Here is a 113,133-nt window from a genome sequence, read left to right as displayed (position 1 = left end):
CGTCGCCGAGGCGATGGCGGCCACCGGTGCCGACGTCAGCGTCATCTTCGTACCGCCGCAGTTCACCCGGGGCGCCGTGGTCGAGGCGATCGACGCCGGCATCCCGCTCGCCGTGGTGATCACCGAGGGCGTACCGGTGCACGACACCGCCGCGTTCTGGGCGTACAACGTGGCGCAGGGGGAGCGGACCCGGATCATCGGGCCGAACTGCCCCGGCATCGCCTCGCCGGGCGCCTCCAACGCCGGCATCATCCCGGCCGACATCACCGGTGCGGGCCGGATCGGCCTGGTCAGCAAGAGCGGCACCCTGACCTACCAGATGATGTACGAGCTGCGCGACATCGGCTTCTCCACCTGCGTCGGCATCGGCGGCGACCCGATCATCGGCACCACCCACATCGACGCGCTCGCGGCGTTCCAGGCCGACCCCGAGACCGACGCGATCGTGATGATCGGTGAGATCGGCGGTGACGCCGAGGAGCGGGCGGCCGAGTTCATCAAGGCCAACGTCACCAAGCCGGTGGTCGGCTACATCGCCGGCTTCACCGCGCCGCCCGGCAAGACGATGGGGCACGCCGGGGCCATCATCTCCGGCTCGGCCGGTACCGCCGACGCGAAGAAGGCCGCCCTGGAGGCGGTCGGGGTCAAGGTCGGCAAGACGCCGAGCGAGACCGCGCGACTGATGCGCGAGCTGATGTCCGGCGGCTGAGCCGTCGACGGATTCTCACCGGGGTGGTCGGCCTGTGCCGGCCACCCCGTTCCGTACCCCGCACGACCGGGCTTCCGGCGGGGACAAAGCGGATATCGCGCCGGCCTCGCCCATCCGTACGGTGGTGTCGCGAACCGGCCGACCCGCCGCCGTGCCAGAGTAGGCGCTGATGCCACCACCCACCGTTCCCGACCGGCCGGAGTCGCCGGAGACCGAGCCGGCCGAGCCGGCCGCTGCCGCGAGGCCGGCGGACGGCCGGGAGTCGCGCCGGGGCCGGCCGGCCGGGGAGCCACCGGCCGGGCCGCACCGGGTGCCCCGGCCGAGGCCGGGCGGGGCGGCACGGCGCGGCCGGGCCCCGCTGGCGGTCGCGGCGGCGGTCGCCGCCGGCTGGGCGGCGCTGGTCGGCTACCTGCCGGTCGCCGTGGTGCTCGGGGTGGCCCGGTTCGCCGAGGGCGGCGGCGAGGTCGTCGGCGCCGCCCGGCTGGGGCTGGCCGGCTGGCTGCTCGGGCACGGCGTGCCACTACAGACCGACGCCGGGGCGTTCGGCCTGCCGCCGCTCGCCCTGGCCATGCTGGCCGCCTGGCGGCTGAACCGGGCCGGGGTGCACGTCAGCCGGGCCGTCCGGGTCCGGGAACGGCCGAGCACGGGCCGGGCACTCGCCGTCGCGGTGGCGGTCGGCATCGGGTACGGCGTCATCGGCGGGCTCGCCGCGCTGCTGCTCGGCGGCGCCGGGCCGACCGCCGACCCCGTACGCGCCGTGCTGACGCTGGCCGGCTTCGGCACCCTCGCCGCGTTCTTCGGCGCGGCCCGGGCCAGCGGGGTGCTGGCGGCGGTGGCCCGGCGTACTCCGCTGGTGCTCCGGGACGGGCTGCGTACCGGGGTGGTCGCCGCCATGCTGCTGCTCGGGGCCGGTGCCGGGGTGGCCGGACTGGCGGTGGCCACCGGCGGCGGGGAGGCCGGCGACATGATCGGCGCCTACCGCACCGGTGTGCTGGGCCAGGCGGGCATCACCCTGGTCAGTCTCGGCTACGCGCCGAACGCCGCGGTCTGGGCGGCCAGCTATCTGCTCGGGCCGGGCTTCGCGATCGGCACCGACACGGTGGTCCGGACCTCCGAGGTCTCCATCGGAGCGCTGCCGGCCGTACCCCTGCTGGCCGGGCTGCCGCAGGGTCCGCTCGGCGGGGTCGGCGGCGTCGTGCTGGCCGTACCGGTGCTGGCCGGCATGGCCGCGGGCTGGCTGCTCGCCCGCCGCCGGATGCGTTCGGCGGCCGAACGGAACGTGGCACCGCCCGGCTGGGGCGCGCTGCTGGGCGCGGCGGCGGTCGGCGGCCCGGTCGCCGGGGTGGTACTCGGGGTGGCGGCGCTGCTCTCCGGCGGCCCGCTCGGCGGCGGCCGGCTCGCGGAGGTGGGGCCGGCGCACTGGCAGGTTGCCGCCGGGGCGACCGTCGTGGTGCTGGTCGGCACCCTGATCGGCGCCGCCGCGACCCGGGCCCTCGCCCGGGGCTGAGCCGCCGGCCGCGCCGGCCGGAACGCGCTCGGGGCGCCCCGAGAACTCCGGGGCGCCCCGATGTGGCTGTCACGACTCGCGGACCGTCACCTCTCCGGACGGCCGCGTGCCGCCCGGCCGGTGGTCACGGCGTGTAGCTGAAGCCGTTGACGTTCAGCACGACCGCCAGGATCACGTTGACCACCCCGAGGAGCAGGCCGACGGCGCCGCAGATGAGGCCGGCCAGCGCCTGACCCCCGTTGCTGGCCTCACCCCGGCTGGCCTTGCCCCGGCCGAGGAAGCCGAGCACGACACCGGCGATGCCGGCGATGATGCCCAGCGCGGCACAGCACGCCGCCGGAATCGAGATGATGCCGACGATCATCGCGATCAGGCCGAGGGTGTTGTTCTGCCCGCCGCCCGGCGCGTATCCGCCGGTCTGGTAACCGGGTGCCGCGCCGTAGGGCTGGCCCGGCATCGGCTGCTGACCGTACGGGTCCTGGTACGGCTGCTGCGCGTCCTGGTACTGCGGCTGTCCGTACGGCTGGCCCGAGGTCGGCTGTCCGTACGGCTGGCCCGAGGTCGGTTGCCCGTACGGCTGGCCCGAGGTCGGCTGCGGTGGCTGCGCGTACGGATCCTGGTGCTGCGGTGCGTTCGGATCCGACGGCTGCTGCCCGTACGGGTCCTGACCTGGGTAGCCGGGCTGCATGACAAGACTCCTTCGACAGGTCTTTCAGACTAGATGCTCGACGCCGAGTTGGCGCTGATGATGAAACTGATGACGCAGCAGATCAGCGAGACCGCCCAGAGGCAGATGCCGATGATCAGGGCCAGCTTCGACCACTTGCGGGACTCGGCGGCGGCGGCCTGGGCCGCCTGGTAGTTGCCCTGCTGGAGCAGGGGGTTCACCTTCGAGGCGTTCATGATGGCCGGGATGGCCAGCGGCCAGAACAGGAAGATCGCGACGATGGACATCGTCATGTTGTTGTTGATCTCTTGCGGCGGGTGTGAGGGGTAACCGGGTTGCATGTGTGTTGGGCTCCTTGGCCTGCACTCAGCGCATGTATGAAATTACCGAGGGGGTATCTCCGGGGACAGGTCACTGCCCCGAGCGTCCGGCAGCGTACCTAATCAACGCCACTTTGGTGGCCCGCTCGCCGCCCGACATGCCGATCGTGATCGACACCGCGCTCTCCGGTGACGCCGCGCGGGTCGCGCCGCCGGGGAGTCGGCCTGACCTGCCCGGTAGGGTGCTGGGGTGACTGAGCCCGTGTCGGCAGCCCGCGTCGTCGTCCTCGTCTCCGGCTCCGGGAGCAACCTCCAGGCCCTCCTCGACGCCTGCGCGGACCCGGCGTACGGCGTCCGGGTGGTCGCCGTCGGCGCGGACCGGGACGGCATCGCCGGGCTCGACCGGGCCGCCTCGGCCGGGGTACCCACCTTCGTCGATCCGGTCCGGGCGTATCCGACGCGCGAGGAGTGGGACCGGGCGCTCACCGCACACGTCGCCGAGTACGAACCCGACCTGGTCGTCTCGGCCGGCTTCCTCAAGCTGGTCGGCCCGCACTTCCTGGCGGCCTTCGGCGACCGGTACGTCAACACGCACAACTCGCTGCTGCCCGCCTTTCCCGGCATGCACGGCCCGCGCGACGCCCTCGGCTACGGGGTGAAACTCGCCGGGGCCACCCTGTTCTTCGTCGACGCCGGTGTCGACACCGGGCCGATCATCGCCCAGGTGGCCGTGCCGGTGCTCGACGACGACGACGAGGAGACCCTCACCGAGCGGATCAAGGTGGCCGAGCGACGGCAGCTCGTCACGCAGGTCGGCCGGCTGCTCCGGGAGGGTTGGACGATCACTGGAAGGAAGGTCACGATCGGAGTGAGCGACACGAGTTCCGGCGCGGACGGCCGGCGGCCGATCAGGCGCGCGCTGCTCAGCGTCTACGACAAGACCGGGCTGGTCGAGCTGGCCCGGGCGCTGCACGACGCCGGAGTCGAGATCGTCTCCACCGGCAGCACGGCGACGACCATCGAGGGGGCCGGGATCCCGGTCACCCCGGTCGAGACGCTGACCGGGTTCCCCGAGGTGCTCGACGGCCGGGTCAAGACGCTGCACCCGAAGGTGCACGCCGGGCTCCTGGCCGACCTGCGGCTGGAACGGCACGCGGCGCAGCTCGGCGAGCTGGGCATCGCCCCGTTCGACCTGCTGGTGTCGAACCTCTACCCGTTCACCGAGACGGTGGCGTCCGGCGCGGACTTCGACGCGTGCGTCGAGCAGATCGACATCGGTGGGCCGGCGATGGTCCGGGCGGCGGCGAAGAACCACGCCTCGGTCGCGGTGGTGACGTCGGTGTCGGCGTACCCGTCGGTGCTGGCCGCCCTGGCCGACGGCGGTTTCAGCGCCGGGCAGCGCCAGCAGCTCGCGGCCCGCGCCTTCGCCGACATCGCCGAGTACGACGTGGCGGTGGCGAACTGGTTCGCGGTGCGGACCGGGCCGGCGGAGCAGGAGTGGCCGACCTTCGCCGGTCAGGTGCTGACCGCGCCGACCCCGCTGCGGTACGGCGAGAACCCGCACCAGGCGGCGGTGCTCTACGTCGACCCGGCCTCCCCGCCCGGGCTGGCCCAGGCCGAGCAGTTGCACGGCAAGGAGATGTCCTACAACAACTACGTCGACGCGGACGCGGCCTGGCGGGCGGTGAACGACTTCGCCGACCGGCCGGCGGTGGCGATCATCAAGCACGCCAACCCGTGCGGCATCGCGATCGGTGCCGACGTGGCGCAGGCGCACCGCCGGGCGCACGCCTGCGACCCGGTCTCCGCGTTCGGCGGGGTGATCGCGGTTAACCGGCCGGTCTCGGTCGAGATGGCGCAGCAGGTCGCCGAGGTCTTCACCGAGGTACTGGTGGCACCCGACTTCGAGCCGGGTGCGGTGGACGTACTCTCCGGCAAGAAGAACATCCGGCTGCTGCGCGCGCCCGCCTGGGCGCCGTACCCGGCGGAGTGGCGCCCGGTCAGCGGGGGCGCGCTGGTGCAGATGGCCGACCGGGTGGACGCGCCCGGTGACGATCCGGCCGGCTGGCGGCTGGTCACCGGGGAGCCGGCCGACGAGTCGACCCTGGCCGATCTCGCCTTCGCCTGGCGGGCCGTCCGGGCGGTGAAGAGCAACGCGATCCTGCTCGCCGCCGAGGGTGCGACCGTCGGGGTCGGGATGGGTCAGGTGAACCGGGTCGACTCGGCGCACCTGGCGGTCTCCCGGGCCGGTGCCGAGCGGGCCCGGGGCGCGGTCGCCGCCTCGGACGCGTTCTTCCCGTTCCCGGACGGGCTCCAGGTGCTGATCGACGCCGGGGTCCGGGCGGTCGTCCAGCCCGGCGGCTCGGTGCGGGACGAGGAGGTCGTCGCGGCGGCGACGGCGGCCGGGATCACCATGTACCTCACCGGCACCCGGCACTTCTTCCACTGACCGCCCCTGACGTGCGGTCAGCCGACCCGCAGCACGAGACTGCCGGTCGCGCCACTGGACCGGCTGGCCCGTACGGTCCAGCAGCCGGCGGCGGGGAAGTTCCATCCGGTGCCCCACTCGTCACCCGGCCTGGTCCAGGTACTGCCGTCGTGTCGGGTCGGGCCCCAGACCGGCTCGACGGTGACCCCGTCCGGGCCGGTGGCCTGGACGCTGAAGCTTCCGGAGCCGGTCATCCGCCAGACGATCTTCTCCTCCCGGCCGCTGTGCAGGCTCGGGCCACCGCGTGGGAACAGCAGGGCCCAGAACGAGTGTCCGGTGTCCGCGACCCCTGGCACCTCGGTCGCCACCCCGGTGGCGGCCGGGCAGGTGGCGCCCGGATCGGCCACGCCCGCCGCGCGGCTTCCCGTCGGGCCGACGGTGGGCGGCGGTTCCGCACCACACCCGGCCAGCGGAACCGCCAGGGCGAGCAGAACCATCGTCACGGGTACGACTCTTCGTGCCATGTAGGGGAGAGGCCGGAAACCATTGTGTGGTTCCCGGCCTCTCCACCGTCGCCGTACCGGTCGGTCCGGCGACGCTCCTCCCGGACAGTGTCCGAACTGGAGACTGTCGAGCTGCCCCGCTTGTGCTCCCGCCGGTGTAGGCGACGCGATGTCGGGATTGTCGCGCCCCGCCTGCGCACCCAGCTCGACAGCCTCCGCCAGAGGTAGGCACGACCAGGCCGACGGCCGCCCGGTCGGAACCAGGGCCCGCCGGCCGGAGCGGGCGGTCAGGAGACGACGTGCTGCTTGAGTTCGGCGAAGTGGCAGGCGGACGGGTGCGGCTCGACGGCACGGAGGACGAGCTGCGGCTCCTGGGTGGCGCAGATCTCCTGCGCCTTCCAGCACCGGGTGCGGAACCGGCAGCCCGAGGGCGGGTTGGCCGGCGACGGCACGTCACCGTCGAGCCGGATGACCTCGCGGTGCGCCCGGGCCTTCGGGTCCGGCACCGGCACCGCCGAGAGCAGCGCCTGGGTGTACGGATGCGTCGGCCGCTCGTAGATCTCGTCCTCGGTACCGATCTCCACGATCTTGCCCAGGTACATCACCGCGACCCGGTCGGCGATGTGCCGCACCACGGACAGGTCGTGCGCGATGAAGATGTAGGAGAGCCCGAGTTCGTCCTGGAGGCTCTCCAGCAGGTTGATCACCTGCGCCTGGATCGAGACGTCCAGCGCCGACACCGGCTCGTCACAGACGATGATCTCCGGCTTGAGCGCCAACGCCCGGGCGATCCCGATCCGCTGCCGCTGCCCGCCCGAGAACTGGTGCGGATAGCGGTTGATGTGCTCCGGGTTCAACCCGACCAGGTCCAGCAGCTCCTGCACCCGCTGCCGGCGGGAAGCGCGCGGCGCCGCGTCCGGGTGGATGTCGAACGGCTCGCCGATGATGTCGCCGACCGTCATCCTCGGGTTCAGCGAGGTGTACGGGTCCTGCATGACCATCTGCACGTTCCGGCGCATCCGGCGCAGTTCCCCGCCGGAGAGCTTGAACAGGTCCCGGCCCTCCAGCATCGCCCGGCCCGAGGTCGGCGTCTCCAGCCGCATCAGCAGCTTGGCCAGGGTCGACTTGCCGCAGCCGGACTCGCCGACGATGCCGAGGGTCTCGCCCCGGTTCAGTTCGAAGCTGACCCCGTCGACCGCCTTGACGGCGCCGATCTGCCGCTTGAAGACGATGCCCTGGGTGATCGGGAAGTGCTTGACGACGTTCTCGACCCGCAGCACGGTCTCGCCGCGCGGCTTGGCCGGGCTGGTCTGCTGGTCAGAGGGTGCCATCGAGGACCTCCTGGGCGAAGTGGCAGGCGCTGGTCCGGCCGTTGCCGAGCGACCGGCTCGTTGGCACGACGTCGACGCACTCCTGTCGGGCGTACGGGCAGCGCGGGTGGAACGGGCATCCACTGGGGATGCGCATCAGGTTGGGCGGCAGCCCCTTGATGGTGGTCAGCCGCTGGCCCTTGAGGTCGAGCCGGGGAATCGACTCCAGCAACCCCTTGGTGTACGGGTGTGCCGGTGCCTCGTACAGCGAGTGCACGTCGGCGTGCTCGACGATCCGGCCGGCGTACATCACGGCGATCCGGTCGGCGACGTCGGCGACCACCCCGAGGTCGTGGGTGATCAGGATCATCGCCATGTTCAGGTCCCGGCGCAGTTCGCCGAGCAGGTCCATGATCTGCGCCTGCACGGTCACGTCCAGCGCGGTGGTGGGCTCGTCGGCGATCAGCACCGCCGGGTCCAGCGCCAGCGACATCGCGATCATGACGCGCTGGCGCATGCCGCCGGAGAACTGGTGCGGGTAGTCCCCGATCCGCTGCTTCGCGGCCGGGATCTTGACCAGTTCCATCAGCTCGATCGCCCGGCGCTTGGCCTGGGCCCGGGACATTCCCTCGCGCAGCCGCAGCATCTCGCCGATCTGCCAGCCGACCGGGAAGACCGGGTTCAGCGCGGAGAGCGCATCCTGGAAGATCATCGAGATCTGCTTGCCGCGTACCTTCCGGCGCTCCTCCTCGCCGAGCTTCAGCAGGTCGGTACCGCGGTAGAGGATCTGGCCGGACGGGATGACCGCCGGCGGCATGTCCAGGATGCCCATGATCGCCTGGGCGGTCACCGACTTGCCGGAGCCCGACTCGCCGAGTACCGCCAGGGTCTCCCCGGCGTCCAGGTGGTACGAGACGCCGTTGATCACCTTGGCGACGCCGTCCCGGGTGCGGAACTCGACGAAGAGGTCCCGTACCTCCAGCAGGTGCCCGCCGTCGTCCCCGGCCGGCCGCCGGTCGCCGAGTCCGCTTCGTTCGTTCAGGTAAACCGTCATGTGGTCACCGCAGCTTCGGGTCGAAGGCGTCGCGGATCGCGTCGCCGAGCATGATGAAGGCCAGTACGGTCAGCGCCAGGAAGGTCGAGGGCACCACCAGCGGGACCGCCGACTCCCGCATGTGCGTCCGCCCGGCGTCGATGTCGATGCCCCAGGAGATGGTCGGGGCCTTCAGGCCGATGCCGAGGAAGGAGAGCGTCGCCTCGGCGGCGATGAACGAGCCGAGTGCGATGGTCAGCACCACGATCACCGGGGCCAGCGAGTTGGGCAGGATGTGTCGCCACATGGTCCGGCCGTTGCCGGCGCCGAGCATCCGGGCCGCCGCCACGTAGTCCTGCTGCTTGGCGCTGATCACCGAAGAGCGGATCACCCGGGCGGCGGTGGTCCAGCCGAGGATCGCGAGTACGAAGATCACCGCGACGATCCGGACGTTCGGGCTGTCGCTGCTGATCCGCTTGAGCATCACGATCGCGGCGAGCAGCAGCGGGATGCCGAGGACCACGTCGATCACCCGGGAGAGCGCCGCGTCGACCCACCGGCCGAAGTAGCCGGCGAGCATGCCGACGGTGATCGCGATCAGCCCGGTGACCAGTGCGGAGAAGGCGCCGACCAGCAGCGACGCCCGGGCACCGAAGACGGCGCGGGCGTAGATGTCGCAGCCCTGGAAGTCGTACCCGAACGGGGCGCCGCCGCCGGGGCCGGCGTGCTGCCGGGCGAGCGTGCAGTCGTGCGGGTCGTTCGCGGTGAAGAGGCCGGGGACGGCCGCCATCGCGGTGACGGCGAGGACCAGTACCAGGGAGATCCAGAAGATCGGGTTGCGGCGCAGGTCGCGCCAGGCGTCGCCGGCCAGGCTGCGCGGCCGGGCGGCCGGGTCGGTCCCGGCCTTGCCGCCGGCCGTCCCGGCCGCGGCGACAGTCTCAAGCTCACTCATGCCTGTTGATCCCTCACTCGTACCGGATGCGGGGGTCGAGGACGGCGTAGAGGACGTCCACCACGAGGTTCGACACCAGATAGACCACGACCAGCACGCTGACCAGGCCGACCACCAGCGGGCCGTCCTCGGTCTTGATGCCGCGGAAGAGGTTGAACCCGACGCCCGGGATGTTGAAGACACCCTCGGTGATGATCGCGCCGCTCATCAGGTTGCCGAGTTCGACGCCGAGGAAGGTGATCACCGGGATCAGCGAGTTCCGGAGTACGTGCACGCTGACGATGCGGCGCACCGGCAGCCCCTTGGCCTTCGCGGTCCGTACGTAGTCGGAGCGCAGGTTCTCGGCGACCGAGGTACGGGTCAGCCGCAGCGCGGTGGCCAGCGACAGGGAGCCGAGCACGATGCCGGGCAGCAGCAGGGCGTAGATGCTGGGATCGGAGCCGGCGGTCGGCGGGAAGAGCGGCAGCTTGACGCCGAGGAAGTACTGGGCGAGCGGCGCCAGCACGATGGTCGGGATGCCGAGCACCAGCAGGGTCAGCGCCAGGGTGGCGTTGTCGAAGATGCCGCCCCGGCGAAGCCCGGCGATGACCCCGGCGGTGACGCCGACCACGATCGCCACCAGCAGTCCGATGATCGCGAGCTTCACCGTGACCGGCCAGGCCTGGGCCAGCATGTCGCCGATCTCCCGGCCGGTGAGCGAGTCACCGAGGTCGCCCCGGAGCAGGTTGCCGACGTAGTCGAAGTAGCGGTAGAAGAACCCACCGACACCGGTCTGGTCGAGGTGGAACTTCTCGGTCAGGTACGCCCGCTGCGCCTCGCTGACCGGGCGCTCACCGGCGAGTGCCTGGATGGGGTCACCCTGTCCGGCGAACATCAGCGCGTAGACGATCAGAGTGGTCCCGAAGAAGGCCAGGACCATCTGAAGCAGGCGCCGCACGATGTAGCGGAACATGCTGCTTACTCTCCGTGGGGATGGCTGGGGCGCGGTGTGCGGGAAACGGTCCGGGCCACCCGAGGAGTTACCGGGTGGCCCGGACCGGCCGTGCGGTCAGCTCAGCTGACGACCTCGATCTTGGTCATGTCGACGACCTGGAAGAGGTCGACCTCGACGTTCTTGACCCGGGTCGAGTGCGCGTAGACGTTCTGGCCGAACCGGAGCGGGATCACCGGCATCTCGGCGGCCAGGATGTCCTCGGCCTGCTGGTACTTCTTGACCGCCTCGTCCGCGGTCGCGGCCGTCGTACCCTCCTGCACCAGCCGGTCGAACTCCGGGTTGCTGTACCCGTAGTAGTTCGACGAGCCGTTGGTGGTGTACAGCGGGCCGAGGTAGTTCTCCATGGACGGGTAGTCCATCAGCCAGCCCAGCCGGATCAGGCCGACCGGCTGCTTGTTGTCGACCTTGGTCAGCAGGTCCGAGAACTTCGGCTCGGCGACACCCACGCACTCCACGCCCAGGTTGGCCTTGAGCTGGTTGCAGGTCGCGTCGACCCAGTCCTTGTGCCCGCCGTCACCGTTGTAGGTGATCTTCAGCTCGCTCGGTCCACCCGCGGCCTGGTAGAGCTCCTTGGCCTTGCCCGGGTTGAACTCGCAGGCCTCGCCGCAGGTGTCGTCGCGGTAGCCGGCGACCACCGGGGAGACGAACGAGCGCGCCGAGATCTGCGACCCCTTGAAGATGGACTTGCTGATCTCGTCCCGGTCGATCGCCATGGAGACGGCCTTGCGGACGTCCGGCTTGCTGAACTCCTCCTCGAACGTGGGGAAGGCCACGAACTGGAAGGAGGAGGCCGGGCTCTGCTTGAACCGGTCACCGAGGTCGGTGGCCGCGGTGCTCAGGTTCTCGGTCGGGACGGTCACGTCCACGTCGAGGTTGTCCGAGAGCACGTCCGCGTACGCGGCGGTGAGCTGCTGGTAGATCCGGAACTCGGCACCGGCGACCTTCGGCTTCTCGCCCGGGTACGCGTCGTAGCGCTCGACCTCGACCTTGGCGTCGTGCTGCCAGGTGCCCTTCATCTTGAAGGGGCCGTTGCCGATCGGGGCGTCCTCGAAGCCGTCCTTGATCACGCCGGGTGCCGAGAAGGCGGCGGCCGGCAGCGGGTAGAACGCGGTGTAGCCGAGCACGGTCTTGAACTCGGTGTACGGCTTGGCCAGCGTCACCGTGAAGGTCAGGTCGTCGACCTTCTTCAGCCCGCTCATCGTGGTCGCCTTCGGCTCCGGCGCCTTCTGCGGGCCGTCGCCGTCCGGGTCCTCGGACTGGAGGTCCTCGTAGCCGGCGATCTTCTCGAAGAAGTAGCTGTTGCCCTGCCCGTTCGGCGCGTAGGCGCCGTAGTTCCAGGCGTTGATGTAGCTGTCCGCGGTCACCTTCTCGCCGTTGTGGAAGGTGTAGCCGTCCTTCAGCTTGATCGTCCAGGTCACGTTGTCGGTCGAGTTCACGGACTCGGCGGCGACCTCGAACGGCTTGTTCTGCTCGTCGTAGTCGACCAGCGGGGTGAACAGGGCGGAGAGCACCTGGTTACCGCTCGACTCGTTGGTGTTGGTCGGGATCAGGTGCTGCGGTTCCGCGATCTGGATCGAAACCGTCGCATTCGGGTCGCTCTCCCCCGAGTCGCCGCCCCCGCCACAGGCCACGAGGCCGAGGGTCGCGGCAAGGGGGAGGGCGGTCCAGGCAGCGAGCCTACGAACCTGCATTGAGCCTCCTCGTCTCCTTACGCTGAGCAGCCGTCCCCACACAGAGGTAACGCTGTGCAACGCTCGGCAAAGGTAGGTCGGAGCAGGACCCCTGGCCAAACTGGATGATTACGAGTCAGTAACACAGCCCCCCGACAGGACTTGCACATATGCCGGGTGAGCTGCTATCGGAAGGCTGGCCCGGCCGATCCGCAGATTCGGTCATCCGGAACTTATCCGGCCCAACGGTACGGGCTGGGCGGTGTGAGCCGGGCAACGCCGCCTCGGAGATTAATCCGTATTCGCCCTGATCGCGTCTTCCATATTGTGGACAACTCCACAAGATCTCACTGAGCGTGACTAAGAACACGGCTACGTATAGTTAGCATCCCGTGCCGGTCGCCCGGCCGAAGGGGCCTTGGCCGAGTGGCCGATCCCGGTACCGACCAGCCGGGTGCCGGGCCGACCCGCCGTACCGCGTGAGACGATCTGGCTGTGACGGCGACCCTTCTCGACGGCAAAGCGACCGCGGCACACATCAAGGACGAACTCCGGGACCGGGTGAAGGCGCTCGCCGATCGGGGCGTCGTGCCGGGGCTGGGCACCGTACTGGTCGGCGAGGATCCCGGCTCCCAGGCGTACGTCAACGGCAAGCACCGGGACTGCGCCGAGGTCGGCATCGCCTCGATCCGCCGCGAGCTGCCGGCCGACGCCACCCAGGAACAGGTCGACGCCACGGTCGCCGAACTCAACGCCGACCCGGCCTGCCACGGCTACATCGTGCAGCTCCCGCTCCCGGCGCAGCTCGACACCCAGCGGGTGCTGGAGATGATCGACCCGGACAAGGACGCCGACGGGCTGCACCCGGTCAACCTCGGCCGGTTGGTGCTCGGCTATCCCGGGCCGCTGCCCTGCACCCCGCGCGGCATCGTCGAGCTGCTGCGCCGGCACGACGTGCCGCTGCGCGGCGCCGAGGTGGCGGTGGTCGGCCGGGGCAACACCGTCGGCCGGCCGCTCGGGCTGCTGCTGACCCGACGCAGCGAGAACGCCACCGTGACGCTCTGCCACACCGGCACCCTCGACCTGGCCGCGCACACCCGGGCCGCCGACATCGTGATCGTGGCGGCCGGCGTGCCGGGACTGCTCACCGCCGACATGGTCCGGCCGGGCGCGGTGGTGGTCGACGTCGGGATCACCCGGGTGATCGGTGCGGACGGCAAGGGCCGCTACACCGGGGACGTCGGTCCGGACGTCGCCGAGGTGGCCGGCAAGCTGGTACCGATGCCGGGCGGGGTCGGCCCGATGACCCGGGCGATGCTGCTGGCCAACGTGGTGGAGCGGGCCGAGGCCGGGCTGGAGTCCGCCGAGCAGGGCTGAGGTCGGCGCCCGGTCCCGCCCGTCCGGCGGATGTGAGCGACGGCAGGCAATTCCGCCCCTGGCCAAAACCGAACACTCCTGACTGATACCGTCCGGAAATAACCAGACGGGTATCAGGGAGTGGGACGACCATGGGCAAAAAGGTCACCGTAGTCGGTGCCGGCTTCTACGGCTCGACGACCGCGCAGCGCCTGGCGGAGTACGACGTCTTCGACACTGTCGTGATCACCGACATCATCGAGGGCAAGCCCGAGGGCATCGCGCTGGACCTCAACCAGTCGCGCCCGGTCGAGGGCTTCGAGACCAAGGTCGTCGGCGTGACGACCGGCAAGGGCGGCGAGGGCTACGAGCAGATCGAGGGCTCCGACGTCGTCGTGATCACCGCCGGGCTGCCCCGCAAGCCGGGCATGAGCCGGATGGACCTGCTGGAGACCAACGCCCGGATCGTCCGCCAGGTCGCCGAGAACGTCGCCAAGTACGCCCCGAACGCCGTGGTCATCGTCGTCTCCAACCCGCTGGACGAGATGACCGCGCTGGCCCAGATCGCCACCCAGTTCCCCAGGAACCGGGTGCTCGGCCAGGCCGGCATGCTCGACACCGCCCGGTTCACCAACTTCGTCGCCGAGGCTCTCGGCGTGAAGGTCGGCTCGGTCCGGACCCTCACCCTCGGCTCGCACGGCGACACGATGGTGCCGGTGCCGTCCCGCAGCACCGTGGACGGCAAGCCGCTGCGCGACGTGATGCCGGCGGAGCAGATCGAGGAGCTGGTGGTACGCACCCGCAACGGCGGAGCCGAGGTGGTCGCGCTGCTCAAGACCGGTTCGGCGTACTACGCGCCGTCGGCCGCCGCCGCCCGGATGGCCCGGGCCGTGGCCACCGACTCCGGCGAGGTCATGCCGGTCTGCGCCTGGGTCGACGGCGAGTTCGGCATCTCCGGGGTCTACCTGGGTGTCGAGGCGGAGATAGGCCGGGAGGGCGTACGCCGGATCGTGGAGACGCCGCTGGACGCCGACGAGATCGAGAGCCTGAAGGCCGCCGCGGAGGCGGTCCGGGCCAAGCAGGCCGACGTCGCCAACATGTGATCGATCAGCACTACGGCGGGGCCCGGCGTGTCCGTACGCCGGGCCCCGCCTGCTTCCTCCCGTTCCGAGCCCGCCGGACCGCCGGTCAGCGCAGCGGGAAGGAGTCCTGGTGCTCGGTCACCTGATAGGTCGGGCCGGTGCTCGCCCGGCTGCGCGCGGCGGCGGTGGCGGCCGGGCCCTCCTGGCTGAGCACCGAGATGCCCGGCTCACCGGCGAGCACGACGAACTCGGCGGCGGTCCGCACCGTGGCGGTGGGCGCCCAGACGGTGTCGACCAGCCGCAACGAGCTGAGCATCCGCTCCGGGGTCACGTCGCAGACCAGGTAGCCGCGCTGGTTGTCGATGTACTTCCAGTGCGGGCTCTCCGCCATGATCGGGTCGTACGTGCGGTGGAAGGCGGCGGTGTCCGGGTTGCCGCCCGAGGTGATCGACGTACCGGTGATCTCGGCGCCGACCACCGGTGAGGCCGGGTCGTCGAAGTCCGGCTTCAGGTCACAGACCCAGGTGCAGTGCCGGTCCCCGGTCAGCACCACCGGGTTGGCCACCTGGCCGGAGCCGAAGAACTCCAGCAGCCGGCGGCGCTGCGCCCGGTAGCCGTCCCAGTTGTCCAGGTCGAAGGTCTGCCCCGGACCGGCCTGCCGGTCGTTGGACGCCCACATCACCTGGTTGGCCAGCAGGTTCCAGCGGCTGCCGGCCGACCGCATCCCGTGCACCAGCCAGCGCTCCTGCTCCGGCCCGGTCATCGACAGCTCCGGGTTCTGCGCGTCGGCGAGGGTGGCCGGCTGGTCGCTGCGGTACTGCCGGGTGTCCAGCACGTGCACGCTGGCCAGGTCGCCGAAGCGGAACCGGCGGTAGAGCCGCAGGTCCAGGCCGCGGGGCAGGGCCGACCGGCGCAGCGGCATGTGCTCGTAGTACGCCTGGAAGGCGGCTCTGCGGCGTTCCCGGAACGCTTCCGGGGTCTGCTGGGCCGGATCCTGCGGGATCTCGTCGGCCCAGTTGTTGTCCAGCTCGTGGTCGTCGAAGGTGACCACCCACGGGAACGCCGCGTGCGCCCGTTGCAGGTCAGGGTCGGTCTTGTACTGCGCGTGCTGGTTGCGGTAGTCGGTCAGCGAGTACGGCTCGTCGGTGCCCTGGTGCACCCGGTACGCCGCCGGATTCGGCCGGTTCTCGTAGATGTAGTCGCCGAGGAACGCCACGAAGGCGAGCTCCTCCTCGGCCAGGTGCTGGTGCGCGGTATACGCCCCGGCCTGGTAGTCCTGGCAGCTCGCGAACGCGAACCGCAGTCGCCGGGGCCGGGCGTGCGCCGCCGGTGCGGTCCGGGTACGGCCGACCGGGGAGTTTTCCCGACCGACCCGGAACCGGTAGTGGTACTCGGCGTCGGCGCGCAGCCCGGAGACCTCCACGTGCACCGAGTGGGCCAGCTCGGTCACGGCGAGCGCGGTGCCCCGGCGACGGATCCGGCGGAACCGCTCGTCCTCGGCGACCTCCCAGTGCACCGGTACCGGCCGGTCCGGCATGCCGCCGCCGAGCAGCGGCTGCGGGGCGAGGCGGGTCCAGAGCACCACGCCGTCCGGCAGCGGGTCACCGGAGGCGACCCCGAGGGTGAAGAGGCCGGTCGGCAGCGGTCCGCCGGCATGGGACGGGATGTGTGCCGCCGCCCCCGTCTGGTCGAGCAGCATCGGTCCGACCACCAGGCCGGCGGTCGCGGCACCGGCCGCCGAGACGAAGCGTCGGCGGTTGAACGGGTACGCAGGAGTCATGCCCTCGATGCTGCGCAGCTGGGGCGAAGCATGCCACCGGTAACAATCGACCTGAAGCAGTACTACAGCGGAACGAAGGGTGTACTCAGGTGCGGGGTGCCGAGCGTGCCGGCCGGCCGGGCGGCCAGCTCGGCGAGGAGCCGCTCCCGGGAGGCGCGGGCGGTGACCGGGTCGTCCTCGTGCGCGTACGGCAGCTCGGGCGCGACCAGTTGCACCGCGTGCACCAGTAGGTCGCCGGTGAGCAGCAGCGCCTGGTCGGAGTGCTCGACCAGCACCGACTGGTGCCCGGGGGTGTGGCCGGGGGTGGCGACGATCCGTACCCCGGGAGCGAGCCGCAGGTCGCCGTCGAGCGCGTCGAGCTGTCCGGCGGCGGTGAGCGGGTCGAGCAGGTAGCCGGCCACCCCGGAGGGGTCGTGTCGGCGGAACGCCGCGATCTCGGCCCGTTGCAGCAGATAGCGGGCGTTGCCGAAGTACGGCGTACCCGGATCTCCGGTGACCGCCCAGCCGACGTGGTCGGTGTGCAGGTGGGTGAGTACCACGGTGTCGACCTGCTCCGGCGCGATGCCGGCGGCGGCGAGTTCGGCCGGCAGCCGGCCGGGGACCGGGGCCCAGCTCCGGGCGGGGGCGTCGGCCGGGCCGATGCCGGCGTCGACCAGGATCACCCGGCCGGCGGCGGGGCCGTCGTCGAAGCGGAGCGCGAAGCAGCGGAACGGCAGTCGCCACTGCCCGTCGGCGGTCACCGCGCCCGGGTCGCGTTCGTCGGCCAGCCGCCAGTGTGCGGCGGTGGCGGTCGGGAACGCCTCGGTGCGGGGCTGGAAGAACAGCCCCTCGGCGTCCGGCAGCGCGACGACGGTGACCGGGCCCACGGAACGGCTGAGCATGGCAGGCAGTGTACGGGCGCCCGGCGCTCTCCAGTACGCTCGTACTGCTAGAGCAGATGTCCCGGAGAGGAGCGTCGCCCGATGGCGAAGATCAAGGTTACGAATCCGGTGGTAGAACTCGACGGCGACGAGATGACCCGGATCATCTGGAAGCAGATCCGCGATCAGCTGATCCTGCCGTACCTCGACGTCGACCTGCACTACTACGACCTGTCGATCCAGTACCGCGACGAGACCGACGACCAGGTGACGGTCGACGCGGCGAACGCGATCAAGCAGCACGGGGTCGGCGTGAAGTGCGCCACCATCACCCCGGACGAGGCCCGGGTGGAGGAGTTCGGCCTCAAGAAGATGTGGCGTTCGCCGAACGGCACCATCCGGAACATCCTCGGCGGCGTGGTCTTCCGCGAGCCGATCATCATGTCCAACGTGCCCCGGCTGGTACCGGGCTGGACCAAGCCGATCATCATCGGCCGGCACGCGCACGGCGACCAGTACAAGGCGACCGACTTCGTGGTGCCGGGGCCGGGCACGGTCACCATCACCTACACCCCGACCGACGGCGGCGCCCCGGTCGAGATGGAGGTGGCGAACTTCCCCGGTGGCGGCGTCACGATGGGGATGTACAACTTCGACGACTCGATCCGGGACTTCGCCCGGGCCTCGTTCCGGTACGGCCTGGACCGTGGCTACCCGGTCTACCTCTCCACCAAGAACACCATCCTCAAGGCGTACGACGGCCGGTTCAAGGACATCTTCGCCGAGGTCTTCGAGGCGGAGTTCAAGTCGGACTTCGACGCCGCCGGGATCACCTACGAGCACCGGCTGATCGACGACATGGTCGCCGCCGCGCTGAAGTGGGAGGGCGGCTTCGTCTGGGCCTGCAAGAACTACGACGGTGACGTGCAGTCCGACACCGTCGCGCAGGGCTTCGGCTCGCTGGGCCTGATGACCTCGGTGCTGATGACCCCGGACGGCCGTACGGTCGAGGCCGAGGCGGCGCACGGCACGGTCACCCGGCACTACCGGCAGTGGCAGAAGGGCGAGAAGACCTCGACCAACCCGATCGCCTCGATCTTCGCCTGGACCCGGGGCCTCGCGCACCGGGGCAAGCTGGACGGCACCCCCGAGGTGAGCCGGTTCGCCGAGGCGCTGGAGCAGGTCTGCGTGGAGACCGTCGAGGGTGGCCAGATGACCAAGGACCTGGCCCTGCTGATCTCCCGGGACGCCCCGTGGCTGACCACCGACGAGTTCATGGCCGCGCTCGACCGGAACCTGGCGAAGAAGCTCGGCGCCTGACGTTCTCGCATCCGGTGGGCGTCGACGACCCGTGGTCCTTCCCACGGCGTCGACGTCCACCGGGCGACCGGCTCGGCGACGTCCAAGAACGGTTGGTTTGTGCCGTTACTGTCCGGGGGGCGCCCTCGTTGGACAGGGTGGACGTGATGCCAGTCGCGTCCAGGAAGACCGGCCCGGTCGAGGCCGCCGCGAGAGGTCCGTACCGGATGGAGCGGTCTTCCCGGCTGTTGCGCACAGCCGGCCGTCCCTTCCCTGCGGGGGGCCCTGTCCCGGGCCCCCCGCGCCCTCGTTCCTGACCGATGTCGAGCCCTTCGCGGCCGGACCAGGGGGTTACTCCTCGATCGGGCCGAGCGTCACCCGCCCGTCCTCGGCCACCTGCCAGCCCGGGTTGTGCGCGACCTCCCAGAGCAGCTCGTTCGGGTCCGAGAAGTAGCCGTGGTATCCGCCGAAGGCGGCGTTCCGGCCGGACTTGACGATCGTGGCGCCGGCGGCGGCAGCCTGCGCGAGTACCCGGTCGACCTCGGCCGGGCTCGCCACGTTGTGCGACAGGGTGAAGCCGGTCGGTGCCGGCAGCAGCGCCCCTGCGGTACCGAGGTCGGCGGCGAACGCCTCCGCCTCGAAGAGCCCGAGCACCACCCCCGGAGCCACCTGGAAGAAGAGGATCTCGTCCGGTACGTCCAGGGTCGGGGTCCAGCCCAGCCCCTCGACGTAGAAGTCCCGGGCCCGGTCGAGATCCCGGGTGGCCACCGTGACGAAGTGCACGCGTTGTTCCATGACCAGTCATTGTCCAGACCGACGCGGACGGTGGTGCCGGTTTGCCGAGCCCGGCGCCGGAGTGCGGCGGTCAGGCCAGTTTCCGGAACTCGGCCAGCCCGCCGTCGAAGAGGAAGTCGGCGGTCTGGGTCAGCACGATCGCGATCAGGTCCCGGTGCGGGTCGGTGAACCAGGCGGTGCCGTAGCCGCCGGTCCAGCCGTAGCCGCCCGGGACCGCGGAGGCCTCGTCCGGGGTGACGGCGACGGAGACGCAGTAACCCCAGCCGTAGCCGTCGAGCACCGGGCCGCCGCTGGCGATCTGCTCCGGCGTCAGATGGTTGGTGGTGATCAGCTCGACCGACTCCTCCGACAGCAGCCGCCGCCCCTGGTGCACTCCTCGGCGCAGCAGCAGGCGGGCGAAGGCCAGATAGTCCGGCGCGGTCGAGACCAATCCGTTCGCGCCGGACGGAAAGACCGGCGGCGTCGCCCACTCGGCCGGACCGGAGACGTCCCGCTCGGCCAGTTCACCGGTCGCGCGGTCTTTCGCGTAGAACCCGGCCAACCGGTCGGTGTGCGCGGCCGGCACGGTGAAACCGGTGTCGACCATGCCCAGCGGCGTGAATATCCGGTCCCGGAGCACCTCCGGCAGCGGTCGGCCGGCGGCCCGGGCGACCAGCATGCCCAGCACGCCGGCGGCGGAATCGTACTGCCACCGCTCGCCCGGCTGGTGCATCAGTGGCAGGGTGCCGAAGCGCCGGAGCCACTCCACCGGCTCGTGTGGGGTGCGCGGATCGGGCGGCCCGATCGCCAGTCCAAGCTCGTCGGTGGCGGTGACGATCGGGTACGCCGGTTGGAAGCTCGGCTCGAAGATCATCCCGTGCCCCATCCGGAAGGTCAGCAGGTCCTCGACGGTGGTCGGACGCGCGGCCGGCACGGTGTCGTCGAGCGGACCGTCGAGCCGGCGGAGCACGCCGCGCCCGGCCAGCTCGGGCAGCAGCCGGTCGACCGGCTCGTCCAGCGCCAGCCGACCCTCCTCGACCAGCATCATGGTGGCGACCGCGAGCACCGGCTTGGTCATCGAGGTGATCCGGAAGATGGTGTCGGCGCGCATCGGGGCGGCGCCGCCGACCGTCAGCGTCCCGATCGGGTCGACCCACACCTGGTCGCCCCGGGCCACCACGGTGACCAGGCCGGGCAGCTCGGCATCGGCGACCCGCGCCGCCATCGCCGCGTGCAGTCTCTCCGGCCCGGTCCAGTCGGTCATGGCGGGAGCCTACGGCCCGGCACCGACAGAGCGGGTCGGGCGCAGGATCAGCCGGCGTCCCGGAGCAGTTGGGCGGCCCGCTCCGGCGCGATGTCGTTGATGAAGACCCCCATCGCCGACTCCGAGCCGGCCAGGTATTTCAGCTTGTCCGCCGCCCGCCGGATGCTGAAGACCTGGAGGTGCAGGTGCGCCAGGGCCGGGTCGGCGTGCACCGGCGCCTGGTGCCAGGCCGAGATGTACGGCAGCGGCCGGTCGAAGAGCCGGTCGAGCCGGCGCAGCAGGTCCAGGTAGAGCGGGCCGAAGGCGTCCCGCTCGGCGTCGTCCAGCGCCGGGATGTCGGGTACCGGGCGGTGCGGCGCGACGTGCACCTCGAACGGCCAGCGGGCCGCGGCCGGCACGTACGCCGTCCAGTGCTCGTTGGCCAGTACCACCCGTTCCCCGGCGGCCCGCTCGGCGGCGAGTACGTCGGCGTAGAGGTTGCGCCCGCCGGTGCGCTCCGCGTGCCGCCCGGCGGCGGCCAGCAGCGCCCGGCTGCGCGGCGGCAGGAACGGGTACGCGTAGATCTGGCCGTGCGGGTGGTGCAGGGTCACCCCGATCTCCACCCCCCGGTTCTCGAAGCAGAAGACCTGCTCCACCCCGGGCAGCCCGCGCAGCGCGGCGGTACGGTCGGCGAGCGCCTCCAGCACGGTACGCACCCGGCTCGGCGGCAGGCTGGCGAAGGACGCGGAGTGGTCGGCGGTGAAGCAGACCACCTCGCACCGCCCCGTCCCCGGCCGCACCGCCGTGTACGGGGTGATCTGGCCGGGCGGGTCGCCGGGCCGGTCGCTGAAGGCCGGGAAGCGGTTCTCGAAGACCACCACGTCGTAGTCGTACGCCGGGATCTCGCTGGATCGTTCCGGAGTGGACGGACACAGTGGGCACTGGTCGGTCGGCGGCAGGAAGATCCGGCCCTGCCGGTGCGCGGCGACCGCGACCCACTCGTCGACCAGCGGGTCGTAGCGGAGCTGCGAGGCGGGCGGCGGCAGCGGCAGGTCCCGTCGGTCCGGCCCCTCCCGGACCGCGTCCGGGTGCTCGTCGAAGTAGATCAGCTCGCGCCCGTCGGCCAGTTTGACCGCCATCCGCCTCACGGTGTCACCTCACAGAGCAGTAGTTCGGCCACCTGCGCCCGGAGGATCTCCCGGGCCGGTTCGGGCAGGCCGGTGTCGGAGACCACGGTGTGCGCCTCGGCCAGCTCGGCGAAGGACGAGATTCCCACCGTCGCCCACTTGGTGGAGTCGGCCAGCACCACCAGCCGGTCGGCCGAGGCCAGCAGCGCCCGGTTGGTCTCCGCCTCCAGCAGGTTCGGGGTGCTGAACCCGGCCCGCTCGCTCATCCCGTGCACGCCGAGGAAGACCAGGTCCAGGTGGAGCGAGCGGATCGTGGCCACCGCCACCGGCCCGACCAGCGCGTCGGACGGGGTGCGTACCCCGCCGGTGAGCACCACCGTCTGGTCCGGCCGGCCGGAGCGGTGCAGGATCTCGGCGACCGGGATCGAGTTGGTGACCACGGTCAGCGCCGGTACCCCGGCCAGCCGGCGGGCGAGTTCGGCGGTGGTCGTACCCGCGGAGAGCGCGACCGCCATCCCGGGGGTGACCAGCCGGGCGGCCTCGGCCGCGATGGCGGCCTTCTCGGGCCGCTGCCGCACCGACTTGACCGCGAAGCCCGGCTCGTCGGTCGAGCCGGGCCGGGCGGTGGTCGCCCCGCCGTGCACCTTGGCCAGCAGGCCGCGTTCGGCGAGCGCCTCCAGGTCGCGCCGGATCGTCATGTCGGAGACGCCGAACTCGCCGGCCAGCTCGGTGACCCGGACCCCGCCGGCGGTGCGGACCCGGTCGAGGATCGCCTCCTGGCGCTGCTGGGCCAGCATCAGGGCGCCCCGGTCGGTTCCGGCTCCGGCCGCTGCGCCAGCACCGCGACGCCGTGTGGCTCGACCGTGGTCGGGCCGGCCCACCGGGTGCCGGTCAGCAGGTCGGTCCCGGCCGCGTCGACCTCCGCCGGCCGGTCGGAGCGGTTGAAGAGGAAGAGGTACGACCGGCCGTCCGGGTGCCGCCGCCGGATCTGCTCCACCCCGGGTACGGCCGGCGCGGCCGCAGCGGCACCGGCCTCGTCGGCGATCCGGGCCAGCAGCCGACCCAGCGCGGTCTGCTCCAGCCGGGTACCGAGATACCAGGCCGCTCCGCCGTCCGCGCTGCGCCGGGTGACCGCCGGACCACCCGCGACCGGCCCGTTGTCGTACCTGACCAGCACCTCCGCGTCCGCCGCGACCAGCGCCTCGGTCCAGACCTCCGCCGAGGTGCCGTCGTCGAGCCGGACGGTGCCGGCGGCGGGGAGCGGGAAGAACTCCTCGACCCGGACGCCGAGCAGCTCGGCGAAGCCGCCCGGCAGGGGTGCCGGGCGGACCCGGTCGCACTCGTCGACCAGCCCGCTGTACGGGCCGACCACCAGGGTGCCGCCGGAGCGGACGTACCCGGTCAGGTTGCCGATCGCGGCGTCGTCCACCAGGTAGAGCGCGGGGGCGAGCACCAGCTTGTACCCGGTCAGGTCGGCGCCCGGCGCGGCCAGGTCGGCGGTGATCCCGGCCCGCCAGAGCGCGCTGTGCCAGCGGCGGATCTCGTCGAAGGCGACCATGTCGGTGCTCGGCTGGTTGGCCGCCTCCTGGGCCCAGACGGAGGAGTAGTCCAGCAGCACCGCGACCTCCGCCTCGGTGCGGGAGCCTTCGATCTCGGCCAGCGCCCGCAGGTGCCGGCCGAGCTGGACCACCTCGCGCCAGATCTTCGAGTCGGTGCCGGCGTGCGGCAGCATCGCCGAGTGCCACTTCTCCGAGCCGGCCCGGCTGGCCCGCCACTGGAAGAAGAGCGCACCCTCCGAGCCCCGGGCCACGTGCGCCAGCGCGTCCTGGCCGAGCTGCCCGGCCGGCTTGGCCAGGTTGCGCGGCTGCCAGTTGACCGCGCTGGTGGAGTGCTCCATCAGCAGCCACGGGCCGCCGGCCAGCGACCGACTCAGGTCGGCGGCGAAGGCGATCTGGGCCGGCGGTTCGAGCGGATGCTCACCGAGCAGGTAGTGGTCGTTGGAGAGCAGCCGGTCCGCTCCGGTCAGCTCCCGACCCCAGGCCCAGTAGTCCAGGTTGACGCAGCTCGCCGTCATCAGGTTGGTGGTGACGGGGATTCCGGGGGAGAGCCGGTGCAGCGTGTCGCGCTCGGCGGTGAAGCAGGCCAGGTGCTCGTCCGAGCTGAACCGCTTGAAGTCCAGCACCTGCGTCGGGTTGGACGAGGTCGGGGTGGCCCGGGGCGGCTGCACCTGCGCCCAGTCGGTGTAGGTCTGCGACCAGAACGCCGTACCCCAGGCGGTGTTGAGGCCGTCGAGGTCGCCGTACCGGGCCTGGAGCCAGCCGCGGAACGCCTCGGCCGAGGTGTCGCAGTAGCAGTGCGCGTTGTGGCAGGCGTACTCGTTGTGCACGTGCCAGACGGCCAGCGCCGGGTGGTTGGCGTAGCGCCGGGCGAGCTGCTCGGTCAGCGCCACGGCGGCCCGCCGGTAGACCGGTGAGCTGGCGCAGATCGCCTGCCGGCTGCCGTACGTCAGCCGCCGGCCGTCCGCGTCCACCGGCAGCGTCTCCGGGTGGGCGTGGGAGAACCAGGGCGGTGGCGAGGCGGTGGCGGTGGCGAGGCAGACCCTGATCCCCCCGGCGTGCAGCATGTCCATGATCCGGTCCAGCCGGTCGAAGTCGTACCGCCCGGCGGCCGGTTCGAGCCAGGCCCAGGCGAAGACGCCGACGGTGACCAGGTTGACCCCGGCCTCGCGCATCAGGGCCACGTCCTGCGGCCAGACCTCCTCGGGCCACTGTTCCGGGTTGTAGTCCCCGCCGTAGCTCAGGCCCTCGACGCCTCGCACCAGACCGCCCACACCGCCTCCAAACGTGCTCGCACGTAATCCAACAGATACGAACACTAGCGCCCGGGTGGTGGAGCTGGGTAGGAGCGGCGCCACGCCGACGGGACGCCTCCGGCCTTGCGGAACCGGGCCCGGGGTGTCAGGCGGGTTGCAGGCGGGACTCGACCCAGCCGGTCTCGGTCAGGTGCGCGAGCAGCAGGTGTACGCACTCCTCCACCGTCAGGTCCGTGGTGTCGAGCACCAGCTCGGCGTCGGTCGGCTCCTCGTACGGGTCGTCGACCCCGGTCATCCCGGTGAGCTGGCCGGCCCGGGCGCGGGCGTACAGGCCCTTGCGGTCGCGCCGCTCGCAGACCGCCAGCGGGGTGGCGACGTGCACCAGCACGAAACCGGCACCGGCCGAGCGGGCCATCTCCCGGGCGATCGCCCGGGCCCGGTGGTACGGCGCGATCGGGCAGCAGATGGCGAGCCCCCGGTGCCGGGCGACCTCGGCGGCGACCCAGCCGATCCGGCGTACGTTCAGATCCCGGTCGGCCCGGCTGAAGCCCAGCCCGGCGGAGAGCTCCCGGCGGACCACGTCACCGTCGAGCAGCGTGATGGTGCGGTCCCCGCTCTCCCGCAGCGCGTCGGCCAACCCCCGGGCGATGGTCGACTTGCCCGAGCCGGAGAGCCCGGTGAAGAAGACCACCAGGCCCCGGTGCCGGCGGGGCGGCCGGGCCCGGGTCAGCTCCTTGGCCACCGTCGGCGGGGTGTGCCACTCCGGCAGCGGAAAGCCCCGGTCGAGCAGGTCCTCGATCTCCTCCTGGCCGAGCGGCAGCCGCCGGTTGCGCGGCGGGATGTCGTCCCGCCACCGCCACTGCCCGTCCCGGTTGTCGTAGGCCAGCTCGCGCGGGACCAGCATCCGCAGCCCGCCGCCGGTGAGCATCTCGGTGGTGGAGAGGACGTGGGTGACCCCGTAGGCCCGGGCCACCCGGGCCCGCAGCAGCGCGTCCCAGATGTCGTCGCCGCGCCGGGCGATCGGCACCGCCACGATGGTGGCCGGAGGCATCCGGTCCCGGGCCCCGAAGATGCTCCGGACCAGCACCTCCGGCGGCAACCCGTCCGGGCTGGTGTTGGCGACCGGGATCAGGATGAGCAGGTGGGCGGCGAGCGTCCGGACCGCGTGGGCGATCTGCGCCAGCTGCGGCCGGTGCAGCGGCCGGTCGGCGATCACCCCGAGCACCCGGCCCGGCGGCAGCAGCTCCCGCACCTCGGCCGGGGGGCGGCGGAGCCGCTGGAACGGGCCGTGCCCGCCGTCGCCGATCCGGCGCACCGGACCGCCGACGCCGAACCAGCCCTGCGTGGTCGGCCAGAGGTCGGCGACCTCCAGCAGCGCGGTCGGCGCCCCCTCGGGGTCGGTGAGGACCAGGCCGCGCTCGACCGGATTGTTCAGGTCGATGCCGCTGACAAGGTCGGCCGGGACCTGGAGGGTCACCGGCACCGGCCAGCCGGAGCCGTCGGCGAGCCGGCCGCGCCGGGCCACCGAGGCCAGATCGGCCCGGCCCATGAAGCCGGTGAGCGGGGCGTACGCTCCGGAGAGCAGCAACTCCAGGTCGGCCAGCTCATACGGGCGCGGCGTGTACGCCGGAGCGTCACGCAGCAACTCATCGGGCAGCACCCACCCGTTGCTCATCCGCACCCCCAACTACCCGGCCGGCCGGCACACAGTTTCGCAGCCGCCCGTCGATCGGTCGAGACCGCCACTCCCGTTTGGACGCCCGGATCGGCGACGCCTGTCGGCAGGTGGCCATCAGGAGGTTACCCAACCGGGCGCGGGGGCTACGAAAGTCTCACCCGGCCCCTAGGGGAGGCGGCTGTCGCCGCCGGGGCGATTCAGGGGTACTTCCAGGGTGGTTTCCTGACCTCCGGTACGTGCCACCGGCCCTACCCTGGCAGCGTGACACTGATCGCGACCCAGTCGCTGACCAAGACGTACGGCAATCGGGTGACCGCGTTGTCCGACCTGACGGTCACCGTCGAGCCGGGCATCGTCGGTCTGGTCGGAGCCAACGGAGCGGGCAAGTCGACCTTTATCAAGATCATGCTCGGCCTGCTGGAGCCGACCGGCGGACAGGCCCGGGTGCTCGGCCTCGATCCGCTGGTGGACGGGCACCAGGTCCGGGCCCGGGTCGGCTACATGCCCGAGCACGACTGCCTGCCGCCGGACCTGTCCGCCGCGGAGTTCGTCACGCACATGGGACGGATGAGCGGGCTGCCCAAGACGACCGCCCGGGAGCGGGCCTCCGAGACGCTGCGGCACGTCGGCCTCTACGAGGAGCGCTACCGCCAGGTCGGTGGCTACTCCACCGGGATGAAACAGCGGGTCAAGCTGGCCCAGGCCCTGGTGCACGACCCCGACCTGCTGCTGCTCGACGAGCCGACCAACGGGCTGGACCCGGCCGGCCGGGACGCCATGCTCGCCCTGATCGAGCGGATCGGCACCGAGTTCGGCATCTCGGTGCTGGTCTGCTCGCACCTGCTCGGCGAGGTCGAGCGGATCTGCGACGCGCTCGTCGCGATCGAGGGCGGCAAGCTGCTCCGGTCGGCACAACTGGCCGACATGACCGCGGTGACCGAGGTGCTCTCGGTGGAGGTGAGCGAGGGCACCGCCGAACTGGCCGCCCGGCTCGCCGCCGCCGGGCTGCCGGTCCGGCAGGACGGCCGGCTGCTGCTGGTCCCGATGCTCGACCCGGGGGCGGCGGCGGCCGGCGCGCAGGCGCGGGACTCGGCACTCGACAGGACGTACGACCTCATCCTGACCGCGGTCGCCGAGCTGGACCTGCCGCTGCACCGGCTCGACCAGCGGCGGCACCGGGTCGTCGAACTCTTCGCCACCGATCCGGCCCGGGTTGCCGAGCCGATCGCCACCGGCACCGCCCTGGAGGGCGCCTGATGACCACGCTCGACGCCCCGCGGACCGACCGTCCGGCCGGGGTCATCCACGACATCGGCTACCAGCGGTACGACGGTCCCCGGCTCGGCCGGCGGCACCTGGTCGGCGCGCTCTACCTGCACAGCCTGCGTACCGCCTTCGGGCTCGGGCGCACCTTCAAGGCGAAGATCTTCCCCTGGCTGATCGTCGGGGTGTTCGGGGTGGTCGCCGCGGTGCTGACCGCCGTACGGGCCCAGATCGGCGAGTCGCCGCTGAGCTACGCCGAGTTCCCCGAGGTGCTCAGCGTGCTGATCATCTTCTTCTGCGCCATCGTCGCCCCGGAACTCGCCTCCCGGGACCTGCACAGCGGGGTGCTGCCGCTCTACTTCGCCCGCCCGCTGCACCGCTCGGACTACGCGCTGGTCAAGCTGGCCGCGCTGATCTCGGCGGCCTTCCTGACCATCGGCGTACCGCTGACGGTGATGTTCGCCGGTGCCGCGTTCATGGTCGACGGCATCGGAGCGGTCTGGGACGAACTCGGCGACTTCCTGCCGGCGCTCGGCTACGTCGCCGTACACGCGATCGTCTATTCCGTGCTGGCGCTGCTGGTCGCCTCCCTGGTCCGGCGCCGGGCCGTCGCGGCCGGGGCGATCGTCGGCGCGTTCCTGCTGACCACCCCGGTGGTCGCGGTGCTGTCGGTGATGCCGTACGAGGCGGCGAACCAGCTCGCCGGGCTGGCCAGCCCGGTCACCCTGGTCGCCGGGATCGGTGACTGGGCGATCGACGCGAGCAGTGACCTCGACGTCGGCCGGTACGGCCCGCTCTACGGCCTGGTCGCCGTCGGGTTCGTCGTCGCCGGCACCCTGCTGCTGCTCGCCCGCTACCGGAAGGTCGCCGCCCGATGAGCATTCTGGAACTGGCCGGGGTCTCCCGCTGGTACGGCAACGTGGTGGCCGTCAACGACGTGTCGATGAACCTCGGGCCCGGAGTCACCGGACTGCTCGGGCCGAACGGCGCGGGCAAGACCACCGTGCTGCACATGATGGCCGGCTTCCTGGCCCCCTCGAAGGGCACGGTGACGCTCGACGGGGAACCCACCTGGGAGAACCCGGAGGTCTACCGCCGGCTCGGCCTGGTCACCGAGCGGGAGTCGGTCTACGACTTCCTCAGCGCGTACGAGTTCGCGCTGGCCAGTGCCCGGTTGCACCGGCTGCCCGAGCCGGAGGCGGCGGCCCGGCGGGCGATCGAATTGGTCGAGCTGACCGACGCGCAGGACCGCCGGATCGGCACGTACTCCAAGGGCATGCGCCAGCGGGCCCGGGTCGCCGCCGCCCTGGTGCACGACCCGCAGGTACTCCTGCTCGACGAGCCGTTCAACGGGATGGACCCGAGGCAGCGGCTGCACATGATGGAGCTGCTGCACTCGCTAGGCGAGCAGGGCCGGACGATTCTGTTCAGCTCGCACATCCTGGAGGAGGTCGAGCAGGTCTCCGGCACCGTCCAGGTGATCGTCTCGGGCCGGCTGGCCGCCTCCGGCGACTTCCGGACCATCCGGCGGCTGATGACGAACCGGCCGCACGTCTTCGCGGTGCAGTCCAGCGACGACCGGCGGCTCGCCGTCGAGCTGATCGGCCAGCCCTCGGTGACCGGGGTGGACCTCAACCGGGACGGGCTGACCGTCCGGGCCGGCGACTACGGCAGCTTCACCCGGGCGCTGCCGAAGATCGCGCTGGCCTCCGGCATCCGGATCCGCCGGCTGCTGCCCTCGGACGAGTCCCTGGAGAGCGTCTTCTCCTACCTGGTGGAGGCGTGAGGGCTGTGAGCGCGAGGAGTGAGCCGGTGTTGCGAGCCCCGCAGTCGCGAACGGAAGGTGCGGCTGTGAGCGCGAGGAGTGAGCCGGTTTTGCGAGCCCCGCAGTCGCGAACGGAAGGTGCGGCTGTGAGCGTGAGGAGTGAGCCGGTGTTGCGAGCCCCGCAACGAGCCCCGCAGTCGCGAACGAAGGAGTGACCATGTCGACTGTTTCCTGGATCACCGCGCGTGGGCTGCTCGGCCGGCGGCGGTTCCTGTTGCTCTTTCCGCTGCCGCTGCTGCTGGTCGGGCTGGCAGTGCTGGCCCGGGCGACCGGCATCGCCCCGACCGAGTGGGGCCAGCCGGTCATCTACGCGCTGGGGCTCGCCGTGGTGCTGCCGGTCACCGCGTTGATCGTCGGCACGGCGGTACTCGGTTCCGAGATCGACGACGGCACGTTGCTGCACATCCTGACCAAGCCGCTGCCCCGGTGGCAGATCGTGCTGCCGAAGCTGGCCGTGGCGACCGGGGTCACCGCGCTGACCGTCGCCATCCCGCTCTACGTCGCCGGGGTACTGGTCGAGTCCGTACGCTTCGGGCTCGGGCTGGCCGCCGCGAGCGCGGTCGGCGCGCTGGCGTACTCGGCGTTCTTCCTGGCCCTGAGCCTGCTGACCCGCCGCCCGGTGCTGCTCGGCCTGGTCTACGTGCTGATCTGGGAGGGCCTGCTCAACAGCATCGTCAGCGGTACCCGGGTGCTGTCGGTGCAGCACTACGTGGTGACCCTGACCGACCGGATCGCGCCGACGGCGCTGCTGGACGGTTCGGTGTCGCTGCCGGTGGCGATCGTGATGAGCGCGGTCTTCACGGTCGGCTTCACCCTGCTGGCCATCCGCCGGCTGGGCAGGTTCAGCGTGGCCGGCGAGACGAGCTGAACCGGTTGAAGGTGGCGGCCCGGCGCTGCGGGCCGCCACTCCAGCCCCGAGGGGTCAGCCGGTGTTGCGCATCCCGGCGGCGATGCCGTTGACGGTGGTGAGCAGGGCCCGTTCCAGCGCCGTACCGTCGCCGGGGGCGCGCCGGCCGCCCGGGGCGGTCGCCACGGCCCGCCCGGCGGCACCCGAGTCGCGGTACTGCCGCAGCAGCGCCACCTGGAGGTGGTGCAGCGGCTCCAGGTAGGTGTCCCGGACGGCGAGGGTGCGTTGCAGCACCGGGGAGTTCTCCAGCAGCGCGGGGGAGGCGGTGATGGCCAGTACCTCCCGCTTGGTCAGCTCGTACTCCGCCTCGATCATCTCGAAGATCGGGTGCAGCGGCTCCGGGACCAGGGTGTCGACGTACCGGCGGGCGATGTTCAGGTCGGTCTTGCTCAGCATCATCTCGACGTTCGACAGGAACGTGCCGAAGAAGTGCCAGGCCCGGTGCATCTCGGCGAGGATGTCGGCCATCCCGGCCTCCCGGGCGGCGGCCAGCCCCGTCCCGACGCCGAACCAGCCGGGGACGATCTGCCGGGTCTGGGTCCAGCCGAAGACCCACGGGATGGCGCGCAGCCCGGACAGCCCGGCCCCGGTGTTCGGCCGTTTCGCCGGCCGGGAGCCGATGTTGAGCGCCCCGAGCAGCTCGGTCGGGGTGGAGGCCCAGAAGTACGCCGGCAGGTCCGGGTTCTCCACCAGCGACCGGTAGCGCCGGTAGGCGGCACCGGAGACCACGTCCATGGTGGCGTCCCAGCGGTCCAGCGCCTCGGCCGGCTGCCGGGGCGTGGTGTGCAGCAGGGTGCTCTGCAACACCGCCGCCAGGGTGAGTTCCAGGTTCTCCCGGGCCAGCGAGGGCAGGGTGTACTTGTCGGAGATGACCTCGCCCTGCTCGGTGACCTTGATCTCGCCGTCCAGCGTGCCGTACGGCTGGGCGAGGATCGCCTCGTGGGTGGGGCCGCCGCCCCGGCCGACCGTACCGCCCCGGCCGTGGAAGAGCCGCAGCCGTACGTTGTGCCGGGCGGCCACGTCCCGCAGTGCCCGCTGGGCCCGGTGGATGGACCACTGCGAGGTGGTGATCCCGGCCTCCTTGTTCGAGTCGGAGTAGCCGAGCATCACCTCCTGCACGTCGCCCCGGGCCGCCACGATCGCCCGGTACGCCGGCAGCGAGAGCATCTCGTCGAGGAGTTCGCCTCCGGCGTCCAGCTCGGCCGGGGTCTCCAGCAGCGGTACGAAGCCGACCCGGGCCCGGCCGGTGTGCACGTCGACCAGCCCGGCCTCCCGGGCCAGCACCACGGCGGCGAGTACGTCGTCGACGCCGAGCGTCATCGAGATGATGTACGACTCGATCACCTCGACGCCGAACCGCTCCTGCACCTCCCGGATGGTGCCGAAGACGTCGAAGGTCTTCCGGGCCGGCTCGGTCAGCGGAGTGTCCATGGTGGAGAGCGGGCGGCGGCCGGCCAGCTCCTCGGCGAGCAGTTTGGTCCGGTCGGCCCGGCTCAGTGACGAATATTCCGGTACCTCGCCGACCTGGGCGTAGAACTGGGAGAGCACGACGTGGTGCGCCTCGGCGTGCTCCCGGATGTCCATCGTCGCCAGGTGCGGCCCGAAGGCGGCGACGGTGCGGATCGCCGAGGCGAGCCGGCCGACGGCGGTGAGCTGGCCGGAGTTGCGGGCCAGCGAGGCGCGCATCAGCTCCAGGTCGGCGAGCAGGTCGGCGGAGCCCCGGTAGTCCCGCCCCGGCACGTGCGCGGTGCCCTGGTTGAGCCGGCGCCGGGTGTTGGCGAGCTTGGCCCGGACGCAGCGCGCCTTGAGCCGGTACGGCTCCTCGGCGTTGACCCGGCGGAACCGGGGGGCCACCTCGGGGAGCGCGTCGAGGTCCTTGGCGAGGCTGGCGCTGAGGTCGAGGCTGACCCCGCGCAGCCGCCGGGAGACCGAGATCTCGTTGATCAGCGCCTCCATCGCCGCCTCGGTCGCCTGGATGCCGTGCTCGTACTGGATCAGCAGCACGTCCCGGGTGACCTGCGGGGTGACGAAGGGGTTGCCGTCGCGGTCGCCGCCGATCCAGGTGCCGAAGGTCAGCGGCCGGGCGGTCGGCGCGGTCTCCACGCCGAGCCCGCGCAGCGTGTCGGCGAGGTCGTCGAGGACCTGCGGCGCCGCCTCGGCGTAGAGGTCGCGCAGGTAGTAGATGGCGTTGCGGGCCTCGTCGGTCGGGTCGGGGCGGTCGAGCCGCAGCTCGTCGGTCTGCCAGAGCAGGTCGAGCAGTTCGGCCAGCCGCCGGCTGGCCGGGCCCTCGTCGCTGGCGCCGTAGAGGATCGCGGCGGCGGCCTCGGCGTCGAGTTCGTCGGCGACGGCGCGCAGCTTGGAGAGGATCGACCGGCGGGCCGCCTCGGTCGGGTGGGCGGTGAAGACCGGCCGGACGGAGAGCCGGCGGGCGACCGAGGCGATCTCCTCGGGCGGCACCCCGCGCTCCCGGATCAGCCGGGCGGCCTGGTCCAGCCAGCCGCCGTGCGCGGCCCGCTGCCGGCGCAGGTCGCGGGAGCGGTGCACCTGTTCGGTGATGTTGGCCAGGTGGAAGTAGGTGGAGAAGGCCCGGGCCAGCTTGGTGCCGGTGGTCACGTCCATCGCGCCGAGCCGCTGGGCGGCGGCCTCCGCGTCGTGCCGGACCAGGGCGCGGACCTCCTCGACCAGGTCGAGCAGGGGCGGGCCCTCCTGGCGGGCGAGGGTCTGGCCGAGGAGCTTGCCGAGCCGGCGGATGTCCGCCCGCAACGCGGCGTCGGGTCCGTCGTGATCATGCTGGTCGGTCACCGTGCGCTCCTTGATCGAGTACGGAGGACAGCGTTGTCCGACACAGTGGATGCTATCGGCGGCCGGTCCCGGAACGCTAACGAGGCTCGTGCCGTACCGGTTGGCCGCAGGTACTGGTAGAGCCTATCCGGTGCCGGCAAAACGTACGTTATGTCGAGTCTCGGGCGTCGGTACCCGTGATCGTTAACTTGCTCACGCCCCGCCCCGGCCGCTGATCGCTGGGCGGTGGCGGCACTGCCGTGGCCGGACCTGGCGAGCAGACCTCCCCGCGCAGACTGTCGAGCTGCCCCGCCCGTGCACCCACCGGCCGGGTGCCCGGGTTCTCGCGGCCCCGACGTCGGCCCGTCCGGAGCAGGAGGCGGTTACTGTGATCCGCCCGGTACGGGAGCGGGCTCCGGGCCGATCCGTGCAGACCGCGTCGTCTGCCCCGTCCGTGCAGACCTCGCCGTCTGCCCCGTCCGTGCACCCAGCTCGACAGTGTGCGCGGGAGGTGGTCTTCCCCCGGGCGAACCGTGGTCGCAGGCGGGCGAGCTGTGGTCGCAGGCGGGCGAGCTAGTGCATGCGGCGTGTCGCGGGCTGGTCGGGGTCATCCCTCCGCGGGCGGACGGCCGGCGGCCCCGGCCGCGCGCTGGATGCCGTCGAGCAGCAGGCGCAGCCCGAACCGGTAGGCGTCGGCCATCGCGTCCGGGGTGTCGACGAAGCCGCCGGCCTCCCAGGTGCGGTTCATCGCCGGATAGCGCGCGACGTCGAAGTGTTCCGCCCAGAACGAGTCCCGGTCCGACCACCACTCGTCGGTCGACTGCCCGGTGGTCCGCTCCAACTGGTCCGCCTCGGCCTGCTGCCGGGCGGCGGCGTCGACGAAGCTGACGATCGCGTTGCCGGCGGCGACCGTCTGCCGGGCCGGCAGGCCGAGGTCGGCCAGGGCGGCGAGCAGGTACTCCTGCTGGGCGAGCAGGCCCGGCCCGAGCGGTGGGCGGACGGTGGAGACCTCCCGGAGCCACGGGTGGCGCTGGTACATCGTCCGGGTCCGGTCGGCGTACAGCTCGATCCGGGCCCGCCAGTCCGTCGGGCGTACGTCGTCCGGGCCGGGGAGGTCGCGCTCGGCCATCACCCCGTCGACCATCAGGTCGATCAGCTCGGCCTTGCCCGGGACGTACGTGTAGAGCGACATCGTGCCGACGCCCAGCTCCTCGGCGACCCGGGCCATCGACATGGTGGCCAGGCCCTCCCGGTCGGCGACCGCGATCGCGGCCTGCCGGATCTGCGGCACGGTCAGCCGGGGCGGGCGGCCCCGGGCGGGTCTGCCGGCGGCTGCCGGGGAGCCGGGCGACGGCTGGGCGGTCCAGAGCAGCGCCAGGGTGCGGTCGGGATCCCCGCCACCGCTGCGCTCCACCGGCATCGTCCGCCTCCTTCCGGGTACGGCCCGATGTTACTTCCCGTACCCGGTACGCGAATGACGGCGCGCCCGACGACCCCGATGGGCGGGTCCCGGTCCGGATCTCCCCCGTAGGAACGCCGGTCGGGGCCGCTCCGTGAGATCCGAACCCGGACCCGCCCAGCACCGGGCTCAGGCCGTCGGCCCGAGCAGGAACCGCCGGACGGCCGAGTCGCCCTCGGGATGGCGGCCCTGGATCGAGTGGCCCATCCCGGCGATCACCACGAGTTCGCCGCGCGGCGTCCGCGCCGCCTGCTCGACCGCCCACTCGACCGGGGTCGAGAGATCACGGTCGCCGTTGAGCAGCAGCACCGGCATGGTCAGGGTGTGCCGGGGCGGCCGGGGGTTCGGCCGGGACACCGGCCAGTGCAGGCAGGTGGAGATCAACGCCTGCTCGGCGGCGGTCTCCCGGGGGAACGGCCAGACGTGGCCGGCCGGGATCTGCCGCACCGCCCGGTCCAGCGCCCTCGCCCGCCGGCCGGGCGGCGCCGTCGAGTCACCCCAGGGCGCCTCGGTCTGGTCGGCGCAGACCGTCGCGGCGTGCAACCCGGCGCTGTACTCGGCGAACGGCGTGGTCTCGCCACCCTGGAGATCGTCGATCGCCGACATCAGCGGCTCCGGGGAACCCTCGGCGGCCATCCGCAGGAAGGGCAGCACCGGATAGAAGGTCTCCCCGGTGAGCTTCGGGTCCACGATGCTGGCGATCACCAGGAAGTCGAAGATGCCGACCGCGTTGCCGTACCGGCGGATCGTCTCGGCGACGTCCGCCGCCGGGTCGGAGCCGCAGGACTGCTCGCGGCAGGCGGTACGGAGTACCCAGGCCACCCGGTGCAGGCTCGGCAGGTACAACCCGTCCAGGGTGTCCTGCGGCACCACCGAGTCCAGCACCATCCGAGCCACCCGGTGCGGGTACGTCAACCCGTACTGCTGGGCGACGAAGGTCCCGTACGAGATGCCGTCGAGGGTCCACCGGTGCACCCCGAGGGCGCGACGCAGCTCCTCCAGGTCCGCCACCGTGTCGGCGGTGGTGTAGAAGTTCCGGGTCCTGCCGAGCAGCTCCGCGCAGCTACGGATCGCCTCCGGCGAGGCCGGGGTGATGTCGGAGGAGCCCACCTCGGCCTGGAGCTGCGGGCAGTCGATCCCGGCCGGGCCGGTACCGCGCTGGTCGATCATCACCAGCCGGTAGTCGTCCATCAGGTAGCGGAACCGGGGTTCCAGCCGGGGTAGCAGGCCCGGCCCGGGCTGCCCCGGCCCGCCGGAGAGCAGCAGCAGGGTGCCCCGGGGCGCGTCGGCGTTCTCCGCCACGGCGACCCGCAGGCGCAGCTCGCCGGGGAAGCGGCCCCGGCGGTCGAGCGGCACGGTCAGCTCGGCGCAGGTGAACCCGGCCGCCTCGGCACACGGGCGCGGGTCGGTCAGCCCCGGACGGTTTCCGAGTGCCGCCGGACCGGAGAGGGGCGGCGCGGCCGCGACGGGCGAGCCGGCGGCGAGTACGGCGAGCAGTCCCAGCAGGGCGGTGCCGGCCCGCCCGAGGAGCAGAGGTCGGTGTCGCATTCGGGGCCTCCTAAGGTCACCTCATGCTGTCGCCGGTGCCGGTCGACCGCCTTGAAGATCCGTGCTCACCTCCGGGCCGGCCCTGACGTGGTGGCCAGGAGCCGCCGGAGCTGGGTCGGGGAGTGTCCGAGCTGCTGCCGCAGGGTGCGGGTCAGGTGGGCCTGGTCGGCGAAGCCGTACTCGGCGGCCAGGCCGCGCAGGCTGGCCACCTCGCCGGCGGCCAGCGCGGTCAGCACGGCCCGGGTCCGCAGCTGGTTGCGGTAGGCGGTCAGGCTCTGCCCGGTGGTCCACTGGAAGACCCGGCTGAGGTGGTGCGGCGAACAGTGGACCTGCCGGGCCAGTTCGGTGAGGCCGAGCGCGTAGCCGCCACCGCTGACCACCTCGCGTACCCGGTCGGTCAGCCGGCGGTGCGCGGCGAGGGTGCCGGGGCGGCGGCGTACCGCCCGGTCCAGCTCCTCCCCGGGCCGGTCCGGGCCGGCGGCGAGCAGGCGGCCGAGCAGCCGGTGCGTCCGTTCGGTCAGCTCGAAGCGGTCGGTGCCGCGCAGCGAGTCCGCGACCAGGGCGCGGTGCTCCAGGTCGAGGTCGGCGCGGAGCCGGCCCTCCCAGCCGGCACCGGTCAGCCACCGTTCGCCGTCCGCCCAGCCGACCAGCAGCTCCGGGTCGACCTCGATCACCGTGTAGCTGTCGCCGCAGCCGAGCGGGTGCGAGATGGTGAGGTCGTCGGAGGGTTTGAGGAACAGGGCCGAGGTCGGGTCGACGAAGCGTTCCCGCCCGTTGAGCCGGCGCAGGTAGCCACCGGAGCGGGCCAGGTGCACGGTGAAGTGGCCGCTCGGCCGGGCGGGTTCCCAGCCGCGCCTGGTGTTGTGGCAGCGCACCTCGTAGAGGCCCATCCCGTCCGGACAGCCGAGCCATCGCCACCGCGCCTGGAGCCGCCCGTCGGCGGCGAACGCGTCCCGGAACCCGGGCATCGCATCGTGAGAATCCGACATCGCGCCTCCTCCCGGAGGGAAACGCCCGAGCGAGGTTCTCAGGTTGTCCCCGGACCGTGCCGCGAACGCCAGCCGGCTCCGCTGCCCGCCGGACCTGCGGTGCCGGCTCCGCCGCCGGCCGGGCCTGCGGTGCCGGCCGTGCCGCGGGGTTTGTCGGGCTCAGGGGATAGGCTTGACGACGGCGTTGAGGAGGGGCCCTTTCCGGCACGGCAACGCCCCGGGTCCTGCCTCACCCGCACCCCCCGCCCGCGTCGGGCGTGGGGCGTTTTCCGCGTGCCCATCTGCAAGGTTGTGATCTGCGTGCTCACCGGTCTGCTCACCGCCGCGCTCCGCGATCCCGCGCTGGCCCGGGCCCGCTCGCTGGCCCGCACCGGCGGTCCGGACGCCGACGGGCTCGACCTCACCGCCCCGCCCGCGCTGCGGCCCTTCCTGGTCGCCGCCGTGGCGGCCGGCGAGGAGGCGGGCGGTGCCGGGCGCCCGGTGCTCGCCGTCACCGCTACCACCCGGGAGGCCGACGACCTGGCCGCCGCGCTGGGCAGCCTGCTCCCGCCGGAGCAGGTCGTGGTCTATCCGGCCTGGGAGACGCTGCCGCACGAGCGGCTCTCGCCCCGGTCCGACACCGTCGGCCGGCGACTCGGCGTGCTCCGCCGGCTCGCCCACCCCGACCTCGCCGAGCACCCCGGCCCGGTCCGGGTGGTCGTCGCCCCGGTCCGGTCGGTGTTGCAGCCACAGCTCAAGGGGCTGGGCGACCTGGAGCCGGTCCGGCTCGCCGCCGGGGCCGAGGCCGGGCTGGAGGAGACCGCCCGCCGCCTCACCGACCTGGCGTACGCCCGGGTCGACCTGGTCACCAAGCGTGGGGAGTACGCCGTCCGGGGCGGCATCCTGGACGTCTTCCCGCCCACCGACGAGCACCCGTCCCGGGTCGAGTTCTGGGGCGACGAGGTGGAGGAGATCCGCACCTTCGCCGTCGCCGACCAGCGGACCATCGAGGCGGTACCCGCCCTCTGGGCGCCGCCCTGCCGGGAACTGCTGCTCACCGAGCCGGTCCGGCGCCGGGCCGCCGAGCTGGCGCAGCAGCACCCCGAGCTGGCCGAGATCCTGGACAAGCTCGCCGAGGGGATCCCGGTCGAGGGGATGGAGTCGCTGGCCCCGGCCCTGATCGGCGCGGACTCGCTCGAACTCGTCCTGCACTGCATGCCGGCCGGCAGCCACGTACTGCTCTGCGACCCGGAGCGGATCCGGACCCGGGCGCACGACCTGGTGCGTACCTCGGCGGAGTTCCTGGAGGCGAGCTGGGCCGCGGCCGCCGTCGGCGGCCAGGCCCCGGTCGACCTCGGCGCCGCCGCCTTCAAGACCCTGGCCGAGGTACGGGCCACCGCCGCGACCCTCGGCCAGCCCTGGTGGTCGGCGTCCCCGTTCGGCCTGGTCGAGGCCGCCCCCGGCCCGGCGGCCACGGTCGAGCCGTGGGCGGTGGAGCCGGAGCCCGAGGTGACGGTGGTGCCGGACACCGGCGAGTCGGTGGCGCTGCACGCCCAGCCGGTGCCGCTCTACCACGGCGAGACGGCCCGGGTCGTCGACGACCTGAAGCGCTGGGTCGGCGACGGCTGGGGGGTGGCGCTGGTCTTCGAGGGGCACGGGCCGGCGCAGCGCGCCGTCGAGGTGCTCCGGGACGCCGGGCTCGGCGCCGCGCTCACCGAGGAGGTGCCGGCACCGCCGGCCTCCGGCGAGCTGCTGGTGACCTGCGGCTCACTCAACCACGGCTTCCTGGACTCCGCGTCCCGGATCGCGGTGGTGACCGGCAACGACATCACCGGCGGCCGGGGCTCGTCGACCCGGGACATGCGCAAGATGCCGAGCCGGCGGCGCAACACCATCGACCCGCTGGAGCTGCGGGCCGGCGACTATGTCGTGCACGAGCAGCACGGCATCGGCCGGTACGTCGAGCTGGTGCAGCGCACCGTCAACGGCGCCGACCGGGAATACCTGGTCATCGAGTACGCGGCCAGCAAGCGCGGCCAGCCCGGCGACCGGCTCTTCGTCCCGACCGACCAGCTCGACCAGCTCTCCCGGTACGTCGGAGGCGAGCAGCCGACCCTGCACAAGATGGGTGGCGCCGAGTGGCAGAAGGCCAAGGCGCGGGCCCGCAAGGCGGTCAAGGAGATCGCCGCCCAGCTCGTCCAGCTCTACGCCGCCCGCAAGGCGTCCAAGGGGTACGCGTTCGCCCCGGACACCCCGTGGCAGCGGGAGCTGGAGGACGCCTTCCCGTACACCGAGACGCCGGACCAGCTCGCGGCGATCGAGGAGGTCAAGCGGGACATGGAGCAGTCGACCCCGATGGACCGGCTGATCTGCGGCGACGTGGGCTACGGCAAGACCGAGATCGCGGTGCGGGCCGCCTTCAAGGCGGTGCAGGACGGCAAGCAGGTGGCGGTGCTCGTCCCGACCACGCTGCTGGCCCAGCAGCACTACAACACCTTCGCCGAGCGGATGGGGCAGTTCCCGGTGCAGATCCGGCAGCTCTCCCGGTTCCAGACGCCGAAGGAGGCCGAGCGGACCCTGGAGGCGGCCGCCGACGGCAGCGCGGACATCGTGATCGGTACCCACCGGCTGCTCCAGTCGGCGACCCGGTTCAAGCAGCTCGGCATGGTGGTGGTGGACGAGGAGCAGCGCTTCGGGGTCGAGCACAAGGAGCACCTGAAGACCCTGCGTACCGCCGTGGACGTGTTGACCATGTCGGCGACGCCGATCCCGCGGACCCTGGAGATGGCGATCACCGGCATCCGGGAGATGTCCACCATCGCCACCCCGCCGGAGGAGCGGCACCCGGTGTTGACCTTCGTCGGGGCGTACGACGACAAGCAGGTCGCGGCGGCGATCCACCGCGAGCTGCTCCGCGACGGCCAGGTCTTCTACCTGCACAACCGGGTCGAGTCGATCGACCGGGCGGCGCGGCGGATCCGGGAGCTGGTCCCGGAGGCCCGGGTCGCGGTGGCGCACGGCCAGATGGGCGAGGACGCCCTGGAGAAGGTCATGGTCGGCTTCTGGGAAAAGGAATACGACGTCCTGGTCTGCACCACGATCGTCGAGTCCGGCATCGACATCCCGAACGCCAACACCCTGATCGTGGAGCGGGCCGACCTGCTCGGCCTGGCCCAGTTGCACCAGATCCGGGGGCGGGTCGGCCGGGGCCGGGAGCGGGCGTACGCCTATTTCCTCTATCCGCCGGAGAAGCCGCTGACCGAGCACGCGCACGAGCGGCTGGCCACCATCGCCCAGCACACCGAGCTGGGCGCCGGGATGTACGTGGCGATGAAGGACCTGGAGATCCGGGGCGCCGGCAACCTGCTCGGCGGCGAGCAGTCCGGGCACATCGAGGGGGTCGGTTTCGACCTCTACGTCCGGATGGTCGGCGAGGCGGTGCAGGCGTTCAAGGGTGAGCGGCCGGAGGAGGAGGCCGACATCAAGATCGATCTGCCGGTCGACGCGCACCTGCCGCACGACTACATCGGGGTGGAGCGGCTGCGCCTGGAGATGTACCGCAAGCTCGCCGAGGCCCGGGACGCCGAGCGGCTGGCCGAGGTGGTCGCCGAGATGACCGACCGGTACGGCGAGCCGCCGGAGCAGGTCGCCAACCTGGTGGCGGTGGCCCGGTTCCGGCTGCTGGCCCGGGCGTACGGCCTCACCGACGTCTCGGCCCAGGGCCGGCACCTGCGGTTCTCCCCGCTGCCGCTGCCGGACTCGAAGCAGCTGCGGCTCAAGCGCTACCACCCGGACGCGGTCTACAAGTCGGCCACCGACCAGGTGAGCGTGCCGCGCCCGACGACCCGGCGGATCGGCGGCGAGCCGCTGCGCGACCAGGCGTTGCTGGACTGGTGCGCCCAGCTCCTCCGCGACGTGCTCGGTGAGCCCGCGAAGGCGGCGACGGGGGAGCCGGCGAGGTGAGCCCGACCGGGTCGGCCCGCGAGGTCAGCGTGCCCGCAGCAGCCCTGCGGAGCGAGCGCCCCCGGCGGGCCGCCCCGGGCGGGTCCGACCCCGTGCCGCAGGCGGTCGGGCTGCGTGAGAGAGTGTCGAGCATGCAGCGTGCCCGTCGTCTGGCTTCGATCGCGGTCATTGCCGTGCTCGGCACCACCGTCCTCTCCGCCTGCCGGTCCGACTCCAGCGTCGCCGTCTACCTCGGGGATAAGAAGATCACCGAGGACGAGGTGACCTCGGTGCTCGACGACGTCCGGAGCAAGGCGGCCTCGCCGGCTCCCACCGAGCCGGGCGCCACGCCCGCTCCGGGCGCCTCCGAGCCGAAGACGCCGAGTCGGGCCGAGGTGGTCGGCACCCTGGTGATGCGGGAGGTCTGTCTCAAGCTCGCCACGGACAAGGGCTTCAAGCCGTCCGAGCAGGCTCCGATAGAGCGGATCGCCGAGGCGACCGGCCTGCCGGCGGACTCCCGCTACGTGCGGCTCTTCTCCGAGCTGGACGCCTGCCGGGCCGGCATTCCGGTGACCCAGCCGGTGGCGCCGACCCAGGAGGAGCTGATGGACGTGGTGGCCCGGGGCCGGGTCGCCGGGGTCATCCCGCCGGACGCCAAGGACGGCGAGGCCGGGCAGCAGCTCGACGGTGACGTGCTGCGCCGCGCGCTGGCGATGCGGAACACCCTGACCGAGGCGCTGGAGAGTTCCGACGTCACGGTCAACCCGCGCTACCGCCCGCTGGAATACCCGGTGCTGACCTTCTCGGACAGCAGCCCGGCGCTGGTCGTGCCGATCGGCCAGTCCGGCTCCGACACCGTGGTCGACGCCCGCTGAGCGGCCCGCGACACCCCGCCCGCACCACCGGCCGTGCCGTGACGATCCCGCCGTCGACCAGCCCCACCGGCCGATGACCGGGGTAGCGCCCGGCCCGGCCGGCCGGATCGTGCTGCTGGTCACCTCGCCCCGGCTGCCGGCCGGGCTGTTGACCGCGTCCGCCTGGGACGTCGTACGCGGCTTCCCGGTGCTGGCCGGCGCGGAGAGCGAGCTGGCCACGGCGGTACGCGCGGCCGGCGCCGAGGTGACCGTCACCGCGACTCCGGTTCCGGACCTGCTGGCCACGGTCGCCTCGCACGGTACGGCGGTCTGGCTGGCCGGCCCGGCCGGGGACGAGGCACTGGCCCGGGAGCTGGGACTCCGGCTGGCCCGTCAACCCGGGCTGGCCGAGCTGGAGCTGATGTACGGCTCCTGGGATCCACCCGGTGCCCGGCTGCTCGACGCGGTCGAGGTGATGGACCGGCTCGCCTCGCCCGGCGGTGACCCGTGGAAGCGGGCGCAGACCCACGCCTCGCTGGCGCAGTACCTCCTCGAAGAGTGCTACGAGGCGTACGACGCCATCGCCGCGAACGATCTCGTGGCGCTCCGGGAGGAGCTGGGCGACGTGCTGTTGCAGGTGGTGCTGCACGCCCGGCTGGCGGAGAACCTGCCCGAGGAGGAGCGCTGGTCGATCGACGACGTCGCCGGTGGGCTGGTGGCGAAGATGGTCCGGCGCAACCCGCACGTCTTCGCCGGCACCGAGGTCGGCGGCATCGACGAGATCATCGAGAACTGGGAACGGATCAAGCGGGCGGAGAAGCCCCGGGCCTCGGTACTCGACGGGGTCGCGCTCTCCCAGCCGGCGCTGGCGCTGGCGGCGAAGGTGCTGCACCGGGTCGCCCGGGCCGGGCTCGACCTGCCACCCGCGGAGCCGCCGGCCGGGGCGGACGAGACGGTACGACTCGGCGCGACCCTGCTGGAGACGGTGGCCCGGGCCCGGGCGGCGGGGCTGGACGCCGAGGCGGCGCTGCGCCAGGCGACCCTGGCCTACGCGGCCACGGTGCGCGCGGCGGAACAGGATTCGATACCGCCGTCCTGACCCCGGGGAAGCGCGCGTGCACGGAAGGTGCGGGGGATGGCATGATGGATCGAAGTTAATAAATGGCAGGCGGGGTCCTGCCGGTCACGGTGCCGCCCGGTCCGAACCGATCCGAACCGCTCCGGGCCGCCCCGTAGCGGGCCGTACCCGGCGCCGACCCGGTGCTGAGGAGCCAGTGTCATGATCATGCGCCGTTCCGGACGCGTACCCGCCCGGGGCCGTACGGCCCTCGCCGTCCTCGCCGTACCCGTCCTGCTCGCCGGGATGCTCGGCAGCGCCGGTCCGGCCGGTGCCACCAAACCGCCGCACCTGATGGTCAACCCGTACGCCGGGGCCCGGGTGTACGTGAATCCCGAGTGGTCCGCCCGGGCCGCCGCCGAGCCCGGTGGCGGCGCGATCGCCGGCCAGCCGACCGCCGTCTGGCTGGACCGGATCGCCGCGATCGAGGGCACCGACGGGGCGATGGGGCTGCGCGACCACCTGGACGCCGCCGTTGCGCAGCGGGCCGACCTCGTCCAGGTGACGATCTACAACCTGCCGTCCCGGGACTGCGGCCGGCCGCTGCCGCAGGGCGAACTCTCGATCGACGAACTCGACCGGTACCGGACGGAGTTCGTCGATCCGATCGTCGAGATCCTCGCCGCCCCCCACTACGCCGGGCTGCGGATCGTCGTCTTCGTCGAGCCGAACTCCCTGCCCAACCTGGTCGTCAACACCAGCCCTCGGCACACCGCCACCTGGGCCTGCGACCAGGTGCTGGCCCGGGGCACCTATCCGGACGGGATCGGGTACGCCCTGTCCCGGCTCGGCGCCCTGCCGAACGTCTACCCGTACCTGGACATCAGCCACCACGGCGAACTCGGCTGGCCGGAGGACTCCGGCCCGATGACGGCGCTGCTGCACCAGGCGGCGACCAGCGCGGGCAGCACGGTGGCGAACGTGCACGGCTTCGTCGCCAACACCGCCAACTACTCCCCGCTGCACGAGGAGTGGTTCCAGGCCGACGATGTCGTCAACGGCTACCCGGTGTACCAGTCGAGATGGGTCGACTGGAACCCGTTCGTCGACGAGGTGCCGTACGCCCGACACATGCGGGAACTGCTGGTCGGGGCGGGCTTCTCCGCGCGGGCGAGCCTGCTGGTCGACACCTCGCGCAACGGCTGGGGCGGCCCGAACCGGCCCACCGGACCGGCGCCGGCTACCGGCGACCTGAACGAGTACGTCGACCGGAGCCGGATCGACCGCCGAACCCACATCACGAACTGGTGCAACCAGGCGGGCTCCGGCCTCGGCGAGCGGCCCGCCGTCGACCCGGAGCCCGGCATCGACGCGTACGTCTGGGTCAAACCGCCCGGTGAGTCCGACGGCACCGGTGTCAGCCGGGACGTCGGCCAGCCGTACGAGCCGATGTGCGATCCCAACTACAACCCGCCGGGCGGCAGCTTCCGCATCACCGGGGCGCTGCCGGGCGGCCCGCCGTTCCGGCAGTGGTTCCCGGCGCACTTCCGGCAGTTGCTGGCCAACGCCTGGCCGCCGCTGTGACGGGTCCTCACCGGGGTGGGGGCGGGGCCCGGGGTCAGCGCTTCGGGCGGAGCGTGTCGACCCGGGCGACCGACTCGTCGATCCGCTGCTCGGTGAGGCGCCCGGAGCGGACCAGCCGGACGACGGTGTCGAGGGTGTGGCCGACGACGTTCGGGTCGTACTCCTGCTGGTTGCCGAAGACCAGCAGGTCGACGCCGGCCTCCAGGGCCAGCGCGACGGCCTCGTCCCGGCCGAACCGGCTGGTGATCGCGGCGGCCTGCATGTCGTCGCTGACCACCGGGCCGCGCCAGCCGAGCCGGCCGCGCAGCAGGTCGGTGACGACCGCCCGGGACAGCGACGCCGGCCGGTCCGGGTCGAGCTTCCGGTTGAGTACGTGGCCGACCAGCACCGAGTCGGCGGTGCCGGAGGCGATCAGCTTCTGGAACGGTTCGAGTTCGGTCTCCCGCCACGAGTCGCTGACGTCGACGGCGGTGAAGTCGGTGTTGCCGGTCGCGCTGCCCAGCCCGGGAAAGTGCTTGAGCGAGGTGCGTACCCCGGCGGCCCGGTGCACCCGGATCTCCTCGGCCGCGTTCCGCACCACCACGTCCGGGTTGGCGGAGAAGCTGCGTTCGAGCTGGCCGACGGCGGGACTGTCCGGTCGCAGGTTCAGGTCGACCACCGGCGCGTAGTTGAGGTTGACGCCGATCGAGGTGAGACTCCGGACGAGCCCCTCCGCCCAGGCGCGGGTGGTCGGGATCGAGTCGGCCCGGCCGATCTCGGCCTCCGAGCGGGTGGCCGGGAAGCCGTTGCCGGGGTTGAGCCGGGCGACCCGGCCGCCCTCCTGGTCGATCGAGACGATGAGCCGACCGGGCGACGCCTGTTTCAGGGCCTTCACCAGCGCGGTCACCTGGACCGGCGAGCTGATGTTGCGTACGGTGTCGGTCTTCAGGTCGCGGTCGAAGAGGATGACGCCGCCGAGCCCCTGCCGGATCGCCGTCCGCACCCAGCCGGCCTCGCTCGCCTGCTGGCCCCGGAAGCCGACCACCAGCAGACTCGCAATCTTGCGGCGGAGTGCCGCCTCGTCCCGCCGGGCCGGGCCGGGCGGCCGGGACGGGGTCGGTGCGAGCCGGGCGGGGCCCGAGCCACATCCGGAGGTACCCGCCGCCAGCGCGGCCGAGCCGACCCCGGCGAGCAGCAGCCGACGGCTGAGGCGGGCATCCTTCACCCGGTCCACGCTACGGTCGGTGACCGGGGCCGCGCGGCACAATCCGAGCAGCGGCGCGGGTTCCGGGCAGGTCGACACGGGGGGAGCGGCTGTCCGCGTTCCCGCGCCGGCGCCCGTCCACGTTCGCACCGGCGCCCGTCCGGGTTCGCGCACTGCCGCGTTGACGTTCCGGTAGCACCCCGGCTAGCCAGCCGGTGCGGCGACGCTCTCCTTCGGGGTCCGGCCGCGGCGCCGGTGACCCGCGCGCAGCCCGACCGCGATGCCGAGTGCCGCCACCAGCACCCCGGCGGTCTGCCCCGGATCCGGCAGCCGGCCGGCCTGGACGGCGGCGGTCAGCAGGGTGGCGATCGGCATCACCCCGACGAGTACCCCGGCCCGGTCCACGCCGAGCTGGCGCAGCCCGGTGAACCAGGCGAGGAAGGCGATCACGGTCATCATCGCCGCCAGATAGCCGAACGCGGCGGCCTCGGTGGGAGTGGGCAGCCGCCACCGGGCCAACTCACCCGCCGGGATCGCGGCCAGCAGCAACAGCGGTACGGCCAGCCCACAGCTGTACGCCGCGACGCGTACCGGCCCGAGCCGGGGGAGTACGGCCGCGGCGAGCAGCGAGAAGGCGATCTCGCCGCCGAACGCCCCGAGCGAGGCGATGATGCCGATCGCGTCCGCCCGGCCGCTGCCCTGCACCAGTAGGGTACCGGCGACGACGATTCCGGCCGCCGCGACGAGTCGGGGAGCCGGCCGGCGGCCGCCGGTGAGCGGACCGAGCAGGGCGAGCCCGAGCGGTGCGGCGCCGATGAAGGTGCCCACCACGGCTGGGTCGGCGTGCGGCAGCGCGACCAGGATGCAGGCGTTGAACCCGGCCATGCCGGTCAGCGCGAGCGTGGTCAGCACGACCAGCTCGCGCCGGTTCGGCCGGCCGGGCGGGGGCGTGTCGCCGGCCAGCAGGCCGGGAAAGCGGCGGACCAGGGCGAAGAGTACGGCGGCGGCCAGCGCGTACCGGGCCGCCTGGCCGGTGAGGTGCGGATAGTCGAGGACCAGTTGGCTGATCGAGACGGAGCTGCCGACCAGCACCATCCCGCCGACACAGAGCAGCACCGCGGCCGGGTTGGAGAGTTTCACCAGACCGACGCTAGGAGCCGTTTGGTCCATGAGACAGAGCCAAACAAGGGCATCGTCACAGGACCATTCGCTCCGATACCGCCGGCACCGCGAGTGGACGGGCCGATGCGCCGGCCGACGGCGGAAGAGCTGATCGTCTAGGTTTTTCCCATGCCACCATTCGTCCCGCTCGCCGAACGGATCGTCGACGCGCTCCTGGCGAGCGATCCCGAGCTGGCCTCGTCGGTCGGCGAACACGGTTTCGACGACCAGTTGCCGGACCGCTCCGCCGATGCCGTCGCCGGGCGGGTGGCGATGCTGCGGGACGCCGCGCACGCGCTCTCCGAGGTGGACGCCGAGGAGTTGGACGTACCGGAACGGGTCGACCACGCCGTACTCACCGCACTGGTGGACCGGGGGATCTTCGAGCTGACCGAGGTGCGGTCGCACGAGTGGAACCCGCTGGTGCACAACCCGGGACCGCTGCTGCACGCGCTGGTCGCCCGCCCGTTCGCCCCGGCCGAGGTACGGCTGACCAGCCTGGCCGGTCGGCTGGCCGCCGTACCGGACGCGCTGGCGACGGCGCGGGCCGGGCTGCACGACGTACCCCGGATCCACGCCGAGACCGCCGTCGGGCAGTTCGAGGGCGCGGCGGCGCTGGTCCGGGACCAGGTGCCGGCCCTGCTCGCCGAGGCGCCCGAGCTGCGCGACGTGGTCGAGCCGGTCGCCCGGACGGCGATCCGCGAGCTGACCGGGTTCGCCGACCGGCTCCGCGCCGGACTGCGCGACGACGCGGGGCCGGGCCGGGACCCCCGGCTGGGGCGGCGGCTCTGGGAGGCGCGGCTCTGGCACACCCTGGACACCGAGCTGGGTGCCCGGCAGGTCCTCGACTCGGCCTGGGCGAACCTGGAGCGGGTCACCGAGGAGATCCGGGCGGCGGCGGTCGAGCTGGTCGGTGGTCCGGCCTCGGACGAGACGGTACGCCAGGCGCTGGCCCTGCTCGCCGACGAGCACCCGGACAACTCCTCGGTGGTACCGCTGGCCCGGACCACCCTGGACGAGGTGCTCGACTTCGTCGCCGACACCGAGCTGGTGTCGCTGGTCGACGACGCCTGCGTGATCAGGGAGATGCCCGAGCACGACCGGGGGGTCGCGGTCGCCTACTGCGACGCGCCGGGTCCGCTGGAGCCGGCGGCGGTGCCGACGTACTACTGCATCGCGCCGACCCCGGCGGACTGGTCGGCGGCCCGGGTGGAGTCGTTCTTCCGGGAGTACAACGACCACATGATCCGCAACCTGACCGTGCACGAGGCGGTGCCGGGGCACTTCCTCCAGCTGGCGCACGCCCGCCGTTACCGGGGCAGCAGCCGGGCCCGCGCGCTCGGCCACTCGGGGACGTTCATCGAGGGCTGGGCGGTCTACGCCGAGGAGGCGATGGTCGAGCGGGGTTTCGGCGGCCTGGCGGTGCGGTTGCAGCAGCTCAAGATGCAGCTCCGGATGACCATCAACGCCATCCTCGACCAGTTGACGCACTGCGAGGAGCTGTCCGAGTCCGACGCGCTGGAGCTGATGACCGGGCGGGGCTTCCAGGAGGAGGGCGAGGCGGCCGGCAAGTGGCGCCGGGCCCTGCTCACCTCGACCCAGCTCTCCACCTATTTCGTCGGCTACCACCAGGTCGCCGGGATCGCCGCGCGCCGGCCGGCCGGGGTGCCGCTCCGGCAGTGGCACGACGCGATGCTGGCGCACGGCTCCCCGGCGCCGCGGCACCTGCCGGCCCTGCTCGGCCTGGACGAGTACGACCTGGCCTGAGGGTCAGGCGCTCGGTTGCCCCGCCCTGGCCCGCCGGTCGACCAGTCCGGCACCGGCGGGCAGGTCGAACGCGCTGCTCTCCACCGCGTCGCGGTAGCGGCTCAGCGCCACCTCCAGGTCGGTGCCGTCGACCGTACCGGTGAAGCTGCCCAACGCGCCCTCGCTGGTGATGCAGGCGTCGAAACCGGCCGCCGGGGCGTCGCTGAGCTGGTCGACCTCGACACAGGTGGCGTGCCGCCCGGCGACCGTGGTGTCGTACTGCCGGATCGTCGCGTCCGGGTCGAGCGCGGCGGCGGTGAGCAGGCCGACCACCACCGGCGGGCTGACCAGGCCGCGCTTGTTCATGTCGGCGAAGACGGTGACCGACGGCTTGGCGTTCGCGGCCGGCGGTGCGGTGAGGGTGCAGGTCGGCTTCTTCGTGCTGGTGTCGCAGGCCGTGGTCGCGTCGGTGGTGACCGTCAGCTTGCCACCCGGATAGGTGTACGCCGCGCGCAACGGGTCCTGCGACTGCGCGATGGAGGCGCTCCGGCCGCCCGGGAGCTGGTAGTCCGCCGAGTAGGTCAGCTCGTTGGCGCGGTCCAGTCGGGCGGCCAGGTCGTTGACCAGGTCTGCCCGGCCGATCACCCGCCCGGCGTCGTCCAGGGTCTGGCACCCGGAGACCGTCAGTACGGAAATGATCGCCCCCGCGAGTACCCGGAGTGAGATCGACACAGCCGGCATGGCCCACAGCCTTCACGATCGGGTCAAGCGCGCGCAAACCGGTTCCCACGTACTGTGAAGGATCTCCGCAAATGTCGGACGGTCCCGCGCCCGGGCGGCCGGGCCCGGAGGCAGCGCCCGAAGCCCCGGGCCGGACCGATAGGCTGCCTGCGGGAGCCTGCGCCGCACCGCCGCGACGGGGACGGACCGCCATCGGCTATCGATGGACAGACTTCGATTTTGAGGAGCAGGACAGTGGCCACCATCGAGGGAATCGTCGCCCGGGAGATTCTCGACTCGCGCGGCAACCCGACCGTCGAGGTCGAGGTCGGGCTGGACGACGGTACTGTCGCCCGCGCCGCGGTGCCGTCCGGCGCGTCGACCGGAGCCTTCGAGGCGATCGAGCTGCGCGACGGTGACTCCGACCGCTACAACGGCAAGGGCGTGGAGAAGGCCGTCGCCAACATCGAGGACCGGATCGTCGACCAGCTCGTCGGTTACGAGGCCAGCGAGCAGCGGCTGATCGACCAGAAGATGCTCGACATCGACGGCACCGACACCAAGTCCGAGCTGGGCGCCAATGCCATCCTCGGGGTCTCGCTGGCGGTGGCCAAGGCGGCGGCGAACAGCGCCGAGCTGAGCCTCTTCCGCTACCTGGGCGGACCGCACGCGCACCTGCTGCCGGTGCCGATGATGAACATCCTCAACGGTGGCGCGCACGCCGACTCCAACGTCGACGTGCAGGAGTTCATGATCGCCCCGATCGGCGCGCCCTCGTTCCGCGAGGCGCTGCGCTCGGGCGCCGAGGTCTACCACGCGCTCAAGTCCGTGCTGAAGAAGAAGGGCCTGGCCACCGGCCTCGGCGACGAGGGCGGCTTCGCCCCCGACCTGCCGACCAACTCCACCGCGCTCGACCTGATCGCCGAGGCGGTCGAGAAGGCCGGCTACCGGCTCGGCACCGACATCGTCTTCGCGCTCGACGTCGCCGCCACCGAGTTCTTCGACGACGGGGTCTACACCTTCGAGGGCAGCACCAAGACGGCGGACGAGATGACCGCCTACTACCACAAGCTGGCCGACGAGTACCCGATCGTCTCCATCGAGGACCCGCTCTCCGAGGACGACTGGTCCGGCTGGGCCGGGCTGACCGCCGCGCTCGGCGACCGGGTCCAGATCGTCGGTGACGACCTCTTCGTCACCAACCCGCAGCGGATCGCCCGGGGCATCGCGGAGCGGACCGCGAACGCCGTACTGGTCAAGGTGAACCAGATCGGTTCGCTGACCGAGACGTTCGAGGCGGTCGACATGGCGCACCGGGCCGGCTTCAAGTGCATGATGAGCCACCGCTCCGGCGAGACCGAGGACACCACCATCGCCGACCTGGCGGTAGCGACCGGCTGTGGCCAGATCAAGACCGGCGCGCCGGCCCGCTCCGACCGGGTGGCGAAATACAACCAGCTGCTGCGGATCGAGGAGGAGCTGGCCGACGCGGCGCGGTACGCCGGCACCGGCGCCTTTCCGCGTTACCGTTCCAACTGACGGGTCAGCCTTCGGGGGAGGGGTGCGACGGCGATGACGCAACGCCGTACGCCGAGCGGGCAGGGCCCGGCTCGACGGCCGGATCGTGCCGGCCGGTCCGGGACGTCCCGGACCGGTCGCGCCTCGGGTCGGGAGCCGGGCTCCCGGGTTGAGCCGCGACAGGGCCAGGCCCGCTCCCCCGGAGCCACCCGGGCCACCGGTTCGACCCGGGCCTCCGGCGCCGGCCGGGGCGCGGACGGCGCCCGCTCGGGCAGCCGGCCCGCGGCGGCCCGCCGGACCGTCGCCGCCCGCGCGGTGAAGCGGACGTACGCCCAGCATCCCCGGCGCTACACCGGCCGGGCGACCGTACTCGCCGGGGTGCTGGTGGCGCTCGCGCTGGCCTACACCTATCCGGTGCGGGTCTATCTCAACCAGCAGGCCGACATCGCCCGGATCGAGGCGGCCCAGCAGGCGCAGCGGGAACTCATCGGTGACCTGACCGAGGAGGCGGCGCTCTGGGACGACCCGGAATACGTCAAGATCCAGGCGAGGGAGCGCTTCTACATGGTGGTGCCCGGCGACACGCCGTACGTGGTGCTCACCGACCCCAAGGGCGCCGCCCGGGACGCCGGGGTCGACCCCAACGCGACCGAACGGCCCCCGGAGCCCTGGTACGACACCCTCTGGGGCAGTGTGCAGGCCGCCAACGAGCCGGACAAGGCGGCCCGGTGAGCGGTTCCGACCCGGTCGGCGTACCCGATGCGGCGGGTCGGGCCGGCGCGGAGCCGGCGGCGGCCGGCGTGCCGGCACCGGTGCGGGAGCCGGCCACCGACGCGGACCTGGCGGCCGTCGCCGCCCAGCTCGGCCGGACCCCGCGCGGCACCCGGGCGGTGGCGCACCGCTGCCCGTGCGGCCAGCCGGACGTGGTGGAGACCACCCCACGGCTCGCCGACGGCACCCCCTTTCCGACCCTCTTCTATCTGACCTGCCCGCGCGCGGTGGCCGGGTGCAGCCGGTTGGAGTCCGCCGGGCTGATGCGCGAGATGCAGGAGCGGCTCGGTGCCGACCCGGAGCTGGCCGAGCGCTATCTGGCGGCGCACCGGGACTATCTCGCCCGGCGGGAGGCGATCGGCACCGTGCCGGAGATCGACGGCATCTCGGCCGGCGGCATGCCGGGCCGGGTGAAGTGCCTGCACGTGCACCTCGGGCACGCGCTGGCCGCCGGTCCCGGCGTCAACCCGTTCGGCGACGAGGTGCTCGAACTGCTCGAACAGTGGTGGGCCGCCGGCCCCTGCGTCGAGCCGGTCGGATCGGCCCGCTCGGGAGAGCCCGCCGCATGACCGGCGACGACGCTCCGGCTCCGGCTCCGGCTTCGACTCCGACACCGGCTCCGGCTCCGGCTCCGGCTCCGGCCGAGTTGATCATCCGGCGGGCCCGGACCGCCGACGTACGCGGAATCCGCGACCTGATCGACACCTACAGCCCGGAGCGGCGGCTGCTCAGCAAGGCCACCGTCACGCTCTACGAGGATGTCCAGGAGTTCTGGGTCGCGGTCGACCCGGCGGACGACACGGTCGTCGGCTGCGGTGCGCTGCACGTGATGTGGGAGGACCTGGCCGAGATCCGGACGGTGGCGGTGCACCCGGCACACCGGGGCCGCAAGATCGGCCAGCGGATCGTGGCGGAACTGCTGACCACCGCCCGCGAACTGGGCGTCGCCCGGGTCTTCGTACTCACCTTCGAGACCCGCTTCTTCGCCGCCTTCGGCTTCGTCGAGATCGACGGCGCGCCGGTGCCGCAGGCGGTCTTCGAGCAACTCCTCCGCTCGTACGACGAGGGCGTCGCCGAGTTCCTCGGCCTAGAACGGGTCAAGCCGAACACCCTCGGCAACGTCCGGATGCTGCTCCGGCTCTGACGACGACGCCCCGGCGCGGACGGCTGCGGCGCTGCGGGCCGTGCCGACGACGGGTCACCGGGACTGCGCCGACGTGAGCTGGAGGACAAGTAGGGTGAAGATCGTGACTAACCGGGTGGCCGCGATCGACTGCGGCACGAACTCGATCCGGCTGCTCGTGGCCGACCTGCCGGACCCGTCCGCCGGGCCGGCGGCCGAGCTGGCCGACGTGGTACGCCGGATGGAGATCGTCCGGTTGGGCCAGGACCTCGACCGGACCGGGCGACTGGCTCCGGAGGCGCTGGAGCGGACCCGGAAGGCGCTGATCGGGTACGCCACCTCGATCGAGTCGCTCGGCGTGTCCCGAATCCGGATGTGTGCCACCTCCGCCTCCCGGGACGCCTCCAACGCGGGCGAGTTCCGGTCCATGGTGGTGGACACCCTCGGCGTCGAACCGGAGGTGGTGACCGGCGACGAGGAGGCCCGGCTCTCCTTCACCGGTGCGGTACGCGGGCTCGGCGACGACGTCCGGGCGCCCTACCTCGTGATCGACATCGGCGGCGGCTCCACCGAGTTCGTGCTCGGCGGCCGTCCGTCCGGTGGCGGTGCACCGACGGTCGACGCGGCGGTCTCGGTCGACATCGGTTGCGTCCGGATGACCGAGCGTCACCTGCACGGCGACCCGCCGACAGCAGAGCAGTTGGCGGCGGCCGAGGCGGAGATCGGCGCGGTGGTGGACCGGGCGCTCTCGGTGGTACCGGGGCGGGAGGCGGCGACCCTGATCGGGCTGGCCGGCTCGGTGACCACGGTCGCCGGGATCGCGCTGGGCCTGCCGGAGTACCGCCCCGACCGGATCCACCACGCCCGCGTCCCGTACGCCGACGTGGTGAAGGTGACCGGCGACCTGCTGGCCCGCTCCTCGGCGGAGCGGCTGACCATCCCGGTGATGCACCCGGGCCGGGCCGACGTGATCGGGGCCGGTGCGCTGGTGCTCAGAATCATCATGGAACGCACCGGGATGACCTCCGTGATCGCCAGCGAACGGGACATCCTCGACGGCATCGCCTACAGCCTCGTGCGCTGACAGGCCGGGCGCCGCCGCACGTCACCCCGGCGCGCCCTACTTCTGGGAAAGAGTCCCCTCCGTCCCTGTTTAGGGCACTCTTTCGGCGAACTGGTGCGAACCTCCTTTGTCCACAGAGGTGGGGGTTTTGCACAGGGGGCGGGGTTGGGACGGCGATGGGGTGGGGTGGGGTGGCGGGATGTCCGCAAGCGCCGCTGACCCGCGGACGTCGCACGGTTTCCGGGAAGGAGTGGCTTCCCGACCCCGCGAAGCCACTCCTTCCCGGAATTGGCGTCCCGCCCGCATCGTGGCGGGAGGTCAGGTGGTGGCGCGTTTCACGAGGGCGCTGATGCGGGTCTCTACGTCGGGGGTTAGGGCGGTCAGGGCGAAGGTGGTGGGCCAGATCGGGCCCTCGTCCAGGTTTGCCTGGTCGCTGAAGCCGAGCGTCGCGTAGCGGGTCTTGAACTTGGCGGCGGGCTGGAAGTGGCAGACGATTTTGCCGTCAAGGGTGTAGGCGGGCATCCCGTACCAGAGCTTCGAGGCGAGCGCGGGGGCGCTGGCGGTGACGATCGCATGGACGCGTTCGGCCATGATCCGGTCCGAATCCTGCATCTCGGCGATCTTCGCGAGCACGTCCCGCTCCGCCTCCGCCGCCTTGTCCGCCCGGGAGCCACGGCGCGCTGCCTTCTTCTGCTCTTGGGCGTGTTCCTTCATCGCGGCGCGCTCTTCGGCGGTGAAACCCTGGTAAGTCCTGTTGCCGTCGCTACTCATGGTTGACACTTCCTATCGCTCGGTACGAAAGCCAAGATCGGCAGTGTTGGCCTGGCCGTACTGTTCGTACGAGGTGGAGGCGGCCTCCCACTGGAAACCGTCCGGGTCGGCGAAGGTGCCGGCACTGCTGCCGATGACGAGGCGGTGTGATCCGGTGCCGTCGGGGGAGACGCCTGCGTCCTTGGCGGCGGCACGGCGGCCGTAGAGGGCCAGCCTGATGCCCGAGGTGGCAAACTCGACGTACTTGCGACCGAAGCTCCTGGCCACGGGCAGGCCGCGCTCGACATAGCAGCGCTTGGTCGCGGCGACGTCGGCCACGCCCAGCAGCAGGACGATATCGTCGACGTGTCGGCTGGCCGGGCCGGTGTTCTTCTTCGACGACGAAGCGATCTTCCAGATCGTGCCGTACGGGTCACGTAGCACCCCGCCGTAGCCCCAGAAACTCTTCGCGGCCGGCTTCAGTGCTGTCGCTCCGCGTTCGACGGCGGTGTCGAAGTAGCTGTCCACAGTGTTCGGCTGGGGCACCACCAGCGACATGGCGAACCCGCGAAAGCCGGTCGTGGGTGCCTGCGAGGCGCGTACCCGCACTCGGGCGCCCAGGTCGAAAGCCCCGGAGTAGAAGGCATTGGCGGCGACGGGGTCGGGCACTTCGAGCGTGACGAACTCGATGGAGGACATGGCAGGGCCTTTCCATAACGGGGCGGTTCAGGCAGAAGAGCAGTTCAGGTGGAGTACGTTCAGTCCTGGATCAGTCCCAGGACGTTGCCGTCCGGGTCGGTGACGGTGGCGACGGTGCGGCCGCCACCGACGTCGTGCGCGGGCTCGGTCACGGTGGCGCCTGCGGCGGTCAGTTCGGCGAGTTTCGCCTCGATGTCCGGTACGTGCCAGTAGGCCACCGGCGAGGTCATGCCCTGTGGGCCACCGCCCGGCACCAGCCCGATGTGCTGACCCCCGGTGTCGAAGCCGACATAGTAGGACGAGTCACTCGTCGGCGGCACGCCGAGCAGGGCCGCGTACACCGCCTTGGCCTTCGCCAGGTCCGACACCGGATGCAGCACGGTCTTGACTCCCTGGGTGGCAGAACCGGCCATGGTTACTCCTTCGATCGCTGGTCGCGGGCCACCGTCGGCCCGGTCGGTTCGGGTACGCAGACAGCGTCTCCGCCGGCACGTCCGGTGCGGATCCGTGCTGACCACGGAGCGGCCACGGAATCGGCACACGGAGGGGCTGACAGAATGGGGCAATGGTTGACATCTCGCCTCGGGAAGCCGAGGTGCTCGCGTTGGTCGGCGAGCACCTCAGCAACGCCGAGATCGGGGCCCGGCTGTTCATCTCGGTGCGTACCGTGGAGACCCACGTCTCCTCGCTGCTGCGCAAGCTGGAGGTCCCGGATCGGCGTGCGCTCGCCCAGCGGGTGCCTGAGGAGGCCGTCGCCGGCCCGGCTCAGCCGGTACCGGTCCTGCCGGCCCCGCTGACCTCGTTCGTCGGTCGGGTGCGCGAGCGGACCGAACTGACCGAGCTGATCAAGGCGCACCGTCAGGTGACCGCGGTCGGCCCTGGTGGCGTGGGCAAGACCCGGCTCGCGCTGGCGGTGGCCTCGGAAGCCGCTGGCGAGTACCCCGACGGGGTATGGTTCGTCGACCTGGTCCCGGTCGCCGATCCTGGCATGATCGCGACTGCCGTCGCCGGGGCGCTCGGCCTCGGCGAGCAGCCCGGCCGGGACATGACCGGGTCCGTCGTTGCCGCGTTGGCCGGCCATCACGCGTTGCTGGTCCTGGACAACTGCGAGCACGTACTGGACGGGGTGGCGCCGCTGCTAGAGCGGCTGTTGGCAGCGTGCCCCGGGGTGACGGTGTTGGCGACCAGCCGGGCCCGGCTGATGGTGCCGTTCGAGCGGGTGTACCAGGTGCCACCGCTGTCGCTGGCTGTCGACGGTGGATCGGACGCGATCGCGTTGTTCATGGAGCGGGCGGCGGCGGTGGGCTGGCCGCTGGATCCGCCACTGCGCGAGCAGGTCGCCTCGATCTGCGAGCGTCTGGACGGCATGGCGCTGGCGATCGAGCTGGCCGCCGCTCGGTATCCCACGCTCGGGCTGGACGGCATCACCACCGCGCTGTCCCATCCGCTCCGGATGCTGACCGGCGGATCCCGGGCCGATGAGCGGCACCGTTCGGTGCGGGCGGTACTGGACTGGAGCCACGCCCTGCTGGAGCCGGCCGATCGGGTGCTACTGCGCCGGGTGTCGGTGTTCGTGGCGCCATTCACCGCGCAGGCGGCGGCGGAGGTCACCGGAGCCGAGCACGTAGCGGAGGGCGCCGGGTTCGAGGGCGCGGCGGAGGGCGCCGGGTTCGAGGGCGCAGGGGAGGGCGCAGGGGCCGAGGAGGGTCTTGTCGCCGAGGGGCTGGCGCGGCTCGCCGAACAGAGCCTGCTGGTGGTGACGGCCTCCCCGGGCGGCACCCGGTACCGGGCGCTGGAGACCATCCGCCAGTACGGGACGGAGCGGCTCACCGAGGCCGGTGAGCTGGTTGACGCCCGGTCCCGGCACCTGCGCTGGTGCTTGGCCAAGGCCGCTGGGCTGACGGAGACGGGGGCGGACTGGCGGGTCCGCTTCGACGCGGTGGCCGACGACCTCCGTGCCGCCCTCGCCTGGGCGGCCGACCGGGCAGAGCAGCGCGCGGACGCCTGTCGCCTCGCCCGGTTCCTGGCAGAGCTGACCTTCACGCGTCACCTGACCGCCGAGTCCCAGCAGCGCTACGAGCAGGCGGCCGCGCTCGCCGACGACCCCGCGGTCACCGCGTCGATGTACCGGCAGGCCGCGGCCGTGGCCGGCTGCCGGACGATCGGTGACGACATGTACCGGCTGCGGCGCGCTGCCGCCGACGCCGCCGGTCGGGCCGGTGACACCGCTGGCGCGGCGGGTGACCTGGCGACCGCCGCCACCATCGCGTACCGCTTCTCGAGCAAGTTCGTGCGGATCCCGTCCCCGGCGGAGGCGCTCGCGCTGCTCACCGAGGCGCGGGAGCTGGCCGGCGACGACCCGGCCGCGCAGGCCGCGGTCTCATTGGCCGAGGCGGGAGTGCTCTCCGACGCGTTCGGTGCCGCCCAGGGCCCGCCGGACAACGCCGTACCGGAGACGATCGCGCGCGCCGAGCGGGCGGTCGAACTCGCCCGCCGGACCGGCGACCCGCTCGCCGAGTCGGCCGCACTCGACGCACTCACCGCCGCGCACAGCTGGGCCGGTGACACCTTGGCGGTCGCGGCCACGGCCCGGCGCCGGATCATGCTGCTCTCCGACACACCGGATACCCCGGCTGGCACCCACGAGCTGATCGACGCACTCGGCATGGTCACCGAGACGGGCCTCGGCGCCGGGGACGTGCTGGGTGCCCGGCGGTGGGCACGGCAACTGGCCGGCCATCCGGCGCTGGCCGAGGTCGGGCACCTCGCCACGTACCGGCTGCTGATGGTGGAGGCACTGGCCGGCAACGCCGCCGAGGTGCTGACCGGCAGTGTCCGGTTCCTCGACGGGTGGCGGCGGTCGGGCAGTCCGGCCCTGCCGGGCCTCGCTCCGGCGGCGGCCGGGGTGGCGATGATCCACGGCCTGCGCGCCGACCAGGAGGCGAGGGGCGAGTGGCAGGAGATCCTGGACCGGCTTGGCACCTCGGCGGGCGGGCGTACCTACGGCTACGGGGCGGTCTTCGACGCGTTGCTCCTGCTGCACCAGGGGCAGGCGCCGGAGGCGCTGGAGCGGGTGGCACCCGAGCCGGGCGAGGTGTGGAAGTGGGTCACCTGGATCTGGCTCCACTGGTACGTCGCACTGCGCGCCGAGGCCGCCGTACTCGCCGCGAGCCCTGACGCTCGCGACCGCCTGGCGGAGGCCCGGACCATCGTGGCCGGCAATCCGGTGGCCGATGCCATGGTGGCACGGGCCGAAGCCCTGCTGGACGGCGACCGGGCGGCACTGCTCGGCACGGCAGCGGCCTTCGAGGTGGCCGGCTGCCGCTACCAGTCCGGCCGGACTCTGCTGCTGGCCGGCGGCGCCGATGCCGAGCGCGGGGCGGCCGTGCTCCGCGAGCTTGGGCTCGCCCCGACGGGCAGCGAGCCTGGGGTCGCCCCGATGGGCAGCGAGCCTGGGGTCGCCCCGATGGGCAGCGGCGTCGACGGGTTGGTTCGGCCCGGGTGATAACTCGGCTCGCGAATGCGGGCGGTCGGCTGGAATACATGACGCAGGGTGTCGTGATTGGTTGGCAGGCTCGTCGACACGTGGGAGCCGTTCCTGGCGTGCCCACACCTGCGAAAGAGCTGAGGCTGACAATGGATCGAACGGCGGTCAACCCGTGGACCTGGTCGGTGGAGTTGGGGTACAACCAGGGCGAGGTCGTCTCCGGGCACACCCGGACGCTGTACTGCGCCGGGCAGGCCGCGATGGGTGGCGACGGCCGACCCCGGCATGCCGGTGACCTGGCGGCGCAGTTGGCGCTGAGCCTCGACAACCTGGAAGCCGTACTCGCCGGGGCCGAGATGTCCCTCGCGAACCTCGTCCGGCTCAACGTCTACACCACCGACGTCGACGGGCTCTTCGCGCACTACGGCGTGCTGGCGTCGCGGCTGGGTGCCGCCGGGGTGGCACCGCCGACCACGATGCTCGGGGTGACCCGGCTTGCGATCCCCGACCTGATGGTCGAACTTGAGGGGACCGCCGTCGCGTGACGGCAGCCGGCCGCGGACGTCGCACAGTTTCCGGGAAAGAGTGGCTTCCTGACCCTGCGAAGCCACTCTTTCCCGGAATTAGCGTCCCCCGCGCATCGCGGCGGGAGGTCAGCCCCGGTTACGCTTACCGTGCCCGCAGGACGACGATCTCCGGGTGGGTGCCGGAGAGGCTGATCGGGTACCGCTGCCGCAGGGCCAGTCCGGTCGCCTCCACATCGGGTAACTGGCCGTCCACGTCGGAGAGCAGCAGCACCGCGCGGCCGTTCGGGCGTAGCACCCGGCGCAGCTCCGTCCAGAACCGCCGCTGTTGCCCGGCCAGGATGCCGGCGAACGGCACCTGCCGGTCCCACGGCGGGTTGGTGAGCACCAGGTCGACGGCGTCGTCCGACAGTGGGATCCGGCCGGCGTCCGCGACCACCCAGCCGACCGGTGTGTCCCGGCCGTTGCCGGCGGCGATCGCGACGACGGCCCGGTCGATGTCACTGCCCACGATGGACAGACTCCGACCGGAGAGAGCCGCCTCGACCGGTATCGTCCCGGCACCGCAGCAGGGATCGAGGAGCCGGTCGCCGTCCCGCGCCCCGACGAGCCGGACCAGCGCGGCGGCGACCGGCGGATGCAGGCTGCCCGGCCGGGACATCCGACGGTACGCGCGGCGGTGCAGCGGCCGGTCCGCGATCCGCAGCGCCACCAGCGCCCGGTCGTCGACGAGGGCGACCCGCCAGGAGAGTCCGCCCGGCGGTGGCGCGACCCCGCCTCGTCGGCTGTGGTACGGCAGCCCGAGCGCGGCGGCGATCGGCTCGCCGACCGCGTCCTCCAGATCGAACCGGGTGAAGTTGCGCCGCCCCAGGAACGACGCGGAGACGTCGACCCCGGACAGTGGCGCCCACTCGTCCGTGCCGGACAGTGGTGCCGACCCGTCCGTGCCGGACAGTGGTGCCGACCCGTCTGTCCCGGAAAGCCGGCGGTCGCGCATGCTGGAGGTCGGTTGTCGGGCAGCGCCACGGCAGCGGCGCCACCGGGTCAGCAACTCCCGCAGCGGCAACGTCGACGCGGCCTTGCCCAGCATCCGCAGATCGGCCCGGCTGCGGCCGATTCCGTACACGGCCGTGCCGACCAGGAAGATGTCGTCGGCGCAGCGCAGATCCAGTACCTCCGGACCGGGATCAACGCTGTCGAACCACACCTCACGGTGTGCGACCGCACTGACCCGGCCCACTTGAAGTGTTGCTATCTCGTCGGCCACCACCGGCTCGATGCCCCGCACCGTCCGCGCCACCAGGCGCGCGGCCGTCACGACGTGACGACGGTGCCAGGACGCGGTGTGGCCCCGGCGCGAGTACGCGCCGGCAACCGAAAGATCATTCGATCTTCTCCCACGTCGCGACTCGGGGCGACGCGTCGCCGCCCCGCATCGCTGGCGAGGGGTTGTCCGCAACCCGCCAGCGGTCGCGTCAGGCGAGGAAGAAGAAGTTCATGGCCTGGAGGATAGCAATCAGGTCGGCGGCACGTCGCCGGATATCCTCGGCGCCGGGTCGTTCCGGAGCCGACTGTAGAGCCAACCGTCCCGCCACCGGCCGGCCCGGAACTCGACCGACCGCAGCACACCCTCGCGGCGGAACCCGGCCTTCTCCAACGACCGCTGCTCCGCCGTGTTCTCCGGATGGGTGCCGGCCTGGATGCGCTCGGCCGGAGTGTGCGTGAACAGGTAGTCGCAGAGCAGCGCCTGGGCACGCCAGCCGATGCCCTGGCCGCGCCACTCGGGCAGCAGCGCGATGCCGATCTCCCAGAATCTCGCCACGCCGAACCCGGCGGCGTGCCAGCCGACGAACCCGGCGGCGGCGTGTTCCTGCTCGGCGTCGGGGTCCGGGGGACCGGTCTCGACGATCAGCCGGCTGTTCTCGGCGCCGAGGTAGCCGTCGGCGGCGTACCGGCGTACCGGCTCCTGGGCATCGCGGAAGCCGGCCCAGTCCAACCCGATCAGGCCCGGCTCGGTCAGGAAGCGTTGCAGCATCGGAAGGTCGTCCTCGCGTACCGGGCGGAGCCGTACGGATGCTGCCACGGTCTGCTCCTACTCGGGTCGGTTGAGGAGGGGAAATCAGCCTCGCTCGTGCCGGACTAACAATCCTCAGATGTTGTGCCCAGATCGTCAGTCGGTCGGCTGCGAATCGGGGTAACCCACCCCGCTGAGCCGTTCCGACACCTCCCAGAGCCGGGCCGTGGTGGCCTCGTCCAGGGCTCGGGCGGGGATCTGGGCCGGGGCGGGTCCACCGTGCAGTTCGCGGTAGCCGTCCGGGCCGTAATATCCGCCGCCCTCGGCCGTCGGGCTCGTCGCGGCGAAGATCGCTGGCAGGGCGCCGGAGGGGATGTCCTGCCAGATCCCGGGCACGAGATAGATCAGCCGGTTCCGGATCCGGTTGAGCCGCAGCGAACCCCCGCCGTGGGTCGGGCCGGTCACCTGGAGGTTGGTGACGGCGGCACCCGGATGCGCGGCGTTGCTCAGGATGCCCCAGCCGCCCGCGGTGCTGCGTCGCTGGAGTTCCCGGGCGAACATCAGCAGGGCAAGCTTGGAGAGCCCGTACGCCCGCAGCGGCTGGTAGCGGCGCTCACCCTGGAGATTGTCGAAGTCGAACCGCCCGATCCGGCTCATCAGGCTGCTGATCGACACCACCCGGGCGGCACCGGCGGCGCGGAGCAGCGGGAGCAGGTGACCGGTCAACGCGAAGTGCCCGAGATAGTTGACGGCGAACTGGAGTTCGTACCCGTCCTCGCTGAGCGCCCGGGGGCGCGGCGTCATGATCCCGGCGTTGTTGACCAGGATGTCGATCGGCCGACCCTGCTCGGTCAGCGCAGTGCCGCACGCGGCGATGCTGGCCAGCGATGCCAGGTCCAGATGCTGGAGGCTCAGCTTCGCGCCGGGCACCTCGGCGCCGATCTCGGCGATGGCCCGCTCGCCCTTGGCCTGGTCGCGTACGGCGAGGATCACCTCGGCGCCGGCCCGGGCGAGCCGATGGCTGACGCCGAAGCCGATCCCACTGTTGGCCCCGGTCACCACCGCGAGCTTGCCGGTCAGATCCGGTACGTCGATGTCAGGTGCGCGGTGCGGCATACGATCATTATCGATGCTGGCCCGCCCTCCGTGGGGGGCGGCGCGGCGCTCAGTGCCGCTCGGGAAGCCCGTTGACGAAGCATCGCCACGCGGCGGGCCGCAACGCGAGCGTGCCGCCGTGCCGGTCCTTGGTGTCGCGTACCAGCACCTGACCGGGTACGTCGACGGCGACCTCGACGCATGAGCCTTCGGCTCCGCTTCGAGTGCTCTTCCGCCAGTTCAGGATCGTCGGCTCAGTCATCGACAGCCTCCTTGATGATGGCGGCGAGCAGATCCTCGGAATCCTCCTGGCTGAGCGCCAGCTCGCTGAGTCGCCCCCAGACCTGATCGTAGACGGCGACCTCGGTCGGCTTGTCCAGATAGAGCGCACCCGTCAGGTTCTCGCTGTAGATCGTGGTCGGTTCCGGTGGTCGAGTGCCGGAAGCCGGAAATTCGATGATGTAGAAGGCGTTCGTCATTGAAGCCCAATGTGGACCTGCTGCGGCCGGCAGCACCCGGACGGTGACCGAGGGGTGGCGGTTGCTGTTCGCGAGGTGGGCGAGTTGGGCCACCCAGGCGTCGTGGTCGGCGATGGGGCGGCGCAGTACCGCCTCGTCCACGATCACTTCCAGGTCGGGGGCCTTGGGCTGGCGGCGGGTCAGGATCCGTTGCCGTTCCAGGCGTAGTGCGACCTTGCTGGCGACCTCCTGCTCGGTGACCCCGGGCTTGGTCCGGATCACCTCGGCGGCGTACTCGGCGGTCTGCAACAGGCCGGGGATCAGCGACGACTCGAACTGGCGGATGCGGGCGGCGGTCGCCTCCATGCCGACGTACAACTGGAACCAGGAGGGGATGACCTCGCCGTACGCGTGCCACCAGCCCTTGACCTTGGACTCCTTGGCGAGGCTGAGCAGGACGTTGGTCATCTTCGGGTTGACGCCGTAGAGCCGGCACATCGCCTCGACGTCGTGCGTGCGTACCGTGGTCTCGCCGCGCTCTATCCGGTACATCCGGGCGCGGGACCATTCCAGGATCTTGGCCGCCGGTTCGAGATTGATCCCGGCCTCCTCCCGGGCGATCTTCAAATGCCGGCCGAGTTGACGTTGCGGTACGGATGACGCGCGGTCGGCCACGATTCGCTCCCATCTCTTCTGGACAGTTTCGAACGACTGGAACGAGACAGCGATATCGGGTCGGGCGTATCGATGTCAATATTTTCCGGCAAATCTCGCGCCATACTGCTGACCGCACGGGCGTCGATGTCCAGACTCCTGCGCCCGGCTGCGGCTGGCGGCGACGTACAGTCCGTTGATGGTGCGGGCGGCGGCGGTACCGGAGCGGCTGCGGTGGGCGGTCGAGTTGTTGCGGGTGGCGCCGGACGACCAGATCCTGGAGATCGGTTGCGGCAACGGGGTCGCGGTGTCGCTGGTCTGCGACCGGCTGGTCGGCGGGCGGATCACCGCGATCGACCGTTCGGTGGCGGCGGTCCGGCAGGCGGAGCGGCGCAACGTCGAGCACATCGCGGCGGGGCGGGCGGTCGTCCGGCTCGGTGCCCTGGAGGAGTTCGGCGCGCCGGAGGGAATCGGTGCGTTGGAGGAGTGTGGCGCGCCGGTGGGGTCCGGAGTGGACGGTGGGCGGTTCGACAAGATCTTCGCGGTCAACGTCAACCTGTTCTGGACCCGTTCGGCCGCCGCCGAGCTGATCCTGCTCCGCCGGCTCCTGCGGCCGGGCGGCGGGCTGTATCTCTGCTACGAACCGCCGGAGGCGACCCGGGTGGCGGAGTTGGTCAGGCGGCTGCCGGCGACGCTCTCGGCGCACGGGTTCGCCGCCACGGCGGTCACCTCGGCGACCACCGGCACCACCTCCCTGCTCTGCGTCAGCGGTCGGGCGGACCGGCGGCCGGAGGGGACGGGAGCGGGAGTCGGCTAACCGACCCCGAACGGGACGCAGCCGCCCGCCGGCGGCTCGGGGTCGTCGGCGATGGCCTTCACCAGCAGAGCACTGCAGTGCGCGACTGTACGCAGCTCGTCGTCGGAGAGCCGGTCGAGGATCCGACGCATCTTCTCCGCCCCGGCCGTCACGAACCGGTCGACCAGGTCGCGCCCCGGCCCGCTCAGCTCGATTCGGCGTACCCGGCGGTCGTGCGGGTCCTCGCGGCGGGTGACCAGGCCCTGCGCGACCAGTCGGTCCACCATCCCGGTCATGGTGGCCAGGCTCACACCCATCGCGGTGCTGAGTTCCTGACCGGCGATGCTGCCGTGCGCCGAGAGCACCAGCAGCGCCTTGAGCTGTGGCAACGTCAGATGCAGCGTGAACAGCGGGTTCGCCGGGTCGTTGGCGAAGAGATGCTGCATCTCCCGCTGCGTCTCCATGATCTGGGCGATGAGATCGTGCCGGTTACCCATCGATCCCTCCAGAGCACGAGACGGCGGCAACGGTCGGCCGCAACGCGGCCACGCCCTCCGCGGTCAGCGGAGGTTACCAGGGATGTGCCAGCCCAAGAATACTTCGCTGTGAGCGAACTGTTAGTGTCAGCCTAACTTTATATCCACGGGGAAAAGGAGCGAGCCGCATGTCCGTGGCCGTCCAACCTGACGCCGGGAGCGACAAGCTCGATCCCGGCGTCCTGAGGGTCGCCGGTGTGGTGGTGCTCGGCGCCATCATGTCGATCCTCGACGTCACCGTCGTCAGCGTCGCGATACCGACCTTCCAACGCGAGTTCGACGCCAGCTACGCCACCGTCGCATGGACGATGACGGCGTACACGCTGGCCCTGGCCACGGTGATCCCGATCACCGGCTGGGCGGCCGACCGGTTCGGCACCAAGCGCCTCTACCTGATGTCGCTGGTGCTCTTCCTCGGCGGCTCGGCGCTGTGCAGCGTGGCCTGGGACATCGGCCCACTGATCGTCTTCCGCGCTCTCCAGGGTCTCGGCGGCGGCATGCTGATGCCGCTCGGCATGACGATCATGACTCGCGCCGCCGGCCCGCACCGGGTCGGCCGGGTGATGGCCGTGCTCGGCGTACCGATGCTGCTCGGCCCGATCGGCGGCCCGATCCTCGGCGGCTGGCTGATCGAGGCGGCCTCCTGGCACTGGATCTTCCTGATCAACGTGCCGGTCGGGATCATCGCCTTCGTCTTCGCGCTGCGGGTCCTGCCCAAGGACGAGCCGCAGCCCTCCGAGTCGTTCGACTTCCTCGGCATGCTGCTGCTCTCGCCGGGTCTCGCGCTCTTCCTCTACGGCGTCTCCTCCATCCCGGAGGCCGGCACCGTCGCCGCCGCCAAGGTGCTGGTTCCGGCGATCATCGGCCTGCTGCTGATCCTCGCGTTCGTGGCGCACGCCCTGCGCAAGGACCACCCGCTGATCGACCTCGGGCTCTTCAAGAACCGCAACCTCACCGTCTCGGTCGTCACGATGACGCTCTTCACCGTGGCGTTCATGGGGGCGATGCTGCTGCTGCCCAGCTACTTCCTCCAGGTACGCGGCGAGGGGACCCTCGACGCCGGCCTGCTGCTCGCCCCGCAGGGCATCGGCGCGATGCTGACCATGCCGATCGCCGGCCGGCTGACCGACCGGATCGGCCCCGGCAAGCTGGTACTCGGCGGAATCGTGCTGATCGCCCTGGGGCTCGCCCCGTTCACCCAGATCACCGCCGACAGCTCGTACGGGCTGCTCCTCGGCGGCCTGTTCGTGATGGGCATGGGAATGGGCATGACCATGATGCCGATGATGTCGGCGGCGATGGCCAGCCTCACCCACCAGCAGGTCGCCCGGGGCTCGACGATGATGAACATCGTCCAGCAGACCGCCGGCTCCATCGGCACCGCCGTGATGTCCGTCATCCTCACCAACCGGGTGCTGGAGAGCCAGGCGGCCACCGCGTACAGCGCGGTCACCCAGGGGCAGGTGCCGCGCGACCAGGTGCCGCCGGAGGTACTCACCCAGGGGCAGGCGTCGCTGGCCGACGCGTTCAGCCAGACGTACGTGATCGCGCTGGTGCTGATCGTCCTCTGTGTCATACCGGCGGTGCTGCTGCCGCGCAAGCGGATCGAGCCGGCCGCGCCGGAGCAGGGCGAGGTGCCGGTCCCGGTCGTCATGCACTGACGAGCACACCCCGGAGCGCCGCTCCGGGCACCGCGAAGCCCTCCCGCCGCTCCGGCGGGAGGGCTTCGGCGTCCGCACCGGCCCCGGCCGGGACGAATCGGCGTCCTCCGCACGGTTACTTCCGCCTTGTCCGGGTACCCGGGAGTGCACAGCGCGCGCAGGGGCGGAGGCGGAGGCGGACCGATGACGACCACCAGGGGTGAGGAACGGGCCGCCGTCAGGCCGGCCAGCCTCAGGTTGCCGGGGATCGTGCTGGGGGTGGGGCTCGGCGGATTCGTCGACGGCATCCTGCTGCACCAGATCCTGCAATGGCACCACCTGCTCAGCAGCACCAACACCGACAACGTCGGGGTGCGGTACTACGACCCGAAGACCGTACCCGGGCTGGAGATGAACACCCTCTGGGACGGCATCTTCCACGCGGTCTGCTGGCTGGCCGTCCTGATCGGCCTGGCCATCCTCTATTCCCGGGTGACCCACCACCGCCGCCGGGTCTGGACCTCTCGGGTCCTGTGGGGCTGGATCCTGGTCGGCTGGGGGCTGTTCAACCTCGTCGAAGGCATTCTCGACCACCACATCCTCGGCATCCACCACGTCTATCCGGGCCCGGACCAGCTCTGGTGGGACATCGCCTTCCTCGTCCTCGGCGCGCTGCTGGTCGTCGGCGGCTGGCTGCTCCAGCGCGGCGGACACTCGTTCGACCCCGTCTCCGGGCCCGACGCGCCGACCGGCGGGCGGGCGCCCCGGAACACCTGATGGGTCACGAGCCACACCACCTGCCCGAGCACGGGGCCGGCATCGACGTGTTCGGGGTACTGCTGCCCGCCGTCGTCCTGCTGCTCTGTGCCGGCCTCTACCTCCGGCTGGCCCACCGGGCACGGCGGCGCAACCCGGCGCTGGGCTGGAGCCGGTGGCGCACCCTGAGTTTCGGCGTCGGGCTGCTCCTGCTGGCGGTGGCGCTGCTGCCGCCGGTCGCCACCTTCGCGCACACCGACTTCCGGGGTCACATGGTCGCGCACCTGCTCGTCGGCATGTACGCCCCGCTCGCCCTGGTGCTCGGTGCCCCTGTCACCCTGCTGCTGCGTACGCTGCCCGCGCGGCACGGCCGGCGGCTGACCGGGCTGCTGCACAGCCGTCCCGCCCGGATGCTGACCCACCCGGCGACCGCCTGGCTGCTCTCCACCGGCAGTCTCGTGCCGCTCTACTTCACCCCGCTCTACGACACCGCGACGAGCCACCCGGCCGGGCACTGGCTGCTGCACCTCCACTTCCTGCTCGCCGGTTGCCTCTTCGCGCACGCCATCGCCGGCCCCGATCCGGCGCCCGCCCGGCCCGGCGTGCGTACCCGGCTGGTCTACCTCGGCTGCGGCATCGCGCTGCACGCCGTCGTCTCGCAACTGATGTACGGCGGCTACTGGGTGCAGATCGCCGCACCCGCCGTCGAGGTCCGGACGGGCGCCGAACTCATGTACTACGGCGGCGACATCGCCGAACTGCTGCTCGCCGCCGCCCTGGTCGCCACCTGGCGCCCCGAACGCCGCCCGCAACCCGGTGCCCGACCGCAGCGGCGGGCCGCCCCGGCTCCGGCCGGCGGCAGCGGGCTCTGATGATCACCGCGCTGGCGGGGCGGTGGGGCTGGCGCGGACTGGCGGGGCGGCGGGTTGCGGCGCCATCCGGCACGCCGCCGGGAACCACTCCGGCACGCAGACTGTCGAGCTGGGTGCAGAGACGGGGCAGACGCCGAGTGACGAAGCGGTGGGTGCAGAGACGGGGGCAGGCGCCGGATGGCGAAGCGGGTGGGTGCACAGACGGGGCAGCTCGACAGTCTCCGTGCCCGGGAGTGCCTACCCGGCCGGCCGGAGACCGGCGACGCCCTGACGGCTCGGTACGCCTAGAAGAGGGGTTCAGCCGGTGCGGAACAGGTCGGCCCGGGACTGCTCCCGGGGTTCGCGCTCGTCCCGGGACCACCACCAGGCGTAGCTGATCGCCTCGGGGCGGGGTGTGGTGAGCACGATCCGGGCCACCAGCGGTCCCTCGTACGCGGTGAACTGGCCGGGGGAGCGCTGGGTGAAGCGGACCATGCCGGGCAGTTCCAGGCTGGCGACGTGCAGTTCGAGTCGACCGCCGGCCCCGAGGACCAGCACGCTGTGCTCGACGTGCCGCAGCCCGTCGCTGTCGGTGGTCGCCTCGTAGTCCAGAATGGCGGCACGTCCGTCGAGGGCGGTCCCCACCACCATCCGCGCCATGAACGGCCCGCTCTCCGGGCCGTCGCCACGGCCCCGGTACACCCCGGTCGCGGCGGTGAGGCGGTGCAGTACGTCGGTCTCGGCGGGCACGGCGACACCGTAGCGTCCGGGCGCCAGCCGCTCCTGCCGAGCTACTGCCGCGTTGACGGTACTGCGCATTGAATAGTAGTATCGCCGACGTGGACACGACCCAGTTGCTCAAAGGCGTGCTGGATCTCGCGGTCCTGGCCGTGCTGAAGGACGAGGACGGCTACGGCTACGACATCATGCGCCGGCTCCGCGCCGCCGGCCTCGAAGAGATCGGCGACGCCTCCGTCTACGGCACGCTGCGCCGGCTCTTCCAGGCCGGCCTGCTCACCACCTACGTCGTGCCCAGCGAGTCGGGCCCGCACCGCAAGTACTACGCGCTCAACCCGGCGGGACGGGACCAGCTCCGCCGGTCCGGCAAGGTCTGGCGGTCCTTCGCCACCACCATGGACACGTTGCTCGACGACGAGGGGATCGCGGCATGACCGTCACCGAGCAGGAGATCGCCCGGTACGTCGGGCAGGTCCGCGAGGCGCTGGCCGACCTCCCGCCGCCGGTCCGGGACGAGCTGCTCGAAGACCTGCCCGAGCATCTGACCGAGGTGGCGGCCGAGGCGGAGGGGTCGCTCTACGAGCGGCTCGGCCCGCCCGAGGCGTACGCGATGGAGCTGCGCACCGCCGCCGGGGTCACCCCGCCGGCCAGCACCGTCAACCTCGACCAGCGGATCGGCGCGGCGGTCCGGAAGAGCCGGGAACGGATCCGCGCCGTCGACGGCCGGCTCGGCCCCGTCGTCGGCTACAGCCGGCTCAGCGACTTCCTCCGGCTGCTCCGCCCCGGCTGGTGGATCCTGCGCGGCTACCTCGCCGCGATGCTGATCACCGTACTGCTGACCGGCACCTCCTTCGGCCTGCTGCCCCGGCTCGGCAGCAGCGGGCTGGCCGCCCTGCTGCTGCTCGGCGCGACCGTCACCGGGTCGATCTGGCTCGGCCGGCGTACCGAGCGGCTGGGCCCGCGCCCGAGGATGGTCCTCAACCTGGGCGCGGTACTGCTGGTCCTGTTCGGGCTGGCCGGCTTCCTCGAACTGGACAGCCGGGCCGGCGGTGGCGGCAACCCGGTGCCCTACGAGCAGGTCTACACCGACCAGTACTCCGGGGTGCAGGACGTCTACGTCTACGACAGCGAGGGCCGGCTGCTGGAGGGGGTACGCCTCTTCGACCAGAACGGCGAGCCGATCCGGCTCGGCCACCCCTGGTGCGCCGAGGCGCGCGAGCAGCTCCTGCCCGGTCCGGACTACATCGACCCGATGCGGCAGCCGTACCCGTACTGCCCGGAGGGTGCGCCGTTCCGGTTCGGACCGACCGCGACGCCGACCCCGGAGCCAACCCCGGAGCCGACCCCGGAGCCGACCGCACCGGCCGAGCCGACCGCCACCCCGAGCGGGGCGCAAACGCCGACTCCTACCCCGACCGGCTGACTCGCAAACCCGGCCCGGCCGGGCCCGCGACGACGTGGCGTACACCTGTGCAACAGGAGGTGTACGCCACGTCGCTGTTGGCTTCCGTCCCCTCGCCGGGCGTGGCAGGCTACCCGAACACCCGGCACGCAAGCCCCGGACCACCGGACTTTGGGTGGGTGAAACTGTGCGACCAGCCAACGATGACTGACCGACAGGAGGGCCACCGATGGGCGAGATGGTGAGTTACCGGAGTAACGGGGGAACCAGCGAGGGCTACCTGGCGCTGCCGGCCGGCGGCGCGACCGGTCCCGCCGTCATCGTGATCCAGGAGTGGTGGGGACTGGTGCCGCACATCACGTCGGTCGCCGACCGGTTCGCCGAGGCCGGCTTCGTGGCGCTCGCCCCCGACCTCTACCACGGCGCCTCCACCACCGAGCCCGACGAGGCCGGCAAGCTCCTGCTGGGTCTGGCGATGGACCAGGCCGCCCGGGACATCGCCGGTGCCGCCGACTACCTGGCGGAGCGGCCCGAGGTCACCGGCGACACGGTGGGCTGCGTCGGCTTCTGCGCCGGCGGCAGCCTCGCGCTCTGGTCGGCGACGCTCTCCGAGCGGATCGTCGCGACCGTCGGCTTCTACCCGGTGCTGCCCTGGGAGCGGATGCGGCCCGAGTGGTCCAACTACACCGGCAAGGCCGCGGTGATCCACTGCTCGGAGGAGGACGGCACCTCCGCCGCCGAGGGAGTCAAGGCGGCCCGGCAGGCGATCGAGGCGGCCGGTGGCGACTGCACCACCCACGACTACCCCGGCACCCGGCACGCGTTCTTCAACGACGACCGGCCGGAGGTCTTCGACCAGCGCGCGGCGTCCAGCGCCTGGGCCCGTACCCTGGAACTCTTCCGGTCCCGACTTGGCTGAACCGCACCGCCCCGCCGGCCCGGACCGGCGGTCGCGTACCCCGGCCGACGTGCTCGCCCGCGCCGCGCGCGCGGGCGACCTGGCCGGGTTGGACGACGCCGTCACCGACTGCTTCGCCTGCCCCCGGCTCGTCGCCTGGCGGGAGGAGGTCGCCGTCGTGCGCCGGGCCGCCTTCCGCGACCAGGAATACTGGGGCCGGCCCATCCCCGGCTTCGGCGTCCCCGACGCCCGGATCGCCATCCTCGGGCTGGCCCCGGCCGCGCACGGCGGCAACCGGACCGGGCGGATCTTCACCGGTGACCGCTCCGGCGACGTGCTCTTCGCCGCGCTGCACCGGGCCGGCCTGGCCAACCAGCCGACCAGCGTCGCCGCCGACGACGGCCTCGCCCTGCGACACACCCGGATCGCCGCCGCGGTCCGCTGCGCCCCGCCGGAGAACAAGCCCAGCCCGGCGGAGCGGGACACCTGCGCCCCCTGGCTGCACCGGGAGATCGAACTGATCAGACCCACCCTGCGCGTCGTGGTCACCCTCGGCGCGTTCGCCTGGGCGGCGTGGTGGCCGGTGCTCCGCCAGGTGTACGGGGTGCGACCGCCCACCCCGCGACCCGCGTTCGGGCATGGGGCACACTGGTCGCTAGACGAGGCCGTCCCGCAGGTGCTCGGCTGTTACCACGTCAGCCAGCAGAACACCTTTACCGGGCGGCTCACACCGACAATGCTGGACGAGGTGTTCGCCCGGGCCCGGCACCTGGCCGGGCTCGACGAGGATCACTAGACGGCTCAGGGGGGCGGTGCGATGACCGACGGGCACTCCGGTCGTGCCCGCCCGGCACCGCACCCACCCCGGTCCAGCCTCACCGCCAGCCTGCTCCGGACGCTGTGGCCGCTGGCGGCGGTCGCCGGGCTGCTGGCGCTGGCCGCGCTCGCCGCCGCGCACTCGTCGATCGGATTCACCCGGGTCGAGCCGCCGGCCGACATCGTGCCGACGATCGAGCAGCCGACCCAGCCCACCGGGCTGGAGCAGCCGACCAACACACCCGGGCCCGGCCAGCCCGGCGACTTCATCCCGCACTGGGTTTCCTACCTCGGCGCCGTGCTCTGCGGTGCCGTGGTGGTGGCGGTACTCGGCGCGCTGGTCTGGGCGCTGGCCCGGGACCTGCTGCGCCGCCGCCGGGGACTGGCCCGGCCCGGCGCCCGGAAGCTCCGCTCCGCGCAGGAGACCGCGGAGGAGGTGGTCGCCGCGCTCGACGCCGGCCTGGTCGACCTCTCCGACACCGACGCCGACCCGCGCCGGGCGGTGATCGCCTGCTGGGTACGCCTGGAGCAGGCCGCCGCCGCGGCCGGGGTCGAACGCCGGCCCGGCGACACCCCGACCGACCTGGTGACCCGGCTGCTCGGCGCCGGCCGGCCGGTCAGCGCCGACGTGCTGGCCGCGTTCGCCGACGTCTACCGCGAGGCCCGGTACGCCACGCACACCGTCGACGAGCGGATGCGCGCCCAGGCCCTGGCCGCACTGCGCCGGCTGCGTACCGAACTCACCGCGCCGGTCGACCGGCTGGGCGGGGACGGTGGGCGGGCGACGGCCGGAGGCGGGCAGCGGTGAGCGGCTCCAGCACCAGCATCTTCGACCTGCTCCAGGACGAGGAGGAGCAGCAGCCCACGGCGACCCGTCGGCGTGCCGGCGTGACCGGCTGGCTGCGGCTCGTACTGGCGGCGGCCGGTCTCGCCGCGGCGGTCGTACTCGGGCTGCGCATGGTCGGGGTCGGCGTCTCCGCCGTCGCGGTCTTCGCCGGCTTCCTCGCCCTGCTGCTGCTGCGCCGGCTCACCCGGGCCCTCGCCCCGCCGCCGCCCCCGGTACAGGTCCGGTTGCGTCGCCCCGCCGAGGGTGGCGAGGAGGACGGCAGCTACGACTGGACCGTCCGGGACGCCCTGGGCAGCTCGGTCAACCGCTGGGAGACCAAGCTCACCTGGTCGCAGGGGGAGCCGGAGCGGTTCTCCCGGGCGGTGCTGCCGGTGCTCGCCGAACTCGTCGACGAGCTGCTCCGGCAGCGGCACGGCGTCACCCGGGCCACCGACCCCGAACGGGCCCGGGCGCTGCTCGGCGAGCCACTGTGGAACTTCATCGACACGCCTCCCAAGCGCACCCCGGCGCCGCGCGACCTCGCGGCGATCGTCGCCCAATTGGAGAAGCTATGAAAGAAGCGGACCAGGTCAGCACCTTCGACGTGGGTCGGCTGGCGCAGGCCGTGCTGGACCAGGTCGGCACGGTGGTGGTGGGCAAGCGGGACGCCCTGGAGCTGGTGCTGGCCGGGATCCTGGCCGGCGGGCACGTGCTGCTGGAGGATCTGCCGGGGCTCGGCAAGACGCTGACCGCCCGCTCCTTCGCCCAGGCGCTCGGGCTCGACTTCCGGCGGTTGCAGTTCACCCCCGACCTGCTCCCCGCCGACGTCACCGGGTCGTTCCTCTACGACCAGCGGACCGCCGACTTCAGCTTCCGGGCCGGACCGGTCTTCACCAACCTGCTGCTCGCGGACGAGATCAACCGTACGCCGCCGAAGACCCAGGCGGCGCTGCTGGAGGCGATGCAGGAGAAGCAGGTCTCGGTCGAGGGCGTCACCTACCGGCTGGACCCGCCGTTCCACGTGATCGCCACCGCCAACCCGATCGAGTACGAGGGCACCTATCCGCTGCCCGAGGCGCAACTCGACCGGTTCCTGCTCCGGGTCTCGTTCGGCTATCCGGGCCCGGAGGAGGAGTGGGACGTGCTCCGCCGCCGGATGGCCCGGCGCCAGGAGGAGGCGGAGCTGAAGCCGGTGGTCGACGCCGGGGTGCTCCGGGCGATGCAGGCGGCCCTGGAGAACGTGGTGGTGGAGGACTCGATCGGCCGCTACATCGTGGCGCTGACCGCCGCCACCCGGGAGCACGCTTCCGTGCTCGTCGGTGCCTCGCCGCGTGGCTCGCTCGCGCTGCTGCTGCTGGCCCGGGCGATCGCCGCGTTCGCCGGCCGCGACTACGTGATCCCCGAGGACGTCAAGGCGGTGGCGGTGCCGGTGCTCGCACACCGGATCACGCTGCGGCCGGAGATGTGGCTGCGCCGGGTCGACCCGTCTTTCGTGGTCAACGAGGTACTGGAGACCACACCCGCGCCGGCCAGCGGCGCGCTGCCCAGCTACGCCGGGCCGGCCGGGGCACGCGCGACGTGAGTTCCACCGGACCGACCCTGCGACCCGCCGTACCCGGGCAGCGGGCGGCCGCCCCTGCCCTGGCGGCGTCGTCCGGGGGCGCCCCCGTGCCGGACTGGGTCTCCACCCGGGCACTCGGCCGGGCGGTACTGCTCACCGGGCTCTTCCTGGTCGCCGGTGCGCTGCTCGGCCGGATCGACCTGGTGGTGCTGGCCGCCCCGTTCGCGCTCGGCACCGCGTACGCGCTGCGCCGCCGCCCGGTGCGGCCACCGGAGATCGGGATCGGGGCCGAGGACACCAACCTGGTCGAGGGGGGCGAGCTGGTCGGCGGGATCAGCGTCGGCAACCTCGACGAGGTCGGCTACGACCTGGTGCTGGTCCGTACCGTGGTCTCCTCCTGGCTGCGGATCGACGAGGTCCGGTTCGCGCCCGGCGGTGCCGGCGCGGAGGGCTCCGTACCGGCGGACGGCGCCGTGGCCCGGTCCGGCCGCCGGGACGCCACCGACCGCCCCTACGGCTTCACCGTGCCGGCCGGCACCGTCGCCGACCTGGAGTTGCGCGGCGGGACGCTGCGCTGGGGCCGGCACTCGCTCGGGCCGGCCGCGGTGCGGGCGATCGCCTGCGACGGGCTGCTGGCCAGCCAGACGGTGCGCAGCGAGGCCCGCGCGGTGCCGGTCTATCCGGTGACCGAGCCCTTCGACGCGGACGAGGCGATGCCCCGGGCCGCCGGCCTGGTCGGCGGGCACCGGTCGCGGCGCCCGGGCGAGGGCGGCGAGCTGGCCGGGGTACGCATCTTCGGGCCGGGTGACCGGCTGCGCCGGATCGACTGGCGGGTCTCGCTGCGGGCCCGCCAACTGCACGTGGCGGCGATGCTCTCCGACCGGGACGCCGAGGTGGTGCTGCTGCTGGACGTGCTGGCCGAGGCGGGCCGGTCCGGCGGGATCCGGGGCAGCGCCTCGGTGCTGGACACCTGCGTCCGGGCCGCCGCCGCCATCGCCGAGCACTACCTGCACCGGGGCGACCGGGTCTCGCTGCTGGAGTACGGCCCGTCGGCCCGCAGGCTCCGCCCGGCGACCGGGCGGCGGCAGTACCTGACCCTGCTGGAGTGGCTGCTCGACGTCCGGGTCGAACAGTCCCCGCACGAGCCGTACGACCAGGTCTTCGGCCCGCAACTGCTCTCCTCCAACGCCCTGGTCGTGGTACTCACCCCGCTGGTGGACCCCCGGTCGGCGGCGATGCTGGCCCGGCTGGCCCGCTCGGGCCGGTTCGTGGTGGCGGTGGACACGCTGCCGCCGTCGGCCACGCCGCCGAAGCGGGGGCAGTGGACCGAGGTGGCGCACCGGCTCTGGCGGCTGGACCGGGACATCACGATCGGGCAGCTCCGCGAACACGGGGTGCCGGTGGTCACCTGGGCCGGGGCCGGCAGCCTCGACCTGGTGCTCCGGGACGTCGCCCGGCTCGCCTCCGCACCCCGGCCGGCGCTGCGGTGAGCGCCGTCGTGTCGAACGGAGCGCCGCCATGGTGACCCGGATCCGCGAGTTCTACGCCGCGATCGGCCGGATCACCCTGGTGCCGCTGCTGGTCCGGGCCGGTGTCTTCGGCTGCGCGCTGGTCGCGCTGCTGCTGGCGTACCCGGAGAGGCCGTCGGACCCGCGCCTGCTCGGCCTGCTGGTGGTGGCGGCGCTGGCGCCCGCGGTGGCGCCCCGGCGCAACTGGCCCACCATGGTGCTGCTGGCCGCGGTCGGTGCCTGGGTGGCGGCGACCGGCTGGTACGACCAGCAGGTGGAGCTCTGGCGGCTGCTCGCCCTGGCCACCTTCCTCTACCTGACCCACACCCTCGCGGCGCTCGCCGCCCTGCTCTCGTACGACGCGGTGGTCGCCCCCGAGGTGCTGGCCCGGTGGGTGGCCCGGGCGCTGGGGGTGGCGCTCGCCTCGGCGGTGATCTCGATGCCGCTGCTGGCGATGGACGGCCGGTTCGGCGACCGGAGTTTCGTCGTCGCGCTGCTCGGCGGGCTGGTACTGGCGGTCTGCGCCGCCGCGCTGCTCGGCTGGCTGTTCCGGCGCAGGTGACGGTCGGTCTTCGCGGTCCGGCCGGCCCGGCGGAACAAGATCGGCGCAAACCGGGGTAACGGGGGTCACTTGGCGTTGTCAATCACAGAAGGGGCATCTGGCCAGCATCTGGCGCCGGGTGGGGGAAAGATGGAGGGGTGAAACCGCAGCGGATCCTTGTGGTAGGTGCCGGTCACGTCGGCCTGTACGCGGCCCTGCGCCTGTCGAAGAAGCTCCGGTCGTGGGAGGCCGAGGTCATCGTCGTCGACCCTCAGCCCCACATGACGTACCAACCCTTCCTCCCCGAGGCGGCGGCCGGCAACATCTCCCCCCGGCACTCCGTGGTGCCGCTCCGGCGCGAGCTGCGCCGCTGCACCATCGTCTCCGGCACGGTCACCCGGATCGAGCACGACCGGAAGACCGCCACCGTGCAGCCGATCATCGGCCCGCCCCGGGAGATCGAGTACGACCACATCGTGGTGGCGCCCGGCTCGGTCTCCCGTACCCTGCCGATCCCGGGGCTGGCCGAGCACGGCATCGGGTTCAAGACCATCGGTGAGGCCATCTACCTGCGCAACCACGTGCTGGACCGGTTGGACGTGGCCGCCGCCACCACCGACCCGGACGTCCGGCGCTGCGCGTTGACCTTCGTCTTCGTCGGCGGCGGCTACGCCGGCATCGAGGCGCTGGCCGAGATGGAGGACATGGCCCGGGACGCGCTGAAGTACTACCCGGAGCTGAAGCCCGACGACATGCGCTGGGTACTCGTCGAGGCGACCCTGCGGGTGCTACCCGAGGTCGACCGGGACATGGGTGCGTACACGGTCGCGCAGTTGCTGAAGCGGAAGATGGACATCCGGCTGGAGACCCGGCTGGAGTCCTGTGTGGACGGGCTGGTCCGGCTCTCCGACGGGGACAGCTTCCGGGCCGACACGATCGTCTGGACGGCCGGGGTGAAGCCCTCGCCCATGCTGGCCCAGACCGACCTGCCCCGGGACGACCGGGGCCGGGTCACCTGCCTGCCGACCCTCCAGGTGGTCGACGGCGACCGGGTCGTCGACGGGGCGTGGAGCGCCGGTGACTGCGCGGCGGTGCCGGACCTGACCGGCCCGCCCGGGGCGTACTGCTCGCCGAGTGCCCAGCACGCGGTGCGGCAGGCGGCCCGGATGGCCGACAACATCCGGGCGGTGATCCGGGGGCGGCAGCCGGTCGACTACAAGCACAAGCACGCCGGCAGCGTGGCCAGCCTCGGCCTGCACAAGGGGGTCGCCCAGGTCTACGGGATCAAGCTCAAGGGGCTGCCGGCCTGGTTCATGCACCGGACGTACCACATGAGCCGGATCCCGTCGCTGAACCGCAAGGTACGGGTGATCGTCGACTGGACCCTCGCCTTCGTCCTCCGCCGCGAGGTGGTCGCGCTGGGCCAGTTGCACGACCCCCGGGAGGAGTTCGTCGAGGCGAGCACGGCGGCGGGCAGCCGTCCGGGCGACCGCCGCCCGGTCTGACCCGAGCCCGGCGCCCGGTCCGTCTGCACGGCCGGGCGCCGGAACTGCCCGGTCCGTCGGCTGCTCGGTCCGTCGGCCGCTGAGTTCGTCGGCCGCTCAGACCCGCCAGGTCCAGGCGTCGGCGACCCGGGTGCCGGGGCCGAGCAGCGCCTCCAGGGTGCCGCGCAGGCTGGCCGCGTTCGGGGCGTCGTCGGTGACTGCGACGCAGGAGGCGCCCCAGAACTCGATGTCCCGCCGGGCCTGGTCACGCTGCTCCTGGCCGATCGCCGGTACGCCGCCGTTCTTGGCCACGTCGGTGAGCAGTTGCGAGGTCGGCTGCTTGTAGGTGCCCATCGAGGCCTGGCCGCCGGCCGCGTACGGGCCGATGAAGAAGCCCTCCGGCAGCGCGAACGAGGCGTCGGCGGCGGCGGCCCAGCGCATCGGCCAGGGCTCCTGCGGGGTCGGCAGCGGCACCGGCACCAGTACGCCGTTCGGCTCGACACAGTCCCGCCAGTGCCCGTCGGCGATGAACTGCGGCAGCGGCGGCCGGGCGGCGGTCGGGATCTGGGCCGGGAAGATCGGCAGCAGCGCGATGACCGCGGCCAGCGGCACCATGATCCGCACCGGCCGCTCCGGTGCGGCCAGTCCCCGGTCGACGGCGAGCACCAGCACCGTGGCGATCAGCGGCAGCAGCGCCAGGGCGAACCGCATCGGCAGCGCCCCGTCCACCACGGGGAGCCCGAGGAGCAGTGAGTACGGTCCGGTGATCCCGGTCTGCTCCTTGTTCACCACGATCGTCGGCCCGAGCGAGAGCGCCGCCATCACGACGCCGGAGGCGACGCAGGCGATCACCACCGGTTTCCGGATCAGCCAGCCGGCGCCGAGGACGGCGGCGAGCAGGAGCGGCCAGCCGAGGAAGGTGTTGTACTCGGCCGGTCCGGTGGTCAACCGGGCGGCCTCGGGGGAGCCGGCGATCGACATCGGCGAGATCGCCGACCAGCTCGCCAGGTCGGCGTAGAAGTAGTGCGGGCTGAACATGCCGTTCGGCACGCTCTGCTCCCCGGCGAACTGGAACCAGAGCGGGTACGCCAGCACCGGCACGGCGAGCGCGACCGCCAGCACCATCCCGGCGAGGAACCCGGGCATCACCCGCCGGGCCAGCGACCAGTTCGCGGCGGCGTACGCCAGGGTGAAGACGACCAGGGCGACGGCGGCCAGGAAGAGCGTCTCCTCGCCGACGAAGACCTGCACCGTCACTCCGGCGGCGAGCCCGACCGCCGAGGTGACGATCCGGCGCCGGTCGATCCCGGGCCGGTCCAGCCGGGCCTGCGGGTCGGCGGCCCGGACCATCCGGACGACCAGCCAGATCAGCACCGGCACCAGCCACTGCGCCGTCATGTGCAGGTGGCTGTTGGACTGGGAGATGATCCCGGGACCGAAGCCGCAGAGCCCGGCGCCGAGCGCGGCGGCGAGCCGCCGTGCGCCGAGCAGCCGGGTGAAGAGCAGATACCAGGCGATCGCGGTACCGGCCAGGTTGCCGGCGGCGAGCAGCGCGAAGGTGACCGGTGCGCCGAAGGCCAGCGTGACCGGCGCGAAGAGGAAGCCGAGGGCGATGACCGTGGTGTTGGCCATCAGGTTCACCCCGTCCGGGGCGTTCAGCCGGTCGCTCAACAGCGAGAAGTCGCCGTGCAGCACCCGGGAGTCGACGGCCAGGAACCACTCGTAGAGGGCCTGGTCCTCCGGGTTGAGCGCCAGCACCCGGGCGCCGGGATCCGGCCAGAGCCCGGCGGTGAGCCAGCCGGCGAGGACGACGAAGAACAGGCACGTCGCCAGGTCGGGCCAGTGCCGGTGCAGTGCGCCCGGCCAGCGCCCCCGGAAGGACCTGGTCGGGCCGGAGACGGTCTCTGTCGTGGCCGGGCCGGAGTCGGCGTCCTGCGCCGCGCGGGCAGTGCTGGTCACGACAGTGACCCTAGTGCCGATCCGAGAACGGGGTGCGCCCGGTGGGGCTCCACCCGCTACCGTGGCAGGCACCAGGACCGAGGAAATTCGGTACCTGCCCGGGTGGTGGAAAGGCAGACACGGCCGCCTTAAAAGCGGCTGCCGCAAGGCGTGCGGGTTCGACCCCCGCCCCGGGCACTATCCGTGCTGCCGGCCGGCCGAGCCCCTCCGCCGGGTGGCCGAGTGACGTGGATCTCCACAACCTCGCCGGGGAGCATTACCCTGGATAGGGCACGGGCATTGTGCACCGACCTTTTCAGGAGGCTTGACAAAGTGAAGACGTCCAATCCGGTGCTGGCCCGACTCGGCCAGGCGGCCGAGCGGGAGCGGGCCGCGGGTTACGCCCCGGCCGGCGCATACGGACAGCCCGGCTACGGGCAGCCCTACCCGACGGACGCGGGCTACCCCGCCGCGCCGCCCACCGTGGCGCCGATGTCCATCGACGACGTCGTCGTCAAGACGGTCACCCTGCTCGGCATCACCGGGCTCTCCGCCGCGCTCGCCTGGGTCCTGGTGCCGGACAGCGCGATCGGTGCGGCCTGGATCGGCGCCGCAGTGGTCGGGCTGGTGCTCGGCCTGGTGATCTCGTTCATGCGGATCGCCAACCCGGCACTGGTGATCACCTACGCCGTCGTCGAGGGCGTCTTCGTCGGCATGGTCAGCAAGTTCTTCGAGGTCATCGCCGGATACCAGGGCATCGTCCTCCAGGCGGTGATCGCCACCTTCGGTGTCTTCTTCCTGATGGCCGGGCTCTACAAGGCCAAGGCCATCCGGGCGACGCCGAAGTTCATCCGCGGCGTGATCGCGGCGACCGTCGGCATCTTCGCGGTCATCCTGATCAACTTCGTGCTGGCGCTCTTCGGCGTCGACACCGGACTGCGCGACGGTGGCCCGGTCGCCATCGGGTTCAGCCTGATCTGCATCGTGATCGCCTCGCTCAGCTTCATCCTCAGCTTCCACGAGGTGGAGGAGGGCGTGCGGATGGGGCTGCCGCGCCGCTACTCCTGGACCGCCGCCTTCGGCATCCTGGTCAGCCTGGTCTGGCTCTACATCGAAATCCTGCGGTTGCTCAGCTACTTCCAGGGCGACGACTGAGCGGAGTCGACTCCCTGATCTGATCCCGGCGGCCGGTCGACGGCCCGCCAGGCCCTACCGACGCCCGTCCCCGCTTCCCGGGGGCGGGCGTCGCGCTGGTGTGGGGGATGGATCAGGGTACTGCCGGAGTTGTCTAGTTTATTGTCGTTAGACGTGAGAAGTTCCAACCCGGTGCTGACCCGGCTGGACGACACCGCCCGGGTGGAACACCGCGTCCTCGGCGCCGGGGCCGCCCGGCCGATGACCGTCGACGACGTGGTGGTGCGTACCGTCGGCCTGCTGCTGCTGACCGGCGCCACCGGCGCGGTCGCCTGGACGTACGTCACCGACGGCTGGGCCGCACCGGCCGCGCTCGGCTCCGCGCTGGCCGGGCTGGTCCTGGCCCTGGTGATCTCGTTCCGGCGGGTCACCAACCCGATCCTGGTCGGTGGGTACGCGGTGCTCCAGGGCGTACTGCTCGGCGTCGCCAGCCGGGGCTTCGAGGCGGTCTACCCCGGCATCGTGGTGCAGGCCGTCGTCGGCACCTTCGGAGTCTTCGTCGGGATGGCGGTGCTCTACGGGCTGCGGGTGCTCCGCGCCACGCCCCGGTTCGCCCGGCTGGTGGTCGGGGCGCTGATCGGGGTGGTGGTGCTGAGCCTGGTCAACCTCGCCGTCTACCTGATCTCCGGCCGGGAGGCCCTGGTCGTCTACAGCACCGGCAGCAAGGTCGGCTGGTTGCCGTACGTCTTCGCGCTGGTCGCCATCACGGTCGGCGCGCTCACCTTCGTGCTCGACTTCGACCTGGTGGAGCGGGGGGTACGGGACGGGCTGCCGGCCCGGTACGCCTGGTTCTGCGCGTTCGGACTCCTGGTCGGCCTGGTCTTCCTCTACTGGCAGATCCTCCGTCTGCTCAGCTACGTACGGCGCTGAGCCCGACCGACCGTAGACTCCCCGCGATGGACGCGCCCGAACCCACCCGCCCGGCCGAGCCGCTGCTCCGTCAGCTCGATCTGCTGGTCCGTCAGGTGGGGCACTGGACCCCGCCGCGCTGGGCCGCGTCGGGCCCGTCCGGTGGGCCGGCCCGGGCCGACCTGGTGCACCGGCTGGTCCAGCTCCTGGCCGATCTGGGCGCGGACGCGGCCGGGGAGCCGCGCCGGCCGGTACCCCGGTTGGAGAACGACCTGGCCCTGCCCGACCAGCTCCGGGTGGTGGTGGCCGACCTGGTCGCCGCCGGACCGCCGACGCCGGTGCTGGCCGGCGCGGCCGACGAGGTGGCGGCCGTCCGACAGGCGCTCTGAGCGCCGCCAACACCGACGGCGACCCGCCGGCCCCGGCCGGGCCGGCGGGTCAGCTCAGCTCAGCCGCTCCAGCACCATCGCCATGCCCTGGCCGCCGCCGACGCACATGGTCTCCAGCCCGACGGTCCGGTCGTGCCAGTCCAGGGCGTTGAGCAGCGTGCCGGTGATCCGGGCCCCGGTCATCCCGAACGGGTGCCCGACCGCGATCGCCCCGCCCATCACGTTGAGCTTCTCCAGCGGGATGTCGAGCTGCCGGTACGAGGGGATCACCTGGGCCGCGAACGCCTCGTTGATCTCGACCAGGTCGACGTCGTCGATGGTCATCCCGGCGCGCCGCAGCGCCTGCCGGGACGCCTCGACCGGACCGAGTCCCATGATCTCCGGGGAGAGCGCGGTCACCCCGGTGGAGACGATCCTGGCCAGCGGGGTGATCTCCAGCTCGCGGGCCCGTTCCGCACTCATGATGACCACGGCCGCCGCGCCGTCGTTGAGCGGGCAGCAGTTGCCGGCGGTGATCCGGCCGTCGGGGCGGAAGACCGGCTTCAGCCCGGCCACCCCCTCCAGGGTCACCCCGGCGCGGGGGCCGTCGTCGGAGTCGACCCACTCGCCGGAGGGCAGGGTGACCGGGGTGATCTCCCGGGCCCAGAAGCCGTCGGCGATGGCCTTCTCCGCGAGGTTCTGGCTGCGTACGCCGAACTCGTCCATCTCGGCCCGGCTCACGTCGTACGCCTGGGCGAGGTTCTCGGCGGTCTGCCCCATCGTCAGGTAGATGTCCGGCAGTCCGCCGTCGAGCCGGGGGTCGGTCCAGACCGGTGCGCCGGCCTCGGTACGGGCCGCCGAGCGGGCCCGGGCCGCGTCGAACCTCGGGTTCTGCCAGCCGCCGCCGACGAGTGCCTGTGCCTCCGGCGGCAGGGCGTCGGAGTTGCCCCGGGCGTACCGGGAGACGCACTCGACGCCGGCCGAGACGAAGACGTCGCCCTCGCCGGCCCGGATCGCGTGGAACGCCATCCGGGTGGTCTGCAACGAGGAGGCGCAGTAGCGGGTGAGGGTGGCTCCGGGCACCGTGTCCAGGCCGAGCAGGGTGGCCACCACCCGGGCCATGTTGAAGCCCTGCTCGCCGCCGGGCAGGCCGCAGCCGAGATAGAGGTCGTCGATCTGGGCCGGGTCGAGCTGCGGGATCTTGTCGAGGGCCGCCTGCACGATGGTCGCGGCCAGGTCGTCCGCGCGCAGTTCACGCAGGGAGCCCTTGTGGGCCCGGCCGATGGGGGAGCGGGCGGTCGCGACGATAACGGCTTCGCGGGGGGACGCGGTCGACATGAACCAACGTTAACCCGCTTCGGCTCCGGGGTCACCAGCGGGCGAGCCGCCCCGCCGCTCCGCCGGGCCGGGGGCAGGCGGGGCGGACGGGTACGGCATGGCCGCGACCAGTTCCCCGACGAACCGGTCGGGATCGTGGTCGAGGAGTTGCTCGCCGGCCGGACCGAGGAAGGCGACCAGGAAGGCGCGGTAGAAGCAGGCGCCGAGGAAGAGGTTGGCCAGCGCCACCGGGTCCGCCGTCGGGGCGAGCCGGCCCCGCTCCCGCTCCCGCCGGAGGTACTCGGCGAGGACGGCGTTCGCGTGCTGCGGCCCGGCGCCCGTCTGGCGGAACAGTTCGCGCTGCCGGTCCAGCAGTACCGGTTCGGCGAAGAGCGCCATGGCGAGCTGTGCCGACTCCTCGTAGACCCGGAGCATCTGGTGGCCGAGTTCGGTCAGCCGGGCCGGGACGGTGCCGCTGCCGGCCTGCTCCGGCAACTGGACCATCAGCCCGATGAACGGGGCGAGCCGGATCCGCAGGACCGCGAGGAAGAGGTCCTCCTTGCCGGTGAAGTGCTTGTAGAGGGTGGCCTCGGAGTAGCCGGCGACCCGGGCGATCTCCTTGGTCGTGGTGTGCGCCAGCCCTCGCTCCCGGATCACCGTCGAGGCGGCGGCCAGGATGCGCTCGCGGGTCGCCTCGCCTCGGCCTCTGCTGGTCATCGCCCTCGTTCCGTCGGTGTCCGGCGGGGGTGGATCGACCCCGCTTGACAGGTGGTGAGTGCTCACTACTCTAAAGGTAAGTGAACACTCACTACCCCTCGGGAGCTGGGAGCGACATGAAACTCACGGTCTTCGCGGCCAGCGGCGGGATCGGCCGACACCTGCTCCGGCAGGCCGTCGCCGCCGGTCACGACGTGACAGCGGTGGTACGCAGCCCGGCGAGCCTGGCCGGCGAGCCCGACGCCGTACGGGTGGTCCCGGCCGACCTGAGCGACCCCGACCCGGCGGTACTGGCCGACGCCGTGCACCGGGCCGACGCGGTGCTCTCCGGGCTCGGCCCCCGGTCGATGGCGGAGAGCGGGGTCGCCTCCCGGGGCACCCGCGAGATCGTCACCGCGATGCGGGCCCGGGGCGTACGCCGGATCGTCGTGGTCAGCGCCGCCCCGATCTCCACCGTCGCCGCTCCGGGCCGCCCGAAACCACCGCCCGACCCGGGCGAGGGACCACTGCTGCGGTACCTGCTGGGTCCGGTCCTCAAGACCGTGCTCCGCAAGCCCTACGCCGACCTGGCGGCGATGGAGGAGCTGCTCCGGGAGAGCGACCTGGACTGGACCGTCGTCCGGCCGCCCCGGCTGACCGACAAGCCGCTGACCGGCGCCTACCGCACGGCGTACGGAAGGAGTGTCCGGGGCGGGCTGGTCGTGCCGCGCGCCGACGTCGCGCACTGCATGCTGCGGGCGCTCGAACAGCCCGAGACGATCCGGCAGGCGGTCGCCGTCGCGACCTGACCGCCGGCCGGGCCGGGCGGAACTACCGCTGCCGGGTCCCGGCCGCGGCCCGGGCCACCGCGGGGAGCATGGCGTGTGCCCAGACCCGGTAGCCGTCGGCCGACGGGTGGTAACCGTCGTGGCAGAGCGTGCCGGCGTCGGCCCGGAACACCGCACCGGTCTCGGCGGCGAGGTCCACCACCGTGCCGCCGGCCTCCAGCACGGCGACGGCCTGCGCCCGGGCGGTCTGCCGGCCCAGCCAGCCGGCGACCTGGCGCAGCGGGGGTGCGATGGCCCGGACCGCGCCGAGGTCGGGACAGGTGCCGACCACCACCCGGACGCCGGCACCGCGCAGCCGCCGCACCGCCGCACCGAGGTACGCCGCCGCCTCCGCCGGCCGGCGCAACCCCACCACGTCGTTCGCGCCGACCAGGATCACCGCGACGTCCGGGCGCTCGCCGAGCAGCGCCCGGGCCACCTGGGTCGCCAGGTCGGTGGAGCGGGAGCCGGAGACGCCGACGCTGGAGAGCCAGACCTGACGCTCACCGGCGCCGCCCGGCCCGGCCCCCTCGGAGAGCAGCCGGGCGAGCTGCCCGCCGACCGTGTCGTCGGCCCGGTCCACCCCGACCCCGAGCGCGGCCGAGTCGCCGAGCAGCACCAGCCGCAGCGGCGGCGCGCCGGCCCGGCCGACCGTGGAGCGCAGCGCCAGGCCCAGCTCCGGGCGGGCGTACCGCCGGCTGCGGGCCACGAACGCCTCGCCGGCCAGTAACGCCATCCCGCCGACCGCACCCGCGAGCAGCGTGACCGCGGCCCCCCGGGCGATCCGGGTCGTCATCCCGTACGTCGCCGTGCCGCTCGTCATGTCGAGTCCGGTCATGCTCGTTCCTCTACGGTGGAGGTTGTCGCCTCGTCCAGCGGTGCCGGTGTCTCCGGTGGGCCTCCAGTCTCTCCCGTCCGGGGGTGGCCGAACCAGGCCCCACGGCGGCGCAGCTGTGCCCACCGCCCGCCCGGGCCGTGCTCGTGCCCGCCGACCCGGACACCCCGAACCTCCGTACCGGCGTGCCGGGCCGCCTCGTGGGCGGCCGCCGGCAGCGACCGTACGCCCTGGTCGACGGCGAGCGAGGGGCGCCGCTCGGTACCGGCGCCGAGCGCGGCCAGTACGGTCGGCAGCAGGACGGCCGCCGCGATCGCGTACCCCTCGGCGGAGGGGTGGAAGTGGTCCCAGGCGAACATCCGGGTCGGTTCGGCGGCGAACCGGGGACCGAGCAGGTCGCCGAGGGAGACGGTCAGGCCACCGGCCTCGACCACCGCGACGGTCTGCGCGGCGGCCAGTTGCCGGCTCCACCGCCGGGCCAGCCAGCGCAGCGGCGGCTTGATCGGCTGGATCGCGCCGAGGTCGGGACAGGTGCCGACCACCACCTGGGCGCCGGCGGCCCGCAGGTCGCGTACCGCCTCGACGAGGTAGCGGACCGCCACCGCGTGCGGGGTACGGTTCGTCACGTCGTTGCCGCCGATCAGGATCACCGCCACGTCCGGCTGGCGCTCCAGCGCCGCGTCGACCTGCGGGCGGAGCCCGGCGGAGAGGCAGCCGACCACGGCGAACCGGTACAGCCGGACCGGTCGGCGCAGCCGGCGGGAGGTGCCGGTGGCGAGCAGCGCCCCGGGCGTCTCCCGGGGTCGGTGCACCCCGTAGCCGGCGGCGGAGGAGTCACCGAGGATCACCATCGTGATCGGCTCGCCCGGGAACTTGGCGCCGTAGACACCGTCGCCGCGCGGCGGCGGCGCCTCGGCCAGCGGGATCACCCGGCGGGCCTGCCGGGCCTGCCCGAGCAGCAGCCCGTAGCCGGCGGCGGTGGTGAGCGCGGTCAGTCCCACGCCCAGGGCGGTCGCCTTCGCCACCCGCCGGGCGACCGGCCAGGCCGACCACTCCGGCTGGGCCGGCTCCGCCCCCCACGCCGTCCGGTGCCGCCGCGCCGGCCGCCGCGGTTGCCACCGCGACGCCAGGTTCCGCTGCCGCGACCGTTGTCGCCGTGTCGATCCGGCCGGACTCATCAAGGCCCCCCGCCTGTCACGCCGTACCCTTCGCGACCTTCGAGATTAACCCCGGTCGCCCACCTCGCGCTGTCGGCGTTCCGCCTCCGCCGAGGGTGGCGGTCGGGTACCCGGCGAGCGCCGGTTCATCGCCGACCGTCCGGCGTTTCTCCGATTCCGACCGGATTTCGATCCCGACCGGATTTTCCCGACGAGCGGTCGGTTGCGTTCGGATGCATCATGAACTCAGAGGAGGCGCGGACATGGCCACCAGGACACTTCGACGAACTGCCGCCTTCAGGGCGCTGTTCCGGGCACTGACCGCCGGCTCCCGGGGCGGACCGTCGCTGGGCAAGCGGATCGCCGCCCTGCCCCGCATGATCGCGGCGACCGCCCGGGGCGAGTACGACGGCGGGCTGCGGCTCGCCCTGATGACCGCCGCGACCGCGTACGTGCTCTCCCCGGTCGACGTACTCCCGGAACTCACCCTGCTGATCTTCGGCCTGGCCGACGACGCGGTGATGGTGACCTGGCTGGCCGGTGCCGTACTCGCCGAGACGGAACGCTTCCTCGCCTGGGAGGCCGCCCGGGACTCGGTGATCCCCGGCCGGGTGGTGCACTGACCCCGCCCCGGGCCGGGGAACCCCGGCCACGGGCCGGGCCGGCGGCACGTACGCTGGCGGGAGAACCCACCATCCTTCGCCCCGACCGCACGCCACCAGCACCGACCCTGTGCCCGGCCAGTGCCGTCCGGCCGGCGAGCACCGAGAAGGGCACAACGTCGTGCGCTACTACGACAACGTCATCGAGCTGATCGGTGACACCCCGCTGGTCCGACTCCGGCAGGTGACCGCCGGAATCCCGGCGACCGTCCTCGCCAAGATCGAGTATTTCAACCCGGGCGGTTCGGTCAAGGACCGCATCGCGCTGCGGATGGTCGAGGAGGCGGAGCGGGCCGGGCTGCTCCAGCCGGGCGGCACCATCGTCGAGCCGACCAGCGGGAACACCGGCGTCGGACTGGCGCTGGTGGCGCAGACCCGGGGCTACCGGTGCGTCTTCGTCTGCCCGGACAAGGTCAGCGAGGACAAGCAGAACGTGCTGCGGGCGTACGGGGCCGAGGTGGTGGTCTGCCCGACGGCGGTCGCCCCGGAGGACCCCCGCTCGTACTACAACGTGTCGGACCGGCTGACCCGGGAGATTCCGGGCGCATGGAAGCCCAACCAGTACGCCAACCCGGCGAACCCGCGCTCGCACTACGAGACCACCGGTCCGGAGCTGTGGGAGCAGACCGGCGGCCGGATCACGCACTTCGTGGCCGGGGTCGGCACCGGCGGCACCATCTCCGGTACCGGCCGCTACCTCAAGGAGGTCTCCGGCGGGGCGGTACGGGTCATCGGCGCCGACCCGGAGGGCTCGGTCTACTCCGGCGGCACCGGCCGGCCGTACCTGGTCGAGGGGGTCGGCGAGGACTTCTGGCCGGAGACGTACGACCGGGGCATCTGCGACGAGATCGTGGAGGTCTCCGACAAGACCTCCTTCGAGCTGACCCGGCGACTCGCCCGCGAGGAGGGGCTGCTGGTCGGCGGCTCCTGCGGGATGGCGGTGGCCGCCGCCCTGGAGGTGGCCCGGAAGGCCGGCCCGGACGACGTGGTGGTGGTGCTGCTGCCGGACGGCGGCCGGGGCTACCTGTCCAAGATCTTCGACGACGAGTGGATGGCCCGGTACGGCTTCATGGACACCAGCGCCACCGAGCCGACCGTGGCCGACGCGCTGAACAGCAAGCCGAACGGCATCCCGGAGCTGGTCCACGTGCACCCGACCGAGACGGTCCGGGACGCCGTCGACTACATGCGGGAGTACGCCGTCTCGCAGCTTCCGGTGCTCAAGGCCGAGCCGCCGGTGGTGACCGGCGAGGTCGCCGGCTCGATCGCCGAACGGGACCTGCTGGACGCGCTCTTCACCGGCCAGGCGAAGCTGCACGACACCATCGAGCGGCACATGGGGCCGCCGCTGCCGATGATCGGCGGCGGGCAGCCGGTGAGCGAGGCGGTCGGGCTGCTGGAGAAGTCCGACGCGGCGCTGGTGCTGGTGGACGGCAAGCCGAAGGGCGTACTCACCCGGCAGGACCTGCTGGCCCACCTGGGCGCGCACTCCCGCTGACCCCGGCACCCGCCCGGCGCCGCGCGCGGCTGGACCGTCAGCGGGTCAGCTCGGCCGGTACCGCGATCACGTCGACGAAGGCGCCCCGGCGCAGCAGGGTCATCGGCAGCCGGGTGCCGATGGCCGGGCCGAGCATGAGCCGTTGCAGGCTCTGCCCGTCCGCCACCGGCCGGCCGCCGACCGAGATGATCACGTCGCCGAGGTAGATCCCGGCGACCCCGGCCGGGCTCTCCGGGACGACCTCCACCACCCGCAGCCCGCGCCGCTGGCCGGTGCGCTCGGCCACCGCCGGCGGCAGCGGTACCGGCACCCCGGCGACGCCGAGCCAGGCCCGCCGGACCCGTCCCGAGGTCACCAGGTCGCCGATGATCTGCCGGGTGGTGGAGTTGATCGGCACCGCCAGGCCGAGGCCGTACCCGGCGACGGCGGTGTTGATCCCGACCACCCGGCCGGCGGCGTCGGCCAGCGCCCCACCGGAGTTGCCGGGGTTGAGCGCGGCGTCGGTCTGGATGACGTCCTCGATCAGCCGGACGACCCGGCCGTCCCGGGCCGGCAGCGACCGGCCCAGCCCGGAGACCACCCCGGCGGTGACCGAGCCGGCCAGCCCCATCGGGTTGCCGACCGCCACCACCAGCTGCCCGATCCGCAGCGGGTCGGCGTCGCCGAGTTCGGCGGGCGGGGCGGCGGTGGCCCGGACCCGGAGTACGGCCAGGTCGGAGAGGGGGTCGGTGCCGACCACGTCGAACCGGGCCTCGGCGCCGTCGCCGAAGGTGGCCTGCCCGCCGGCCGCCCCGTCCACCACGTGCGCGCTGGTGAGCAGGAACCCGTCGTCGGTGAAGGTCACCGCCGAACCGGCTCCGGCGCCGCGCGGACCGCGTACGGCCAGCGCGGCCACGCTGGGCAGCACCCGGGCGGCCACCCCGGTCACCACCTGGGAGTACGCGTCCAGAGCGGCCCGCTCGGCGCGCTCCGGTTCTGCTCGTTCGGTGCTCATGTGCCGGTCAACGCCGGCCAGACCCCGGTCGATCCCCGGCGCCGCTGCGCCCAGAGCGAAATCCGTCGACCCGTCCCGTCCGGGGCGAGAACCGTCGCCGACCCGCGCTACGGCAGGTCGCGGGCGTAGCGCAGCTGTGGGGTCAGGACCGGGCCGATCGCGCCCTCCCGCTCGACGCCGTCGGGCACCCAGCCGCCCCGGGCGTAGAAGTTCCGGGCGTGCGCGTTGTCGACGAGTACCCAGAGCACGGCCCGGCGCCAGCCCCGGGCGTGCAGCTTCGCCAGCGCGTCGACCATCAGGGTCCGGCCCACCCCGTGACCCTGCACGGCCGGGTCCAGGTGGATCGCGTACAGCTCGCCGACGTCCGGGCCGGCCGAATCAGGTTCGGTGGGGTCGTGCGGCCCGAGATAGGTGAAGCCGAGCAGCCGGCCGTCCCGTTCCGCCACCGTCATCAGGTGGGTGTCCCGCTCGTAGGTCCAACGCTCCGCCCAGTACCGCCCCATCATCTCGCCGGTCTGTGCCGCCAGCGCGTCCGCCGGGATGATCTCCCGGTACGCCGCCGCACGCGATCTGTGGTGCAGGTCGCCGATCGCCAGCAGGTCGGCGGCGACCGCCGGGCGCAGAGTGAGGGTCATTAGTTGATCGTAGTAACGTGGCCGATATGGTCACCTGGGACAGAGTGTGTGATCTGGTGTCGGTGCTACCCGAGGTGGAACAGGGCATCTCATACGGGACGCCCGCCTGCAAGATCCGGGGCAAGCTCTTCGCCCGGCTGCTGGAGGACGGCGAGCGGATCGCGATCTTCACGCACGAGCGGGAGGCGCTGCTCGCGGCGGCGCCGCAGACCTACACCGTGCCGGCGCACTACGCCAACTATCCGATGGTGGTGGTCGCGCTCGACACCGCCGATCCGGTCGAGCTGAGCGAACTGCTCACCGAGTCGTGGCGGATCAGGGCGCCGAAGCGGCTGGCGGCGACCCTGCCGCGCTGACCGGTGCCCGGGGCGGCACCGCCACCCGGGCCAGATCCTCGGCGATCACCAGGTCACCGTCGAAGTGCTCCCGGGCCTCGGCCGCGAAACGCTCGGCGGCCGGTGGCAGCCCGGCCCGGGACGTCGGGGCGTACCGCTGGGAGAAGTGGGTCAGCACGAGCCGGCGTACCCCGGACTCGGCCGCCACCCGGCCGGCCTGGGCCGCCGTCAGGTGGCCGACCTCGGCGGCGAGCGCGGCATCCTCGGCCAGGAACGTCGACTCGATCACCAGCAGGTCGGCCCGGTCGGCCAGTTCGAAGACCCCGTCGCAGAGCCCGGTGTCCATCACGAAGCCGAACCGCTGGCCGGGACGCGGCGCGCTCACCTCGGCGAGCGTCACCCGCCGGCCGGCCACGTGGACGTGACCGGCCCGGATCAGCTCGCCGATCGCCGGCCCCCGGACGCCGAACCCGGCCAGCCGGTCCGGCAGCATCCGCCGCTCGTCCGGCTCGACCAGCCGGTAGCCGTACGTCTCGACCGGGTGCCGGAGCCGGCGGGCCAGCAGCGTGCCGGCGGAGGTCTCGAAGGTCTGGCCGTCCCGCAGCACCGGCAGTTCGCGCAGCTCGGCGGTCTCGTGGAACGAGCTGGCGTGCCGCAGCCGGGCGAAGAAGTGCGCGTCGCCGCCCGGATAGTGCGCGTCGACCGGATGCGGCACCCGGTCCAGCGAGAGCCGCTGGACCACCCCGGGCAGGCCGAGGCAGTGGTCGCCGTGGAAGTGCGTGACGCAGATCCGGGTCAGGTCGCCGGCCGGGATGCCGGCGAACATCATCTGCCGCTGGGTGCCCTCGCCGGGGTCGAAGAGGATCACCTCGCGGTCCCAGCGCAGCAGGTACCCGTTGTGGTTGCGGTGCCGGGTCGGCACCTGGCTGGCCGTGCCCAGCACCGCCAGCTCACGTACGGACACGGCGGCCTCTTCGAGGGGTACCGGTCGACGGCGTCGGCGGTCGACCGGAGAAATGGTCGACCCCCGGGGTCCCGCGTGACGGTCGTCACGCGAGGGCCGGCTGGACTGTGGCCGGCTCGCCCCGGGGGTCGGGTGGCTGTCGTGGATTCGCCGCACCGCTGCCACACGGTCTCGACGACTTGCAACTGCCCGCTTGCGGCGGACACCGAAACTGTCAAGGACAGCGGCTAGCGGACAGCCACCTCACGAGTCCTATGGCTATACAAAGCTCGGACCACCTCCCTTCCCGTGTACGGCCACGCTATCCATCCCCGGACGGCCCCGGCAACGGTTTTTGGCCACACTTCCGCGCGGAGGGCGGTCCCGGCGGTTACGCCCCGGTCCGAGCCACCCCGACCGGGCAGGTCAGCCCGTTCGGCCCGTGGTTGCAGTACCCGTTCGGGTTCTTGGACTCTGACGAACAGTGATGTGCTGATTCGCGCCTTCGAATCAACGCGACCGGTAGGCGTCGGCGCGATGTTCTATGGCCGTCACGGTCACGACGCGGTCGTCCTCGTCGATCTCGTAGAGGACTCGATACGTGCCCCGTCTGGCCGACCAGGTTCCCTGGAACGGTGGCAGAAGCAGTCGTTTGCCGACGCGATGCGGGTTGTCGAGGAGGGCGGTGGTGATGAACTCGTAGACGGCTGCGGCGATCTTCTCTGGCAGCCGCCCGGCCAAGGCGCGTGCGGCCGGGCCGGCGACCTGCAGTCGGTAGCGGTCGGAGGCCGGGCCAGTCACCGTGCCTGCTTCGACCGCTTCGCCATCAACGCCGCGAGTTCGTCGGCGTCGAGAACGTCACCGGCTTCGACGGCTGCCTTGGATTCGGCAAGTTGCCGCATGGCTTCAGCGCTGGACAGGACCTCCAGCGTCTCTTCCAAAGCCGCGAGATCGTCGGCGGAGATGAGCACCGCGGCGGCGTGGCCGTGTTTGGTGATCTCTATCCGCTCATGGGTCGAGGTCACCTCGTCGATGAGTTCTGAGAGGCGGTTGCGAGCGTCGGTGAACGGCACGACAGTCATGCTCGAAGTATAGGCAGTTACTGGCGTGAAGTCTGTACAAATTTTGAGGCTTGGTGGATCAGGCTACCGGGCCGATGGCCCGGTAGCCTGCGGTGCTACGCGGTCTTGGCCACGCCAACCGGACAAGTCAGGCCATTGGGGCCATGATTACAATAACCGCCCGGGTTCTTGGTCGGCGCCAGGTACTGCTGGTGGTAGTCCTCGGCGTAGTAGTAGTCGCCCAGCTCGGCGATCTCCGTGGTGATCTCGCCGTGCCCGGCCCCCGCCACGATCGGCGCGAACGCGTCCCGGGACGCCCGGGCGACCGCGGCCTGCTCCTCGGTGGTGGTGTAGATCGCCGACCGGTACTGCGTGCCGACGTCGTTGCCCTGCCGCATCCCCTGGGTCGGGTCGTGGTTCTCCCAGAAGACCTTGAGCAGGTCCTCGTAACCGATCTTCGAGGGGTCGTAGACCACCTGGACCACCTCGGCGTGCGCCGTCCGGCCCGAGCAGACCTCCTCGTAGGTCGGATTCTTCGTATAACCGCCCGCGTAGCCCGCGGAGGTGGAAATCACCCCGGGCAGCGTCCAGAACAGCCGCTCGGCTCCCCAGAAACAGCCCATCCCGAAGACGGCGATCTGGGCACCCTCGGGCCACGGTCCCCGCAGCGGGGTACCGAGCACCTCGTGCCGGTCGGCGATCGGCATCGCGATCGGCCGGCCGGGCAGGGCCTGGTCGGGGGTGGGCAGCTCGGCATTGGTGCGCCGTAGGAACACGATGGAACTCCTCTCGTACCTCTGCCGGGTGTAACACGACACGCACCCGGATCCTTACCCGCCCAGGCCCGCACCACCCCCCTCGGGTTCACCCGGCCGGGGGAGCCGGATGGCGCTGGGGCGGGAGGTGCCGGTGGGTGCTCCGGCGGATCGTGGGATCCGGCGGGCAGGCCGGTCGGAGGGGGCGACGAGATGACGGTACAGACCACGGAGGTGCCGCGCTGGGCGGTCCGGGCGGCGTACGCGGTGCCGCTCTGCGTACTGCCGTCGGCGCTGTCCCGGCTGGCCCTGCTCGCCGGGCTGCTCGACGGCGGCGGCACCTCGGTGACCGTCACGCCGGCCGAGCGGCTCTACGTGCTCTCCCTCAGCCTCGTCTCGATGGGGCTGGCGCTGCTCACCGTCGGCCTGGTCCGGCCCTGGGGCGAGCGGCTGCCGGGCTGGCTGCCGCTGCTGGGCGGCCGGCGGGTGCCGATCCGGGCGGCGGTGGTACCGGCCGTCACCGGGGCGGGCGTGCTGATCGGGCTCTGCGGCTATCTGCTGGTCGAGTCCCTGTTCGACCTCGTTGGGCCGGTCCGGCCGGCGATCGGGGAGGCCGGCACGGCGACGCTGGAGGGCAGCGCGCAGGTGGCGGTGGCCGTCACGTACGCGCCACTGGTGGCCTGGGGGCCGCTGCTGCTGGCGGTCGCCGTCGCATACCACCGGCGGCGGAGCCGGGGCGGGCGGGCGACCCCGGGGCGGGCCGCCTCCGCCGCGGCTACTCCGTGAGCGCGGCGGCGATCCGGTCGGCGTACGAGCCGGCCTCGGCGTCCGAGGCGTACTTCGTGCGGGGCCAGAAGAAGCCGCGCAGCCCGTCGCCCTTGGTCCGCGGTACGACATGGGTGTGCAGGTGCGGCACGGACTGGGAGACCCGGTTGTTCATCGCCACGAACGTCCCGCCCGCGCCGAGCCCCTCCTCGACGGCCAGGGCCAGCCGCCGGACCAGCCGGAAGTAGCCGGGCAGCGCCTCGTCCGGCAGCTCGCCCAGCGTCTCGACGTGTGCGCGCGGCACCACCAGCAGGTGCCCCCTGAACACCGGGCGGACGTCGAGGAAGGCCACCCCGTCGGGGGAGTCGACCACCCGGAACGCCGCCGCGCCCGCCACGATCCCGCAGAACACGCACCCCGCCACCAGTGCAGGCTAGCCTTCTGCAAATGAGTCACGGCTTCGAGACACTCGCCATCCACGCCGGCCAGGAGCCGGAGCCCCGCACCGGGGCGGTGGTGCCGCCGATATACCAGACCAGCACGTACGCCCAGGACGCCGTCGGCGCGCCCCGGCTCGGCTACGAGTACAGCAGGTCGGGCAACCCGACCCGGGACGCGTTGCAGGAGTGCCTCGCCGCGCTGGAGGGCGGCCCGGTCGGGCTCGCCTTCGCCAGCGGGCTGGCCGCCGAGGACGCCCTGCTGCGTACCGTCTGCCGGCCGGGGGACCACGTGGTGATCCCGGACGACGCGTACGGCGGCACGTTCCGGCTCTTCGCCCGGGTCGCCGAGCGCTGGGGACTGAGCTGGACGGCGGCCCGGATCTCCGACGTCGACGCGGTCCGGGCGGCGGTCCGCCCCGGCCAGACGAGGGTGATCTGGGTGGAGACCCCCACCAACCCGCTGCTCGGGATCGCCGACATCGCCGGGCTGGCCGCGCTGGCCAATGACGTCGACGCGCTGCTGGTCGTCGACAACACCTTCGCCTCGCCCTACCTCCAGCAGCCGATCGCGCTCGGCGCGGACGTGGTGGTGCACTCGACGACGAAGTACGTCGGCGGGCACTCCGACGTGGTGGGGGGCGCCCTCGTCGCGGCCAGCGCCGCGCTCGGCGAGGAGCTGCGCTACCACCAGAACGCGATGGGCGCGGTGAACGGGCCCTTCGACGCCTGGTTGACGCTGCGCGGGGTCAAGACCCTCGGGGTACGGATGGACCGGCACTGCGACAACGCCGAGCGGATCGCCGACTATCTCAACGGGCATAGGGCGGTGTCCCAGGTGCTCTACCCGGGCCTGCCGGAACACCCCGGGCACGAGGTCGCGGCGAAGCAGATGCGCCGGTTCGGCGGCATGATCTCGTTCCGGGCGGCCGGTGGCGAGGAGCACGCCGTACAGATCTGCGACCGGGCGAAACTCTTCGTGCTCGCCGAGTCACTGGGCGGAGTCGAGTCGCTTATCGAACATCCGGGCCGGATGACACACGCAAGTGCCGCCGGCTCGCCGCTTGAAGTTCCCGCCGATCTCGTGCGACTGTCTGTCGGCATCGAGACCGCCGACGACCTACTCGCAGACCTGGAGCAGGCGCTCGGATGACCGCTGTCCGGCCGCCCGGACGGCGCTGCGGACAAGCCGATGGGGAGTTGGCCGTGCAGGACATCACGCCGAACTGGGTGGGCGCGACCGCGAAACAGATCGCCCGGGCCGTCCGTCGTGGGGACGCCTCCGCCACCCAGGTGGTGGCGGACCACCTCGACCACATCGACCGGGCGGACCGCGAGCTGTCCGCGTTCCGGGTGGTCCGGGGTGGCGAGGCGATCGTCGAGGCCGAGAAGGTCGACGAGCAGGACGACCTGGCGAACCTGCCGCTGGCCGGGGTGCCGATCGCGGTCAAGGAGAACACCGCCGTCGCGGGGCTGCCGACCTGGAACGGGTCGGCAGCCGCGCGTACCCCGGTCGCCGAGTCCGACCACGAGGTGGTCCGGCGGCTGCGCGGCGCCGGAGCGGTGATCGTCGGGGTGACCCGGATGCCCGAGCTCGGGCTCTTCGGGGTCACCGACGACGAGACCGTGGCGACCCGCAACCCATGGGCGACCGACCGCACCCCGGGCGGCTCCTCCGGCGGTTCGGCGGCGGCCGTCGCCTCCGGGATGGTGCCGATCGCGCACGGCAACGACGGACTCGGCTCGATCCGGATCCCGGCCGCCTGCTGCGGGCTGGTCGGGCTCAAGCCCGGCCGGGGCGTCGTACCGAGCCAGCTCGGCGCCAACGACTGGTACGGCCTCGCCGAGCAGGGCATCCTGGCCACCACCGTGGCGGACGCGGCGGTCGGCTTCGCGGTGCTCGCCGGACGCCGGCCGGACAAGCTGGTACCGCCGGAGCGGCTCCGGGTCGCCGTCTCGCTCCGCTCACCGGTCGCCGGGGTACGCCCGGACCAGCCCAACCGGGACGCGGTGGGCGCCGCCGCCAAGCTGCTGGCGGTGGCCGGACACGACACCGTCTCGGTCGACCCGGTCTATCCGACCTCGCTGGGGCTGCGCGGCGTCGCCACCTGGCTGGCGGCGGCGGCGAACGAGGTCGAGGCGGCCGGCCTCGACCCCGCCACCCTGCAACGGCGCAGCCGCCGGCACGCCGCCCTCGGCGGCTGGGCGCAGCGCCGTGGCCTGGTACGCGAGCAGGACCGCACCCGGTGGCGGGAGCGGAGCGTCAACTTCTTCGGCGACCACTCGGTCGACCTGATGCTCACTCCCGCGCTGGCCAGCGCCCCTCCGCCGGCCCTTGGCTGGGCCACCCGCTCGTGGCGGTCCAACCTGCTGACCTGCATCCGCTACGCGCCGTACGCCGCGCCGTGGAATCTCGCCGGCCTGCCGTCGCTGGTCGTACCGGTCGGGCTGCGCCCGGACGGGCTGCCGGTCGGAGTGCAGCTGGTCGGCCCGCCCGGCTCGGAGCTGCTGCTGCTCGGCGTGGCCGGGCAGTTCGAGCTGGCCGGCCCGTGGCGGCGGCACGCACCGGACTGGCCCCGGGTGCCCACCCCGGCCGGCTAAGCGCCGCCGCCCCGGCCGGACCGGAACGACGGGACCGGGCGGCGGGGCCGGACCGGCACCCCGGACCGGCGGCGCCGGGTGGTCAGCCAGGGCGCGGTCGGCTCGGGCAGCAGCACCGGACCGGTGGGCGAGAGGGTACGGCCGTCGACCGTCACCGTGCCCCACCGCCCGGGTACGGGCACACCGTGCAGTACCGCCGGGCCGGGTTCGGTGCCGACCGTCGGGGTGAGCCGCTCCCGTACCTCGATCTCGGCCAGCGGCATCACCTCCGGACCCTCGCCGGCGTAGACGTACACCCGGTCGACGCCCTGGTGCAGCAGTACGCCGCTGACCGGCTGCGGTCGGCGGAAGAACCGGCGACCGGCGCGTACCCGGGCGGCAGCGCGCCAGCCGACGCCGAGCCCGAGCAGTGCGAGAACCACCACGAGGGCCAGCCACGGCGTCAGGTCGTACGGCTCGGTGACGAGCTGCCGCAGGCCGGCGTCGTCCACCGCAAGCTCGACCGTGGAGCCGACCGGATAGGCGGCCGCGTCGAGGACGGAAAGCCGCGCGGGCGGCCGGCCGGCGGGGAGGTCGAGGTCGACCTCTGCCCAGGACGGGTGCGCGCGCACGGTCGCGGTGACGATCTCCGCCCGGCGCTGCTGGTCGTCGACCTCGCTCTGCCGCAGGCCGGTCCAGCCGGCGACGACCAGCGCGGCGACGAGCAGCAGGGTGGCGGCGACCGAGGTACCCAGCGGCGGGCGGGGCAGCCGTGCCGGCGACGGCGGTACGGCGAGCCGGGCCCGCCGGTGCCAGTCGCGCAACCCGGCCCGGTACCGCGCAGGGCCCCGGGCCAGCCGGGCGAGCAGCCCGCAGCCGACCGCGTACCCGACGAGCAGCGGATAGAACCACGGCGGCAGGTGCTCGGACTGGGTCAGCTCGTAGCCGAGCGTGACGGCCAGCGACGTGCCGGCCGCCGCCCCGGCGAACTCCAGCCGCACCAGGGCGAGCAGCGGCAGGCTGCCGACCAGCCCGAAGATGACGTTGCCGACCCGGTCCGGGTGGCAGGGTGCCGCCACCGTGCAGGCGGTGGCCGGGACGACGACCAGGAAGAGGCAGCAGAGCAGCACTCCGGCGCCGAAGCCGAGCCACCCGGCGTACCGGGCCAGCGACTCGACCCGGCCCTGCGGCTCGGCCGCCAACCGGAGCCGGATGACGTCCCGCCAGGGCAGCGGTGGCGGTTGCGCGCCGTCCACCGCCGCCGGACCCTGCTCGGAGATCGGCTCGGTACCGGCAGACATCTGAGGCTCCGTCCCCGTCTTCGGTCCGGCCCGCCGACGGCCGGTCGGGGCACCGGGCGGGGGTGACGCCGTCCGGACGAACGGCCCGAGCGAGAGGGTAGAACGCCTCGACGATCGTCGACGGCGGCCGGTGGGGTGACCTCCGGCACGCCGGTACCGCCGACGCGAACACCCCGGGGGCGGGATGCGACGATCTGGGGCATGACGGAGCTGGTCGGACTCGCCGAGGTCGCCGCCGCCCGCGAACTGCTCGCCGACGTCGTCCGGGTCACTCCGCTGGAGCCGTCCCGGCCGCTCTCCGCCGCGCTGGGCGGACCGGTCTGGCTCAAGTGCGAGCACGTGCAGCGGGCCGGGTCGTACAAGGTGCGGGGCGCGTACGTGCGGATCGCCCGGCTCTCGGCGGCGGAGCGCGACCGGGGGGTGGTGGCGGCCAGCGCCGGCAACCACGCCCAGGGGGTGGCGCTCGCCGCCGGGCTGCTCGGCGCCGCCGCCACGGTCTTCATGCCGGTGGGCGCGCCGCTGCCGAAGGTGGCGGCGACCAAGGGGTACGGCGCCCGGGTGGAGCTGGTCGGCAACACCGTCGACGAGTCACTGGTCGCGGCGGAGGACTTCGCGAACCGTACCGGTGCAGTCTTCATCCACCCGTTCGACCACCCGGACGTGATCGCCGGGCAGGGCACGGTGGCGCTGGAGATCCTGGAGCAGTGCCCGGAGGTGCGGACCATCATCGCCGGGGTCGGCGGCGGCGGACTCGTCTCCGGGATCGCGGTGGCGGCCAAGGCGCTCCGCCCGGACGTACGGGTGATCGGGGTGCAGGCCGCCGGTGCCGCCGCCTTTCCCGCGTCGCTGCGGGCCGGCGAGCCGGTACGGCTGCCCGCCTTCGCCACGATCGCCGACGGCATCGCGGTCGGCCGGCCCGGTGAGGTCACCTTCGCGCACGTCAGCAAGCTGGTGGACGAGATCGTGACGGTAGCCGACGAGGACATCTCGCGGGCCCTGCTGATGCTGCTGGAGCGGGGCAAGCAGGTGGTGGAGCCGGCCGGGGCGGCCGGGGTGGCCGCGCTGATGTCCGGCGCGGTGCAGGTCGAGCCGCCGGTGGTGGCGGTGCTCTCCGGCGGCAACATCGACCCGCTGCTGATGCTGCGGGTGATCGAGCACGGGCTCGCCTCGGCGGGCCGCTTCCTGCGGATCACCGTGCGCTGCGCCGACCGGCCCGGCCAGTTGGCGTCGCTGCTGGGCATGATCGCCGAGCACCGGGGCAACGTGGTGGACGTGGTGCACCAGCGGCAGAACCCGCACCTGCGGCTCGGTGAGGTCGAGGTGGCGCTCTCGGTGGAGACCCGGGGCTCCGAGCACTCCGACCGGCTGATCAGTGCGCTGCGCGGCTGCGGTTACCAGGTCGACGTCGCCCAGCCGGGCTGAGCCGGCCGGGTCGGACGTCCCGGCCCGCCGCCTCCGACGGGCCGCTGCCGGTCAGCCGCCGTACGCCTCGAACCGGACCACCGTCACCTTGATCTCCGCGCCGCTCGGCGCCGTGTAGGTGACGGTCTGGCCGGGCCGGGCGCCGAGGATGGACTTGCCGAGCGCCGACTCCGGGCTGTAGACGGTCAGGTCGGTGGTCGCGGCGATCTCTCGGGAACCGAGCAGGAACGTCTCGGTGTCGTCGGTGTCGTCGTCGAAGTGGATCGTGACGACGCAGCCCGGCGCCACCACGTCCGCGGCCGGCGCCTCGCCGACCTGGGCGGTACGGAGAAGTTCCTGTAGCTGACGGATCCGGAACTCCTGCTTGCCCTGTTCCTCCCGGGCGGCGTGGTAACCGCCGTTCTCCCTGAGGTCACCCTCTTCGCGCCGGGCGTTGATCTCCGCGGCGATCGCAGGACGGCCGGCGATCAGCTCGTTGAGCTCCGCCTGCAGCCGGTCGTAGGCCTCCTGCGACAGCCAGGTGGCTGCCTCGCGGTCGGTCGTGGACACAGACGATCTCCTCGGGTAGTCGTGGACAGGGACGAATTACCAAGTTACCAGTGCGCTACACACCGGACGCCACGTCATTTATCGGTGGCCGGCGCAGGCCGGGGCGCTGTGGGCGGCCGGAACGCCGCCGCGCCGGGTGGCTCGGGCCGCCGGTCGGCGAGGCTCGGGAGCGCGGTTCGGCCGACCGTCGGGGCGGCCGGTGCCGGCCGGCGGTCAGCCGTTCGGACTCATCCGGTGGGGCGGCAGCGGAGCACCTCGCCGAGGATCGGCCGGGCCGTGGTGACCAACCGGTGCCGGGCGGTCAGGTGCCGCTGCCCCGGCTCGGCGTCGACCCGTACCTCCTCGCGGGCGACCTCGGCGCCGTCCTTGGAGCGGGCCCGGAGCACGCAGATCGCCGAGCCGCCGGCCGGCACGGTGACCCGGAAGTCGAGCACCAGCTGGCTGTCGGTGATCTCGGTGTAGGTGATCACCTGGGCGTCGTAGTTCGGGTCGCCGTACTGCCGGTAGAGGCGGTAGGAGACGGCGCTCATCACCACCAGCAGGGCGACCGCCAGCAGTGCCGCGACCCAGGGCCGGCGGCGCCGCTGCGCGCGGCGGTGGCCGTACCGGCCGGGTGGGAACACCGGGGCGGTCGGTACTGGTGTGGCGGGCGTCTCGGACACCGGCGGGTATCTCCTGGGACTGTTGTCGGTGGCATCGGCAAGAATGGGTACGCCCATCTTCTCATCGGCGGCCGGGCCGGCTCTGGCAGGTCCGCCACCGGTCGGCAGACCACCGGTCGGCAGACCACCGGTCAGCGGAGGGCGGGCGTTCGAGGGGGACGGGGGGCCGAGCCCGGCCCGGGGCATCACGAGGGAGCACCTGAGTTGGCAGAACAGCTACGTCTGATGGCCGTGCACGCCCATCCCGACGACGAGTCGAGCAAGGGCGCGGCGACCATGGCGAAATACGTCGCCGAAGGGGTGCAGGTCCTCGTCGTCACGTGTACCGGCGGCGAGCGGGGCAGTGTCCTCAACCCGAAGCTGGACCGGCCGGACGTCTGGGCCAACATCGCCGAGATCCGTCGGGCCGAGATGGACGCCGCCCGGGCCATCCTCGGCGTCGAGCAGGCGTGGCTCGGCTTCGTCGACTCGGGGCTGCCGGAGGGCGACCCGCTGCCCCCGCTGCCGGAGGGCTGCTTCGCGCTCCAGGACGTCGAGGTCGCGGCGGCGCCGCTGGTCAAGCTGATGCGCGAGTTCCGTCCGCACGTCGTCACCACCTACGACGAGGACGGCGGCTACCCGCACCCCGACCACATCATGTGCCACAAGGTCAGCGTGGCGGCGTTCGACGCGGCCGGCGACCCGGAGCGCTTCCCGGAGTCGGGTGCTCCGTGGCAGCCGTTGAAGCTCTACTACGACATCGGCTTCTCCAAGGCGAAGATCATGGCGCTGCACGAGGCGATGCTGGCCCGGGGCGCGGAGTCGCCGTACGCGGAGTGGCTGGAGCGGTGGGAGGACCGGCCGGACAAGGGGCCGAGGATCACCACCCGGGTCCCCTGCGCGGACTACTTCCCGGTCCGCGACGACGCGCTGCGCGCCCACGCCACCCAGGTCGACCCGGACGGCTTCTGGTTCCACGTGCCGATGGAGTTGCAGCAGCAGGCCTGGCCGACCGAGGACTTCGAGCTGGTCCGCTCGGTCGTCGACAGTCCGCTGCCCGAGTCGGACCTCTTCGCCGGGGTTCGGGAGACCGCGCAGGTCCGGTGAACCGAGGCTAGGCGTACCGTAAAGGGGTAGGCCGCCACATCGGAGGATTTCCAGTCATGCTTACCGCTGCGCAGGTGCTCGCGGAGAACAACTTCGGTGACACCCGGACCGGCGGCCTGGCCGGACCGATGGGTCTCTTCCTGATCACCGTACTGGCCATCGCCACGGTTCTGCTGATCCGTAACATGAACGCCCGGTTGCGCCGGCTGCCCGAGCGCTTCCCGCACCAGCGGGACGACGAGCCGTCGGCGGCCGAGCCGGGCGACCCGGAGGCGTCTGCCGAGGCGCCTGCGGCGGAGGAATCTGGTGGAAGCGCTCCCAATGCCCCCCAGCAGGACAGGAACAGCCAGTCCGCGCCATGATTCACGCTAATCCGGCCAGGCGCCCCCTGTTGCGCTCAATCGGATTGGCTTAGCCTTCCGCCGGGGGACCAAAAGTCCCCGCACCGTGCGCGGGAGGGGGCGCCGATGAGAACCAGACCCGACGCCCAGCGCCGGTCGCGGCACGGCCACGTCCCGAGACGGCCACCGGCGAACGGCGGCGATCCGTGACGTCCGGGCGTCGGTCCGGGCGTTTCCTCGCCCTGGTCGGCATCGCGTCGGCACCCCGTCGGGTGCGCGTGCTCACCCTCACCGTCCTGCCCGTCGCGGTGATCCTCGTCGCGGCCGGTCTGCTCATCCCCACCGACCTGCCCGCCGACGACCCGCTGCCGGCGATGGCCCGGCTCGGCATCGCCACCGCCGTGATGGCGACGGCACAGCTCTTCCGGCTGCGGTTCCGGGTCGGTTCGGGCCGGGTCAGCGTCACCTGGGGCGAGGCGTCCTTCATCATCGGCCTCTCCCTGGTCCCGCCCGGCTGGCTGCCGGCCGCCGCCCTGCTCGGCGCGGTGCTGGCCTGGACGCTGCTGACGATCTTCGTGGACCGGCGTTCGCCGCTGGACGTCGTACACAGCGCCGCCTCGCTGACGATCTCCGTCGCGCTCGCCGTCACGGTCGCGCTGACCGTCGCCGGTGCGCTCGGCACGCCCGTACCGGACGTGCTCGGCACCCGCCTCGTCACCGAGCTGACGCCGCCGCTGATCGCCGCGCTCGCGGTCGGGTCGATGACGTACCTGCTGGTCACCGCCGGGCTGGCCGGCTTCACCCTGTCGCTGCGGCACGGCGAACGGCTCTGGCCGGCACTGCTGCGCGCCCTACAGGGCAAGCTGCTGATGTTCGTCGGCAACGTCTTCGTCGGGCTGGCCGTGGTGGCCGTGGTCGAGTACGACCCGCGCTGGCTGCTCTTCCTGCCGCCGGTGCTCTGGCTGCTCCAGCAGACGTACAGTCAGCGGCTCCGCGCCGACGACGAGCGACGCGCCTGGCGGGCCCTTGCCGAGGCCACCGGCGCGCTCAACCAGCTCGACGAGCACGGCGTCGCGACCGCCGGGGTGGCCGGCCCGCTGGCCCTGTTCGGCGCGGAGTGGGTCGAGGTCGACGTGCGGCGCGGCGACGGCCGGTGGCGGCGCTACCGTGGCGAGCCGGGCGGTCCGGTGGTGCACCGCGACCTGACCACCGCCGAGCGGGCCGACAGCGGCGAACGGGCCGGCTCCCCGGCGCCGCCGGACGACGGAACCGCCCGGCTGCCCTTCGCCAGCCGGCTCGGCCTGGATCTGGCCGCCAGCCAGGTCGGCGGCGACCTGTCGACGGGCCGCGCTGCCGGCATGGACGGTCGGGCCGGCGCCGAGCACGGTCCGGCGGCCACCGGACGGGCCGACCAGGAGCTGACCCGGCCGCTGGTGGTGGGCAGCTCCCCGGTCGGCGAGCTGCGGGTACGCTTCCCGCGCTCCGCCCCGCCGAGCCAGCGGGAGCAGGACGCGCTCTCGGCGTTCGGCGACGCGCTGGCGGCGGCCCTGCACGACGCGGCGACGCACCGACAGCTCCGGCTGGTGACGGCCCGCTCGTCGTACGAGGCGGTGCACGACGCGCTGACCAACCTGATCAACCGGGCCGCCCTGCTGAGCAAGGGCGACCTCGCGCTGCACCAGCTCGGCCACGACCATCCGGTGGCCCTGCTGCTGCTCGACATCAACCACTTCAAAGAGGTCAACGACACGCTCGGGCACGCGGCCGGCGACGAGCTGCTCCAGGTGACCGCCGACCGGCTGGACGCGCTGGTCCGCCCCGGTGAGCTGCTGGGCCGGCTCGGCGGTGACGAGTTCGCGCTGCTGATCCCCTCCCCGGCGGTACTGGCCGAGCCGGCCACCGACCGGTCGCCGATGCCGAACGTGCTGCGCCGGGCCCGCGAGATCGTCGAGCTGCTCGCCACCCCGATCGAGGTGGCCGGGGTGCGGATGTCGGTCGAGGTCTCCGTCGGGGTGGTGGTGGCCGGTGCGGGTACCGCCGACATGACCGAGCTGCTGCGCCGGGCCGACATCGCGATGTACCAGGCGAAGCAGGGCGGCGGCAGCGTCGCGTCGTACGACAGTGCCCGGGACGCGGCCAGCACCGACAAGCTCGCCCTCCTCGCCGAGCTGCGCGAGGCGCTGGACGTGGACGACCAGCTCGAGTTGGCGCTCCAGCCGGCGGTGGACCTCTGCACCGGGGAGCCGACCGGGGTGGAGGCGCTGATCCGCTGGCGGCACCCCCGGCGGGGCCGGCTCACCCCGGCCGACTTCGTCCGGACCATCGAGGGCAGCGAACTGCTCGGCGCCTTCACCCGCTATGTGGTGGACAAGGCGCTCGGCGTCGCCGCCGACTGGGCCCGGCACGGTCTCGACGTACCGATCTCGATCAACCTGTCGGCGCGCAGCCTGCTCGACCCGAGGCTGCCGGCCGAGGTGGCCGAGTCGCTGCGCCGGCACCAGGTGCCGGCGCACCGGCTGGTGTTGGAGATCACCGAGACGGTGGTGATGAGCGAGCTGGAGGTCATCGACGAGGTGCTCTCCGCGCTGCGCGCGATGGGCGTGCAGTTGGCGGTCGACGACTTCGGCACCGGCTTCTCCTCGCTGACCTTCCTGACCCGGATCTCGGTGGACGAACTCAAGGTCGACCGGTCCTTCGTGATGAAGATGGCGGAGTCACCGGAGGCGGCGGCGATCGTCCGGACCACCGTGGACCTCGGCCGCGAGCTGGGGCTGCGGGTGGTGGCCGAGGGGGTGGAGACCGCCGACCAGCGGGCCGCGCTCGCCGAGCTGGGCTGCACCGCCGCCCAGGGCTACCACTTCTTCCGGCCGATGCCGTCGGACAAGATCGTCGCGGTGCTCCGGTCGCTGCTCGACTCCGCGCAGGCGCGGATCCTGCCGCTGCGCGCCGACGGCGCCTCGTAGCCGGTTCGGCTGAGTATCCGGGCTCGGTCGCGGCCGGTGGCGGTACTGCACACTGTGCCGATGAGGCGGGTGAAGCTTTCGCTGGCGGTACTCCTGGCCGCCGGAACACTGCTCGGCTGCGCCGGACCGGGTGCGCCGGGCGGCCCGGCGGAGATCCCGGACGAGGTGCTGCTGCGCAGCGACGATCTGGGCGGGGCGGAAGTCTCCGCCGGTGGCCCGCAGGCCCCGCACTCGCTGCCGCCCCGGCCCTGCGCCGGCACCGTTCCCGCCGTCCCGAGCGGTTCCGCCCCGAGCGGTTCCGTGTCGAGCGGTTCCGTCCCGAACGGTTCCGTGTCGAGCGGTCCGGACCGGCCCGAGCCGCTGGCCGAGCGGACGATCAACGCGACGATGGGCCGGTACCGGGTCTACGAGTACGTCGGCCGCTATCCGGCCGGGCTCGTCGACCGCGCGATGGCGACGCTCCGGGACGAGGTGTCCCGGTGCGGCCGTCCGGCCGAGGGCGAGGACTGGAAGGTACTCGCCGAGGACACCGCCGGCCTGCTGCTCCTGCGGTCGTACTCCGGTGGTGACGCCACCGCCGCCTACTACGTCGGGGCGGCCGGGGACTACCTGGTGGCGGTACTGGTCACCGGCACCAGGACGCCGAACGGCGACCCGACCACCGCCTCCGGGCTCGGCAGCACGGCACTGGCCCGGGCCGGTGGCACCCGGGGTACCCCGGCGCCGCCGACCACCGCGGCCGGGCCGGCCCAGTGGGGGACGTACGAGGCGGAGGTGACCGGCCTGCGACGCGGGCCGAACCCGCGCACCCTGCTGGTCGACGTGGCGGTGCCGGCCGGCGGCCCGGACTGCGCCCGGAACCCGCGGGTCGGCTGGTACACCGAGGAGAACGGGCTGATCTACGCCAACATCGTGGTCGACTCGGCCGGGTCCGGACAGGTCGGCGGCTGCCCGACCCGGGCACCCGGGGTGGCCCGGCTGACCTCGCCGAACCCGGTCGGCGACCGGGTGGTGGTGCTCAACCAGCAGCCGTGGGCGCCGGACGGGACCGGCTACCGGCGCTGCTCCGCCGATCTCGGCTGCACGCCGCCGGCCGACCACTGCGACTCGACCTGGGTGCTCGCGGCGATCAAGGGGATGGACGTACCCCGGAACAGCTCCCGGAAGGTGGAGAAGTGTGACGGGAACTGGCTGGTGATGACGCTCGACCTGAACACCAACCAGTGCGGTGTCGGCGGGCGTCCCGGCTGCTCGGCGCCGCCGGCCCGGTACCGGTACTTCCTGCGCTTCGAGTCGGCCGGCTGGCGGACCGTGCTCCGGACCACCGCCCCGGGCTGCGCCGACGTGCTGACGGTACGGCCGGACTTCCCGGCCGCGCTCTGCCGTACGCTCCCGGCGCCCGGTTAGCCCGCGCCGGGACGCCTCGAACGCCCGAGCGCCGAGCGGCGTACCGGCACAGCGGTTATGGTCGTCGGGTGAATCGACTGGCCGACGCGACCAGCCCCTACCTGCTCCAGCACAAGGACAATCCGGTCGACTGGTGGCCCTGGACGGCCGAGGCGTTCGCCGAGGCGCGCCGTCGGGACGTACCGGTGCTGATCTCGGTCGGCTACGCGGCCTGCCACTGGTGCCACGTGATGGCGCACGAGTCCTTCGAGGACGCGGCCGTCGGCAAGCTGGTGAACGAGAACTTCGTGGCGATCAAGGTGGACCGGGAGGAACGCCCGGACGTCGACGCCGTCTACATGACCGCCACCCAGGCGATGACCGGGCAGGGTGGCTGGCCGATGACGGTCTTCGCCGCCCCGGACGGCACCCCGTTCTTCTGCGGCACCTACTTTCCGAAGGCCAACTTCGTCCGGCTGCTCCAGTCGGTGACCGAGGCGTGGACCGGGCAGCGCGAGGCGGTACTGCGCCAGGGCGCCGCCGTGGTCGAGGCACTGGCCGGCGCCCAGGCCGTCGGCGGGCCGCGCGCCCCGCTCACCGCCGAGACGCTCGACGCCGCGGCCGACCAGCTCGCGGTCGAGTACGACGAGACGCACGGCGGATTCGGCGGCGCGCCCAAGTTCCCGCCGCAGATGAACCTGCTCTTCCTGCTCCGGCACCACCAGCGCACCGGCGCCACCCGCGACCTGGAGATCGTCCGGCACACCTGCGAGGCGATGGCCCGGGGCGGCATCTACGACCAGCTCGCCGGCGGCTTCGCCCGGTATTCGGTGGACGGGCACTGGACGGTCCCGCACTTCGAGAAGATGCTCTACGACAACGCGCTGCTGCTGCGGGTCTACACCCAGCTCTGGCGGCTCACCGGGGACCCGCTCGCCGCCCGGGTCGCCGCCGAGACCGCCACCTTCCTCCTCGACGACCTCGGCACCCCGGCCGGCGGCCTGGCCTCGGCGCTGGACGCCGACACCGAGGGGGTGGAGGGGGCGACCTACGCCTGGACCCCGGCCCAGCTCGTCGAGGCGCTCGGCGAGGACGACGGCCGCTGGGCCGCCGACCTCTTCGCGGTCACCGCCTCCGGGAGCTTCGAGCACGGCACCAGCGTGCTGCGGCTGGCCCGGGACGTCGACGACGCCGACCCGGAGATCCAGGAACGCTGGCAGCGGGTCCGGGCCGCGCTCCGGGAGGTACGCGACCGCCGGCCCCAGCCGGCCCGGGACGACAAGGTCGTGGCGGCCTGGAACGGGCTGGCCGTCACCGCCCTGGTCGAGTACGCCACCCTCACCGCAGACCCGGTCGCCGGGGCGGCGGCGGTGCGGATCGCCGAGGTGCTGGCGGAGCGGCACATCGTCGACGGCCGACTGCGCCGGGTCTCCCGGGACGGGCAGGTCGGTGAGCCGGCCGGGGTGCTGGAGGACTACGGCTGCGTCGCCGAGGCGTTCTGCGCGGTGCACCAGTTCACCGGGGAGGGGCGCTGGCTGGAGCTGGCCGGGCTGCTGCTGGACGTCGCCCTGGAGCGGTTCGGCACCGGCGAGGGCGGCTTCTACGACACCGCCGACGACGCCGAGCAGCTGGTCAGCCGGCCGGCCGACCCGACCGACAACGCCACCCCGTCCGGGCTGTCGGCGGTGACGGCGGCGCTGGTGGCGTACTCGGCGCTGGGCGGCCAGGTGCGCTACCGGGAGGCGGCGGTGGCGGCGTTGGAGACCGTGGCGCCGATCGTGGCCCGGCACGCCAGGTTCACCGGGTACGCGGCCACGGTCGGCGAGGCGCTGCTCTCCGGCCCGTACGAGATCGCGGTGGTCACCGCCGATCCGGCCGGTGACCCGCTGCTGGCGCTGGCGCACCGGCACGCCCCGCCCGGGGCGGTGGTGGTGGCCGGCGAGCCGGACCGGCCCGGCGTACCGCTGCTCGCGGACCGGCCGATGATCGAGGGCGGCCCGACCGCGTACGTCTGCCGGGGCTTCGTCTGCGACCGCCCGGTCACCTCCCCGGACGCCCTGCTCGCGCAGCTCGGCGTCGGCGGGAGTTAGGCTTGCCCGCGCTATGGATTCCCGCACGGGTCTGCCCGTTGTCGGCATGGTGGGCGGCGGCCAACTGGCCCGGATGACCCACCAGGCCGCGATCGCCCTCGGCCAGTCGCTCCGCGTCCTCGCGCTCACCCCCGAGGACGGGGCCGCACTGGTCGCCGCCGACGTCCGGTACGGCGAACACACCGATCTCGCCGCGCTGCGCGACTTCGCCGACGGCGCCGACGTGGTCACCTTCGACCACGAGCACGTGCCGACCGAGCACGTCCGGGCGCTCGCCGAGGCCGGGGTGACCGTCTATCCGCCCGCCGACGCGCTGCTGCACGCCCAGGACAAGCGGGTCATGCGGGAGCGGCTGACCGAGCTGGGTGCCCCGGTGCCGCGCTGGCGGCCGGTCGCCGAACCGGGCGACCTGGTCGACTTCGGTGCCGAGCTGGGCTGGCCGGTGATCCTGAAGGCGGCCCGGGGCGGCTACGACGGCCGGGGCGTCTGGGTCGTCTCCGACCCGGCCGAGGCCGCCGAGCTGGTCGGCACGCTGCGCGCCGCCGGCACCGAACTGATCGCCGAGGAGCGGGTCGCGCTCCGCCGGGAGCTGGCGGTGCAGGTCGCCCGCTCGCCGTTCGGCCAGGTGGCGGCGTACCCGGTGGTGGAGACGGTGCAGCGGGACGGCATCTGCGTGCAGGTGCTGGCGCCGGCACCCCGGCTGCCGGAGGAGGTGGCGCTGCGGGCCCAGCAGCTCGCGATCGACCTGGCCACCGCGCTCGGCGTGGTCGGGCTGCTGGCGGTGGAGCTGTTCGAGGTGGCCGGCCCGGACGGCGAGCCGGCGCTGGTCGTCAACGAGCTGGCGATGCGGCCGCACAACTCCGGGCACTGGACGATCGAGGGTTCCCGGACCTCCCAGTTCGAGCAGCACCTGCGGGCGGTGCTCGACTATCCGATGGGGGACACCGCGCTGACCGCCCCGGTGGTGGTGATGGCGAACGTGCTCGGCGGCCCGGACGGCGGCATGTCGATCGACGAGCGGCTGCACCACCTCTTCGCCGAGGACCCGGGTGCCAAGGTGCACCTCTACGGCAAGCAGGTCCGGCCCGGCCGGAAGATCGGGCACGTCACGGTGCTCGGTGACGATCTGGAGAAGGTACGTGCCCGGGCGGCTCGCGCCGCCTGGTGGCTGCGGGAGGGGCACGAGTGACGGAGTCGGCGCCGCCGGTCGGTCTGATCATGGGTAGCGACTCGGACTGGCCGGTGATGGGTGCGGCGGCCGAGGCGCTGGCCGAGTTCGGCGTCGGCTACGAGGTCGGGGTGGTGTCGGCGCACCGCACTCCGGTGAAGATGATCGACTATGCCCAGGCCGCCGCCGGTCGGGGCATCCGGGTGATCATCGCGGGGGCGGGCGGGGCCGCCGCGCTCCCCGGCATGGTGGCCTCGGCCACCCCGCTGCCGGTGATCGGGGTACCGGTGCCGCTCAAGCACCTCGACGGGCTGGACTCGCTGCTCTCCATCGTGCAGATGCCGGCCGGCATCCCGGTGGCGACCGTGTCGATCGGCAACGGCCGCAACGCCGGCCTGCTGGCGGTACGCATCCTGGCCGCCTCGGACGAGACGCTGCGGGACCGGATGGTGGCGTACCAGGCCGAGCTGGAGACGCTGGTCGCGCAGAAGGAAGCCGCGCTGCGGGCCAGCCTCGGCGCCTAGGCGTACCGAGCCGGCCAGGGCGTTGCCGGCTTCCGGCCGGCCGGGTCGGCACCACCCGCTGCGGAGACTGTCGAGCTGCCCCGTCTGTGCGCCCACGCGCTCCGAGACCCTGCCCCGTCTCTTCGCCCACGCGCTCCGAGACCCTGCCCCGTCTCTGCACCCATGCGCTCCGACACTCTGCCCCGTCTCTGCACCCAGCTCGACAGTCTGCGCGCGGCACTCCCTCCTGCCGCCGCCCCGCCGCTCCGTCGCCCCGCCGGGGGCGCGCGCCGGGTGGCGGGCACGGTCAGCGGCGGGTGCGGTCAGCGCATCCCGCGTACCGCCCGGAAGCGCTCCTGGGTGCGGCGCCGGTTCTCGTTGCTGGCCCCGAACGCCAGCAGCAGCAGGCCGACCGGGATCAGCACCAGCCACGGCCCGAAGCTGAACAGGGCGCGCAGCGCGGCCAGCGCGGTCACCACCGCGCCGATGATCACCGGGGCCTGCTGCCGCCGGTTGGATCCCCAGATCAGCGTGGCCACCCCGCCGAGCAGCAGCAGCACCTGACGGATCGCGCTGTCGTTGCCGGCCAGCACGATCACCAGGGTGGGCAGGAACGCCGCCACCAGCGCCGGCCCGTACGCCACCCAACTGCTCAGGTCGGCGCGGTGCCGCATCTCCAGCAGGCCGACCAGCAGGGCCAGGACGGCGAACGCCAGCGTGTACGCCTCCGGCAGCGCCACGTCGGCGAGCGCCATCAGCATCCACCAGGCGACGACCTCACAGCCGACCGCCGACCAGAAGAGCGTGCGCCGCTCGGCCGTACGACGGTACGGCCGTACCGCCGCCATGCCGAGCACGGCGCCCCAGGCGGCGAGCAGCGCGGCGATGTGCCGGGGTGAGTCGTAGGCGAGCGCGGCGGCGATGAGCGCGGCAGCGTACCCGCTCCACTCCACCGTGGTCGCCTCGCGGATCGCCTCCGGCCGGCGCAGTCGGGGCAGCATCGCCGCGACCAGCAGCAGCACCGCGCCCACCGCCAGCACCCCGAACGCGGACCAGGCCGGGTCGAGCCCGAGCACCAGCCCGAGGGTGAAGACGAACGTCTGGGCCATCACCGAGGCGAAGAGCCAGCCGAGGATGCGGGCGTTCTGGGTCCGGCCGCCGAGCGCGGCGACCGCGCCGACCCCCACCGCCGCGCCCAGGGTGAACAGGGTCAGCTCCCGGCTGGCCAGCGCGCCGGCCAGCCCGGCCCCACCGGCGGCCAGCCCGATGCCGAAGACCAGGATCCGGGTCAGCCGCAGCGAGCGGGCGACCTCGGCGTCCGGCGGCGGCGGGGTCAGGGCCAGCCCGAGCATCGCGATGGTGAAGACGGCGAGCGCCGCCAGGGTGCCGTTCGGCCAGGCCAGGTCGAGCGAGATCGGGGTGATCAGCAGGGTGATCGCGGCTCCGGGCAGCACCACGGGTACGGCCCGGGCCGGCCGTCCGCCGCTGAACCCGGTGGCGGCCAGCCCGGCCGCGATGGTCAGCAGCAGCGCCGCCAGCACGTTGCCGGGGTCGACGGCACCGGGCTCCGGGTCGACGAGCGCGGCCGGCACCCCGTCCCAGATCTGGGTGAGCGTCTGGTACGGCTCGACCAGCGCCACCACCAGGGCGGGCGCCAGCGCGGCCACCGCCAGTGCGGTCGGCAGCGCCGCCGCGAGCATCGCCCCGACGGCGGGGCTGACCGACCAGCGGCCGCCCCGGGCCGGCTCGGGCAGCCGACGCAGCGCGCCGCCGAGCATCACCGACCAGCGTCGGATCGGCTCCCGCAGCGGGGTCGGGGCCGGGGTGACCGCCCGGATCAGCTCGGCGAGCACCCCGAGCAGTACGGCCGCGGCGGCGTAGACGCCCCAGGGCAGGCCGGTGAAGAGCGCCGCCACCGAGGTCGCGGTGGCACCGCCGACGATGCCCATCGTGGCGTACGGGAGGTATTGCGGGACCTGGCGGCGGACCAGTCCGGTCACCGCGACGCCGAGGCTCGCCCCGGCGAGGGTGGCCAGCACCACCACCTCGGCCGGCCGGTGCAGCGCGGCGGCGAGCGAGGCGAGCGCCCCGCTGAGCGCGAAGAGCGCCCCACCGGCGGCGAGCCCGCCGATCTGGGCGGTCTGCGGCGGCATCGACCAGGTGTCGGCCTCGTCCGCCGGGCCGGAGAGGGTGCCGACGACCCGG

General features: G+C 72.8%; 102 protein-coding genes, 1 tRNA gene and 2 pseudogenes (2 of these 105 cut by a window edge). 55 read left to right on the top strand and 50 right to left on the bottom strand.

From position 1 onward, the window contains the following. Together sucD and C6W10_RS23980 are read left to right on the top strand one after the other, a co-directional pair. Positions 1 to 709: the 3' portion of a succinate--CoA ligase subunit alpha gene (gene sucD, locus C6W10_RS23985; RefSeq protein ID WP_107260713.1), read on the top strand. Its footprint begins 179 nt before the window's first position; 709 of the gene's 888 nt are visible here — the last part of the coding sequence; its start codon lies beyond the left edge, outside the window; it ends in the stop codon at positions 707 to 709. A gap of 169 nt (positions 710 to 878) precedes the next feature. Continuing rightward, a complete protein-coding gene (locus C6W10_RS23980; protein WP_234361400.1) occupies positions 879 to 2,216 on the top strand; it encodes a DUF6350 family protein in 1,338 nt (445 codons plus the stop codon). Positions 2,217 to 2,340: 124 nt separating this feature from the next. Here C6W10_RS23980 and C6W10_RS23975 read toward each other — a convergent pair whose 3' ends face one another. After that, positions 2,341 to 2,904, bottom strand: a complete 564-nt coding sequence (locus C6W10_RS23975; protein WP_107260711.1) for a DUF4190 domain-containing protein — start codon at positions 2,902 to 2,904, stop codon at positions 2,341 to 2,343. A gap of 29 nt (positions 2,905 to 2,933) precedes the next feature. Further along, the gene (locus C6W10_RS23970; protein WP_234361399.1) at positions 2,934 to 3,176 is read right to left on the bottom strand and encodes a CD225/dispanin family protein; all 243 of its coding nucleotides are present in this window, start codon (positions 3,174 to 3,176) and stop codon (positions 2,934 to 2,936) included. A 277-nt stretch (positions 3,177 to 3,453) separates the two neighbouring features. On the opposite strand from C6W10_RS23970, the gene purH reads away from it, so the two are divergent. Then, positions 3,454 to 5,652: a bifunctional phosphoribosylaminoimidazolecarboxamide formyltransferase/IMP cyclohydrolase gene (gene purH, locus C6W10_RS23965; protein ID WP_234361398.1), complete on the top strand. Its 2,199-nt coding sequence runs from the start codon at positions 3,454 to 3,456 to the stop codon at positions 5,650 to 5,652. Positions 5,653 to 5,669: 17 nt separating this feature from the next. Here purH and C6W10_RS23960 read toward each other — a convergent pair whose 3' ends face one another. The 6 genes from C6W10_RS23960 to C6W10_RS23935 form a co-directional block, all read right to left on the bottom strand. Continuing rightward, entirely contained in the window at positions 5,670 to 6,134 is a 465-nt protein-coding gene (locus C6W10_RS23960; protein WP_107260707.1) for a hypothetical protein, read from the bottom strand. A gap of 287 nt (positions 6,135 to 6,421) precedes the next feature. Continuing rightward, entirely contained in the window at positions 6,422 to 7,465 is a 1,044-nt protein-coding gene (locus C6W10_RS23955; RefSeq protein WP_107260705.1) for an ABC transporter ATP-binding protein, read from the bottom strand. After that, a complete protein-coding gene (locus C6W10_RS23950) occupies positions 7,452 to 8,498 on the bottom strand; it encodes an ABC transporter ATP-binding protein (RefSeq protein ID WP_107260703.1) in 1,047 nt (348 codons plus the stop codon). The genes C6W10_RS23955 and C6W10_RS23950 overlap by 14 nt, the downstream gene beginning before the upstream one ends. Before the next feature lie 4 nt (positions 8,499 to 8,502). Beyond that, entirely contained in the window at positions 8,503 to 9,429 is a 927-nt protein-coding gene (locus C6W10_RS23945; protein ID WP_107260701.1) for an ABC transporter permease, read from the bottom strand. A 13-nt stretch (positions 9,430 to 9,442) separates the two neighbouring features. Beyond that, the gene (locus C6W10_RS23940; protein WP_107260699.1) at positions 9,443 to 10,381 is read right to left on the bottom strand and encodes an ABC transporter permease; all 939 of its coding nucleotides are present in this window, start codon (positions 10,379 to 10,381) and stop codon (positions 9,443 to 9,445) included. A 101-nt stretch (positions 10,382 to 10,482) separates the two neighbouring features. Continuing rightward, positions 10,483 to 12,114, bottom strand: coding sequence for an ABC transporter substrate-binding protein (locus C6W10_RS23935; RefSeq protein WP_107260697.1), 1,632 nt, complete (start codon positions 12,112 to 12,114; stop codon positions 10,483 to 10,485). Positions 12,115 to 12,588: 474 nt separating this feature from the next. Here C6W10_RS23935 and C6W10_RS23930 point away from each other — a divergent pair, with 474 nt between their 5' ends. Beyond that, positions 12,589 to 13,470 carry a bifunctional methylenetetrahydrofolate dehydrogenase/methenyltetrahydrofolate cyclohydrolase gene (locus tag C6W10_RS23930; RefSeq protein WP_107260695.1) on the top strand — a complete coding sequence of 294 codons (882 nt, stop codon included), beginning with the start codon at positions 12,589 to 12,591 and terminating at the stop codon, positions 13,468 to 13,470. Between the two features lie 131 nt (positions 13,471 to 13,601). Continuing rightward, the gene (mdh, locus tag C6W10_RS23925; RefSeq protein WP_107260693.1) at positions 13,602 to 14,552 is read left to right on the top strand and encodes a malate dehydrogenase; all 951 of its coding nucleotides are present in this window, start codon (positions 13,602 to 13,604) and stop codon (positions 14,550 to 14,552) included. Positions 14,553 to 14,637: 85 nt separating this feature from the next. On the opposite strand, the gene C6W10_RS23920 is transcribed toward mdh, so the two are convergent. Continuing rightward, positions 14,638 to 16,311 (bottom strand): alkaline phosphatase, encoded by a 1,674-nt coding sequence (locus C6W10_RS23920; RefSeq protein ID WP_107260691.1) that lies wholly within the window; start codon positions 16,309 to 16,311, stop codon positions 14,638 to 14,640. A 62-nt stretch (positions 16,312 to 16,373) separates the two neighbouring features. Then, complete coding sequence (locus tag C6W10_RS23915; protein ID WP_107260690.1) at positions 16,374 to 17,192, bottom strand: MBL fold metallo-hydrolase; 819 nt, start codon at positions 17,190 to 17,192, stop codon at positions 16,374 to 16,376. Between the two features lie 81 nt (positions 17,193 to 17,273). On the opposite strand from C6W10_RS23915, the gene C6W10_RS23910 reads away from it, so the two are divergent. Beyond that, a complete protein-coding gene (locus tag C6W10_RS23910; RefSeq protein WP_107260688.1) occupies positions 17,274 to 18,491 on the top strand; it encodes an NADP-dependent isocitrate dehydrogenase in 1,218 nt (405 codons plus the stop codon). 330 nt (positions 18,492 to 18,821) lie between these two features. Here the strand turns inward: C6W10_RS23910 and C6W10_RS23905 are convergent, their stop codons facing one another. The 6 genes from C6W10_RS23905 to cysC form a co-directional block, all read right to left on the bottom strand. After that, positions 18,822 to 19,265 carry a VOC family protein gene (locus C6W10_RS23905; RefSeq protein ID WP_107260686.1) on the bottom strand — a complete coding sequence of 148 codons (444 nt, stop codon included), beginning with the start codon at positions 19,263 to 19,265 and terminating at the stop codon, positions 18,822 to 18,824. Positions 19,266 to 19,335: 70 nt separating this feature from the next. After that, positions 19,336 to 20,508, bottom strand: coding sequence for a serine hydrolase (locus tag C6W10_RS23900; RefSeq protein ID WP_107260684.1), 1,173 nt, complete (start codon positions 20,506 to 20,508; stop codon positions 19,336 to 19,338). Positions 20,509 to 20,555: 47 nt separating this feature from the next. After that, positions 20,556 to 21,626 (bottom strand): galactose-1-phosphate uridylyltransferase, encoded by a 1,071-nt coding sequence (gene galT / locus C6W10_RS23895; protein ID WP_369930876.1) that lies wholly within the window; start codon positions 21,624 to 21,626, stop codon positions 20,556 to 20,558. A gap of 5 nt (positions 21,627 to 21,631) precedes the next feature. After that, a complete protein-coding gene (locus tag C6W10_RS23890; RefSeq protein ID WP_107260680.1) occupies positions 21,632 to 22,411 on the bottom strand; it encodes a DeoR/GlpR family DNA-binding transcription regulator in 780 nt (259 codons plus the stop codon). Next, the gene (locus C6W10_RS23885) at positions 22,411 to 24,444 is read right to left on the bottom strand and encodes a beta-galactosidase (RefSeq protein WP_199853736.1); all 2,034 of its coding nucleotides are present in this window, start codon (positions 24,442 to 24,444) and stop codon (positions 22,411 to 22,413) included. Before C6W10_RS23885 ends, C6W10_RS23890 begins: the two co-directional genes overlap by 1 nt. Before the next feature lie 127 nt (positions 24,445 to 24,571). Next, entirely contained in the window at positions 24,572 to 26,101 is a 1,530-nt protein-coding gene (gene cysC, locus C6W10_RS23880) for an adenylyl-sulfate kinase (protein WP_107260678.1), read from the bottom strand. A gap of 264 nt (positions 26,102 to 26,365) precedes the next feature. Here cysC and C6W10_RS23875 point away from each other — a divergent pair, with 264 nt between their 5' ends. The 4 genes from C6W10_RS23875 (at position 26,366) to C6W10_RS23860 (ending at position 30,060) form a co-directional block, all read left to right on the top strand. Continuing rightward, entirely contained in the window at positions 26,366 to 27,361 is a 996-nt protein-coding gene (locus tag C6W10_RS23875; RefSeq protein ID WP_107260676.1) for an ABC transporter ATP-binding protein, read from the top strand. After that, positions 27,361 to 28,245 (top strand): ABC transporter permease, encoded by an 885-nt coding sequence (locus tag C6W10_RS23870; protein ID WP_107260674.1) that lies wholly within the window; start codon positions 27,361 to 27,363, stop codon positions 28,243 to 28,245. Before C6W10_RS23875 ends, C6W10_RS23870 begins: the two co-directional genes overlap by 1 nt. Then, complete coding sequence (locus C6W10_RS23865; RefSeq protein WP_107260672.1) at positions 28,242 to 29,153, top strand: ABC transporter ATP-binding protein; 912 nt, start codon at positions 28,242 to 28,244, stop codon at positions 29,151 to 29,153. Before C6W10_RS23870 ends, C6W10_RS23865 begins: the two co-directional genes overlap by 4 nt. 196 nt (positions 29,154 to 29,349) lie before the next feature. Further along, positions 29,350 to 30,060: an ABC transporter permease gene (locus C6W10_RS23860; protein ID WP_107260670.1), complete on the top strand. Its 711-nt coding sequence runs from the start codon at positions 29,350 to 29,352 to the stop codon at positions 30,058 to 30,060. 54 nt (positions 30,061 to 30,114) lie between these two features. Here C6W10_RS23860 and ppc read toward each other — a convergent pair whose 3' ends face one another. The 4 genes from ppc to C6W10_RS23840 all read right to left on the bottom strand — a co-directional run bounded on the left by ppc (position 30,115) and on the right by C6W10_RS23840 (position 36,876). Further along, on the bottom strand, positions 30,115 to 32,901 hold the full coding sequence (ppc, locus tag C6W10_RS23855) for a phosphoenolpyruvate carboxylase (RefSeq protein WP_107260668.1): 2,787 nt from the start codon (positions 32,899 to 32,901) through the stop codon (positions 30,115 to 30,117). 586 nt (positions 32,902 to 33,487) lie between these two features. Continuing rightward, the gene (locus tag C6W10_RS23850; RefSeq protein ID WP_107260666.1) at positions 33,488 to 34,300 is read right to left on the bottom strand and encodes a TetR/AcrR family transcriptional regulator; all 813 of its coding nucleotides are present in this window, start codon (positions 34,298 to 34,300) and stop codon (positions 33,488 to 33,490) included. Positions 34,301 to 34,468: 168 nt separating this feature from the next. Beyond that, on the bottom strand, positions 34,469 to 35,887 hold the full coding sequence (locus C6W10_RS23845; RefSeq protein ID WP_107260664.1) for an alpha/beta fold hydrolase: 1,419 nt from the start codon (positions 35,885 to 35,887) through the stop codon (positions 34,469 to 34,471). 65 nt (positions 35,888 to 35,952) lie between these two features. After that, a complete protein-coding gene (locus tag C6W10_RS23840; RefSeq protein WP_107260662.1) occupies positions 35,953 to 36,876 on the bottom strand; it encodes an AraC family transcriptional regulator in 924 nt (307 codons plus the stop codon). Between the two features lie 300 nt (positions 36,877 to 37,176). Here C6W10_RS23840 and mfd point away from each other — a divergent pair, with 300 nt between their 5' ends. The 4 genes from mfd to C6W10_RS23820 all read left to right on the top strand — a co-directional run bounded on the left by mfd (position 37,177) and on the right by C6W10_RS23820 (position 44,292). After that, positions 37,177 to 40,818 (top strand): transcription-repair coupling factor, encoded by a 3,642-nt coding sequence (gene mfd / locus C6W10_RS23835; RefSeq protein ID WP_107264233.1) that lies wholly within the window; start codon positions 37,177 to 37,179, stop codon positions 40,816 to 40,818. Between the two features lie 131 nt (positions 40,819 to 40,949). Beyond that, positions 40,950 to 41,672, top strand: coding sequence for a hypothetical protein (locus tag C6W10_RS23830; protein ID WP_107264232.1), 723 nt, complete (start codon positions 40,950 to 40,952; stop codon positions 41,670 to 41,672). A gap of 73 nt (positions 41,673 to 41,745) precedes the next feature. Beyond that, a complete protein-coding gene (locus C6W10_RS23825) occupies positions 41,746 to 42,750 on the top strand; it encodes a nucleoside triphosphate pyrophosphohydrolase (RefSeq protein WP_107260660.1) in 1,005 nt (334 codons plus the stop codon). Between the two features lie 180 nt (positions 42,751 to 42,930). Further along, positions 42,931 to 44,292 (top strand): glycoside hydrolase family 6 protein, encoded by a 1,362-nt coding sequence (locus tag C6W10_RS23820; RefSeq protein WP_199853735.1) that lies wholly within the window; start codon positions 42,931 to 42,933, stop codon positions 44,290 to 44,292. A gap of 34 nt (positions 44,293 to 44,326) precedes the next feature. Here the strand turns inward: C6W10_RS23820 and C6W10_RS23815 are convergent, their stop codons facing one another. Continuing rightward, positions 44,327 to 45,496: a glycoside hydrolase family 3 N-terminal domain-containing protein gene (locus C6W10_RS23815; protein WP_234361397.1), complete on the bottom strand. Its 1,170-nt coding sequence runs from the start codon at positions 45,494 to 45,496 to the stop codon at positions 44,327 to 44,329. 183 nt (positions 45,497 to 45,679) lie between these two features. After that, on the bottom strand, positions 45,680 to 46,615 hold the full coding sequence (locus tag C6W10_RS23810; protein WP_159104725.1) for a DMT family transporter: 936 nt from the start codon (positions 46,613 to 46,615) through the stop codon (positions 45,680 to 45,682). A 150-nt stretch (positions 46,616 to 46,765) separates the two neighbouring features. On the opposite strand from C6W10_RS23810, the gene C6W10_RS23805 reads away from it, so the two are divergent. Beyond that, positions 46,766 to 48,403, top strand: a complete 1,638-nt coding sequence (locus C6W10_RS23805; RefSeq protein ID WP_107260656.1) for a DUF885 domain-containing protein — start codon at positions 46,766 to 46,768, stop codon at positions 48,401 to 48,403. A gap of 3 nt (positions 48,404 to 48,406) precedes the next feature. On the opposite strand, the gene C6W10_RS23800 is transcribed toward C6W10_RS23805, so the two are convergent. Continuing rightward, positions 48,407 to 49,123, bottom strand: coding sequence for a hypothetical protein (locus C6W10_RS23800; protein WP_107260654.1), 717 nt, complete (start codon positions 49,121 to 49,123; stop codon positions 48,407 to 48,409). A gap of 234 nt (positions 49,124 to 49,357) precedes the next feature. Here C6W10_RS23800 and eno point away from each other — a divergent pair, with 234 nt between their 5' ends. The 5 genes from eno (at position 49,358) to C6W10_RS23775 (ending at position 53,598) form a co-directional block, all read left to right on the top strand. Further along, positions 49,358 to 50,641 carry a phosphopyruvate hydratase gene (gene eno / locus C6W10_RS23795; protein WP_107260652.1) on the top strand — a complete coding sequence of 428 codons (1,284 nt, stop codon included), beginning with the start codon at positions 49,358 to 49,360 and terminating at the stop codon, positions 50,639 to 50,641. Positions 50,642 to 50,674: 33 nt separating this feature from the next. Then, positions 50,675 to 51,352 carry a septum formation initiator family protein gene (locus C6W10_RS23790; RefSeq protein ID WP_107260650.1) on the top strand — a complete coding sequence of 226 codons (678 nt, stop codon included), beginning with the start codon at positions 50,675 to 50,677 and terminating at the stop codon, positions 51,350 to 51,352. Next, complete coding sequence (locus tag C6W10_RS23785; protein ID WP_107260649.1) at positions 51,349 to 51,960, top strand: DUF501 domain-containing protein; 612 nt, start codon at positions 51,349 to 51,351, stop codon at positions 51,958 to 51,960. Before C6W10_RS23790 ends, C6W10_RS23785 begins: the two co-directional genes overlap by 4 nt. Positions 51,961 to 52,037: 77 nt before the next feature. Then, positions 52,038 to 52,535, top strand: coding sequence for an amino-acid N-acetyltransferase (locus C6W10_RS23780; RefSeq protein ID WP_234361942.1), 498 nt, complete (start codon positions 52,038 to 52,040; stop codon positions 52,533 to 52,535). 115 nt (positions 52,536 to 52,650) lie between these two features. Continuing rightward, positions 52,651 to 53,598, top strand: a complete 948-nt coding sequence (locus tag C6W10_RS23775; RefSeq protein ID WP_107264229.1) for a Ppx/GppA phosphatase family protein — start codon at positions 52,651 to 52,653, stop codon at positions 53,596 to 53,598. Between the two features lie 297 nt (positions 53,599 to 53,895). Here C6W10_RS23775 and C6W10_RS23770 read toward each other — a convergent pair whose 3' ends face one another. The 3 genes from C6W10_RS23770 to C6W10_RS23760 are packed head-to-tail and all read right to left on the bottom strand — an operon-like array spanning position 53,896 to position 55,439. Further along, entirely contained in the window at positions 53,896 to 54,348 is a 453-nt protein-coding gene (locus C6W10_RS23770) for an iron chaperone (RefSeq protein ID WP_107264228.1), read from the bottom strand. Between the two features lie 12 nt (positions 54,349 to 54,360). Next, positions 54,361 to 55,026, bottom strand: coding sequence for a glyoxalase (locus C6W10_RS23765; protein ID WP_107260645.1), 666 nt, complete (start codon positions 55,024 to 55,026; stop codon positions 54,361 to 54,363). Between the two features lie 59 nt (positions 55,027 to 55,085). Continuing rightward, complete coding sequence (locus C6W10_RS23760) at positions 55,086 to 55,439, bottom strand: VOC family protein (RefSeq protein ID WP_107260644.1); 354 nt, start codon at positions 55,437 to 55,439, stop codon at positions 55,086 to 55,088. 152 nt (positions 55,440 to 55,591) lie between these two features. Between C6W10_RS23760 and C6W10_RS39520 the strand changes: the two genes are divergently transcribed. Further along, positions 55,592 to 58,531 carry a LuxR C-terminal-related transcriptional regulator gene (locus C6W10_RS39520; protein WP_107260642.1) on the top strand — a complete coding sequence of 980 codons (2,940 nt, stop codon included), beginning with the start codon at positions 55,592 to 55,594 and terminating at the stop codon, positions 58,529 to 58,531. A 131-nt stretch (positions 58,532 to 58,662) separates the two neighbouring features. Further along, a complete protein-coding gene (locus tag C6W10_RS23750; RefSeq protein ID WP_107260640.1) occupies positions 58,663 to 59,058 on the top strand; it encodes a RidA family protein in 396 nt (131 codons plus the stop codon). 124 nt (positions 59,059 to 59,182) lie between these two features. Here C6W10_RS23750 and C6W10_RS23745 read toward each other — a convergent pair whose 3' ends face one another. The 5 genes from C6W10_RS23745 to C6W10_RS23725 all read right to left on the bottom strand — a co-directional run bounded on the left by C6W10_RS23745 (position 59,183) and on the right by C6W10_RS23725 (position 63,279). Then, positions 59,183 to 60,355 (bottom strand): TRM11 family methyltransferase, encoded by a 1,173-nt coding sequence (locus C6W10_RS23745; RefSeq protein ID WP_107260638.1) that lies wholly within the window; start codon positions 60,353 to 60,355, stop codon positions 59,183 to 59,185. Between the two features lie 198 nt (positions 60,356 to 60,553). After that, positions 60,554 to 61,120 (bottom strand): GNAT family N-acetyltransferase, encoded by a 567-nt coding sequence (locus C6W10_RS23740; protein ID WP_234361396.1) that lies wholly within the window; start codon positions 61,118 to 61,120, stop codon positions 60,554 to 60,556. 87 nt (positions 61,121 to 61,207) lie between these two features. After that, positions 61,208 to 62,167 carry an SDR family oxidoreductase gene (locus tag C6W10_RS23735; RefSeq protein ID WP_107260636.1) on the bottom strand — a complete coding sequence of 320 codons (960 nt, stop codon included), beginning with the start codon at positions 62,165 to 62,167 and terminating at the stop codon, positions 61,208 to 61,210. Between the two features lie 49 nt (positions 62,168 to 62,216). Then, the gene (locus C6W10_RS23730; RefSeq protein WP_107260634.1) at positions 62,217 to 62,408 is read right to left on the bottom strand and encodes a DUF397 domain-containing protein; all 192 of its coding nucleotides are present in this window, start codon (positions 62,406 to 62,408) and stop codon (positions 62,217 to 62,219) included. After that, positions 62,401 to 63,279, bottom strand: a complete 879-nt coding sequence (locus C6W10_RS23725; protein ID WP_107260632.1) for a helix-turn-helix transcriptional regulator — start codon at positions 63,277 to 63,279, stop codon at positions 62,401 to 62,403. The genes C6W10_RS23730 and C6W10_RS23725 overlap by 8 nt, the downstream gene beginning before the upstream one ends. 178 nt (positions 63,280 to 63,457) lie before the next feature. On the opposite strand from C6W10_RS23725, the gene C6W10_RS23720 reads away from it, so the two are divergent. After that, the gene (locus tag C6W10_RS23720) at positions 63,458 to 64,075 is read left to right on the top strand and encodes a cyclopropane-fatty-acyl-phospholipid synthase family protein (RefSeq protein WP_107260630.1); all 618 of its coding nucleotides are present in this window, start codon (positions 63,458 to 63,460) and stop codon (positions 64,073 to 64,075) included. Here C6W10_RS23720 and C6W10_RS23715 read toward each other — a convergent pair. After that, positions 64,072 to 64,551, bottom strand: a complete 480-nt coding sequence (locus tag C6W10_RS23715) for a MarR family transcriptional regulator (RefSeq protein WP_107260628.1) — start codon at positions 64,549 to 64,551, stop codon at positions 64,072 to 64,074. The two genes, C6W10_RS23720 and C6W10_RS23715, sit on opposite strands and share 4 nt — an antisense overlap. Before the next feature lie 167 nt (positions 64,552 to 64,718). Between C6W10_RS23715 and C6W10_RS23710 the strand changes: the two genes are divergently transcribed. The 3 genes from C6W10_RS23710 (at position 64,719) to C6W10_RS23700 (ending at position 67,858) form a co-directional block, all read left to right on the top strand. Then, positions 64,719 to 66,251, top strand: a complete 1,533-nt coding sequence (locus tag C6W10_RS23710; protein ID WP_107260626.1) for a DHA2 family efflux MFS transporter permease subunit — start codon at positions 64,719 to 64,721, stop codon at positions 66,249 to 66,251. A gap of 183 nt (positions 66,252 to 66,434) precedes the next feature. Beyond that, positions 66,435 to 67,007: a DUF2243 domain-containing protein gene (locus tag C6W10_RS23705; protein WP_107260624.1), complete on the top strand. Its 573-nt coding sequence runs from the start codon at positions 66,435 to 66,437 to the stop codon at positions 67,005 to 67,007. Further along, positions 67,007 to 67,858 carry a cytochrome c oxidase assembly protein gene (locus C6W10_RS23700; protein WP_107260622.1) on the top strand — a complete coding sequence of 284 codons (852 nt, stop codon included), beginning with the start codon at positions 67,007 to 67,009 and terminating at the stop codon, positions 67,856 to 67,858. Before C6W10_RS23705 ends, C6W10_RS23700 begins: the two co-directional genes overlap by 1 nt. 297 nt (positions 67,859 to 68,155) lie before the next feature. On the opposite strand, the gene C6W10_RS23695 is transcribed toward C6W10_RS23700, so the two are convergent. Continuing rightward, on the bottom strand, positions 68,156 to 68,656 hold the full coding sequence (locus C6W10_RS23695; RefSeq protein ID WP_107260620.1) for a hypothetical protein: 501 nt from the start codon (positions 68,654 to 68,656) through the stop codon (positions 68,156 to 68,158). A gap of 20 nt (positions 68,657 to 68,676) precedes the next feature. Between C6W10_RS23695 and C6W10_RS23690 the strand changes: the two genes are divergently transcribed. The 10 genes from C6W10_RS23690 to C6W10_RS23645 all read left to right on the top strand — a co-directional run bounded on the left by C6W10_RS23690 (position 68,677) and on the right by C6W10_RS23645 (position 77,632). Further along, positions 68,677 to 69,009: a PadR family transcriptional regulator gene (locus C6W10_RS23690; protein WP_107260618.1), complete on the top strand. Its 333-nt coding sequence runs from the start codon at positions 68,677 to 68,679 to the stop codon at positions 69,007 to 69,009. Next, positions 69,006 to 69,998, top strand: a complete 993-nt coding sequence (locus tag C6W10_RS23685) for a hypothetical protein (RefSeq protein ID WP_107260616.1) — start codon at positions 69,006 to 69,008, stop codon at positions 69,996 to 69,998. The genes C6W10_RS23690 and C6W10_RS23685 overlap by 4 nt, the downstream gene beginning before the upstream one ends. Before the next feature lie 208 nt (positions 69,999 to 70,206). Further along, positions 70,207 to 70,896: a dienelactone hydrolase family protein gene (locus tag C6W10_RS23680; protein ID WP_107260614.1), complete on the top strand. Its 690-nt coding sequence runs from the start codon at positions 70,207 to 70,209 to the stop codon at positions 70,894 to 70,896. Positions 70,897 to 70,945: 49 nt separating this feature from the next. Then, positions 70,946 to 71,671 carry a uracil-DNA glycosylase gene (locus C6W10_RS23675; RefSeq protein ID WP_107264226.1) on the top strand — a complete coding sequence of 242 codons (726 nt, stop codon included), beginning with the start codon at positions 70,946 to 70,948 and terminating at the stop codon, positions 71,669 to 71,671. 21 nt (positions 71,672 to 71,692) lie between these two features. Continuing rightward, the gene (locus C6W10_RS23670; RefSeq protein WP_107260612.1) at positions 71,693 to 72,499 is read left to right on the top strand and encodes a DUF4129 domain-containing protein; all 807 of its coding nucleotides are present in this window, start codon (positions 71,693 to 71,695) and stop codon (positions 72,497 to 72,499) included. Further along, positions 72,496 to 73,092 carry a hypothetical protein gene (locus tag C6W10_RS23665; protein ID WP_107260610.1) on the top strand — a complete coding sequence of 199 codons (597 nt, stop codon included), beginning with the start codon at positions 72,496 to 72,498 and terminating at the stop codon, positions 73,090 to 73,092. Before C6W10_RS23670 ends, C6W10_RS23665 begins: the two co-directional genes overlap by 4 nt. Continuing rightward, the gene (locus C6W10_RS23660; RefSeq protein WP_107260609.1) at positions 73,089 to 74,099 is read left to right on the top strand and encodes a MoxR family ATPase; all 1,011 of its coding nucleotides are present in this window, start codon (positions 73,089 to 73,091) and stop codon (positions 74,097 to 74,099) included. The genes C6W10_RS23665 and C6W10_RS23660 overlap by 4 nt, the downstream gene beginning before the upstream one ends. Positions 74,100 to 74,158: 59 nt before the next feature. After that, positions 74,159 to 75,568, top strand: a complete 1,410-nt coding sequence (locus tag C6W10_RS23655) for a DUF58 domain-containing protein (protein ID WP_107264225.1) — start codon at positions 74,159 to 74,161, stop codon at positions 75,566 to 75,568. A gap of 28 nt (positions 75,569 to 75,596) precedes the next feature. Beyond that, a complete protein-coding gene (locus tag C6W10_RS23650; RefSeq protein WP_107260607.1) occupies positions 75,597 to 76,148 on the top strand; it encodes a hypothetical protein in 552 nt (183 codons plus the stop codon). A gap of 137 nt (positions 76,149 to 76,285) precedes the next feature. Further along, the gene (locus C6W10_RS23645; RefSeq protein WP_107260605.1) at positions 76,286 to 77,632 is read left to right on the top strand and encodes an NAD(P)/FAD-dependent oxidoreductase; all 1,347 of its coding nucleotides are present in this window, start codon (positions 76,286 to 76,288) and stop codon (positions 77,630 to 77,632) included. A gap of 96 nt (positions 77,633 to 77,728) precedes the next feature. Here the strand turns inward: C6W10_RS23645 and C6W10_RS23640 are convergent, their stop codons facing one another. Then, positions 77,729 to 79,570, bottom strand: coding sequence for a hypothetical protein (locus tag C6W10_RS23640; protein WP_234361395.1), 1,842 nt, complete (start codon positions 79,568 to 79,570; stop codon positions 77,729 to 77,731). 96 nt (positions 79,571 to 79,666) lie between these two features. Here C6W10_RS23640 and C6W10_RS23635 point away from each other — a divergent pair. From C6W10_RS23635 to C6W10_RS23620, 4 genes are all read left to right on the top strand, one after another. Beyond that, positions 79,667 to 79,747 (top strand) — tRNA-Leu (locus C6W10_RS23635). Between the two features lie 135 nt (positions 79,748 to 79,882). After that, on the top strand, positions 79,883 to 80,704 hold the full coding sequence (locus C6W10_RS23630; protein WP_107260603.1) for a Bax inhibitor-1/YccA family protein: 822 nt from the start codon (positions 79,883 to 79,885) through the stop codon (positions 80,702 to 80,704). A 153-nt stretch (positions 80,705 to 80,857) separates the two neighbouring features. Continuing rightward, on the top strand, positions 80,858 to 81,613 hold the full coding sequence (locus C6W10_RS23625; protein ID WP_107260601.1) for a Bax inhibitor-1/YccA family protein: 756 nt from the start codon (positions 80,858 to 80,860) through the stop codon (positions 81,611 to 81,613). 26 nt (positions 81,614 to 81,639) lie between these two features. Then, positions 81,640 to 81,981, top strand: a complete 342-nt coding sequence (locus tag C6W10_RS23620) for a hypothetical protein (RefSeq protein WP_107260599.1) — start codon at positions 81,640 to 81,642, stop codon at positions 81,979 to 81,981. Positions 81,982 to 82,035: 54 nt separating this feature from the next. On the opposite strand, the gene C6W10_RS23615 is transcribed toward C6W10_RS23620, so the two are convergent. Together C6W10_RS23615 and C6W10_RS23610 are read right to left on the bottom strand one after the other, a co-directional pair. After that, positions 82,036 to 83,298 carry an acetyl-CoA C-acetyltransferase gene (locus C6W10_RS23615; protein ID WP_107260598.1) on the bottom strand — a complete coding sequence of 421 codons (1,263 nt, stop codon included), beginning with the start codon at positions 83,296 to 83,298 and terminating at the stop codon, positions 82,036 to 82,038. A 9-nt stretch (positions 83,299 to 83,307) separates the two neighbouring features. After that, positions 83,308 to 83,994 carry a TetR/AcrR family transcriptional regulator gene (locus C6W10_RS23610; protein ID WP_107260596.1) on the bottom strand — a complete coding sequence of 229 codons (687 nt, stop codon included), beginning with the start codon at positions 83,992 to 83,994 and terminating at the stop codon, positions 83,308 to 83,310. Positions 83,995 to 84,110: 116 nt separating this feature from the next. On the opposite strand from C6W10_RS23610, the gene C6W10_RS23605 reads away from it, so the two are divergent. Next, positions 84,111 to 84,782 (top strand): NAD(P)-dependent oxidoreductase, encoded by a 672-nt coding sequence (locus tag C6W10_RS23605; RefSeq protein WP_107260594.1) that lies wholly within the window; start codon positions 84,111 to 84,113, stop codon positions 84,780 to 84,782. 22 nt (positions 84,783 to 84,804) lie between these two features. Here C6W10_RS23605 and C6W10_RS23600 read toward each other — a convergent pair whose 3' ends face one another. Continuing rightward, positions 84,805 to 85,596, bottom strand: a complete 792-nt coding sequence (locus C6W10_RS23600) for an SGNH/GDSL hydrolase family protein (protein ID WP_369931443.1) — start codon at positions 85,594 to 85,596, stop codon at positions 84,805 to 84,807. A 38-nt stretch (positions 85,597 to 85,634) separates the two neighbouring features. Next, the gene (locus C6W10_RS23595) at positions 85,635 to 86,660 is read right to left on the bottom strand and encodes an SGNH/GDSL hydrolase family protein (RefSeq protein WP_107264222.1); all 1,026 of its coding nucleotides are present in this window, start codon (positions 86,658 to 86,660) and stop codon (positions 85,635 to 85,637) included. 395 nt (positions 86,661 to 87,055) lie between these two features. Between C6W10_RS23595 and C6W10_RS23590 the strand changes: the two genes are divergently transcribed. After that, positions 87,056 to 87,415 (top strand): YkvA family protein, encoded by a 360-nt coding sequence (locus C6W10_RS23590; RefSeq protein ID WP_107260592.1) that lies wholly within the window; start codon positions 87,056 to 87,058, stop codon positions 87,413 to 87,415. Between the two features lie 160 nt (positions 87,416 to 87,575). Further along, positions 87,576 to 88,952, top strand: coding sequence for a cystathionine beta-synthase (locus tag C6W10_RS23585; protein WP_107260590.1), 1,377 nt, complete (start codon positions 87,576 to 87,578; stop codon positions 88,950 to 88,952). A gap of 37 nt (positions 88,953 to 88,989) precedes the next feature. Here C6W10_RS23585 and C6W10_RS23580 read toward each other — a convergent pair whose 3' ends face one another. Continuing rightward, entirely contained in the window at positions 88,990 to 89,946 is a 957-nt protein-coding gene (locus tag C6W10_RS23580) for a S1C family serine protease (protein WP_107260588.1), read from the bottom strand. Positions 89,947 to 90,053: 107 nt separating this feature from the next. After that, on the bottom strand, positions 90,054 to 90,581 hold the full coding sequence (locus C6W10_RS23575; protein ID WP_107260586.1) for a GNAT family N-acetyltransferase: 528 nt from the start codon (positions 90,579 to 90,581) through the stop codon (positions 90,054 to 90,056). Between the two features lie 26 nt (positions 90,582 to 90,607). On the opposite strand from C6W10_RS23575, the gene C6W10_RS23570 reads away from it, so the two are divergent. Next, positions 90,608 to 90,937 (top strand): MmcQ/YjbR family DNA-binding protein, encoded by a 330-nt coding sequence (locus C6W10_RS23570; RefSeq protein ID WP_107260584.1) that lies wholly within the window; start codon positions 90,608 to 90,610, stop codon positions 90,935 to 90,937. On the opposite strand, the gene C6W10_RS23565 is transcribed toward C6W10_RS23570, so the two are convergent. From C6W10_RS23565 to msrA, 5 genes and pseudogenes are all read right to left on the bottom strand, one after another. Continuing rightward, entirely contained in the window at positions 90,897 to 91,880 is a 984-nt protein-coding gene (locus C6W10_RS23565) for a ribonuclease Z (RefSeq protein ID WP_107260582.1), read from the bottom strand. The genes C6W10_RS23570 and C6W10_RS23565 overlap by 41 nt on opposite strands. Before the next feature lie 370 nt (positions 91,881 to 92,250). Next, a pseudogene (locus C6W10_RS23560) lies at positions 92,251 to 92,331 on the bottom strand (peptide-methionine (S)-S-oxide reductase); the annotation flags it as partial. Positions 92,332 to 92,369: 38 nt separating this feature from the next. Beyond that, a complete protein-coding gene (locus C6W10_RS23555) occupies positions 92,370 to 92,660 on the bottom strand; it encodes a type II toxin-antitoxin system RelE/ParE family toxin (protein WP_107260580.1) in 291 nt (96 codons plus the stop codon). Next, on the bottom strand, positions 92,657 to 92,941 hold the full coding sequence (locus C6W10_RS23550) for a type II toxin-antitoxin system Phd/YefM family antitoxin (protein WP_107260578.1): 285 nt from the start codon (positions 92,939 to 92,941) through the stop codon (positions 92,657 to 92,659). The genes C6W10_RS23555 and C6W10_RS23550 overlap by 4 nt, the downstream gene beginning before the upstream one ends. 95 nt (positions 92,942 to 93,036) lie before the next feature. After that, entirely contained in the window at positions 93,037 to 93,696 is a 660-nt protein-coding gene (gene msrA, locus C6W10_RS23545) for a peptide-methionine (S)-S-oxide reductase MsrA (protein WP_107260576.1), read from the bottom strand. Between the two features lie 192 nt (positions 93,697 to 93,888). Between msrA and C6W10_RS23540 the strand changes: the two genes are divergently transcribed. Continuing rightward, on the top strand, positions 93,889 to 94,461 hold the full coding sequence (locus C6W10_RS23540; protein ID WP_107260574.1) for a hypothetical protein: 573 nt from the start codon (positions 93,889 to 93,891) through the stop codon (positions 94,459 to 94,461). Here the strand turns inward: C6W10_RS23540 and C6W10_RS23535 are convergent. Next, complete coding sequence (locus C6W10_RS23535; RefSeq protein WP_107260572.1) at positions 94,451 to 94,864, bottom strand: HIT family protein; 414 nt, start codon at positions 94,862 to 94,864, stop codon at positions 94,451 to 94,453. The genes C6W10_RS23540 and C6W10_RS23535 overlap by 11 nt on opposite strands. 23 nt (positions 94,865 to 94,887) lie before the next feature. On the opposite strand from C6W10_RS23535, the gene C6W10_RS23530 reads away from it, so the two are divergent. After that, on the top strand, positions 94,888 to 96,030 hold the full coding sequence (locus tag C6W10_RS23530; protein ID WP_107260571.1) for a cystathionine gamma-synthase: 1,143 nt from the start codon (positions 94,888 to 94,890) through the stop codon (positions 96,028 to 96,030). Positions 96,031 to 96,077: 47 nt separating this feature from the next. After that, positions 96,078 to 97,478, top strand: a complete 1,401-nt coding sequence (locus tag C6W10_RS23525; protein WP_107260569.1) for an amidase — start codon at positions 96,078 to 96,080, stop codon at positions 97,476 to 97,478. On the opposite strand, the gene C6W10_RS23520 is transcribed toward C6W10_RS23525, so the two are convergent. Continuing rightward, complete coding sequence (locus C6W10_RS23520; RefSeq protein ID WP_107260567.1) at positions 97,475 to 98,758, bottom strand: hypothetical protein; 1,284 nt, start codon at positions 98,756 to 98,758, stop codon at positions 97,475 to 97,477. The two genes, C6W10_RS23525 and C6W10_RS23520, sit on opposite strands and share 4 nt — an antisense overlap. A gap of 201 nt (positions 98,759 to 98,959) precedes the next feature. On the opposite strand from C6W10_RS23520, the gene ilvA reads away from it, so the two are divergent. Then, the gene (ilvA, locus tag C6W10_RS23515) at positions 98,960 to 100,180 is read left to right on the top strand and encodes a threonine ammonia-lyase (RefSeq protein ID WP_107260565.1); all 1,221 of its coding nucleotides are present in this window, start codon (positions 98,960 to 98,962) and stop codon (positions 100,178 to 100,180) included. Positions 100,181 to 100,231: 51 nt separating this feature from the next. Here ilvA and greA read toward each other — a convergent pair whose 3' ends face one another. Further along, positions 100,232 to 100,729, bottom strand: a complete 498-nt coding sequence (gene greA / locus C6W10_RS23510; protein ID WP_107260563.1) for a transcription elongation factor GreA — start codon at positions 100,727 to 100,729, stop codon at positions 100,232 to 100,234. A 227-nt stretch (positions 100,730 to 100,956) separates the two neighbouring features. After that, entirely contained in the window at positions 100,957 to 101,391 is a 435-nt protein-coding gene (locus C6W10_RS23505; RefSeq protein WP_107260561.1) for a DUF4307 domain-containing protein, read from the bottom strand. Between the two features lie 204 nt (positions 101,392 to 101,595). On the opposite strand from C6W10_RS23505, the gene mca reads away from it, so the two are divergent. The 7 genes and pseudogenes from mca to purE all read left to right on the top strand — a co-directional run bounded on the left by mca (position 101,596) and on the right by purE (position 110,949). Continuing rightward, complete coding sequence (mca, locus tag C6W10_RS23500) at positions 101,596 to 102,477, top strand: mycothiol conjugate amidase Mca (RefSeq protein WP_107260559.1); 882 nt, start codon at positions 101,596 to 101,598, stop codon at positions 102,475 to 102,477. 56 nt (positions 102,478 to 102,533) lie between these two features. Next, positions 102,534 to 102,839 carry a hypothetical protein gene (locus C6W10_RS23495; RefSeq protein WP_107260557.1) on the top strand — a complete coding sequence of 102 codons (306 nt, stop codon included), beginning with the start codon at positions 102,534 to 102,536 and terminating at the stop codon, positions 102,837 to 102,839. A 1,001-nt stretch (positions 102,840 to 103,840) separates the two neighbouring features. Further along, positions 103,841 to 105,781 (top strand): annotated as a pseudogene (locus C6W10_RS38730) (putative bifunctional diguanylate cyclase/phosphodiesterase); the annotation flags it as partial. Positions 105,782 to 105,841: 60 nt separating this feature from the next. Then, positions 105,842 to 107,188, top strand: coding sequence for a hypothetical protein (locus C6W10_RS23485; protein ID WP_159104724.1), 1,347 nt, complete (start codon positions 105,842 to 105,844; stop codon positions 107,186 to 107,188). A 68-nt stretch (positions 107,189 to 107,256) separates the two neighbouring features. Beyond that, on the top strand, positions 107,257 to 109,257 hold the full coding sequence (locus C6W10_RS23480; RefSeq protein WP_107260553.1) for a thioredoxin domain-containing protein: 2,001 nt from the start codon (positions 107,257 to 107,259) through the stop codon (positions 109,255 to 109,257). Between the two features lie 13 nt (positions 109,258 to 109,270). Then, a complete protein-coding gene (locus C6W10_RS23475) occupies positions 109,271 to 110,446 on the top strand; it encodes a 5-(carboxyamino)imidazole ribonucleotide synthase (RefSeq protein ID WP_107260551.1) in 1,176 nt (391 codons plus the stop codon). Between the two features lie 29 nt (positions 110,447 to 110,475). Further along, positions 110,476 to 110,949: a 5-(carboxyamino)imidazole ribonucleotide mutase gene (gene purE, locus C6W10_RS23470; RefSeq protein WP_107264221.1), complete on the top strand. Its 474-nt coding sequence runs from the start codon at positions 110,476 to 110,478 to the stop codon at positions 110,947 to 110,949. 302 nt (positions 110,950 to 111,251) lie between these two features. On the opposite strand, the gene C6W10_RS23465 is transcribed toward purE, so the two are convergent. Then, positions 111,252 to 113,133 carry the end of a zinc ribbon domain-containing protein gene (locus C6W10_RS23465; RefSeq protein ID WP_107260549.1) on the bottom strand. Its footprint extends 3,164 nt past the window's final position, so 1,882 of the gene's 5,046 nt are visible here — the last part of the coding sequence; its start codon lies beyond the right edge, outside the window; the stop codon is at positions 111,252 to 111,254.

Origin of the sequence: Plantactinospora sp. BB1, assembly GCF_003030385.1 — a bacterium.
In the GTDB taxonomy this organism is placed as follows: Bacteria; Actinomycetota; Actinomycetes; order Mycobacteriales; family Micromonosporaceae; genus Plantactinospora.
Note: the sequence above shows the minus strand (reverse complement) of the source record. Positions and strands in the feature narration are given on the sequence as shown.

Coding starts and splice junctions, on each gene's coding strand:
- C6W10_RS23980 (WP_234361400.1), top strand. CDS start 879: ATGCCACCACCCACCGTTCCCGACCGGCCGGAGTCGCCGGAGACCGAG.
- C6W10_RS23975 (WP_107260711.1), bottom strand. CDS start 2,904: ATGCAGCCCGGCTACCCAGGTCAGGACCCGTACGGGCAGCAGCCGTCG.
- C6W10_RS23970 (WP_234361399.1), bottom strand. CDS start 3,176: ATGACGATGTCCATCGTCGCGATCTTCCTGTTCTGGCCGCTGGCCATC.
- C6W10_RS23955 (WP_107260705.1), bottom strand. CDS start 7,465: ATGGCACCCTCTGACCAGCAGACCAGCCCGGCCAAGCCGCGCGGCGAG.
- C6W10_RS23950 (WP_107260703.1), bottom strand. CDS start 8,498: ATGACGGTTTACCTGAACGAACGAAGCGGACTCGGCGACCGGCGGCCG.
- C6W10_RS23945 (WP_107260701.1), bottom strand. CDS start 9,429: ATGAGTGAGCTTGAGACTGTCGCCGCGGCCGGGACGGCCGGCGGCAAG.
- C6W10_RS23940 (WP_107260699.1), bottom strand. CDS start 10,381: ATGTTCCGCTACATCGTGCGGCGCCTGCTTCAGATGGTCCTGGCCTTC.
- C6W10_RS23935 (WP_107260697.1), bottom strand. CDS start 12,114: ATGCAGGTTCGTAGGCTCGCTGCCTGGACCGCCCTCCCCCTTGCCGCG.
- mdh (WP_107260693.1), top strand. CDS start 13,602: ATGGGCAAAAAGGTCACCGTAGTCGGTGCCGGCTTCTACGGCTCGACG.
- C6W10_RS23920 (WP_107260691.1), bottom strand. CDS start 16,311: ATGACTCCTGCGTACCCGTTCAACCGCCGACGCTTCGTCTCGGCGGCC.
- C6W10_RS23915 (WP_107260690.1), bottom strand. CDS start 17,192: ATGCTCAGCCGTTCCGTGGGCCCGGTCACCGTCGTCGCGCTGCCGGAC.
- C6W10_RS23910 (WP_107260688.1), top strand. CDS start 17,274: ATGGCGAAGATCAAGGTTACGAATCCGGTGGTAGAACTCGACGGCGAC.
- C6W10_RS23905 (WP_107260686.1), bottom strand. CDS start 19,265: ATGGAACAACGCGTGCACTTCGTCACGGTGGCCACCCGGGATCTCGAC.
- C6W10_RS23900 (WP_107260684.1), bottom strand. CDS start 20,508: ATGACCGACTGGACCGGGCCGGAGAGACTGCACGCGGCGATGGCGGCG.
- galT (WP_369930876.1), bottom strand. CDS start 21,626: ATGGCGGTCAAACTGGCCGACGGGCGCGAGCTGATCTACTTCGACGAG.
- C6W10_RS23890 (WP_107260680.1), bottom strand. CDS start 22,411: ATGCTGGCCCAGCAGCGCCAGGAGGCGATCCTCGACCGGGTCCGCACC.
- cysC (WP_107260678.1), bottom strand. CDS start 26,101: ATGAGCAACGGGTGGGTGCTGCCCGATGAGTTGCTGCGTGACGCTCCG.
- C6W10_RS23870 (WP_107260674.1), top strand. CDS start 27,361: ATGACCACGCTCGACGCCCCGCGGACCGACCGTCCGGCCGGGGTCATC.
- C6W10_RS23865 (WP_107260672.1), top strand. CDS start 28,242: ATGAGCATTCTGGAACTGGCCGGGGTCTCCCGCTGGTACGGCAACGTG.
- C6W10_RS23860 (WP_107260670.1), top strand. CDS start 29,350: ATGTCGACTGTTTCCTGGATCACCGCGCGTGGGCTGCTCGGCCGGCGG.
- C6W10_RS23850 (WP_107260666.1), bottom strand. CDS start 34,300: ATGCCGGTGGAGCGCAGCGGTGGCGGGGATCCCGACCGCACCCTGGCG.
- C6W10_RS23845 (WP_107260664.1), bottom strand. CDS start 35,887: ATGCGACACCGACCTCTGCTCCTCGGGCGGGCCGGCACCGCCCTGCTG.
- C6W10_RS23840 (WP_107260662.1), bottom strand. CDS start 36,876: ATGTCGGATTCTCACGATGCGATGCCCGGGTTCCGGGACGCGTTCGCC.
- C6W10_RS23830 (WP_107264232.1), top strand. CDS start 40,950: ATGCAGCGTGCCCGTCGTCTGGCTTCGATCGCGGTCATTGCCGTGCTC.
- C6W10_RS23825 (WP_107260660.1), top strand. CDS start 41,746: ATGACCGGGGTAGCGCCCGGCCCGGCCGGCCGGATCGTGCTGCTGGTC.
- C6W10_RS23820 (WP_199853735.1), top strand. CDS start 42,931: ATGATCATGCGCCGTTCCGGACGCGTACCCGCCCGGGGCCGTACGGCC.
- C6W10_RS23805 (WP_107260656.1), top strand. CDS start 46,766: ATGCCACCATTCGTCCCGCTCGCCGAACGGATCGTCGACGCGCTCCTG.
- C6W10_RS23800 (WP_107260654.1), bottom strand. CDS start 49,123: ATGCCGGCTGTGTCGATCTCACTCCGGGTACTCGCGGGGGCGATCATT.
- C6W10_RS23790 (WP_107260650.1), top strand. CDS start 50,675: ATGACGCAACGCCGTACGCCGAGCGGGCAGGGCCCGGCTCGACGGCCG.
- C6W10_RS23770 (WP_107264228.1), bottom strand. CDS start 54,348: ATGAGTAGCGACGGCAACAGGACTTACCAGGGTTTCACCGCCGAAGAG.
- C6W10_RS23765 (WP_107260645.1), bottom strand. CDS start 55,026: ATGTCCTCCATCGAGTTCGTCACGCTCGAAGTGCCCGACCCCGTCGCC.
- C6W10_RS23760 (WP_107260644.1), bottom strand. CDS start 55,439: ATGGCCGGTTCTGCCACCCAGGGAGTCAAGACCGTGCTGCATCCGGTG.
- C6W10_RS39520 (WP_107260642.1), top strand. CDS start 55,592: ATGGTTGACATCTCGCCTCGGGAAGCCGAGGTGCTCGCGTTGGTCGGC.
- C6W10_RS23750 (WP_107260640.1), top strand. CDS start 58,663: ATGGATCGAACGGCGGTCAACCCGTGGACCTGGTCGGTGGAGTTGGGG.
- C6W10_RS23735 (WP_107260636.1), bottom strand. CDS start 62,167: ATGCCGCACCGCGCACCTGACATCGACGTACCGGATCTGACCGGCAAG.
- C6W10_RS23730 (WP_107260634.1), bottom strand. CDS start 62,408: ATGACTGAGCCGACGATCCTGAACTGGCGGAAGAGCACTCGAAGCGGA.
- C6W10_RS23720 (WP_107260630.1), top strand. CDS start 63,458: ATGGTGCGGGCGGCGGCGGTACCGGAGCGGCTGCGGTGGGCGGTCGAG.
- C6W10_RS23715 (WP_107260628.1), bottom strand. CDS start 64,551: ATGGGTAACCGGCACGATCTCATCGCCCAGATCATGGAGACGCAGCGG.
- C6W10_RS23710 (WP_107260626.1), top strand. CDS start 64,719: ATGTCCGTGGCCGTCCAACCTGACGCCGGGAGCGACAAGCTCGATCCC.
- C6W10_RS23705 (WP_107260624.1), top strand. CDS start 66,435: ATGACGACCACCAGGGGTGAGGAACGGGCCGCCGTCAGGCCGGCCAGC.
- C6W10_RS23700 (WP_107260622.1), top strand. CDS start 67,007: ATGGGTCACGAGCCACACCACCTGCCCGAGCACGGGGCCGGCATCGAC.
- C6W10_RS23695 (WP_107260620.1), bottom strand. CDS start 68,656: ATGCGCAGTACCGTCAACGCGGCAGTAGCTCGGCAGGAGCGGCTGGCG.
- C6W10_RS23685 (WP_107260616.1), top strand. CDS start 69,006: ATGACCGTCACCGAGCAGGAGATCGCCCGGTACGTCGGGCAGGTCCGC.
- C6W10_RS23680 (WP_107260614.1), top strand. CDS start 70,207: ATGGGCGAGATGGTGAGTTACCGGAGTAACGGGGGAACCAGCGAGGGC.
- C6W10_RS23670 (WP_107260612.1), top strand. CDS start 71,693: ATGACCGACGGGCACTCCGGTCGTGCCCGCCCGGCACCGCACCCACCC.
- C6W10_RS23660 (WP_107260609.1), top strand. CDS start 73,089: ATGAAAGAAGCGGACCAGGTCAGCACCTTCGACGTGGGTCGGCTGGCG.
- C6W10_RS23650 (WP_107260607.1), top strand. CDS start 75,597: ATGGTGACCCGGATCCGCGAGTTCTACGCCGCGATCGGCCGGATCACC.
- C6W10_RS23620 (WP_107260599.1), top strand. CDS start 81,640: ATGGACGCGCCCGAACCCACCCGCCCGGCCGAGCCGCTGCTCCGTCAG.
- C6W10_RS23615 (WP_107260598.1), bottom strand. CDS start 83,298: ATGTCGACCGCGTCCCCCCGCGAAGCCGTTATCGTCGCGACCGCCCGC.
- C6W10_RS23610 (WP_107260596.1), bottom strand. CDS start 83,994: ATGACCAGCAGAGGCCGAGGCGAGGCGACCCGCGAGCGCATCCTGGCC.
- C6W10_RS23605 (WP_107260594.1), top strand. CDS start 84,111: ATGAAACTCACGGTCTTCGCGGCCAGCGGCGGGATCGGCCGACACCTG.
- C6W10_RS23600 (WP_369931443.1), bottom strand. CDS start 85,596: ATGACGACCCGGATCGCCCGGGGGGCCGCGGTCACGCTGCTCGCGGGT.
- C6W10_RS23590 (WP_107260592.1), top strand. CDS start 87,056: ATGGCCACCAGGACACTTCGACGAACTGCCGCCTTCAGGGCGCTGTTC.
- C6W10_RS23580 (WP_107260588.1), bottom strand. CDS start 89,946: ATGAGCACCGAACGAGCAGAACCGGAGCGCGCCGAGCGGGCCGCTCTG.
- C6W10_RS23575 (WP_107260586.1), bottom strand. CDS start 90,581: ATGACCCTCACTCTGCGCCCGGCGGTCGCCGCCGACCTGCTGGCGATC.
- C6W10_RS23570 (WP_107260584.1), top strand. CDS start 90,608: ATGGTCACCTGGGACAGAGTGTGTGATCTGGTGTCGGTGCTACCCGAG.
- C6W10_RS23550 (WP_107260578.1), bottom strand. CDS start 92,941: ATGACTGTCGTGCCGTTCACCGACGCTCGCAACCGCCTCTCAGAACTC.
- C6W10_RS23540 (WP_107260574.1), top strand. CDS start 93,889: ATGACGGTACAGACCACGGAGGTGCCGCGCTGGGCGGTCCGGGCGGCG.
- C6W10_RS23530 (WP_107260571.1), top strand. CDS start 94,888: ATGAGTCACGGCTTCGAGACACTCGCCATCCACGCCGGCCAGGAGCCG.
- C6W10_RS23520 (WP_107260567.1), bottom strand. CDS start 98,758: ATGTCTGCCGGTACCGAGCCGATCTCCGAGCAGGGTCCGGCGGCGGTG.
- ilvA (WP_107260565.1), top strand. CDS start 98,960: ATGACGGAGCTGGTCGGACTCGCCGAGGTCGCCGCCGCCCGCGAACTG.
- C6W10_RS23495 (WP_107260557.1), top strand. CDS start 102,534: ATGCTTACCGCTGCGCAGGTGCTCGCGGAGAACAACTTCGGTGACACC.
- C6W10_RS23485 (WP_159104724.1), top strand. CDS start 105,842: ATGAGGCGGGTGAAGCTTTCGCTGGCGGTACTCCTGGCCGCCGGAACA.
- C6W10_RS23475 (WP_107260551.1), top strand. CDS start 109,271: ATGGATTCCCGCACGGGTCTGCCCGTTGTCGGCATGGTGGGCGGCGGC.
- purE (WP_107264221.1), top strand. CDS start 110,476: ATGGGTAGCGACTCGGACTGGCCGGTGATGGGTGCGGCGGCCGAGGCG.